General features: G+C 49.3%; 96 protein-coding genes and 3 tRNA genes. 47 read left to right on the top strand and 52 right to left on the bottom strand.

What is annotated here, in order from left to right; genetic code table 11:
* The first annotated feature begins 232 nt into the window (after window positions 1-232).
* The 5 genes from IE094_RS14660 to IE094_RS14640 are packed head-to-tail and all read left to right on the top strand — an operon-like array spanning window position 233 to window position 5,176.
* Complete coding sequence (locus tag IE094_RS14660) at window positions 233-772, top strand: TRAP transporter small permease (protein WP_189641466.1); 540 nt, start codon at window positions 233-235, stop codon at window positions 770-772.
* Window positions 769-2,130 (top strand): TRAP transporter large permease, encoded by a 1,362-nt coding sequence (locus tag IE094_RS14655; RefSeq protein ID WP_189641465.1) that lies wholly within the window; start codon window positions 769-771, stop codon window positions 2,128-2,130. Before IE094_RS14660 ends, IE094_RS14655 begins: the two co-directional genes overlap by 4 nt.
* 23 nt (window positions 2,131-2,153) lie before the next feature.
* Complete coding sequence (locus IE094_RS14650; protein WP_189641464.1) at window positions 2,154-3,587, top strand: aldehyde dehydrogenase family protein; 1,434 nt, start codon at window positions 2,154-2,156, stop codon at window positions 3,585-3,587.
* On the top strand, window positions 3,566-4,405 hold the full coding sequence (locus IE094_RS14645) for a glutathione S-transferase family protein (protein WP_189641463.1): 840 nt from the start codon (window positions 3,566-3,568) through the stop codon (window positions 4,403-4,405). The genes IE094_RS14650 and IE094_RS14645 overlap by 22 nt, the downstream gene beginning before the upstream one ends.
* A gap of 15 nt (window positions 4,406-4,420) precedes the next feature.
* A complete protein-coding gene (locus IE094_RS14640; RefSeq protein ID WP_189641462.1) occupies window positions 4,421-5,176 on the top strand; it encodes an SDR family NAD(P)-dependent oxidoreductase in 756 nt (251 codons plus the stop codon).
* 138 nt (window positions 5,177-5,314) lie between these two features.
* Here IE094_RS14640 and IE094_RS14635 read toward each other — a convergent pair whose 3' ends face one another.
* From IE094_RS14635 to IE094_RS14610, 6 genes are all read right to left on the bottom strand, one after another.
* Window positions 5,315-6,619, bottom strand: coding sequence for a TRAP transporter large permease (locus tag IE094_RS14635; RefSeq protein WP_189641461.1), 1,305 nt, complete (start codon window positions 6,617-6,619; stop codon window positions 5,315-5,317).
* Window positions 6,619-7,155 carry a TRAP transporter small permease gene (locus IE094_RS14630; RefSeq protein ID WP_189641460.1) on the bottom strand — a complete coding sequence of 179 codons (537 nt, stop codon included), beginning with the start codon at window positions 7,153-7,155 and terminating at the stop codon, window positions 6,619-6,621. The genes IE094_RS14635 and IE094_RS14630 overlap by 1 nt, the downstream gene beginning before the upstream one ends.
* 3 nt (window positions 7,156-7,158) lie before the next feature.
* Complete coding sequence (locus tag IE094_RS14625; protein ID WP_189641459.1) at window positions 7,159-8,151, bottom strand: TRAP transporter substrate-binding protein; 993 nt, start codon at window positions 8,149-8,151, stop codon at window positions 7,159-7,161.
* Window positions 8,152-8,219: 68 nt separating this feature from the next.
* Window positions 8,220-9,395, bottom strand: coding sequence for a 4-hydroxybenzoate 3-monooxygenase (locus IE094_RS14620; protein WP_189641458.1), 1,176 nt, complete (start codon window positions 9,393-9,395; stop codon window positions 8,220-8,222).
* Between the two features lies 1 nt (window position 9,396).
* Window positions 9,397-10,581, bottom strand: a complete 1,185-nt coding sequence (locus tag IE094_RS14615; protein ID WP_189641457.1) for an OsmC family protein — start codon at window positions 10,579-10,581, stop codon at window positions 9,397-9,399.
* A gap of 17 nt (window positions 10,582-10,598) precedes the next feature.
* Window positions 10,599-11,816 carry an OsmC family protein gene (locus IE094_RS14610; protein ID WP_189641456.1) on the bottom strand — a complete coding sequence of 406 codons (1,218 nt, stop codon included), beginning with the start codon at window positions 11,814-11,816 and terminating at the stop codon, window positions 10,599-10,601.
* A gap of 223 nt (window positions 11,817-12,039) precedes the next feature.
* Here IE094_RS14610 and IE094_RS14605 point away from each other — a divergent pair, with 223 nt between their 5' ends.
* Complete coding sequence (locus tag IE094_RS14605; protein ID WP_189641455.1) at window positions 12,040-12,774, top strand: GntR family transcriptional regulator; 735 nt, start codon at window positions 12,040-12,042, stop codon at window positions 12,772-12,774.
* 290 nt (window positions 12,775-13,064) lie between these two features.
* Here the strand turns inward: IE094_RS14605 and IE094_RS14600 are convergent, their stop codons facing one another.
* The 11 genes from IE094_RS14600 to IE094_RS14550 all read right to left on the bottom strand — a co-directional run bounded on the left by IE094_RS14600 (window position 13,065) and on the right by IE094_RS14550 (window position 24,091).
* Window positions 13,065-13,469, bottom strand: a complete 405-nt coding sequence (locus IE094_RS14600; protein ID WP_189641454.1) for a PIN domain-containing protein — start codon at window positions 13,467-13,469, stop codon at window positions 13,065-13,067.
* Window positions 13,459-13,686 (bottom strand): AbrB/MazE/SpoVT family DNA-binding domain-containing protein, encoded by a 228-nt coding sequence (locus IE094_RS14595; protein ID WP_189641453.1) that lies wholly within the window; start codon window positions 13,684-13,686, stop codon window positions 13,459-13,461. The genes IE094_RS14600 and IE094_RS14595 overlap by 11 nt, the downstream gene beginning before the upstream one ends.
* A gap of 151 nt (window positions 13,687-13,837) precedes the next feature.
* Window positions 13,838-15,451: a site-specific integrase gene (locus IE094_RS14590; protein WP_189641452.1), complete on the bottom strand. Its 1,614-nt coding sequence runs from the start codon at window positions 15,449-15,451 to the stop codon at window positions 13,838-13,840.
* Window positions 15,444-15,794: a helix-turn-helix transcriptional regulator gene (locus tag IE094_RS14585; RefSeq protein WP_189641451.1), complete on the bottom strand. Its 351-nt coding sequence runs from the start codon at window positions 15,792-15,794 to the stop codon at window positions 15,444-15,446. Before IE094_RS14585 ends, IE094_RS14590 begins: the two co-directional genes overlap by 8 nt.
* 252 nt (window positions 15,795-16,046) lie before the next feature.
* Window positions 16,047-16,136 (bottom strand) — tRNA-Ser (locus IE094_RS14580).
* A gap of 56 nt (window positions 16,137-16,192) precedes the next feature.
* The gene (locus tag IE094_RS14575; protein ID WP_189641450.1) at window positions 16,193-18,583 is read right to left on the bottom strand and encodes a DUF3772 domain-containing protein; all 2,391 of its coding nucleotides are present in this window, start codon (window positions 18,581-18,583) and stop codon (window positions 16,193-16,195) included.
* A 9-nt stretch (window positions 18,584-18,592) separates the two neighbouring features.
* The gene (locus IE094_RS14570; RefSeq protein WP_189641449.1) at window positions 18,593-19,627 is read right to left on the bottom strand and encodes a cysteine synthase A; all 1,035 of its coding nucleotides are present in this window, start codon (window positions 19,625-19,627) and stop codon (window positions 18,593-18,595) included.
* A 78-nt stretch (window positions 19,628-19,705) separates the two neighbouring features.
* Window positions 19,706-20,149 carry a TrgA family protein gene (locus tag IE094_RS14565; protein ID WP_189641448.1) on the bottom strand — a complete coding sequence of 148 codons (444 nt, stop codon included), beginning with the start codon at window positions 20,147-20,149 and terminating at the stop codon, window positions 19,706-19,708.
* 4 nt (window positions 20,150-20,153) lie between these two features.
* Window positions 20,154-21,368, bottom strand: a complete 1,215-nt coding sequence (locus IE094_RS14560) for a class I SAM-dependent methyltransferase (RefSeq protein WP_189641447.1) — start codon at window positions 21,366-21,368, stop codon at window positions 20,154-20,156.
* A gap of 59 nt (window positions 21,369-21,427) precedes the next feature.
* On the bottom strand, window positions 21,428-22,840 hold the full coding sequence (locus tag IE094_RS14555) for a cryptochrome/photolyase family protein (protein WP_189641446.1): 1,413 nt from the start codon (window positions 22,838-22,840) through the stop codon (window positions 21,428-21,430).
* A 30-nt stretch (window positions 22,841-22,870) separates the two neighbouring features.
* Window positions 22,871-24,091 carry an aminotransferase class V-fold PLP-dependent enzyme gene (locus tag IE094_RS14550; protein WP_189641445.1) on the bottom strand — a complete coding sequence of 407 codons (1,221 nt, stop codon included), beginning with the start codon at window positions 24,089-24,091 and terminating at the stop codon, window positions 22,871-22,873.
* Between the two features lie 266 nt (window positions 24,092-24,357).
* Here IE094_RS14550 and IE094_RS14545 point away from each other — a divergent pair, with 266 nt between their 5' ends.
* The gene (locus IE094_RS14545; RefSeq protein WP_189641444.1) at window positions 24,358-26,166 is read left to right on the top strand and encodes a BCCT family transporter; all 1,809 of its coding nucleotides are present in this window, start codon (window positions 24,358-24,360) and stop codon (window positions 26,164-26,166) included.
* A gap of 64 nt (window positions 26,167-26,230) precedes the next feature.
* Here IE094_RS14545 and acuI read toward each other — a convergent pair whose 3' ends face one another.
* Window positions 26,231-27,223: an acryloyl-CoA reductase gene (gene acuI, locus IE094_RS14540; RefSeq protein ID WP_189641443.1), complete on the bottom strand. Its 993-nt coding sequence runs from the start codon at window positions 27,221-27,223 to the stop codon at window positions 26,231-26,233.
* A gap of 118 nt (window positions 27,224-27,341) precedes the next feature.
* On the opposite strand from acuI, the gene IE094_RS14535 reads away from it, so the two are divergent.
* From IE094_RS14535 to IE094_RS14520, 4 genes are all read left to right on the top strand, one after another.
* Complete coding sequence (locus tag IE094_RS14535) at window positions 27,342-28,094, top strand: FadR/GntR family transcriptional regulator (protein ID WP_189641442.1); 753 nt, start codon at window positions 27,342-27,344, stop codon at window positions 28,092-28,094.
* 50 nt (window positions 28,095-28,144) lie between these two features.
* A tRNA-Arg gene (locus IE094_RS14530) sits at window positions 28,145-28,221 on the top strand.
* 263 nt (window positions 28,222-28,484) lie between these two features.
* Window positions 28,485-29,621 carry an AAA family ATPase gene (locus tag IE094_RS14525; protein ID WP_189641441.1) on the top strand — a complete coding sequence of 379 codons (1,137 nt, stop codon included), beginning with the start codon at window positions 28,485-28,487 and terminating at the stop codon, window positions 29,619-29,621.
* A gap of 2 nt (window positions 29,622-29,623) precedes the next feature.
* Window positions 29,624-30,367, top strand: a complete 744-nt coding sequence (locus IE094_RS14520; protein WP_189641440.1) for a DUF4435 domain-containing protein — start codon at window positions 29,624-29,626, stop codon at window positions 30,365-30,367.
* Between the two features lie 229 nt (window positions 30,368-30,596).
* Here the strand turns inward: IE094_RS14520 and IE094_RS14515 are convergent, their stop codons facing one another.
* The 4 genes from IE094_RS14515 to IE094_RS14500 all read right to left on the bottom strand — a co-directional run bounded on the left by IE094_RS14515 (window position 30,597) and on the right by IE094_RS14500 (window position 34,130).
* Window positions 30,597-31,751: a hypothetical protein gene (locus tag IE094_RS14515; RefSeq protein WP_189641439.1), complete on the bottom strand. Its 1,155-nt coding sequence runs from the start codon at window positions 31,749-31,751 to the stop codon at window positions 30,597-30,599.
* Between the two features lie 146 nt (window positions 31,752-31,897).
* Window positions 31,898-32,122: a helix-turn-helix domain-containing protein gene (locus IE094_RS14510; RefSeq protein WP_189641438.1), complete on the bottom strand. Its 225-nt coding sequence runs from the start codon at window positions 32,120-32,122 to the stop codon at window positions 31,898-31,900.
* Between the two features lie 81 nt (window positions 32,123-32,203).
* Window positions 32,204-32,848: a hypothetical protein gene (locus IE094_RS14505; RefSeq protein WP_189641437.1), complete on the bottom strand. Its 645-nt coding sequence runs from the start codon at window positions 32,846-32,848 to the stop codon at window positions 32,204-32,206.
* Window positions 32,841-34,130, bottom strand: a complete 1,290-nt coding sequence (locus tag IE094_RS14500; RefSeq protein WP_189641436.1) for a site-specific integrase — start codon at window positions 34,128-34,130, stop codon at window positions 32,841-32,843. Before IE094_RS14500 ends, IE094_RS14505 begins: the two co-directional genes overlap by 8 nt.
* 423 nt (window positions 34,131-34,553) lie before the next feature.
* Here IE094_RS14500 and IE094_RS14495 point away from each other — a divergent pair, with 423 nt between their 5' ends.
* Window positions 34,554-36,329 (top strand): acyl-CoA dehydrogenase C-terminal domain-containing protein, encoded by a 1,776-nt coding sequence (locus IE094_RS14495; protein ID WP_189641435.1) that lies wholly within the window; start codon window positions 34,554-34,556, stop codon window positions 36,327-36,329.
* 74 nt (window positions 36,330-36,403) lie between these two features.
* Here the strand turns inward: IE094_RS14495 and IE094_RS14490 are convergent, their stop codons facing one another.
* From IE094_RS14490 to IE094_RS14475, 4 genes are all read right to left on the bottom strand, one after another.
* The gene (locus IE094_RS14490) at window positions 36,404-36,934 is read right to left on the bottom strand and encodes a ricin-type beta-trefoil lectin domain protein (RefSeq protein WP_189641434.1); all 531 of its coding nucleotides are present in this window, start codon (window positions 36,932-36,934) and stop codon (window positions 36,404-36,406) included.
* Window positions 36,935-36,968: 34 nt separating this feature from the next.
* A complete protein-coding gene (locus IE094_RS14485; RefSeq protein WP_189641433.1) occupies window positions 36,969-37,610 on the bottom strand; it encodes a PEBP family protein in 642 nt (213 codons plus the stop codon).
* A 64-nt stretch (window positions 37,611-37,674) separates the two neighbouring features.
* A complete protein-coding gene (locus IE094_RS14480) occupies window positions 37,675-38,796 on the bottom strand; it encodes a Gfo/Idh/MocA family protein (protein WP_189641432.1) in 1,122 nt (373 codons plus the stop codon).
* A gap of 8 nt (window positions 38,797-38,804) precedes the next feature.
* Window positions 38,805-39,515: a GntR family transcriptional regulator gene (locus IE094_RS14475; protein WP_189641431.1), complete on the bottom strand. Its 711-nt coding sequence runs from the start codon at window positions 39,513-39,515 to the stop codon at window positions 38,805-38,807.
* Between the two features lie 101 nt (window positions 39,516-39,616).
* Between IE094_RS14475 and IE094_RS14470 the strand changes: the two genes are divergently transcribed.
* Genes IE094_RS14470 through IE094_RS14445 form a run of 6 tightly spaced genes read left to right on the top strand, consistent with a single transcriptional unit; the run spans window position 39,617 to window position 45,194 of the window.
* Entirely contained in the window at window positions 39,617-40,771 is a 1,155-nt protein-coding gene (locus tag IE094_RS14470; protein WP_189641430.1) for an LLM class flavin-dependent oxidoreductase, read from the top strand.
* A gap of 1 nt (window position 40,772) precedes the next feature.
* The gene (locus IE094_RS14465) at window positions 40,773-41,663 is read left to right on the top strand and encodes an aldo/keto reductase (RefSeq protein WP_189641429.1); all 891 of its coding nucleotides are present in this window, start codon (window positions 40,773-40,775) and stop codon (window positions 41,661-41,663) included.
* On the top strand, window positions 41,663-42,181 hold the full coding sequence (locus IE094_RS14460; RefSeq protein ID WP_189641428.1) for a flavin reductase family protein: 519 nt from the start codon (window positions 41,663-41,665) through the stop codon (window positions 42,179-42,181). The genes IE094_RS14465 and IE094_RS14460 overlap by 1 nt, the downstream gene beginning before the upstream one ends.
* Window positions 42,182-42,225: 44 nt before the next feature.
* Window positions 42,226-42,816, top strand: a complete 591-nt coding sequence (locus tag IE094_RS14455) for a TRAP transporter small permease (RefSeq protein WP_189641427.1) — start codon at window positions 42,226-42,228, stop codon at window positions 42,814-42,816.
* Window positions 42,816-44,105 carry a TRAP transporter large permease gene (locus tag IE094_RS14450; protein WP_189641426.1) on the top strand — a complete coding sequence of 430 codons (1,290 nt, stop codon included), beginning with the start codon at window positions 42,816-42,818 and terminating at the stop codon, window positions 44,103-44,105. Before IE094_RS14455 ends, IE094_RS14450 begins: the two co-directional genes overlap by 1 nt.
* A 30-nt stretch (window positions 44,106-44,135) precedes the next feature.
* Window positions 44,136-45,194, top strand: a complete 1,059-nt coding sequence (locus IE094_RS14445; RefSeq protein WP_189641425.1) for a TRAP transporter substrate-binding protein — start codon at window positions 44,136-44,138, stop codon at window positions 45,192-45,194.
* A 41-nt stretch (window positions 45,195-45,235) separates the two neighbouring features.
* Here the strand turns inward: IE094_RS14445 and IE094_RS14440 are convergent, their stop codons facing one another.
* Window positions 45,236-45,721, bottom strand: coding sequence for a tetratricopeptide repeat protein (locus tag IE094_RS14440; RefSeq protein WP_189641424.1), 486 nt, complete (start codon window positions 45,719-45,721; stop codon window positions 45,236-45,238).
* A gap of 6 nt (window positions 45,722-45,727) precedes the next feature.
* Between IE094_RS14440 and IE094_RS14435 the strand changes: the two genes are divergently transcribed.
* Window positions 45,728-47,017, top strand: a complete 1,290-nt coding sequence (locus IE094_RS14435) for a cytochrome-c peroxidase (RefSeq protein WP_229802368.1) — start codon at window positions 45,728-45,730, stop codon at window positions 47,015-47,017.
* On the opposite strand, the gene IE094_RS14430 is transcribed toward IE094_RS14435, so the two are convergent.
* The 3 genes from IE094_RS14430 to IE094_RS14420 all read right to left on the bottom strand — a co-directional run bounded on the left by IE094_RS14430 (window position 47,014) and on the right by IE094_RS14420 (window position 51,631).
* Window positions 47,014-48,510, bottom strand: a complete 1,497-nt coding sequence (locus tag IE094_RS14430; RefSeq protein ID WP_189641423.1) for a calcium-binding protein — start codon at window positions 48,508-48,510, stop codon at window positions 47,014-47,016. The two genes, IE094_RS14435 and IE094_RS14430, sit on opposite strands and share 4 nt — an antisense overlap.
* A gap of 105 nt (window positions 48,511-48,615) precedes the next feature.
* The gene (gene ychF, locus IE094_RS14425; RefSeq protein WP_189641422.1) at window positions 48,616-49,713 is read right to left on the bottom strand and encodes a redox-regulated ATPase YchF; all 1,098 of its coding nucleotides are present in this window, start codon (window positions 49,711-49,713) and stop codon (window positions 48,616-48,618) included.
* Window positions 49,714-49,798: 85 nt separating this feature from the next.
* Complete coding sequence (locus IE094_RS14420; protein ID WP_189641421.1) at window positions 49,799-51,631, bottom strand: ABC transporter ATP-binding protein; 1,833 nt, start codon at window positions 51,629-51,631, stop codon at window positions 49,799-49,801.
* Between the two features lie 282 nt (window positions 51,632-51,913).
* Between IE094_RS14420 and trpA the strand changes: the two genes are divergently transcribed.
* Complete coding sequence (gene trpA / locus IE094_RS14415) at window positions 51,914-52,705, top strand: tryptophan synthase subunit alpha (protein WP_189641420.1); 792 nt, start codon at window positions 51,914-51,916, stop codon at window positions 52,703-52,705.
* Window positions 52,706-52,861: 156 nt separating this feature from the next.
* On the opposite strand, the gene IE094_RS14410 is transcribed toward trpA, so the two are convergent.
* A complete protein-coding gene (locus tag IE094_RS14410; RefSeq protein ID WP_308429227.1) occupies window positions 52,862-53,197 on the bottom strand; it encodes a winged helix-turn-helix transcriptional regulator in 336 nt (111 codons plus the stop codon).
* A gap of 109 nt (window positions 53,198-53,306) precedes the next feature.
* Here IE094_RS14410 and IE094_RS14405 point away from each other — a divergent pair, with 109 nt between their 5' ends.
* The 12 genes from IE094_RS14405 (at window position 53,307) to IE094_RS14350 (ending at window position 63,293) form a co-directional block, all read left to right on the top strand.
* A complete protein-coding gene (locus IE094_RS14405) occupies window positions 53,307-53,777 on the top strand; it encodes an SRPBCC family protein (RefSeq protein ID WP_189641419.1) in 471 nt (156 codons plus the stop codon).
* 192 nt (window positions 53,778-53,969) lie between these two features.
* Window positions 53,970-55,136 carry an alpha-hydroxy acid oxidase gene (locus IE094_RS14400; protein WP_189641418.1) on the top strand — a complete coding sequence of 389 codons (1,167 nt, stop codon included), beginning with the start codon at window positions 53,970-53,972 and terminating at the stop codon, window positions 55,134-55,136.
* On the top strand, window positions 55,120-55,878 hold the full coding sequence (locus tag IE094_RS14395) for a hypothetical protein (protein WP_189641417.1): 759 nt from the start codon (window positions 55,120-55,122) through the stop codon (window positions 55,876-55,878). Before IE094_RS14400 ends, IE094_RS14395 begins: the two co-directional genes overlap by 17 nt.
* A gap of 82 nt (window positions 55,879-55,960) precedes the next feature.
* Window positions 55,961-56,149 carry a hypothetical protein gene (locus tag IE094_RS14390; RefSeq protein WP_189641416.1) on the top strand — a complete coding sequence of 63 codons (189 nt, stop codon included), beginning with the start codon at window positions 55,961-55,963 and terminating at the stop codon, window positions 56,147-56,149.
* A gap of 92 nt (window positions 56,150-56,241) precedes the next feature.
* Entirely contained in the window at window positions 56,242-56,913 is a 672-nt protein-coding gene (locus IE094_RS14385; protein ID WP_189641415.1) for a 50S ribosomal protein L25/general stress protein Ctc, read from the top strand.
* 74 nt (window positions 56,914-56,987) lie between these two features.
* Window positions 56,988-57,686, top strand: a complete 699-nt coding sequence (gene pth / locus IE094_RS14380) for an aminoacyl-tRNA hydrolase (RefSeq protein WP_189641414.1) — start codon at window positions 56,988-56,990, stop codon at window positions 57,684-57,686.
* A 4-nt stretch (window positions 57,687-57,690) separates the two neighbouring features.
* On the top strand, window positions 57,691-58,908 hold the full coding sequence (locus tag IE094_RS14375) for a serine hydrolase domain-containing protein (RefSeq protein WP_189641413.1): 1,218 nt from the start codon (window positions 57,691-57,693) through the stop codon (window positions 58,906-58,908).
* On the top strand, window positions 58,898-59,587 hold the full coding sequence (locus IE094_RS14370; RefSeq protein ID WP_189641412.1) for a DUF4336 domain-containing protein: 690 nt from the start codon (window positions 58,898-58,900) through the stop codon (window positions 59,585-59,587). Before IE094_RS14375 ends, IE094_RS14370 begins: the two co-directional genes overlap by 11 nt.
* A gap of 108 nt (window positions 59,588-59,695) precedes the next feature.
* Window positions 59,696-60,262: a NifU family protein gene (locus IE094_RS14365; RefSeq protein ID WP_189641411.1), complete on the top strand. Its 567-nt coding sequence runs from the start codon at window positions 59,696-59,698 to the stop codon at window positions 60,260-60,262.
* Window positions 60,252-60,893 carry a tRNA (adenosine(37)-N6)-threonylcarbamoyltransferase complex dimerization subunit type 1 TsaB gene (tsaB, locus tag IE094_RS14360; RefSeq protein ID WP_189641410.1) on the top strand — a complete coding sequence of 214 codons (642 nt, stop codon included), beginning with the start codon at window positions 60,252-60,254 and terminating at the stop codon, window positions 60,891-60,893. The genes IE094_RS14365 and tsaB overlap by 11 nt, the downstream gene beginning before the upstream one ends.
* Window positions 60,893-61,306 carry a ribosomal protein S18-alanine N-acetyltransferase gene (rimI, locus tag IE094_RS14355; RefSeq protein WP_189641409.1) on the top strand — a complete coding sequence of 138 codons (414 nt, stop codon included), beginning with the start codon at window positions 60,893-60,895 and terminating at the stop codon, window positions 61,304-61,306. The genes tsaB and rimI overlap by 1 nt, the downstream gene beginning before the upstream one ends.
* Before the next feature lie 103 nt (window positions 61,307-61,409).
* Window positions 61,410-63,293, top strand: a complete 1,884-nt coding sequence (locus tag IE094_RS14350) for an SLC13 family permease (RefSeq protein ID WP_189641408.1) — start codon at window positions 61,410-61,412, stop codon at window positions 63,291-63,293.
* A 231-nt stretch (window positions 63,294-63,524) separates the two neighbouring features.
* On the opposite strand, the gene IE094_RS14345 is transcribed toward IE094_RS14350, so the two are convergent.
* From IE094_RS14345 to IE094_RS14325, 5 genes are all read right to left on the bottom strand, one after another.
* Window positions 63,525-65,042: an AAA family ATPase gene (locus tag IE094_RS14345; protein WP_189641407.1), complete on the bottom strand. Its 1,518-nt coding sequence runs from the start codon at window positions 65,040-65,042 to the stop codon at window positions 63,525-63,527.
* Between the two features lie 63 nt (window positions 65,043-65,105).
* Window positions 65,106-65,738, bottom strand: a complete 633-nt coding sequence (locus IE094_RS14340; RefSeq protein ID WP_189641406.1) for an acyl-homoserine-lactone synthase — start codon at window positions 65,736-65,738, stop codon at window positions 65,106-65,108.
* 106 nt (window positions 65,739-65,844) lie between these two features.
* Window positions 65,845-66,558, bottom strand: coding sequence for a helix-turn-helix transcriptional regulator (locus IE094_RS14335; RefSeq protein ID WP_189641405.1), 714 nt, complete (start codon window positions 66,556-66,558; stop codon window positions 65,845-65,847).
* A gap of 351 nt (window positions 66,559-66,909) precedes the next feature.
* Entirely contained in the window at window positions 66,910-67,824 is a 915-nt protein-coding gene (locus IE094_RS14330; RefSeq protein ID WP_189641404.1) for a manganese-dependent inorganic pyrophosphatase, read from the bottom strand.
* 89 nt (window positions 67,825-67,913) lie between these two features.
* Window positions 67,914-69,293, bottom strand: coding sequence for a 1-acyl-sn-glycerol-3-phosphate acyltransferase (locus IE094_RS14325; protein ID WP_189641403.1), 1,380 nt, complete (start codon window positions 69,291-69,293; stop codon window positions 67,914-67,916).
* A 103-nt stretch (window positions 69,294-69,396) separates the two neighbouring features.
* Here IE094_RS14325 and IE094_RS14320 point away from each other — a divergent pair, with 103 nt between their 5' ends.
* Entirely contained in the window at window positions 69,397-70,380 is a 984-nt protein-coding gene (locus IE094_RS14320) for an aldo/keto reductase (protein WP_189641402.1), read from the top strand.
* Window positions 70,381-70,424: 44 nt separating this feature from the next.
* Window positions 70,425-71,255 carry a sulfotransferase gene (locus tag IE094_RS14315; RefSeq protein ID WP_189641401.1) on the top strand — a complete coding sequence of 277 codons (831 nt, stop codon included), beginning with the start codon at window positions 70,425-70,427 and terminating at the stop codon, window positions 71,253-71,255.
* Here IE094_RS14315 and IE094_RS14310 read toward each other — a convergent pair.
* From IE094_RS14310 to IE094_RS14245, 14 genes are all read right to left on the bottom strand, one after another.
* Entirely contained in the window at window positions 71,252-72,010 is a 759-nt protein-coding gene (locus tag IE094_RS14310) for a hypothetical protein (protein WP_189641400.1), read from the bottom strand. The genes IE094_RS14315 and IE094_RS14310 overlap by 4 nt on opposite strands.
* A 44-nt stretch (window positions 72,011-72,054) precedes the next feature.
* Window positions 72,055-72,783 (bottom strand): hypothetical protein, encoded by a 729-nt coding sequence (locus tag IE094_RS14305; protein ID WP_189641399.1) that lies wholly within the window; start codon window positions 72,781-72,783, stop codon window positions 72,055-72,057.
* Between the two features lie 63 nt (window positions 72,784-72,846).
* On the bottom strand, window positions 72,847-74,250 hold the full coding sequence (gene creD / locus IE094_RS14300; protein WP_189641398.1) for a cell envelope integrity protein CreD: 1,404 nt from the start codon (window positions 74,248-74,250) through the stop codon (window positions 72,847-72,849).
* Between the two features lie 145 nt (window positions 74,251-74,395).
* On the bottom strand, window positions 74,396-75,175 hold the full coding sequence (locus IE094_RS14295) for a succinate dehydrogenase iron-sulfur subunit (protein ID WP_189641397.1): 780 nt from the start codon (window positions 75,173-75,175) through the stop codon (window positions 74,396-74,398).
* A 31-nt stretch (window positions 75,176-75,206) separates the two neighbouring features.
* Window positions 75,207-75,686 carry a hypothetical protein gene (locus tag IE094_RS14290; RefSeq protein ID WP_189641396.1) on the bottom strand — a complete coding sequence of 160 codons (480 nt, stop codon included), beginning with the start codon at window positions 75,684-75,686 and terminating at the stop codon, window positions 75,207-75,209.
* Window positions 75,683-75,982 (bottom strand): hypothetical protein, encoded by a 300-nt coding sequence (locus tag IE094_RS14285; RefSeq protein WP_189641395.1) that lies wholly within the window; start codon window positions 75,980-75,982, stop codon window positions 75,683-75,685. Before IE094_RS14285 ends, IE094_RS14290 begins: the two co-directional genes overlap by 4 nt.
* An 8-nt stretch (window positions 75,983-75,990) precedes the next feature.
* Window positions 75,991-76,356 (bottom strand): hypothetical protein, encoded by a 366-nt coding sequence (locus tag IE094_RS14280; protein WP_189641394.1) that lies wholly within the window; start codon window positions 76,354-76,356, stop codon window positions 75,991-75,993.
* 50 nt (window positions 76,357-76,406) lie between these two features.
* Window positions 76,407-78,227 carry a succinate dehydrogenase flavoprotein subunit gene (sdhA, locus tag IE094_RS14275; protein WP_189641393.1) on the bottom strand — a complete coding sequence of 607 codons (1,821 nt, stop codon included), beginning with the start codon at window positions 78,225-78,227 and terminating at the stop codon, window positions 76,407-76,409.
* Between the two features lie 16 nt (window positions 78,228-78,243).
* Window positions 78,244-78,624: a succinate dehydrogenase, hydrophobic membrane anchor protein gene (gene sdhD / locus IE094_RS14270; protein ID WP_189641392.1), complete on the bottom strand. Its 381-nt coding sequence runs from the start codon at window positions 78,622-78,624 to the stop codon at window positions 78,244-78,246.
* Window positions 78,621-79,016 (bottom strand): succinate dehydrogenase, cytochrome b556 subunit, encoded by a 396-nt coding sequence (gene sdhC / locus IE094_RS14265; protein WP_189641391.1) that lies wholly within the window; start codon window positions 79,014-79,016, stop codon window positions 78,621-78,623. Before sdhC ends, sdhD begins: the two co-directional genes overlap by 4 nt.
* A 225-nt stretch (window positions 79,017-79,241) precedes the next feature.
* Window positions 79,242-80,627 carry an aspartate aminotransferase family protein gene (locus IE094_RS14260; RefSeq protein ID WP_189641390.1) on the bottom strand — a complete coding sequence of 462 codons (1,386 nt, stop codon included), beginning with the start codon at window positions 80,625-80,627 and terminating at the stop codon, window positions 79,242-79,244.
* A gap of 28 nt (window positions 80,628-80,655) precedes the next feature.
* Window positions 80,656-80,859 carry a DUF1737 domain-containing protein gene (locus IE094_RS14255; RefSeq protein WP_189641389.1) on the bottom strand — a complete coding sequence of 68 codons (204 nt, stop codon included), beginning with the start codon at window positions 80,857-80,859 and terminating at the stop codon, window positions 80,656-80,658.
* On the bottom strand, window positions 80,859-81,431 hold the full coding sequence (locus IE094_RS14250; protein WP_189641388.1) for an NnrU family protein: 573 nt from the start codon (window positions 81,429-81,431) through the stop codon (window positions 80,859-80,861). The genes IE094_RS14255 and IE094_RS14250 overlap by 1 nt, the downstream gene beginning before the upstream one ends.
* A complete protein-coding gene (locus IE094_RS14245; RefSeq protein WP_189641387.1) occupies window positions 81,432-82,289 on the bottom strand; it encodes an HpcH/HpaI aldolase/citrate lyase family protein in 858 nt (285 codons plus the stop codon).
* 192 nt (window positions 82,290-82,481) lie between these two features.
* Between IE094_RS14245 and IE094_RS14240 the strand changes: the two genes are divergently transcribed.
* From IE094_RS14240 to lpdA, 10 genes are all read left to right on the top strand, one after another.
* Window positions 82,482-82,793, top strand: a complete 312-nt coding sequence (locus tag IE094_RS14240; RefSeq protein ID WP_189641386.1) for a hypothetical protein — start codon at window positions 82,482-82,484, stop codon at window positions 82,791-82,793.
* 255 nt (window positions 82,794-83,048) lie between these two features.
* The gene (mdh, locus tag IE094_RS14235) at window positions 83,049-84,011 is read left to right on the top strand and encodes a malate dehydrogenase (RefSeq protein WP_189641385.1); all 963 of its coding nucleotides are present in this window, start codon (window positions 83,049-83,051) and stop codon (window positions 84,009-84,011) included.
* A complete protein-coding gene (locus IE094_RS14230; protein WP_189641384.1) occupies window positions 83,992-84,636 on the top strand; it encodes a hypothetical protein in 645 nt (214 codons plus the stop codon). Before mdh ends, IE094_RS14230 begins: the two co-directional genes overlap by 20 nt.
* Window positions 84,637-84,786: 150 nt before the next feature.
* On the top strand, window positions 84,787-85,980 hold the full coding sequence (sucC, locus tag IE094_RS14225; protein WP_189641383.1) for an ADP-forming succinate--CoA ligase subunit beta: 1,194 nt from the start codon (window positions 84,787-84,789) through the stop codon (window positions 85,978-85,980).
* Window positions 85,981-85,985: 5 nt separating this feature from the next.
* On the top strand, window positions 85,986-86,885 hold the full coding sequence (gene sucD / locus IE094_RS14220; RefSeq protein WP_189641382.1) for a succinate--CoA ligase subunit alpha: 900 nt from the start codon (window positions 85,986-85,988) through the stop codon (window positions 86,883-86,885).
* A 200-nt stretch (window positions 86,886-87,085) separates the two neighbouring features.
* On the top strand, window positions 87,086-90,037 hold the full coding sequence (locus IE094_RS14215; protein ID WP_189641381.1) for a 2-oxoglutarate dehydrogenase E1 component: 2,952 nt from the start codon (window positions 87,086-87,088) through the stop codon (window positions 90,035-90,037).
* 4 nt (window positions 90,038-90,041) lie between these two features.
* Window positions 90,042-91,250 carry a 2-oxoglutarate dehydrogenase complex dihydrolipoyllysine-residue succinyltransferase gene (gene odhB, locus IE094_RS14210; RefSeq protein WP_189641380.1) on the top strand — a complete coding sequence of 403 codons (1,209 nt, stop codon included), beginning with the start codon at window positions 90,042-90,044 and terminating at the stop codon, window positions 91,248-91,250.
* 92 nt (window positions 91,251-91,342) lie between these two features.
* Window positions 91,343-91,744, top strand: a complete 402-nt coding sequence (locus IE094_RS14205; RefSeq protein ID WP_189641379.1) for a hypothetical protein — start codon at window positions 91,343-91,345, stop codon at window positions 91,742-91,744.
* Window positions 91,741-92,136: an MAPEG family protein gene (locus IE094_RS14200; protein ID WP_189641378.1), complete on the top strand. Its 396-nt coding sequence runs from the start codon at window positions 91,741-91,743 to the stop codon at window positions 92,134-92,136. Before IE094_RS14205 ends, IE094_RS14200 begins: the two co-directional genes overlap by 4 nt.
* Before the next feature lie 121 nt (window positions 92,137-92,257).
* Window positions 92,258-93,646 carry a dihydrolipoyl dehydrogenase gene (gene lpdA, locus IE094_RS14195; RefSeq protein WP_189641377.1) on the top strand — a complete coding sequence of 463 codons (1,389 nt, stop codon included), beginning with the start codon at window positions 92,258-92,260 and terminating at the stop codon, window positions 93,644-93,646.
* 168 nt (window positions 93,647-93,814) lie between these two features.
* Here lpdA and IE094_RS14190 read toward each other — a convergent pair whose 3' ends face one another.
* Both IE094_RS14190 and IE094_RS14185 read right to left on the bottom strand, forming a co-directional pair.
* Window positions 93,815-94,468 (bottom strand): GntR family transcriptional regulator, encoded by a 654-nt coding sequence (locus tag IE094_RS14190; protein ID WP_189641376.1) that lies wholly within the window; start codon window positions 94,466-94,468, stop codon window positions 93,815-93,817.
* A 36-nt stretch (window positions 94,469-94,504) separates the two neighbouring features.
* Complete coding sequence (locus IE094_RS14185; protein ID WP_189641375.1) at window positions 94,505-95,191, bottom strand: M48 family metallopeptidase; 687 nt, start codon at window positions 95,189-95,191, stop codon at window positions 94,505-94,507.
* 148 nt (window positions 95,192-95,339) lie between these two features.
* Between IE094_RS14185 and IE094_RS14180 the strand changes: the two genes are divergently transcribed.
* From IE094_RS14180 to IE094_RS14170, 3 genes are all read left to right on the top strand, one after another.
* The gene (locus IE094_RS14180) at window positions 95,340-95,678 is read left to right on the top strand and encodes a TIGR02300 family protein (protein WP_189641374.1); all 339 of its coding nucleotides are present in this window, start codon (window positions 95,340-95,342) and stop codon (window positions 95,676-95,678) included.
* A gap of 73 nt (window positions 95,679-95,751) precedes the next feature.
* A tRNA-Ala gene (locus tag IE094_RS14175) sits at window positions 95,752-95,827 on the top strand.
* Between the two features lie 81 nt (window positions 95,828-95,908).
* The gene (locus IE094_RS14170) at window positions 95,909-97,696 is read left to right on the top strand and encodes a site-specific integrase (RefSeq protein ID WP_189641373.1); all 1,788 of its coding nucleotides are present in this window, start codon (window positions 95,909-95,911) and stop codon (window positions 97,694-97,696) included.
* Window positions 97,697-98,081: the final 385 nt, after the last annotated feature.

Here is a 98,081-nt window from a genome sequence, read left to right as displayed (position 1 = left end):
TTATCTGCAGCCGCTTTCGACTGCCCTGATTTCTTTGTCATGCTTAACTCCTAATTGTTAAGATGAACCAGAAATCCTCCATTATTCAAATGCTCAGGTATGTCCCAAAGGTGCTGACGTTAGACATCACGTTGGTCAGCCGCACTTCATCAACGCGACAGTTTTCGGAAAGGCATTTTGAAATGGTGCCCCGATTTTTCACAGGTTTAATAACCACCAACAGGATTTCACAATGACAAGTAAATCGAACGCGTCCGATATTATGGGTTATTTGGATCGGGGTTTAACTCTGATTTCATTAATCTGTGGCGGTGCAACGCTGATATTCATGACCGTATTTTCGGTTTGGAATGTTTTGGTTATGCGCAAAACATTAAACAATCCGATCATCGGAGCAGAGGATTTATTGATCCTGTCACTGGTGGTGATTGTGGCGCTGTCCATTCCGTTTGGCGCCAGAAGTGGTGCCCATATCGAAATCGAAATATTAGAGGCAAGCATGTCAGCACGTTTCGCCAAATGGTCGATGATTTGTGTGAAAGTATTGGGTGTGATGTTGTTGGCGGTCATGTCATGGCGGTTGTGGCACGCGGGGCAAAGCGCCGAACGCTTTGGCGAAACCACCCAACAATTGTTGATTTCATTCGAACCGTTTTATTACCTACTGTCCATATCGATCGCCGTTTATGCCTTGGTTGTGATCATCGATATCTGTCAATTATTGCGCGGCGGCAAGGTCGTTTCAATCAACATCGGGGGTGATCCGTTATGATTGGCATGACAACTTTGGGGCTGTTGGGGCTCTTGGCATTGTTCGTGTTGCTCGCCTTGCGAATGCCCGTGGCTCTATCCATGCTTGGTGTTGGTTTTGTTGGCACGATCATTGCCAATGCGAACAAATTCATCAGCGTTGGAATGTCACCAGATCAAGCGTGGGCGCGCGGTTGGAAAATCGCCTATTCCAACCTGTCAGGTGAAACATTCGAGGCCGCATCAAACTTCAATTTATTGGTGATCCCAATGTTTGTTTTGATGGGAAATTTGGCTGGTATATCAGGCATGTCAAAGGATCTGTTTAACGCGGCCTATCGTTGGATGGGGCATATGCGCGGTGGGCTGGCATCGGCCACCATTGCTGCTTGTGCTGGATTTGCAGCACTATCGGGTTCATCGCTGGCCTCTGCGGTGACAATGGGGCGTGTCGCATTGCCTGAAATGAAACGCTATAAATACGCAGATAGCCTTGCCACGGGGTCCGTCGCTGCGGGTGGAACGCTTGGTTTTTTGATCCCGCCATCAGGGGGGATGATAATTTATGCCGTATTAACCGAGCAATCCATTGGGCGATTGTTTATGGCAGGCGTTTTACCAGGTATCATTTTAACTCTTTTGTTTATCGGTGCGATCTATCTCACGGTTTCACGCAAACCTGATATGGGACCACGCGGCGAACGATCAAGCCGCGCTGATCGCATGGCATCACTGGCACATGCCGCCCCGATCCTTGGTGTGGTTTTGGTGACAATCGGCGGCATGTACACTGGTTTTTTCACGCCAGTCGAAGCATCATCCGTTGGCGCATTCCTCACCTTTCTAGTTGCTGCGTGGCGTCGATCATTAACATGGCAAGCGTCGCGCGTTGTTATCTTGCAAACCATGAATGCCACGGCAACGGTGTTTTTGATCATCATTGGCGCGTTTGTGTTCATCCCATTCATGTCATTGACCGAATTACCAGCACAGTTGGTCACCTTACTCACATCGCTTCCGATTGGTGACATTGGCGTTTTGCTGGTGATTATTCTGGCCTACATGTTTTTGGGTATGTTCCTAGAATCGATGGCGATGCTTGTATTGACCATCCCAGTTGTCATTCCCATTGCCATCGGTCTGGAATGGGATCTGATCTGGTTTGGGATTATCGTCGTGATCGTGCTGGAAATGGGCATGATAAGCCCACCCGTTGGCATCAACGTCTTTATCGTGAAATCTATCGCTCCCGATGTCCCAATGAGCCATATTTTTCGTGGCATTTGGCCGTTTTGGTTCGCCATGGCGATAATGATCGCCCTACTCATCATTTTTCCACAAGTCGCGTTGTTTTTGCCACAAACATTGGTCGGCGGATAGCATTCAAAGGAGCCATAAACAACATGGATACAACAACAAAAACGCTTCAACATTACATTGGGGGCAACTGGGTTCATGCCAAAGACGGCGCGACGCTGGACGTGTTCAATCCACTCGACGACAGCCTATATCTGCGCGCGGCCAAAGGATCACGCCAAGACGTTCAATCGGCCGTTGCTGAGGCAAAAACAGCATTTGCAGATTATCGTGAAACCCTCCCAAAGGAACGCGAACGTTGGTTATTGCGCATTGCTGAAATCATGGAAGAGCGCAAAGCAGAATTGTTAGATTGTCTGATCGACGAAATCGGATCACCAATCCAAAAGGCAATGTTTGAATTTGAAAAAGGCCTGACAATGATCCGCGCAGCGGCGGGGTTGTGTCGTAATGTGCGCGGCGAAACCATTCCATCAGACGCCCCTGGAAAATTTTCAATGTCGGTGCGCGAACCACTGGGCGTGGTGGCGGTGATCACGCCCTTTAATGTCCCGTTAATTAAAACAACGCGCCTTGTTGCGAATGCACTGGCTGTTGGGAATACGGTGGTACATCTGCCATCGGAAATGGCACCACATTTGACCTTATTATTCGCACAAATCGTGGCAGATGCTGGGATGCCAGCGGGTGTGTATAACGTGGTTACCGGATATGGCCACGAAATCGGCGATGACCTTACCAGCCACAAGGATGTGAAATTCGTCACCTTCACGGGATCCACCGTTGTTGGCCAACATATTAGCGAAATATGTGCCAAAAACAAAACGCCAAACACGCTGGAACTGGGCGGCAAAAGCCCGACTGTTGTTTTGGCCGATGCCGACCTAGACAAGGCGATGCCATTGGCGGCGCGCTCAATATTCATGTTCGGTGGTCAGGCCTGTATCGGCACCAGCCGTTTTTATGTTGAACGCCCAATATATGATGAATTCGTCAAACGTTTTGCAATGATTGCATCCAAAATTGGCATGGGTGATTTACGTGATCCAAACACAGTCATCGCACCGATCATTTCGGATCGCCAACGCCAACGCATCAAAGATCACATCGAAGATGCCAAAGCCAAGGGTGCAACCGTTGTCACAGGTGGCGAATGGGACGGCAATCGATGCCAACCAACCTTACTCACCGATGTCAGCGAGGATATGACAGTATGTCGAACCGAAACATTTGGTCCTGTTACATCGATTTATCCAATCGACAGTTATGAACAAGGTTTGGCGATGGCTAATGACACCGAATATGGGTTGTCATCCGCGATTTTCACCAAAAACATCGACACCGCATTTCATTTCGCGCGCAATATCAATGCTGGCATGTGCCATATCAATGGCCCCACCATTCATGACGAAGCACATGTTCCCTTTGGCGGTAACGGAGAAAGCGGTGTCGGGCGCGAAGGCACTGATGCCGATATGGAAGCAATGACAGAACTTAAATGGATCACGGTACAATTATGACATTTACACTTTATCATCATGGATCATCGGTTTGCGCGGCAAAAGTGCGCTTTGCAATGGCAGAAAAAAAATTGGAATGGGATGGCGTTTATATCGATATCCTCAAGGGTGAACAGTTCGCGCCAGATTATTTAAAACTGAACCCAAAAGGCGTGGTGCCGACATTGGCACACGATGATCAAATCATCACGGACAGCACCGTCATTATCGAATATTTGGATCACATCGCACCAGAAACCAGCGTCCACCCCGCCGATCCAATTGCACGCGCCCAAACACGTATCTGGACCAAGGCCGTGGACGAAGATTTGCACCCTGCATGTGGTGCAGTGACCTTTGTTTGCTCGCATCGACATACGGTTTTAAAAAACCTTGGCGAAAAAGGCGTGAAGGAATTTTTAGCGTCCACCCCTGCGATGTCTGTGACATCCGATTGGAAAAGCCAGAAAGACAGCTTTACACGTTATGGTTTTGACGCGCCGGGGGCTGCGGAAAAGGTGAAACTATATGACACCTACCTGCAAAAAATGGAGGATGCATTGGCGGGTGGCAATGATTGGCTGGTCGCCAACACGTTTTCTATCGCCGACATTGCGATGACACCATATGTGAACAGATTGGCGATGATGTCGATGCGTGGCATGTGGGAAAATGGACGCCTCCCCAATGTCGAAGCATGGTTTGCACGTATCGAAGCACGTGAAAATTTCAAAAAATGTCTTATCGATTGGGTTCCACAAGATTTGACAAATGATTTGCGAAAAAACGGGGCTAAGAGCTGGCCAGAAGTGGCACAAATACTTGAAATCAATATCTAAAAATGGAGATACAATATGGGCCGTTTAGACGGAAAAACCGCAGTAATTACAGGTGCTGCACAAGGTATTGGCGCCCTGATGGCCAAGGCAATGGCTGATGAAGGCGCCAAAGTTCTGGTCACCGATGTACAAGACACCGCAAATGCAGTTAAGGCAATCACAGATGCCGGTGGTTGCGCCCAAGGCATGAAAGTCGACGTCACCAATAACGATGATCTCAAGGCGATGGTTGAAACAGCCACACGCGATCTTGGCCGGCTTGATATCATGGTCAACAATGCGTCGATATTTGCCACGCTGACACCAAAGCCATTTTTTGAAATCGATGATGATGAATTTGACATGATCATGCGCGTGAATGCACGAGGTGTGCATCAAGTCATGCGCGCAATCGTCCCCACAATGATCAAAGCTGGCGGTGGCAAGGTTGTAAATATTGCATCGGGAACGTTTTATTACGGCCCTCCAGGTTTGTCACATTATACGGCGTCCAAGGGTGCTGTGATCGCCTTAACACGTTGTCATGGGCGCGAATTGGGTGATAAAAACATTCAAGTTAATGCAATCGCCCCCGGTCTGACCGAAAGCGAAGGCATCATCGCCAACAAAGGTTTCGATATGGCGCGCACGCCAACAGTTCAATCGCGGTCGATTAAGCGAGAAATGTTGCCAGAAGATTTGTTGGGGACACTGTTATACCTTACATCTCAAGACAGCAATTTCGTGACGGGGCAGACCCTAAACGTTGATGGTGGCAAAATTAACATTTAACCATATCTATCAAAAACTTAACGCCCTTTCTTTGCACACAAAAAATTGGTGCAAAGAAAGGGCTTTTTTGTATCAACTCCGAAAACTGAATGGCCACGTTCAAACGCAGCGATCGCGGCAGACATGCCGCAATCCATTTTATCCATACATTTTATTTGGCAAATAAAGCGCGATTTCTGGCAACAACAGAACCAAAATAACCGCAAGCAACATTGCCAACCAAAATGGCCATATCCCGCGAAAGATTGTATTGAGCGATACGTTTTCCGCGATCCCTTTGACGACGAAAACATTCACCCCCACTGGCGGTGAAATCAACGCCATTTCCAAAACGATAACCATCAACACCCCAAACCACACCAGATCAACACCCAGTGTTTCAAGAAGCGGTTGGATCAAGGGAACAGTTAATACCAAAATCGCAAAACCTTCCATAAATGTGCCCAGAACGATCAAACCAAACAGGATGGAAATCACCACGAGTGCTGGCGAAAACCCTTGTGCCTCGACCCATTGGGACATCGAGAATGTAACACCTGTAAAACCAATGAACGTCTTAAATACAAATGCACCAAACAGAATGAAAAACACCATTCCGGTGGATTTCAACGTGCTGATCACGACCTCTTTTAAAGTAGGCCAAGTGATCGACCGGCGGATCAAGCTGACAATCAGCGCAAGGAACGCACCGATGCCTGCCGCCTCCACCGCAGAAAAGACACCTGAATAAATGCCACCGATGGTCAAAACGATAATACCAATAATCCAAAGCGCGCGCCCCAACGCGGACAGCCGTTCGCGTAAGGTTTCAGCATTGGATGATTGAGGCGCTTTTTCAGGTTGTAAGCTGACCACGATATAGATCGCTGCGATGAACAACAGCATTAACAAAAGCCCTGGCAAAACACCCGCCATAAACAGGCGGCCAATGGATTCTTCGGTCAAGATCGCATAGATGACAAATCCCGCTGAGGGAGGGATCAAAATCCCCAATGTACCACCCGCTGCAATCGCACCCGTGGCCAGCCCGTCATCATATTTATAACGCTGCATTTCGGGCAGGCTCACTTTTCCCATTGTCAACGCCGCGGCTAAAGATGACCCTGATAATGCCGAAAAACCAGCGCATCCCACAATCGTAGCAGAGGCTAAACCGCCCTTGAAATGCCCAATCCAGCTATGCGCAGCGTCGTATAAATCACGGCTCATGCCAGAAACACCCGCAAGGTTCCCCATCAAGATAAAGAGGGGCAGAATGGTCAGTGAATAATTGCTCGCCTCGCCAAAAATTTCACCTGCAACAACAGGTAAACTGGCCGCGGGGCGGATCAAATAAATGCCAAGCGTCCCCACCAATAACATCGATGCGCCAACCGACATGCGAAACAAAAGCAGGATCAACAGAGCGGAGAACCCCAAAATTGCCAGAGTAGTTCCATCCATCACATTTTATCCTCAAAGGGGTCGTCCCCATTCCAATGTTTAATCCCGATAACCAATTGATACGTCAGGAACGCCGCCACCACCGCCATGCTGGCAGAAAGCAAAAAGTAAAATGGCATATGCGGGATCAACAGGTTTTGCGTCGCATAACCACAAGAAACCCCACATGACCCTTTGATCGCCAATGCCCACGCCGCATAACCACAGGTCAAAACCGACAAAACCCGTATGATGAAATCGGTTATGCGTGTGATTTTTCGCCCTATCATTCCAGGGAAAATGTTCACGCTGATATGAGTCATATGAACCGCCCCATATGCGACACCAGCGGCAACAACCACAGTCAATGCCATGGATGAAATATCACCGATTCCAAAAATGGGATCGCGCAACGCATAACGCCAAAACACCGAAACCACGGTAACGCACATCAGTAAGAACAAACCAATTGCGCCAATCACAGCAAAAGCATTGGCAATGTGGTGAAACCAACGATCCATCAGATCGTTGGTATTGGAAAATCTGCGCGCAGACATTTCCTATTCGCCTTGCATCAATTGCATGACCTGCGCACCTGTCAGACCCTGCCCGACATCGCTTGCTTTCCATGCGTCCAATGCTGGTTCAATCGCCGCGTCCCAACGGGCGCGTTCATCATCGGCCAAGGTGATGATTTCCACACCGTTTTGGCGCGCGATTTCGACACCGCGAATTGCTAGATCATGATAAACTTGCGCACCTTGCAATGACAGCTCTTTGCCCGATGCTTCTGCCACCCACGCTTTTTCTTCATCACTTAGCGCATCATAGACACCTTGGTTCATTAACAACGCAAATGATGTCACTGAACCGGGGACATTGGTTGTGATGTAATTGGCAGGTTCGTCCAATTTGAACGACATATTTGCAGATGCATCAATCGCGATGGCATCGATAACACCATTGGAAAGGTTTTGGTTTATGACCGAAACGGGTTGTGAAACTGCGGAACCACCCAGTGCTTCCATAAACGGTATGTCTTGTGCGGATGACATGCGCACGATCAAGCCTGACATATCTTCGAGGGTGCGAATTGGTTTGTCTTTGCTGAAAATCACATGGGGATCATTGGCCCAAAGCGCCAAAATTTTGGCATCAAATTCTTTTTCAACAACATCATATGCGCGCCACAACGCTTCTGTGCATTCAACCGCGTCCAAACATAACCCAGGCGTCGTAATCGATGTGGTTACTGGAAACAATGTTGCTGTGTATCCAGGTGGATGGAATGCAATATCAGCGACGCCATCGCGCAAGATCGAATATTGTTTTGACGGTGCAGAATTCAGCGCCCCGCCTGGGAATTGAGTGACGGTCAATGCACCGTCTGAAACCTCTGCCAACTTTTGCGCAAACGGTGTGAAAACCGCGCCGTTCATTGGATGTTTTGGGCCCATAAAATAGGCGAGCGCAAGGTCTTTGGCCATGGCCATCGGTGCAATCGCAAGACAGGCCGTCATTGCAAATGTGCATAGTGCTGTACGTTTTTTCATTTTTTCCTCCCATGAAAATCGATAAATGCGATAAACGATTTGGCCTATCGCGGTGGATGGCGTGCTATTCAATCTTCAAACGGCAAACCCATATATTCGTATGCCAGCGCATGCTGTGCGGCCTCTGACATCAACAACAGATCGTAATCATTTTCGCGAAGCTTCTGTTCAAATGGGTCCTCGCCTGGAAACACATGCAACAGCTTGGTCAAGCGCCACGAAATGTTTTCCGCAGACCAAACACGGCGTAGAGCAGTTTGCGAATAGCTGTCGATCAATGCTACGTTTCCACCCTTAAAATATGACACCAGCGCGCGTTGCAGATAATGAACGTCTGAAAACGCCAAATTCAAACCCTTTGCCCCCGTGGGTGGCACGATATGGGCGGCATCGCCTGCGATAAACAGACTACCGTGGCGCATTGGTTCGGATACAAAACTGCGCAATGGCGCCATTGATTTTTCAATCGATGGCCCTGTTTTGATCTTTTTTGCGTATTCTTCTGGAAAACGGGTTAACAATGTTTCCCAAAATCGATCATCTGACCAGTCTTCTGGCGTATCGTTGATCGGTGCTTGCACATAATAACGGCTAAGCATTTCGTTGCGTTGTGCAGCCATCGCCATGCCGTCGCTGTGATAAGCATAGATGAAATTTTCCACTGGTGGCTGTTCCACCATGATCCCCATCCAGCCAAACGGGTATTCACGGTGAAATTCTTGGCTATGCGAACTTGGGATCGCCTTACGGCTTGGCCCATGAAACCCATCACATCCCGCAATGAAACGACAATCGACACGATGGATATTACCATCCTTTTCATATGTCACATGTGGCGTATCAGATTCGATATCATGCAAGGCTACATTTTGCGCCTCGCAAATTACCGCCCCACCGTCGCGTTCACGTGCAGCATACAAATCCTCGGTGATATAGGTCTGGCCATAGGCCATCATCTGTTTGCCAGTCCATTTTTTGATATCAATGAAAAATTCTGGGCGGTTTTCCCATAAAATCAGTGTGCCATCTTTTGGTTTGCCAATTTTATCCAGCCGCTCGTTCAACCCATAATCGCGCAACATCTGAACGGTGTTATGTTCCAATACACCCGCACGGATCCGCCCCATCACGTATTCTTTTGATTGGCGCTCCAAGACAACGTTATCAATGCCATTGGCGTCCAAAATATGGCTCAGCATTAAACCAGACGGGCCACCACCGATGATGCAAACTTGCGTTTTCATATTATTTCACCCGCCGCACACGTAACTTGGTTTTCAAATCCGTCCGGCAAAACGCGTGCAAGAAACAGGTTTGCTCTGAAATATCCAACATCTCTTGTGCGGTTTCCACGCTTTCAGATGTTTCAAGATAGACATGCGTTTCAATCGGGTCAGCTTCCCCCACCTTGCCAGTGCCACCAGATGCGCCACCAAGGCTAAAATGTGTGTCCTGTACGATGCGGTAATCTGGTAAATCCAGTTTCAACATGGATACGAAACGTCCAAATTGCGTCATGAAACAAAACCCAACCCCTGCAGAAATCAACGAATTTGCATCTGGTGCCCGCCCGTCTTCGGAACTGAGGAAACGAAATGATGTGCCATAGGGTGAATATTGCATCTGTTGAATTTCTTTGATCCCATCCTCGCGCAAAATCGCCACCGCACCGATGTTCAAACGGCGGTCTTGTTCATCAGCTAAGGATGACGATGCAGATGCCGTGCCCAACACCACATCCTTTTTCGGAGTTGCTCCAACAGGTTCCATAAATGTTTGATCGGACGCCTCTGGGATTGCCATATCAAAATGCTGTCCTGGGTCGGGGAATAACGCACTGTCCATTTCCGCGACCTTATCGGTAGGAATTTCAACACCATTACGCCCCAATTTAAACAGGCTTTCCAATTGTCCGCGCATCAATCCATTCAGAGGCGATGCAAATGTTGCATCAACCAAAAATTGGTTCAGCGCGCCATCATCCAGATCGCAATCAATTTCCACCTGTAGATCGATGTTTTCAGCACCACCAATCATTGTGCGTTTAGGCATCGATCCTTTCATGGTGTAATAATTGTCTTGAATCAATTTTAGCTTGCGAATTTTGACATTACGAATTTCCGCCAGTGCTATGATTTCATTCATAAAGCTGGCAACAACACCTGTTGACAAAAATGCCAATGGACAAGGTGCAGCATCATGGCCGTTCAAATATGGCCCCTCATCCGAAACAAGCCTCCACGTATCCCCCGTTTTGGCGGAACGCACGAATGCCTCTTTTTGGAACCCCGACAATGACCGCACCCATGTGCGCAACGCATCACCTTTGCGATTTTCGGGAGCGTCGATTGATACCTCATCCGCATTTGCCAGTTTGAAAAACGGCGCAAGTCCACTGTTTGCAATGATGTTTTCACCAAGTTTGCTCATGATATTTGTGGTCCTATCTATTGTGCAGCATGCAGCGGCGTTATTTGCAGCGTCTTCAGTTTTGTTTTTAAATCGGTTCTGCAAAATGCATGTAGGAAGCATGTTTGCTCGCTTAGATCGAGCATTTCGCGCGCGACGTCATCGCTTTCTTGTGTGGTAAGATAAACATGCGTTTCAACTGGATCCGCCTCGCCTGCTTTACCCGTACCGCCAGATGCACCACCCAAACTGAAATGAGTATCTTGGATGATTTGATATTCTGGCAAATCAAGTTTGAGCATTGGCACAAGGCGGCCAAACTGGGTCATGAAACAAAACCCGATGCCAGCGGAAATATAGCTCGCGGCATCAGGTGCGCGCCCTTTACCGCCATCAACTTTGCCTTCTTCTGATAAAAACAACCATTCCTTGCCATGTGGCGAATAAAGCTGCTGTCGGATTTCCTTCATTCCATCATCGCGCAATGTCGCAACCGCTGCGATATTCAAACGGCGGTCTTGATGTTCGGACAATGATGATGCCGCTTTTTCTGTGCCACCCGAGACGATCTTTTTGACCGTCAATCCGATATGGGTTAACAAATTTTCGCTTGGTGCTGTTACCTGCACTTTTTGCGCCGCATCATTTGGATTCGGCAACATTTCCGCATCCAGTTTCGCAACCTTTTTCGGGGTCAGCTCCGTACCGTTGCGCGACAGGTTAAACAGGCTATCATGCTTACCGCGCATCAATCCGTTCAACGGCGATGCATGAACCGCATTCATCAAAAATTCGCTCAATGCGCCACCAGACAAATCGCAATCAATTTCGACCTGTAATTCAACGGGCTCTGCCCCACCGACCATTGTGCGTTTTTGCATCGAGCCAGTCATCGTGTAATAGTTATCCAGAGTTAATTTCAGGTGACGTATGGCGATATCATTTCGCGCGGCCAACGCGGTGATTTCATTCATGTATGACGCAATCATTCCCACCGTCAGATATGATAACGGCGGTGGCGCAGCATCATATCCGTTCAAATATTTGCCCTCATCAGACACCATGCGCCATGTTTGGCCTGATCGGCGCGATGATACCAACGCCTCTTTTTGAAACCCCGATAACGATGTCACCAACGTGCGAAGCGCATCGCCGCGTCGCAATTGCGGTACGCCCACTCCAAGCGTTTCAAAATTTGTAACCTCGCAGATTAACGACAAACCGCTATCCGATATTTTATTTTCACCTAACGGCATGCAAATCCTCCCAAAACAGACGCGTCCACGTTCTGCGGAAACGACAAAAACGTCATTTTCGTATCCCTTTTGCACCTCACGGCGCTAAACTCATTCGATTCGTAGCATTAATGGATACGTTAGTCAATTACGGATGCATAATTTGACATAACAGCAGCTTTTTCGGTAAAAAACGTAGAATACGGATACAAAAGGGTGCATATACCCTTGTTAGAGGATCGTTATGAGCACAGCAGTAGAAAGCGCAGTCACCGAATTGCGCGGCATGATCGTCAATGGCGAACTTCCGATATCAGAGCGGATCACAGAAAGCAGTGCGGGAAATCTGTTAGGAATTTCGCGCACCCCTGCCCGTTCCGCGCTCAGCCAGCTTGAATCTGAGGGTCTATTGATCAAACTCGAAGGGCGCGGTTACAAAATCCGCCCGTTTAGCTTTGCCGATTTGGAAAAAGCAACCGAAGTGCGCAGCGTCCTAGAGGGCATTGCAGCAGGGCGGCTCGCATCAATGGGGCCATCAGAAGAAGCAACCGTTGCAATCGAAAAATCCATCGCAATGACAGAAGCAATCATAAGCCGCGATGCGGTTACAAAACGTGAAATTGCTGTTTATCAAGAGGCCAATGAAATTTATCATTCGGCAATTGTCGATACCTGTGGCAACGATTTTGTCGGCCAAAGTTTGGAGCGTATCGCAAACATTCCAATTATCGCCCCTGGCGCATTCACCGAAGTCGAGGGGATGGCGCAGGCAGAAATGCTGCGCATGACCGTGGGGCATTCCCAACATGTCATCATTTGGGATGCGATCCGCTCGCGCGATCCAGTGCGCGCCGAAAGCATGATGCGTGAACACGCAGGCGCACCCATACGATATGCAAAACTATTCATCGGTGATGGTTATCAGCGCAAACTTATGACAACAGGCATCGTCAATCGCGAAGACGTTCCCAAAACATAAGGGCGATCACTTCATCACATCGCCCGCAGGGTATTCGTCTGCGCGACCAACTGTTTATTTTTTTAAATTAAACCGAACGGACAATGCCGCTATCTACCCGGATGTTTTGCCCCGTGATTTATGCCTCACCATCAGATGACAAAAATCCAACAACGCTAGCGAGTTCGCTAATATCTACAGTGCAAGTAATTTTCACACAGACCGTCTCGACTTTGCACCTGCAGCGAACGGCAGCTATCCGCCCACATAGAAAAATACTTCTACGTTAAACCGATTCTAGACACTCTCGATCACATTTTGTCACGAAAAGGGTTTAGGATTTTAAGGCCTCCTTCAATGATTTGACCATGTTGCATATCCTCGCTCAAAAGCTCCGTGCAACCATTCGTCAATGCTGCTGCGACAATCATCGCGTCGTACACTGAAAACCCATATTTGGCACCTAAAGCACGGCCGAGAACATGGGTGTCTTCAGTTAAATCGCAAACGTCACATAGATCCTGAATACCGTTTAGAAAAATGCTGGCTTCATCCCAGTTCATATTCGCCTTGCGACGGCAATTTGCTAGGGCTTCGTTCAAAACTTGAACGCTAACGACACCGCCCCCTGATAGAACTGCTTCCGCCACATCTGCTTTGTCACTATCTTCGAGCAGATAAAGAATGACACTTGTGTCGATAAACCTATCGCTCATTCGCACCGTCTCGGCTGAGCCTGTCGCTGCTCTTCAGCGAGCCACGAAACCGTCGCAGATCGGAGAGGATTTCATCCTCTCTACGATGGCGTTTCACGATTAGATCAGACTTGCTGCCTTTTAGGTTGATCTTGTCACCTTCTTTTAAACCCAGCTCCCTTATCAAGCTGGCAGGAAGGCGGACCGCAAGACTGTTGCCCCATTTAGATACCTGCATAATATGCTCCTATGGATATACTTTGTATTTGTATATCCTAATAACGCTAAAACATCAAACAAATGTCAGCCCTCTAAAATTGAATGTCCGCTTTGATTGTTTCTGGCAATTACCTGACTTAATCTGTCAGATGTTCACTCTCCGCCCTTTTCTACCTGTCACCAGGCCTTCCAATTCGCGTATTGTACAGAGCTTTCGCTTTTTCATAACCTGGATCGCTTGCGTGCAATTCATGCAGCGCGAACTTTAGAAGCAAGTCTTTCTCATCATCCGTTTCACCTCGGTTCATTTCGATCCCTTCCATAACTTCAAAACGAGTTTCCTCTTTCAACTGACCATAATGGCGAAGGGTGATTTTAATATCTTCATGGCCCAAGCATTGAGACCATGCCTTGACTTCTTTTTCGCTCCGACATTTTTCAAATCCAAGCGCTGCCAAGCAGTGACGCGCGCTGTGTGGATGATAGCTATCTTTGGTATTCTTGCTGGCCACAGCGAATGCTTGTCGAACCACATCTGCACCTTTTAGAGGTTCAAAAGGTTTGCGCGGTTGAACACCAGGGGATCGATTTTGAATAAGTGATTGCTTTGTTGGAAACACAGCATCATCGCGATTTGCTCCAAACGTTTCCATTTCATTGACCCATTCCGTGAACACACTCAGAAATATTTCTGGAACTGGGAAAAACCGTCCCCGGTAGCTCTTGCCGTTTTTTGCACGCCCATTGGTGCCATCTTGAACAAAGATGCTTTTATGCAAATCCACATCTCGGTGCCGCAAACCTGCCAGTGCGTTTGCACGCAATCCTGTTAAAAAAGCACAGGCAAAAACGGAGCGTTGACGGCGATCCAACTGCGTTGCCTTGGGCATGGATCGAAGCATCTCTTCTGCTTCCGATAGCGTTGGATAAACCTTCTCCTTTGCTGGCTTGACTTTGGCCATCTGCGCTTTGGGAAGGTCCAGATATTCTGGCAAAGTCTGATCAAGGCTGCGATACCCTTTTTGCTTAAGCAACCAAGTGAGGAATAAGCGTAGTTGTGATGCGCGATGTCGGATCGCCGAATTGCCAATCGCGTCTTCGCCAACTTCACTCCCGCGTTGAATAAGGTCTTCTCGATATTGCGCAACAAGTTGCGGAGTGATCTGTTTGAACGCGACACCCTTGCTAAATCGTTCGAAATCTCGGATCGCAATAAGATGCGCATCTATCGTTTTCGTCGCATATTTGCCCATAAAAACGATGTACCCATGCAGCAATCTATCATTCGAATAGTAGAAAATATTCTCGCTACTGGTCTGTATTATGCCTGTTTTAGCCTTAAAATCTGCTTCTCCTTCGTCTATTGTATCTAGGCTAGCGCCCGTGTTTTTGCATTTTTGAACACTGTCCCATTGTGTCGCATTCAAAAACTTTGTGGCGCAGGTTTTGCAGCTGTCACAATAGGCCCTGACGAGTGCATTGCCATTATTAGTTGAAAACATATATTCAATCGCTTCCGCAGTTGGCCAGAAGACTCCGCGACATGAGAAACATTTGAATTCACCTATTCGTAATGTCTTCGAATTTCGTTTCGACTGCACATCAAAAAACGCTTTGAGCATCGATCCTTGGAACATATATGGCTTGATATGATCTGATGGATGCAATCCAGCCTTTACCCACCCCAATACGGTATTTTGGGTCACGCTACATATTTCACAGACTTGCTTGACGCTATAAACGCGGTTGGCCTTAAACAATCTCTTCATATTTCTTTTAGCCATTGGAACCATCCCGATCCGCTTTCAACTGCGCATCATAATTTTCCAACTCACCAAGCAACCATCGTGTTGTCCCCCTGCTCAACTGAATGGGCTTGGGAAATACATTCGCTGTTTCACTCGCCCAACGCCAAATCGTTGCAATAGACACATCATAACGCGCGGCAACATTCTCGACGCGCAAGTAGATAGGGCCAGTAAGTGGCGATTGTTTTGATTTTACAGCTGACGGCTGTTGTGGATTTTCCGATGATATTGGCGTTTTTTCGCCAAAAGCAGCACGCGGCTTAACAGCAGCAGAATTATTATACTCAAACAGATCGGGGGTTTTTGCTGTCTTAGACATAGATGTTTCCCTTCCCACGACGTGGGCTCTTTTTTGAAAAAGAAGGGAAGCACATCTTGCGCTTCGACTTACGAATGCCGTTCAATATGACGACAAGAGGCAACCTGCTACAGTTTGCAGCGCATTGCAACAGGTTTCTCTGAAGCTAGTTGTTTAGTCTAACCGCGCAATACCAATGTGGGGCTAGATGTGGGGCTGAAAAATCCAAAGTAAACAATAATTGTTTAAAATCAATAATATAGATGTGCTTTATGGCGGACAGACAGGGATTCGAACCCTGGAGACGGTCACCCGCCTACACACTTTCCAGGCGTGCGCCTTCGACCACTCGGCCACCTGTCCGTGAGGGGTGATGTACACTGTCAAAAACATGTGATCAACCCCAAAACACCCGAGGATTACGCCTTGGGTGATGTCTTTTTGGTTGTCTTTTTAGCGGTAACGGGTTTTTGTAAATCGCTCAAATTTTTGATGGTGATATCACGCTGTGCAAACGGAATTTCTATGCCTTCGTTTTTGAAGCGTTCTGCAATTGCATAGTTCAGATCAGATGCCACCGACATCATGTTATTCACATCACGCAAAATCGCGCGGATTTCGAAATCCAGGGAATCCGCGCCAAAGCGGCGGAATAACACGTTGGGTGCTGGATATTTCAGGATCATTGGATGATCTTTGACAATCTCAAATAAAATCTCTTCGATTTTGCGCGGGTCACTGCCATAGCCAACACCGATTGGTACAATCACGCGACCATGTTTATTCCCATGTGTCCAGTTTGTAACCGTCCCCCCGATCAGATCGGCATTCGGAATAATCACAGTCGCCCGATCAAAGGTTTCAACACTGGTGGAACGCACGGAAATTTTGCGCACATAACCCGAAAACGCGCCAACCTCGACCCAATCGCCCAGTTTAATCGGGCGTTCAATTAACAAAATGATGCCAGACACAAAATTCGACACAATCGTTTGCAAACCAAAACCGATACCAACAGATAATGCACCAGCAACAATCGCGAGATTGGATAGGTCAAGCCCCGTGGACATGATCGCAAGCAACGCCGCCAAGAATATCCCGATATAGCCAAGCCCCGTGACAAGCGCATTTTGCGCCCCATCATCAATGGTTGTGTTGGGCAAAACACTGGTGCGCAGAGCGGATTGCAACAAACGCGTCAACGTATAACCAATGGAAAAGATCAGCACGAATGACAGGAAATCCGAAATGGAAAACCGTGTGTCGCCAATGGAAATACCTTCGCGAAGCTGTATCCACAGATCGCTGATGTCGCTTACACGCGCACCCCAGATAATTGCCAAAACTGGCAATGCCAAACAGATCAGCGCAAAACCAACCGCCGATTTATAAAGCCCACCTGCGGTTCCTTGGCTAACCTCGCCATCGGACAATGCCACGGGTTTGCGTTGAAACGTTTCAAGGATATTCACCAACAGTGCAAACAGCAAAAACAGGGTCGCAATCAATGCCAACGATAATAGCGTCGAAAACACGATATTTGCGCCCAAATTGATATATCCAATCGCGGCAACGGCGGGGCCGACAAAGGCGACAATCGTACAAAACCCCGTCAGCAATCGTGAAATGCGCCCTGACAAAGTTTCATTCGCTGTGGCCAAATCTTCTGACGTCATGCCTGCGCGATAATTGCGAAATTTACGCGCCAAAATATAAAGCCCAAATGCACCAGCCACGATCAGTGGAAATTGCATCACGGCGGGTACTTCGGCGGGCCAATCTTCGGTCTGGCGCCCAGCGTCAATCAAATAGTTTAATCCAAACACCGCGGCCAACGCGTAAACCGTGCGTTTGCCACCCTTCAGGCGCGATTGATCAATGTTCAATAATTGCGCACCAGGCCCGCCCGCAATAAATAGGTTTCGTGCAATCCAAATTGCGCCGAAAATGGTCAAACCAATAAAGGGTAAATACCCCCTTAACGCATCACCGCGCGCGCCCAATATATCGGCCAGTTCAATACCCCGCACAAACAGGAAAAACCCGATCATTGGTGCGATCAGCAATCCCAAGGACAACAAAAATGCGGAGAATGCGCGGCGTGAATTGCGTTCTTTGGCGGTTGTATCGGCCAGTTTGCGTGAAACCCAGCGCGATGCGGGGAATATCAACAACAACCCCAGCAAAACAAAAACAATGGTCGCAGGCGCATTTGACAAGCGGGCATTTGATCGGCGTTCGTCACTGAACGCTTCTTTAACTTCGCCGTAGATACCCTTGAAATAATCAAGCTCTGCAACGGTTGCCGTGGCCCAATGTTTAGGGTTCAACGGCGATGGCCCCAATTGCAACAACGTGTCGGATTGGCGTGTACGGATGATTGAATCGATCTGATCAATCAACGAACCAGCGCGGCGATACGCCTCTTGAGCCACAATCAATGGGGCTTGAAATTCGGCCAATTGACCGTTTAATTCGTCGCGCCGCGTTGCGACCTCTGGTGTTTCTGCGGGTTCCCCTTCGGCGGGTGGATCACCCAACACGGCAAGTTGTTCGCGCACCGTTGATACGCGCCCTGCCCGCGTTTCCTGTTCGGCCAAAGATTGCGAACGAAATGTTGAAAGCGTTGCACGCATTTCTTCCAATGTTTGATTGGTCGTTTCGTCATTTTGCAAAATTGTTTCGGCACGCGTGGCCGTTTCGCGAAATTTTTCAAGATCAAACGTAACGGGTGCGTTTTGTGCAAAAACGCTCGCGCTTAGCATCACAAATGTGATGAGCGCAAAAATTCCAGTGATGGTGCGGCGCATGCCTATACCTTATTCAAAGACTGTGGGAATGGCGCGCGGGCGAGCATCCAGCCACGCGGGTGCTGGCAAATCATTTGCCTTTAGGAAGGTTGGGTTAAACAGCTTGGATTGGTAACGGCTTCCAAAATCGCACAACACGGTCACGATCGTGTGCCCGGGACCCATATCACGCGCCATGCGAATGGCACCTGCGATATTGATCCCCGTTGACCCACCCATACACAGGCCTTCGTCTTGCAACAAATCAAACACAATCGGCAACGCCTCTTTGTCCGAAATGTTATATGGCATGTCCACTTTCAACCCTTCCAGATTGGCGGTGATACGCCCCTGCCCAATGCCCTCGGTGATCGAACTTCCGTCTGATTTCAATTCACCATTGGCATAGTAGTTATACAACGCAGCGCCATCGGGATCTGCAATGCCAATTTTAACATCCTTGTTGCGATCGCGCAGACCATCGGCAACACCCGCCAATGTACCACCAGATCCAACAGAACAGATGAAACCATCCACTTTGCCTTCGGTTTGCGCCCAAATTTCGGGGGCAGTCGCATAAAAATGCGCAGCCTTATTCGCCACATTGTCAAACTGGTTTGCCCAGATCGCGCCATTTGGCTCTGTTTTTGCGAGCTTATCCGCCAACCGTGCGGAATATTTCACGTAATTATTTGGATCTTTGTACGGTTTTGCGGGCACTTCCACCAATTCCGCACCAGCAAGGCGCAGCATATCCTTTTTCTCTTGGCTTTGCGTCTCTGGGATCACGATCACGGTTTTAAACCCCATCGCATTCCCAACCAGCGCCAAACCAATGCCCGTGTTGCCCGCTGTACCTTCTACGATTGTACCGCCCGGTGCCAATTTGCCAGATTTCACCGCGTCTTGGATGATGCTTAGTGCTGCGCGATCCTTGATCGATTGCCCAGGGTTCAAAAATTCCGCTTTGCCCAGAATTTCACACCCCGTTATTTCCGAAGCCTTCTTCAGGCGAATAAGTGGTGTGTTGCCAACGGCATTAGGAAGATCGGAATAGACGTTCATTAAGGGAATCCCAGTGTTAGTATTTTCAATATGTTGATACGCGCAACGCCACCGCGCTGCAAGCCCACGCCGAGGCAATCATATCCAACGTTTGTTGGCAATCCCCGTTAAGCGCCCCGCGATCGCGCCACCCAAAAATAAGATCACCCAAACAATGGGATCAAAGCTGCGCAGCATCATGGTTAATGATATGCGGATCCATGCAATAACAGCCGCAAATGGTTCCGAAAAAAGATTGTCTGCCATGTGGCCCGTTACCACAACCAAACCGTACACAAAACACGCGGCAACCACGCCAACGATGATTGCGCGCCAGCCAGCCGCGATGGAATCTATTCCACCATATCCTGGCTCATTGCCCAAAACGATCCAGCCAGTTACAAATCCGATCACCGCTGACCCTGTCAGCAATGACGACATTAAATTAACCTCGCTCACGCGGCTTTGCATAAAAACCGCTGATGCAATATATGCAACGATCATCAATGTGAGCGCTGCGACCAATTTTGCTCCTGTTGGCATTCAACTATACTCCTACTTTGCGCATCGTTACCTGAGTTACATCCGTTAATTCGTGCTGAAAACTCGACGCGCATCCTGCTAAATAAAAATCCCACATGTTTTTGAAACGCTGATCAAACCCAAGTAGTGCAATATCTTCCCACTTGTTGTTAAACGATTCAAACCATCGACGCAAAGTCAGCGAATAACTTTTGCCAAATTCCACCGATTTTTGAAATTCCAACCCTGCACGCTCGATTTCACCGCGCAATGCTGTTGGGCTGGGTAACATGCCCCCTGGAAAGATGTATTTTTGGATGAAATCCACCGATTTTCGGTATGCCGCGAATTTTTCATCAGCGATCGTGATGATCTGCAATGTAGCCTTACCATTTGATTTCAAACATTTATTTACTGTGTCAAAATAGATCGGCCAATATTTTTCACCCACAGCCTCAAACATTTCAATGGATGCGATACCATCAAATGACCCTCGCTCATCGCGATAGTCCTGCATCACAATTTCAACTCGATCTGACAACCCAGCGTTGAAAATGCGTTGTTTTGCAAAATCATGCTGTTCTTGGGAAATTGTTAAACATTTTAGCCGCGCACCCCGTTCTGCAGCGGCATATTCCGCAAATCCACCCCATCCACAGCCGATTTCAAGCAAATGATCGCCCTCTTTGACCCCCAAATCATCACAGAGATTCGCATATTTTTGGATTTGCGCCTTTGCCAGATCCTCTTGCCCTGTTTTGAACAAGGCAGAAGAATAGGTCATGGTTTCATCCAGCCATTTGGCATAAAACGCATTGCCCAAATCATAATGATAGGAAATATTTTTACGCGCTTGGGCCACAGTATTGCCGCGCATCCAGTGGCGCATTCGTTCATACATGCGCACCAAACCAGCACCGGGGAAACTATACCCGACCTCGTTAATATTCATGTAAACGACATCCAACAGCAATTGCAGATCGGGCGTTGTCCACCAGCCATCGAGATAGGCATCCGAAAACCCCAAATCGCCTTCGCGGATCAGACGAGCAAAGCTGTCTGGGTTCACCACATCAAGGCGTGCCACGGGCCCCGCCGATTGGCCTTGCGCCAGAAATACGCGCCCATCAGGCAGCGAAATTTCAATTGCGCCAGATTTCATCGCACCCAGCAGCGCAAACGTTTGTTTAAAATAGCGCGGCAGGTCGGTTTGTCCCTGCGTCGAAGTCAATTTGCTCATGCTACACTCCCTTCACGCCCCCCGTTGAGTTAGCGTAACGATTTTGCATCACCTTGCAATCAAATTTCAGATCGCCCTCGCATCGCGCGATATGCTTCCAACGCGGCAATACGCCCATCTGCCAGCGAAACCAAGGGATTTGGGTATGGTGTGCCCGATGTAATCCCCCATGATTTTGGAATGGCCGCAAAAAATGCGCGTTGTTCCGCGCTGTTTTCATCGAACAAAAACCGTTTGCGATACGATTGCGATTTATCGAATTTTTCGCCCTGTGTTGCGGGGTTGAAAATCCGAAAATACGGCGATGCATCGGGGCCACACCCCGCAACCCATTGCCACCCCATCGCATTGGCGGCGGGGTCCCAATCGATCAGACATTGTGCAAACCAATCACGCCCCACGCGCCAATCGGTGCGCAGATGTTTGGTTAAATACGATGCCGCTATCATGCGCATCCGATTATGCATTGTTCCTGTCGCATATAATTCGCGCATGGCGGCATCCACCATCGGCTCACCCGTCATACCACGGCGCCAGCGTTCTGCGTTTTCATTATCGGGCAACCAGTGAAACGCATCCCATTCACTGCGCCAGTTTTGATCGGCCAGTGCGGGAAAATGATACATCAAGTGATATGCATATTCGCGCCAAACCAATTCTTTTAAAAAATGTTCGCCCCCCTGTGCGCCCTTTTGCATCGCGCCATAGGCGGCGTGCCAAACCATGCGCGGGGATATTTCGCCATAAGCAAAGTTTTCCGACAATCGCGATGTGGCAGGTTTTTCGGGGAAATCGCGGTTGTGTTCGTATGTGCCAATCGCATGATCCAAAAATGTATCCAGCCGCCCCTGTGCGTTCGTTTCCCCAACGCAAACATAACGCGAAACAACATCGCGCCCGCGCTGCATACCTTGCCCCAATTGCCAGTCGTCAATCGCTTCGCTGTTTGGCCAGACATCAGGTGCGGGGATGGTGCGTGGTGCTGGTAAACAGGCATCCAAATGGCGCCCGCGCACGGTTTTCCAAAACGGGGTGTAAACCTTGAAATAACCACCCGATTTATTTGCCACGGTCCAGGGTTCAAATAACACATGGCCCATGTGGCTCTGGGCATCGATGCCATCGTTTTGCAATCCCGCCTTAACCGCGCGATCGCGTGCAATCCCATCGGTATCATATGCCCGCGACCAGTAAACCGCATCCGCGTCTGTCTCGCGGATCAGGTCACGCAACACGGTCAATGGTTCACCGCGGCGCAATATCAGGCGGCTACCCAGCGCAGCGAGTGTCTTGGCAAAATGTTCCACACCCAGCCCAAATCGCCATTTGGGTGCCGCGCCCAGCGCATCCATCATCGGATCGCAAATGAACACTGGAATAACGGGCCGCCCAGTGGCAACCGCCGCGCAAAGCGCGCTATGATCAGCGATCCGCAAATCGCGGCGAAACCATATGATGATCGGTTTTTTCATGAGATTTACGCTGTAATATCCTGTTTTATATTATAAAATCGAATCCAGCGCATCCATCATCATCTGCATTTCAGCTGGTGATGTGTAATGCACAAAACTAATGCGTAGCACGCCGTGGGTTGGGTTAATATTTTGCCCCTCTAAACAGCGCAGCCCGTAGAAATCACCACCACCTGTCATAATTCCTTTGGCTGCCAACTGCTCTGCGGCCTTGGCACCGGGCATGTTCAAACGCATGGCAACTGTTGGGGCCTTCACATTTGCATCACGCGGGCCAACCAATTGGACGGAATTTTTATCGCCCAGATAATCCAAAAACGGCTGGAGCAATTTGATTTCATGCGCGCGCATCATGTCATGCACGAATGCACCGCGTGCGCGAGCGTCACCCATGCCACCATGATGCGTCGCGTAATCATCAACGTAATCAGCCATCCCCGCACAGGCCGCAACCTGTGCATGATCGGGGCCCGCTGGCGTGAACCGTTTATACAGGCTGTCAGCGTTGAAATAATGCCCTTGATTTGGCAATGCGTTGCCCAATTCACGACGGATCGCCATGATGCCTTGGTGGGGCCCATAAACCTTATACGCAGAAAACAGATAAATATCCGCGCCCAGCGCACCAACATCGGGAATGCCATGAGGGGCATAGCTCACCCCATCCACACATGTATAAACGCCCGCCTTTCGCGCCAATTCACAAATCGCCGCCACATCGTTGATTTCGCCAACCACGTTCGAACAATGGGGAAAACACAACAGCTTCGCCCGTTCATCCAACAGGTTCGCCAAATCCAAGATATCCAAATGCCCCGTTTCTGGGTCCATTTTCCATTCGCGAATTTCAATGCCACGATCCGCCAATCGCCGCCACGGGCCGCTGTTTGCCTCGTGATCCTGGTTTGTGACGATTATCGCATCCCCCGTTTTCAGATGGCTCGCAAATGCCTGTGCCAGAACATAGGTGTTTTGTGTCGTTGATGGCCCAAAGGACAATTCATCCGTATCAATCCCCATGATTGCCGCCAGACGTGTGCGCGCCTCGTCCATTTCTTCGCCACCCAAACGCGATGCTTCGTATGATCCGTATGGTTGCACCTTGCGTTCACGATAAAACCGTTCCAATCGTTTGACCACCTGACCACTGGTAAATGACCCACCCGCATTTTCAAAAAACGCCTGACCTTGCAACGACGCCTGTTCAAATGCGGGGAATTGGGCGCGGACAAATTCGATATCTTGATTCATTTTTCTTCCTGTGATCTGGCATTATTTGCCCGCAAGGTTTCGCAATTTGCGATCCGATGCAAGCAACAACGTTCATACACAAGTTGATTAAAAAATGTGCAAAAACCACCAATCCTGTCGCAAACACGGCAAAGGGGCGTCGAATTTTGCAGTTTTTTCACATTCAATCGGGTAACGTTTCTGTGACAAGGGAGTCGTTTGCCGTGCTAAAACACGATCAATTTCATAAGGCATAGGTAAGCAAAAACTAAAAAAGAGGGATAAAAATGAGTATCAACGAGCCGTTTACGGATCTAGAGATAAAAACCGCTGATGACGGTTTTTACGAAGGCTACAGCCTTCCGATCGCATTGATCAGTAAGATCAGCATGACATTACTGGTGCTTTGGGCCTTGATTTGGCCGCTGAGTGCGAATGGCAAATTGGCCGCGTGGAACACCAACCTATTGGTTGGATTCAATTCATTTTACATCATCGCGGTCGGGCTGTTTGCCTGCTTTTGTTTTATCATTGCGCTGATCCCATCGATTGGGCGGCGCACATTGGGCATGCCCGGTGAAAAGCCTGAATTTTCCAATTTCTCGTGGTTTTCCATGATGTTTGGTGCTGGTTTGGGTGTGGGTTTGATGACATTCGCCACCGCTGAACCGCTTGGACTTTGGGGATCAAACCCAATGGTTGTCGCGGGCGAGGTTGAAGGCAACACGCCAGAGGCATTGAAATCCGCATACCGTTACACATTCGCCCATTACGGTTTCCACGCATGGGCAATCTACGTGTTAACGGGTCTATCACTGGCTTATTTTGCATATACGCGTGACATGCCATTAACCATTCGATCCGCGCTGACCCCATTGTTGGGCTCCATCGCAAACGGCCCTGTTGGGCATTTGGTTGATGTTTTGGGCGTGGTTGCAACCATCCTTGGTGTATCCGTCACCATCGGTTTTGGCGTGAGCCAACTTGTTGATGGGGTTTATGCGATCACAGGTGCCGATTGGTTGATGAACGGTGCCGATGCACCCGCACCAAGCAAGGTTGGCCTGATCGTGGCATTGGTCATTATCATGGGCATGTCGATTATTTCGGCTGTGTCTGGTGTGGGACGCGGTGTTAAATACCTGTCTAACTTGAACTTGGTATTGTCGCTGATCCTATTGTTGGTCTTTGTGATTTTTGGATCATTCCTGTTTGCAATGACAACATATGCAACCGCATTGTTTGATTATATCGTGCATTTCTTTTCGCTCTCGTTTAGCGCCTATGCACCCATGGATGTGGCCGAATTCACCGCCGCATTACCCGATGCTGTCAAAGCATTGCCCGCCGATGAAATCGCAGCATTGCACGCGGGTGCAACAGGGCCTTGGGGTTCGTTGGCAGGGTTCGCTGAATCCGTGCCTGCATCCGTAACCGCATTGGAAAACTCCGAAGGTGTGATTGCCACGATGTATAGCAATGCCGCAGAAGGTCGCCAATTCGCATGGCAAGCCGCTTGGACCACGTTTTACTGGGCTTGGTGGATTGCATTTGCGCCATTCGTTGGCTTGTTCTTGGCACGTATTTCCAAGGGTCGCAGCATTCGCGAATTCGTCCTTGGCGCGGTTGTTGCCCCTTCATTGGTGTGTTTTGCTTGGATGACAATCCTAGGTGCCACAGCGATTGATCTGGAATTAACGGGTGGTGCAAATGGATCAATCATCGGTGCATCCAACACGGCCAAATTATTCGTAACATTGCAAAACATGTTGTCGGGTGGATTGTTGCAGGCGATTACCATCATGTGTGTGATCTTGATCATGACATTCTTGGTTACATCTGCTGACTCTGGCATTTTGGTTATGAACACGATCATGTCGGGCGGCGCACAGGAAACGGGCATCAAGCACCGCATCATCTGGGGCATCTTGCTCACACTTGTGATTGGTACGCTTCTGCTCGCGGGTGGTGGTGGCATGGATGCGTTGAAAAACGCCATGATCATTGCCGCATTGCCATTCACATTCATCATGGTTTTGATGATGATTTCACTGGCCAAGGCGCTTTATCGTGATGGTATTCGCGACAAAGCATAATTTGCACTTCACAAACGAAAACGGCGCCCAATGTGGCGCCGTTTTTTTATGGGGTTGTCAATTGTTACGCGTTCACATCAACAACAACACGCCCCTTGACCTGACCCTTTAGGATATCCGCACCCAACTGGGGCAGATCGGACAGGGTTGCAGGCACAACCATGTCTTCCAATTTATCCATCGGTAAATCGGTTGCCACACGTTTCCATGCCGCCACGCGATCATCATAGGGGCGCATCACACTATCAATTCCCAACAGGTTCACACCACGCAGCAGGAATGGAATGACCGTGGCAGGCAACGCGGCCCCACCGGCCAGCCCCACGGAGGCAACGGATGCACCATATTGCATCTGTCCCAAAACACGCGCCAACATCGCACCACCCACCGCATCAATGCACCCTGCCCATGTTTCAGATTCCAACGGGCGCTTGACGGTTTCGTTAATGTCCTCGCGCGCAACAATCGTCGTTGCGCCAAGGGATTTCAGATAATCCGCCGTTTCAGGGCGCCCAGTGACACCCGCAACCTCATATCCCAAATTGGCCAATATCGCGGTTGCAACCGACCCAACACCACCCGCCGCGCCAGTGACCAGCACGGGTCCGTTTGCGGATTTCAATCCGTGTGCTTCCAACGCCATCACCGATAACATCGCGGTAAAACCTGCCGTGCCCACGGCCATAGCTTGGCGTGTGGATAATCCATCGGGCAATGCCACCAACCAATCGGCGTTCACACGGGTTTTTTGCGCATAACCACCCCAATAGGCCTCACCATAACGCCAACCCGTTAACACAACCTTGTCGCCAACGTTGTAACGTGGATCATCCGATGCCTCGACCACCCCGGCCATATCAATCCCTGGAATATGGGGATAGTTGCGCACCAACCCGCCCCCTGGCCCAATGCACAGGCCATCCTTGTAATTCACCGTGGAATATTCGACCGCCACGGTCACATTCCCTTCGGGCAGTTGATCCAGTTCGATCTGCGTCACCGCAGCGTGGGTTTTGCCCTCGTCGTTCTTTTCAACCATCAATGCGTTAAATGACATGCGTTATCCTCTCGCGTTTTTCCAATAAAACCGCTGCAAACACCCTTGATTGCCGCGCTGATTCAGGGCAATGTCTAGCAATGTTTTAAATGTCTGACAATTGGAATGTTTAATCGCGATGAAATACACGTTGAAACCAAACGGTGAACTTTCGGCCCAAATTGCCTTGGCAATCCAAGATGCGATTGTCGCTGGCACATTGCTGGTCGATGAACGCCTTCCTTCAGAATCCGAACTTGGCGAACGCTTTGGCGTGTCACGTTCGACCGTACGCGAAGCATTGAAACGATTGGCGGCGAAAAACCTGATCCGCACGCAACGCGGTGCCAGTGGTGGCGCATTCATCAATCGGATTAGCTTTGAAGATGCCTATCCCCAGCAAATCACCACATCAACGCTGCTCCTCTCGATGAATGATGTATCATTCGAAACCGCATGCGAGGCACGATACGCCGCCGAACGCGCCTGTATCCCCTTGGCCGCGCAACGATGTCAGCCCGATCATCTAGCCGCTATGCGCGCCGAAATCCATCGCCAAAAACAATCAGGACTAAGCGATGAAAGTTTCTGTGCATCCGATGTCGCCTTTCACCGCGCTTTGGTCGATGGTGCTGGCAATGCCGTGCTCGCCTATCAATTGGTCAGCGCGATTGAATCGATGCAGCCCCTGATGAATATGATCACATTTAGCGAACGCGATCGTACAACAATCATTCAATTTCACTCTGATATTGCCGATGCAATCGAAACCCATGACGCCACGCGCGCAGAGGCAGCACTGGCAGCCCTTGCCAATTACACCGCCACCCTCGCCGATCAATTCCGCGCCAAACGCGAGAAACTCCGTCAATCAGCCAAGGCTGTTGATTGATGGAAAATCAAGATTGAACCATACCGTCCAATCCCCTATACGACCCCCAAGCACCCGTAGCTCAGCTGGATAGAGCGCTGCCCTCCGAAGGCAGAGGCCACAGGTTCGAATCCTGTCGGGTGCACCAATGATTTCAATGAGTTAGATAATAACTTACAAAAGCTTACAATATCCAGTTCACCATCAGTTCACCAAACGAAACTCCAGCGACATTAAATATGGCTAGTCACTATCTTTGTAATCAAGCACTTTAAAAATTTGAGGCAGGTCATGAGCCAAGCTAGTAAAGACGACCAGCTATTGCGAAACGAGACCCATTAATTAATAGATAAAGTATTAGCATCGAGCATACTAACTTCAACTAACACCCTAACGGTGAAAGAGGAAAAAATGAAAATTAAAACAGTGACGGTAGAAGGGCTCTTTGGAAACACCGAAACATTGTTTCTCAAGTTTAACTCAGATCTAAACATTTTAACAGGTCGAAATGGTTCAGGCAAAACGACGCTACTGAAATTGATTTGGTGCATTCTGAGTGGGAATATCATCCATGCATTGCGTGAAGTTAATTTCAGAACTTGCGAAATTGTCACTGACAAATACAAGTGCAAGGTCATTCGTACTGGGTCTGTCCATTGTAAGGTTGAACTTGAGATTGACGGAAAAGCCATGACCTTCGAGGATGACGATATTGATGGCCAGCTTGAGAACCCGTTTGAAGATTCTGCGGAAGATAAAGCTGGCCCGTATCTTATCGAAAATGGTTCGTCTATTTTCTTTCCAACATTTCGCCGAATAGAAGGTGGGTTTTCTCTTCCTGGTGCAGAGAAAAATGGCACATTTATCAACATAAGACGGACGGGATCCGAAGTGAATGATGCGCTCTCAGCTTTATCAAAGAGACTTACAAACGCTGAGCATGTGTTTGTCGCAGCGATTTCCACACAAGATATTAATAGCCTGTTGCTTCGAAGATACGCGAGTTTTTCTGAAGAAGTGAGTTCCTTCCAGCAAGAAGTGTCTAAAACAGTAATTGAGAAAATCCGAGCCTATGAAACCACTCAAGGCAGCACTCAAGGCAGCACTCAAGGCAGCATTCAAGACGCGGAAGCTATTCTTTCGGAGACAAGGGAAGAAATTGAGAAAATTGAAGGCTTCCGAAGAGAAACGATGCAACCTCTTACCGCTGTCCGCGAACTGGTGGAACTTCTCTTCAGACATTCGGGCATCTCATTCGGTCGTCGTCTCAGCTTTGGAGATGCTGCTGAAGCAATTAATAGCGATCAGTTGTCAGCTGGCGAAAAGCAAATGCTTAGCTTTATATGTTACAATGCTTTTCACACAAATTCAGTAATAGTTATTGATGAACCAGAGTTGAGTTTACACGTGGATTGGCAGCGGCAATTGTATTCAATACTCAACTCACAACAATCTACGAACCAATTCATTTTTGCGACGCATTCTCCATTTATATACGGAAAATACCCCGATAAGGAAGTTGTCATTGATATTGACCGAGGGGAATGAAATTGTCTGAAACCAAAGCCTATCCATCTATTGACGAAATCGTTTCGCTACTTGGTAAATCTAACTTGCCAACGGTCTTGGTTGAGGGGGCCGATGATATTATATTCTACCGCAAGCTGGAGGAGGAGCTTAATGATTTAAAAGTAGATGTATTGGCTGCTGGCGATAAGGATTCAGTGTTAGAAATTAGGAACCGAATTGCCAAAAATCCTACTCAAACTCAAATTGCATTTGTCGTCGACAAAGATCTCTGGGTCCACGATGGGGTTCCAAAAGAATACATGTCAGGGGACTTAGTGACCACTGACGGATATTCGATTGAAAATGACCTTTTTCGAGATGGCGATTTAGAAAGCTTCCTTGACGGCCTTGAGGCGAAAGCATTCCATAGTGACTTGCAAACGTTTGTGAAATGGTATGCTCTTACACTGGTTAGGTTTTTCAAGGACCAATCCATTCCATTTCGAACTCATCCATCAAAGATTCTTGACGACCAGATATTTTTGAATGAGCAACTGCAGTTGATTGAAGGCGAGGAATACCCTGAAGATTTTTTTAATGAATTGCTTAAGACATACAGTAGAACGCTTCGAGGGAAGTCACTCTTTGCGGTGTTACAACGACAGCTTTCCCGACAACAACGTGATGTTAAATTTAGCAGCAAGCAGCTAATGGTTGTTGCGGCTAACAGAAAAGGCGAACATTACTCGAGAATTGCTCAACTACTTCGAAAGTGCTTCGAATAACAAACTTAATTTTTTTGCACCTATCAGGCAAAACCCAAGTAAATAAAGCAGTATATATGGCGTACAGATCGTCTTAATTCGTGCCGATGCTGTCCTACTTCATGGATGAGTTAACAAGAACAATTAGGCCATATTAAAATTAAAATAGAAGAATTTTTCAACTATCACCTCCCACCGATACGTGGGAGGAATATTCAAAAGTTTTGCTCATTTAAAAACTAAACTAATTTTAACTCGCATGAAACCGAACATACCGATCACGCGCTTTTTGTAACCGCTCTTCAATCGGAACATAATGATCTTGTGAATTTGCTTCCAATTGGCGAGCCAGCGCATATAAAAAATTTGGAAATTCCTCGCTTTCAGTTTGTTGAATAGCGGCCAAGCTGACGGCCAGCCCTAGGGTTTGCTTTTCGAGAACGCCAATACGCTCGTGTTTAGATATGTCTAGAAATTCACTTTGCGTGATTAATGGCTCAAATTCGGTCAATCGTGTTGCCACAGTTTCTTTCGCCATGTCCCAAATCGGGTGAGTAGGCCAACGAGCACGATTGGTATCGGTGGTTTGCTCGCAGTATCTCACCTTTTCAAAAGCATCTGCCATCAGCTCTGGAAGCTTTTCATAAAGTGAATTCCAGCAACGGACGCCCCATTTCTTTTGGAGGTATGTCTTTCCTGCCCGTGCTTCGATGCGCCAAATACGTGATGCCATTGGGTTAGAGTAATCAAGAGGAGGCAATCCCTTCTTTGCCAAACTGTTATTCCAAATTGTATGCCAATGCGCTTTGTGTTTAACCACCACTTCTTCGCGTTTATCGTAAAAGATAAATTGACGGCTGGGCATTTTCCCGACGGTTATAGATGTCACGCGACCTGAATGTCCGCTCGTTGCGATTTCATTTCCAAGATCACGCTCGGTAATATTGCTACGTGCATGCGAAACGATGTTTTGGCGATCAATTGCGAGATGAGGCGCGAGGATATCCACTGCAAAATCCACCCGAGATATACTGATAGCATTTTCTTCCAACTCAATGCCGAATAACTTTAGTGTTTTTTCAATATATTTTCGCGTACCTTCGAGGCCGTATAGTGCAAGTTGAGATGAGGAGACAGAAACACGAATACCCCATGGATCATTTTTATTGGGGCGTTTAATGAACCATTTTGTCCCATCACCATTAAGATCACAGACATAGGCATATCCGCCGCCAATTCCACCTTTACCGACTTGCAGATATTTCCCGTCAATCGGGAGTAGTACTTCACTATTGCATTTGATGGCACTTTCTTTTGCATCAGCAAGTTGATGATCGAATTCTTTTGAAATGTTGGCTTTGAAGGCCATTTCCAGCTTATCAAAACCCGAATATATAACTAACATTGTTCACCTATTTTTATTGGAATGTATTTGTAGAGGGGGGTGCTACAAAGACCCCCCGTAAGGTTCTCCAAAAACACCCAACACACGCGCGCAGCCTGTCGGCAACGCGACGCGCATCGAATATTTTTGGAGAACCCGCACTATGTCTATGCAATCAAGTCATCGGACGTAGATATACGCGGAGTGCCAAGTTTTCGGTTTGCCCAAGTATCCAAATCATTTGGACGGTAGAGCGCACGATTGCCGAAAATTAGATAGACAGGACCACCGCCAAGGCATGCAAATTTTTGCAATGTATTCTTTGCGACAGGGTATCCGACATTGGTCAAATACTCTGCCGCTTCTGACCGTGTTAAAAATCGCTTTGTCATATTTTAGTTCCTCATGATTACTTTCATGAGGACACCCAAACACAGCAATATCAACGGGGCGAAAATGAATCTTTTCGACCCTTAGATTTTTTTCTCGGGAAATGGCGGAATGTCGTCACCTGTGAGCTGTATAACCCGATCTTGATTGTCACGCTCAATATGTGGGCCGTAAGGAAACCTAGAATAATGCTGGTGGTGCTCGACAATTGCTGCCTCTTTTTCTGAGTGAAGAATTGTTTGCGCCCAGACTTGACGGAAGTGACCTTCGCGATACCCTTCATATGGCGATATTGCCATCATCCGTTCCGCCCTTTGGCATTCCAGAGGCGACTTTCGTTTAAGCTTTTTAAGTCGCTCTTTGATTTCTTCTGCACTGTTCGAAACATCATGTCGTGCAGCTATTCTTTCATAAGCTTCTTTGTTGGTACATTGAGCTACTTCTTTAATAACGAGAAAAAATTCGAACCACATAATATCTTCGAAACCATTTACCGATGGCCTACCTTGAGATCGTTGGTATGCAGGCACATGGCTTTCAGCTAAAGATAGCGCGAGGTTGCGCCACGAATTGATATCATATCTTTCAATTCCAAAATGCTCGAAAAGTGCACGTTCTCTTTCCTCGGCGTAGTCCTCAAATTTTTTTCCCAAATGATTAGGATGCACTCTGGTCTCAGGGTTGAAAGATTCCCCTGCTTTACCCAATATGCCCTTGTAATTAACCATGTTGATCACCCGCATCTGCGATAATAGCCGCGGTGATACCCGCGGCAGCTTTTTCAGCAATGACTTGCCGTTGATCAATTGCCCAATGGACATAATTTTGTGAAGTAGTGATATCGCGATGACCCAATGCCGTCATGATTTCAGAGGCCTGTGCACCTTGCATCGCCATATGAGATGCGAGCGAATGGCGAAGCCCATGTAATCCAATCCCTTTGGGTAGACCTGCAATCTCTCTAATGTATCGCCACGGCTTAGAAATATCCAATGACGCGCCGTCTCTTGCTGGCTTAAAAACCAATTCATGACCCTGCCCCAAAGGTTGCCTGCGAATAATATCAGCCGCTAGTGCTGGGAGGCCAATAACACGAGCATCACCCGTCTTGCGCCCTGTTTTGTGAGCGCTCACAGGTAAAGTAAGTGTGCCAGCGTCTAAATCCACATATGACCATCGAAGGCCAAGTATTTCACCTTTACGCGCACCAGTGAGAGCAATCACGCGAATGGCATCGGCAACCTCTATTCGAATTGGTTTTTCCCCTTCCCCGATTTTGTTGGGGTCGGTTAGCCGATCTAAAACTGCCCACAGTTGCGCGTAGAGCTTTGGATCGTCCAAAATCAAATCGCGTTTACCATCGCGACCAATATCAACATAGCGTGCAGCTTGCACTGCATCACCGGAAACCAACCCAGCCTTAAAACCCCAGCCCAACATTGAGCGTAACAAACGTATCGCCATACGCGCAGCGCCTTCTCCGCCTGTTACTTTTGTTTGACCATGTTTATTCTTGCTTGGCTTCGAAACTGCTGTCTTGCCTGCACATATCGCTTCAAACGCCTTTTCGACAGATCGCATATCCAATTCGGTTACAACGGTCTTTCCCAACAAAGGCCGCAAATGCCGTTTGATACGTCCACGATCAACATACTGAGTGGTTTCTGCTTTCGATTTGAAAGATGAGCTTTCCAAATATGCATCGAATAAGTCGCCAAGGAACAATGTTTGTCGCGATGCAGCTTTCTCTGCAATTGGATCGCGCCCTTGTAAAACAGCGTGTCTAAATTCTTCCGCTTTTGCCCGTGCCGCTGCAGGTGTTAAGCCACCAAGCTTTGCTATTGTAACATTACGTTTACGGTTATGTTGGTTCCGATATGAAAAAACATACGAATGATTACCTGTTGGACGAACGACTACGCCAAAACCCTTTAGTGTATCGTCCCACTCGATTCTTTGCTTATCACTGATTTTAAGACCATCAACGAACCGTTTTGAAATACGCGCCATGTTACTTTTCAGTCCTCTCAGTTCACCACCAGTTCACCAAATGAGGGTAAGTCGGGGTAATTCAGAGTAAATGAACAGTAAGCCAATATGTCAATATTAATATTTAAAAACAACAGATTAGATTTGAAAAGTAAGAAAAAGTAAGCGAGATAAATTGAGCAAATAACGCACTCCGAAGGCAGAGGCCACAGGTTCGAATCCTGTCGGGTGCGCCAAATATCCATGTTTGTTGATGAACGCCCCAAACGCCCACATCGGGTTTTGAAACTTCTACCTCCTCTCAATTTCCCATACGTCACGACGCGCAGAGCTGACGTTTACGTCACGTCGAACGCGAAATTGGTACTGTGCAGCGCAATATTTGAACGATAGTTTAACGCCAACACGAACAACCACACTCACCTAACTTTGCAGGAGGCTTTGATGCCAAGTTACACAGCACCAACAAAAGACGCAGCATTCATTTTGCACGAATTGCTAAAAGTGCAAGATGCAGAAATTCCCGGTTTCGAAGAACTGAGCGCTGATTTTACATCCGCCGTTCTGGAAGAAGCCAGCAAAATTGCGACCAACCTGTTGCAACCATTGAATGCCAGTGGCGACCAAGAGGGCTGTACCTTTGAAAATGGCGTTGTACGCACACCAAAAGGTTTCAAAGCAGCGTTTGACGAATATCGCGCGGGCGGTTGGAACGGTTTGGATCTTGATCCTGAATATGGCGGCCAAGGCATGCCATACACATTGGCCACCGCCGTTGGCGAAAGCTTTTCTGGCGCGAACATGGCGTTTGTGATGTATGGCGGTCTGACACATGGTGCATATTCTGCGATCCACGCCCACGGTACAGACGATCAAAAATCCAAATGGTTGCCAAAAATGGCCGATCTGGAATGGACAGGTACAATGAACCTGACCGAGCCACACTGTGGTACGGATTTGGGTCTGATGCGCACCAAGGCGGAACCACAAGGTGATGGTTCATATAAAATCTCTGGTCAGAAAATCTTTATCTCTGCTGGCGATCACGACATGTCGGACAACGTGATCCACCTTGTTCTGGCGAAAATCCCAGGTGGCCCAGAGGGCATCAAAGGTGTGTCCTTGTTCATCGTACCAAAATTCATGGTTGATGACGAAGGCAACATTGGCGAACGCAATGGTGTATCCGTTGGCAACATCGAAGAAAAAATGGGCATCCACGGCAATGCGACCTGTGTGATGAACTATGACAGCGCAACGGGTTACTTGCTTGGCGAAGAAAACAAAGGCATGCGTGCCATGTTCACCATGATGAACGAAGCGCGTCTTGGCGTGGCATTGCAAGGTTTGTCACAATCAGAGGCTGCGTATCAAAACGCGGTGATCTATGCCAAGGATCGTTTGCAAGGGCGTGATGTTACTGGCGTGAAAAACCCGAACGGCCCTGCCGATCCATTGATCGTACACCCAGATATTCGTCGCATGTTGATGAATATGAAATCATTCAACGAGGGTGCGCGCGCATTCATGATGTGGGGCGCTATGATGTTGGACAAAGCGCATCACAATGATGACAAAGACGCGTTTGGTTTGATTTCCCTGCTTACACCAGTGTTGAAGGGTTTCCTAACCGACGTTGGTTTCGACATGACGGTTCAGGCCCAACAAGTATATGGTGGCCATGGCTATATCGAAGAATGGGGCATGTCCCAATTCGCTCGTGATGCACGTATCGCGATGATCTATGAGGGTGCGAACGGTGTTCAGGCGCTTGATCTGGTTGGTCGTAAAATGGCACAGGATGGCGGCAAGCACGTCATGGCCTATTTCGACATGATCAAAACGTTCATCTCTGAAAACAAAGACAACGAAGAGCTGGCTGATTTCTTGAACCCGTTGAAAGAAGCGTCAAAAGATCTGCAAGAAGTGATGATGTATTTCATGCAAAACGGCATGAAGGATCCAAACTCTGCCCTTGCTGGTTCTACGGATGCATTGCACCTATTTGGTCACGTCAGCCTTGGTTTGATGTGGGCACAAATGGCCAAGGCCGCATTGGCAGGCATCGCATCTGGCGAAGGTGATCAAGATTTCTACAAGAACAAGATCACCACTGGTAAATACTACATGGATCGTGTTCTGCCAGCCGTCAAAATGCACAAAGCACGTGCAATGGCAGGTGCTGAAACAATGATGGCACTGGACGCCGATCATTTCTAATCGGGTTAAAACCTAATAAATTTAAGCGCGGCATTCCAATCGGGGTGCCGCGCTTTTTTGTGTGCATATCACCACTATTCTGCTGTGCGGGTATCCCATGTTTGAACGGTGGCCAATTCATCGGAACAGGTTTCCAACGTCAACGCTTTCATCTGGTTTTCTTTGCTGCGCCCAGTGCGGGTTTCATCGCCAAGAGTGATGCAAATTTCGGGGTTTGCTGTGGGGGCAATCGTGCCCTCGCCGTTAAAAACCCAGCTTTGCGCATCTGATGCTTCATCACAACTGGCCAGCGTGACGGTGTCGCCCACCTTTGTGCCTGTCGCGGCCATGCAGACATCAAATTCAGGCATATACATCACGCCTTCATCGAAACGCTCTGAATCAAACGCCTGATCAACAAAAATTTCGCCTGATGGGCTGTAACACGTATGCGCCTGAAGCCCATCATCAGGGTTGGCATTTGCGCCCTGCCCTTTGGCGATATCCAAACAATATCCGTATTGGATATTATCGAGCATATCAACCACATAAACTTCGACATTATCCGCCTGTGCCATACCAGAATACAGGCCAAGCACGATAACGGTTGCGGTGGGTTTCAACATATTATTGTCCTACATTAAGTGAAAGAAAGAGAGATTATTCAACGCTGACACGGCATAACACCGTATTGCTTTGTTCCAGATCAGGTCCCCAAATAAATGCGGCGTGATCATCCCAATTGATGTCATTATACCCCATTTTGGGATCAACGGCGGCGGCGCTATACACGCTGGCGGCGGGCCAATCGGATGCATCAAAATCGGCGTGGTCCCAACCTTGGGGTTCATCGGCTGCTTCAAACAAACACACGCCCTCGCCAGCAACAGGGTTCTCGGATTTTTCGCAAGATTTTTCCAATGGCGCGGTATGGGTCACCGCACATTGCCAGCTTTCATCGCTGACAACCACGGTTTCGCCGGCACTGTTTTTTACCTGAACGATCAAACCACCATCGCCCATCTGTTGGCGACGGCTGCCGATATATTCCAGCCCCGTATCGTTTTCTTTGAAATCCTTGGCCACCACACCAATCACAAATGGCGCGGCGGCTACGAATGTGAAACTTTCGGCGTTAAACGAACGCTCGGTTGTGATGGGCACGCTATCCTCTGCGACCTGCACACCGTCAATGCGCATTTCGAACCAGTTATCGGCCCAAACATCCACTGAATAGGTTTCTGCAATGGATATTGCGGGGATCATTGTCGCGGCAAAAAGAGTTGGAAGAATGATACGCATGACAGCTCCTTGTTGTGATCAGCATAGCTGATACGTGACCACAACAAACTTCTGTCGCGACAATTCACATTTCTGGAAGATATCCGCCCTTGCGCAGATCAATCGCCTGTCCTGTGCGTACGGATTCTTGTGCGGCCATGCCCATGGCCACCGCTTTCCAACCATCCTCTAATGATACATCGGGTGCATCGCGTTCGCCGCGCACCAATGCGACAAACCCACGATGCTGGTAAAACGTCGAACCATTGTGATCACCTGCATCCAGCAATTCTGGATCAACGGGAATTTCGCGCAATTCTGGCCCTTTGGGGTCGCGCGGGCTGACGATCACTTGTGGGATCGGCGCATCACCCAGATGTGCGGGCCAAAAACGACCGGGGCCAGGGACCAAGGCTTCAATCTTACCAGCACTGCCCACGGCGGAAATTTCTTCTTGGTAACGCGCACCTTCGGCAAACATGCACAATTCCAACATCGCACGTGCACCGTTTTCAAAATCAACGATCACATAACCATTGTCCAAAATATCGGGGACCTCGCCGTCATAGGTTTCATCCAAATGGTTCACATCCTGCCCCGCACTGGCCATCACGCGGACGGGTTCGGATTTCACCAACAGGCGCATCAGATCGAAAAAGTGACAGCATTTTTCAACGAATGTGCCACCCGAATACCGATTAAAACGGTTCCAATCATTCACCTTTGGCAAAAACGGAAAACGGTGTTCGCGGATGGTCAACATCTTGATCCCACCCGTGGCGCCATCCACCCCATCGCGCAGCGCCGTTATTGGCGGCATGAACCGATATTCCATCGCCACCCAAACGGGCGCGGCGTAGTTTTTGCGAAATTTCTCTAGCCGTGCAACATCCGCAGGATCGGTGAACAGCGGCTTTTCCACCAAGATCGGCAATGTGCGTTTGGCGGCAATTTGTTCCAGCTGATCCACATGGCAAAAATTGGGGCTTACGATCAATAAACAATCCAAATTCGCGATGTCCAGCAATGCATCCAAGCTGTCCACCATCACCGCATCGGGTGCGAAACCCTTTGCCAATGTGGCCATATCCGCATCGGGTTCATAAATCGCGCCAACCTTTGTATCAGGCAGCAATGCGATATTGCGCAGATGTTCCTGCCCCATCATGCCGCATCCGATGACGCCATAATTTACTAACTTGCCCATATTCATTCCTATTTTAATCGTTGCACATAATGTGCGCGTGTTGTGTCAAACCAAGTGCGCGAATATTCGATTGGTGCGGGTGCATCCGACCAGCTAAACCGTTCGATAAACGCGGTTGTTACGCCGTGGCGCAATGTAAATTTTCCTGGTGCCCAATCGGGAACATTGCCAATGGTCACGCGATCTTCGGCGCGGTGAATCCAAAACCCCAGTTTTTTCTGATAATAATGATAGAGCGAATCTGAAAGCGCATTTTTATCCACCAACCCCGCACCCGCATCCAACCAAATTTCCTCGACCGCGATAATTGTATCATTCAAATAGCGCAATCGACGAATGCGTGATCCACGTGGTGATGTGCCGAATTTGGGCAAATCATCGGGTTTATCCATGATCGACACATCCAACACATCCGCACGTGGCAATCCGCCACCATCCAGCAATTCAATGCGAAACATCGCATAATAACTGTCGTCTTTGACCCCGTGGCGAATGTAATTTCCAGACCCGTGAATGCGCTGCAACATGCCTTTTTGTTCAAGGATTTTAAGCGATTTTCGCAATGTTCCAACAGATGTGTTTAGTTCATCCGCCATGTCGCGTTCGGGGGGCAATCGCTCCCCATCCATCAACCGCCCAGCGGCGATATCACGGATTAACAATTCACTGATCTGCACATATTTGGGCAAGTCATTGGGATTTTGGTCGGGCGATGACATCAGGGTTTAGACTCCTCCAAATCTAAAATTGATACACCATTGATCTACACGTTTTTCAATGCTAAGCAAGTGAAAATTGTTTCGATCTTGGGAGGATAACGATGACAATCGTTCCGGTCACATCCGCGGATTTGGATGGCGCAGAGGTTTCTTGGTTTTCGGCACTGTGTTCTGATGATTATCAGTTCTTGGGTGTGCCTGATGGCGATCTGCGATCAAGCTGGGATCATTGTTCCAACATCGTCAAAACGGCCGAGGCTCAGGGATTTCGCAACATCCTTTGCCCATCATCCTATCAGGTTGGACAGGATACGCTGTCATTCGTGGCAGGCTGTGCCCCGATCACCGAAAAAATCAACCTGTTGGCGGCGGTGCGTTGTGGCGAAATGCAACCCATCATGTTGGCGCGCACCATCGCAACGCTGGATCATATGTTACAGGGTCGCCTGACCGTAAATATCATCAGCTCTGATTTCCCAGGCCAAAAAGAGGACAGCGATTATCGCTATCAACGTTCGCGCGAAGTTGTGGAAATCTTGAAACAAGCATGGACACAAGACGAAATTAACTACAGCGGCGAAGTATATGATTTCAAAGGATTAACAACAGATCCCGTGCGCCCATATCAAACCGGTGGACCGCTGTTGTATTTTGGCGGTTATTCCCCATCTGCCTTGGAATTATGTGGTCAACATTGTGATGTATATCTGATGTGGCCTGAAAAAATGGATGAACTCGCAGGACGGATGAAGGCCGTGAATGCCGTTGCCGAGAAATACAACCGCACGCTGGATTACGGATTACGTGTGCATATGATCGTGCGCGACACCGAACAAGAGGCACGCGAATACGCCGATTACATCACATCAAAATTGGATGATGAATATGGCCGCATGATCCGCGAACGTGCGCTGGATTCAACATCCCTTGGGGTTTCGCATCAGGCGAAAAACCGCGAGCTGGCGGATAAATTTGGTTATATCGAACCCAACCTATGGACGGGCGTTGGCCGTGCGCGTTCGGGCTGTGGTGCGGCACTTGTCGGTTCAACCGATCAGGTTTTATCAAAAATCGAAGAATATCAAAAAATGGGCATCCGTGCGTTTATCTTTTCTGGGTATCCCCATATCGACGAAGCAGAACATTTTGGTTCACGCGTCATGCCGCATTTGAAAAACGTGTCCCTACCAGAGGTATATGGCCGCGTTCCCAATTCCACCCCCTCAACACCGCTTGGCACAGGAGAGCGCCGTTAATATGCAACGCATCCAACTTACCGATACACTTGAATTCAGCCGCATCGTTTATGGCATGTGGCGTGTTGCGGATGACAGCGATACATCCACCAAACATGTGCGCGCCAAAATCGACGCCTGTTTGGAACAGGGTATCACGACATTTGATCAGGCCGATATTTACGGCGATTATGGAGCCGAGGCGGTTTTAGGCGCGGCATTGGGTGAAAACCCATCATTGCGTGATCAAATGCAGATCGTCACCAAATGCGATATCGTTGCCCCCTGTGGCAAATACGCAGATGTGCCCGTAAAATATTACGACACATCGGCGGCACATATTAACGCATCCGTGGATGCATCCCTTGCCAATATGCAAATTGATCACATCGATCTGTTGTTGATCCACCGCCCTGATCCGATGATGGATCACTTGGAAACCGGTCGCGCATTGGATGCGCTGGTGGCATCGGGCAAGGTTGGCGCGGTTGGTGTATCCAATTTCCGCCCTTGGGATTGGAATCTGTTGCAATCGGGCATGAAAAACAAACTGGTCACCAACCAGATTGAATTGTCGCTGGGTGCGCATGATGGTTTCACCAATGGCGATGTGGCGTTTCATCAGCAACATGATACCGCGATGATGGCTTGGTCGCCCCTTGGCGGTGGTGATTTGATGACTGGTAACGGTGAATTGGCCAAGGCGATGGACATGGTTGCCTATGACAACGGTGTTGATCGCGCGGCGGTGGCTGTTGCTTGGTTATTGGCGCATCCTGCCAAAATCCTGCCAGTGATGGGTACGAATAATCTCAAACGTATCAAATCCATATCCGATGCGACCAAGGTGAATATGGATCGCATCACATGGTTCAAACTTTACACAGCAGCAATAGGACACGAGGTGGCATAATGGCAGATGGCGGCGGCAACATGACAACACGTTTCACACCAGATCCCGAAAACACGCGCCTGTTGCGCAACGCATTTGGGCGCTTTGCCACGGGTGTGACAGTGATCACATGCAACAGCGATGATGGCCCCGTTGGCATTACCGTCAACAGCTTTTCATCCGTATCGCTCGATCCAGCGCTGGTTTTATGGGCCCCTGCAAAATCGTCGCGTCGTTTTCGTTATTTTTCTGCTGCGAAACACTATGCAATCCATATACTTGATGTGGAACAGGCCGACATTTGCAACGGATTCGTCAAATCTGCACATGCCTTCGACGGGCTGGATTATATCGTGAACGCACAAAACGTGCCGTTGATCGAAAATTGCCTTGCGCGTTTTGAATGCACACAGGTCAATAATATCGATGGTGGCGATCACGCGATTATATTGGGACAAGTCACCAATGCAGAAATGCGCGATGGTGATGCGCTCGCATTTTACGCTGGACGCATGGGGGGATTGCCTCAACACGTCTAACACACGCGCAAGGGTGGAGGCTGCGCGCATAAAGGGAGGAATATATGGTCACATTATTGGCACTGCTAACGCCTGTTAGCATGGTGAACGCGTTCGTATTGCGATTTGGGCGTGCCATTGGCGTGTTTGCGGTTGCCATGATGGTAACGGCCATCCTTATCCAAGTTTTTTATCGCTATATCCTCAATAATGCGCTGCCGTGGCCTGATGAGGCTGCGCGTTTTTGCATGTTGTGGATGACAGGTCTGATGGCCCCCACCGCGTTTCGCCGTGGCGGGTTTGTTGCCATTGATATGATCACACGTTTTTTGCCCCGTGTGATCGGCGCAAGCCTATCTTTGTTTTTGCTCTGTGTATCCATGTTGGTGCTTGTCGTTGCCACCAAAATCGGCTGGTCAGAGGTCACAGGGTTTGGCGGGCGTTTCGCCACAGCATCGCTTTATGTGCCCACTTCATTTGCGTTTGATGAATGGTTTCGCGTGCCCCGCTCTTGGATGATGGCATCCATGTTGGTGGGCGTCATTTTATTGCTTGCGGTCAATATCGAATTAATCATGCGCAGCGTGATCACGCTGTTTGGTGGTGCTGCCGCCATGCCTGAAATTCGCAATGCTGAAACAGTGGGGACAGAATAATGTTGATATGGTTTTTACCGCTTTTCCTCTTGTTCCTGATGATCGGTCTGCCCGTGTTTTTCGGCCTGCTCGCCGCACCGGGCATACTGCTCTATCTCAACGGCCAAGAAAAAGATATCACTCTCCTGTATCGTAATGTTTATAATGGTATGGACAGCTTTCCATTGATGGCTATTCCGTTTTTCATGCTGGCGGGTGAACTGATGAACCGTGGTGGTATCACCATGCGTCTTGTTGAATTTTCCCAAGCATTCTTGGGGCACCTGCGCGGTGGGCTTGCCCATGTGAACGTGATGTCATCAATGTTATTTGCGGGGCTGTCTGGATCTGCCGTGGCGGATACATCCGCATTGGGGTCAATGTTAATCCCAGCGATGGAAAAACAAGGCTATACTCGCCGCTTTGCCGCCGCGATCACGGCGGCGAGTTCCGTGATCGGCCCGATCATTCCGCCATCGGGGATCATGATTATTTATGCATATGTCATGGGCGAAAGCGTCGCCGCGTTGTTCCTTGCGGGGATTGTGCCAGGTGCAATGGTTGGCATCGGTTTGATGATCATGGTCAAATTCATGGCCGACAAATACGATTTTCCTGTCGCCACGCGTAAACACACATGGGGTGAACGTGGTCAGGCCAGCCTCAAGGCATTCTTTCCCCTGCTCACACCTGTGATCATTTTGGGCGGCATTTTGGCGGGTGTTTTCACCCCGACAGAGGCCGCAGCCGTTGCCGTTGCATATGCGCTCATCATCGGGCTGTTCGTGTTGCGTACCCTTAAAATCGGTGATTTGCCCGATGTGCTTGCACGCTCTGGCCTGACATCCGCTGTGGTGTTGTTGCTGGTGGGTGCTGCCATGGCCTTTAAAACCGTCGTCAGCCTGTCGCACGCACCAGAACAGCTTGCCGCATTCATTTTGACCCTATCGGAAAACCCGCTGATCCTGTTGTTCTTGATCAACTTGTTGTTGTTTATCGTTGGGATGTTTTTGGATGCGGGACCTGCGATTATTATCCTTGGCCCGATCTTGGGGCCGATATTCACCAGCCTTGGCGTTGATCCGATCCACTTTGCCATTATCATGTCGGTGAACCTGACCGTGGGTCTGGCGACACCGCCGATGGGGCTTGTGCTGTTTGTGGCATCTGCCGTGTCGGGCGAACGGGTTGAATCCATCGCCAAGGCAATCTTGCCATTCCTATTGGTTGAAATCATCGTGATATTCTTGATCACATATATTCCCGCCATTTCAATGACAATCCCGCGTTTAACAGGGTTTGCGAACTAACCACCCAACAGAGTATTCGGAGGAAACATAATGCTCAAACAAACATTTAAAACACTGGCACTCGCCGCCATTTTGGCTGGCACGGCCATCAGCGCCACCGCCGCTGATTACAAAATCCGCGCAACCGCCAATTCAAATGAAAACGACGAAGACTACGATGGTCTGGTCGTGTTCAAAAACTACGTCGAGGCCGCATCAAACGGCGCGATCGAGGTGGAATTGTTCATCGGCACGCAACTGTGTTCAAACGGTGCGGAATGTTTGCAAGGTGTCGCCGATGGTACGGTTGATATCTATATCTCTACATCAGGTGGTGCATCTGGCATTTTCCCATATGTTCAGGTTCTTGATCTGCCATATTTGATGGCCGATGACCGTGTTGCAGAACATGTTTTGTCTGGTGATTTCACCCGTCAAATGCGCGCAATGGCACTAGAGGATTCAGGCGATGCGATCCGCTTGATGACCATTGGGAACACAGGTGGCTGGCGCAACTTTGCCAACACAAAACGCCGTGTTGCAGAACCAAAAGACATGGAAGGCTTGAAAATCCGCACCGTGGTTGCCGACCTACCGCAAGAATTGGTAAAATCACTGGGCGCATCACCAACACCGATCCCATGGCCTGAATTGTTCACATCATTCCAAACGGGTGTTGTGGAAGGTTCCAAAAACGGCATCACCGATATCATGGGGATGAAATTCCCAGATGCGGGTCTGCAATATGTCACCCTTGATGGCCATGCATACATGGGCGCGTTGTGGTGGATGTCAAACCAAACATTCATGGACATGCCAGAAGAAATGCGCGCCGTTGTGGTTGATGGGTTCTATGCCCTGCAACAGGCAACATTCGCATCACCAAAACGCAAATCCATCGCAGCATACGAAGAATTCGTTGCAGGTGGCGGTGATTTATACGTTCCAACACCAGATCAAAAGGCCGCATTCGCAGAGGCCGCAACGCCTGTTTATGACTGGTTCAAATCAAACGTCACACGTGGCGAAGAAGTGTTTAACGCACTGACCACTGCCGTTGATGCCGCCAATGCCGAAATCGGCGCTGCGCGCGCAGCAGACGTAAAATAACCCCCCGGGTGCGTGGGAAGCCATGCACCCCCACCTTTGGATTATCGAAACGGATACATCCACACCTTGTAATCATCGACCAGAATATGCGCCTTTTCAATTTCAGCTTTGGTCATTTTTTTCACGACCTCTTCCAGCGAAATCGCCGCATCGGGATCGCCGCCAATTGCGCTGAGCGTGTACCACATATAGGCGCGCACCAAATCCACCGCCGGCAAACCGCGCCCCACCTCATAATACCAACCAATCCCCGATTGCGCCCCCGCGTGCCCCTTCATCGCGGCGCGCAGATACCATTCAAACGCACGTTGATCGTCGCGTTCAACGCCTTGACCCATGGCATACATTACGCCAATCAATTCTTCGGCGTCGGCATTGCCCGAACGCGCAGCGGGCCAAAATTCCGCGAACGCTTGTTCGAATTGCCCCGCCTCCATCAAATCACGCCCCGTTTCCACATCCGCCAATGCACCGTGGGGAAAAACGGGTGTTGTCGCCAACAGAAAAATGCCAAAAAATTTGCGCATCTTGTGATCCTTTGTACTGGTCTGGGTGCATCGGCATTTGCGGGGGAAACCCCATATGACGACCCCAATGATTTTCTGCCCTATGATGCAAAACAGGCGGCATTGGGACAATTGTTATTTTACGATAAAATCCTGTCAGGGAATAAAAACATTGCCTGTTCCACCTGTCACCACCCCGATTTTGGCACGGGGGATGGTTTATCGCTTGGCATTGGCGAAGGCGGCGTTGGTTTGGGCACCAATCGCCACGCGGGCACGGGCGACAGCCGTATCAAAAAACGGATCCCACGCAATGCGCCCGCGTTGTGGAATTTGGGCGCCAAGGATATAAACGTTATGTTTCACGATGGGCGTTTGTCGTTTTCAGATGTCTATGGCAACGGGCTTGATTCACCCGCTCAAGAATGGCTGCCCGAAGGGTTCACATCGATTTTGGCCGCACAGGCGATTTTTCCACTGGTTGCGCAATTTGAAATGGCGGGCAATCCCAGCGAAAATGAAATCGCAGGTGCTGTGCATGATCGCATCGATGCGGCGTGGCCGATCTTGGCCAAACGCGTGCGCGTGATCCCCGAATACGGGCAACGCTTTGTCGATGCCTACCGCCATATCCAAACCCCTGAACAGGTCACAATCGCCGATATTGGCAATGCGCTAGCCAGTTTTATTTCCTTTGAATGGCGCAGCATGGACAGCCCGTTTGACGCCTATCTGATGGGTGATGAAACCGCGATGATACCGGATCAGATCGCGGGAATGGAATTGTTTATGGGGCGGGGAAATTGCGCATCCTGTCACGTTGAGCCGTTGTTTAGCGATCAAAAATTTTACGCGCTTGGTCTGCCTGCATTTGGGCCTGGGCGCACACGCACATTCGATTTTATCGCGCGCGATGTTGGCAAAATGGGGCATAGCGATGATCTGGCCGATGCTTATCGTTTTCGCACGCCGATGTTGCGCAATGTGGCCTTGACCGCACCCTATGGTCACAACGGCGCCTATCCCGATTTGCGCGGGATTATTGAACATCATTTAAACCCCGAAAAATCACGCGCCAATTGGCACCCCGATCTGGCCGCCCTGCCCGATGCGCCGTGGTTGGCGGAAATCGATTTTATCGTCCAACAAGATACGCGCGAAATGGCACGCCAAGCGCGCGCAATAGATATCAAACCCGTGGATTTGGACGATATGGAAATTGACCAGCTCATCGCGTTTATGCACGCGCTGACAAGTGATACACGCCAACGGTTGGGCATTCCCAATTCCGTGCCCAGCGGTTTGCCACTGGATTAAATAAAAATGAAATCTTCGTTGGTGAAATCATCTGCGTAAAATCTTTCTTCGCGGTGGTTTTCAATGCGAATTGTTTCGCCACCAATCACGATTACCGCACCAAATGATCTGCTTCTTATATCCAAACTATCCACATGCCCGACCAGATCAAATTGCGACAGATCAATCACATCTTTGCCCAGTTGAAAATCGGTGATGATATCGCGCCGCCCATCGGGTGCAAAAACAAAGGTGTCATTCCCTGTTCCACCTGTCAGAATATCCCGCCCTGCACCGCCATCAATCATGTCATCCCCAGCACGCCCATTGATGTGATCGCCATTGCCAGCGCCAAACATAATGTCATTATCGGCACTGCCGATCAGGTTATCCGCATCCCCCGCACCATTGATCACATAGCCTGTGTTTTGCGGGGTATAGGTGAATTGGGTCATGGCGTGTTCACTACTGCTGCCTACAAATAATTGGATTGTATCATCCAATATTACCAGTTCCATTGTGCTAATGTTATTCAGCGCCGTTTCAAAATCATCGGCCAAGACTTCACGCAATTGCAATTGCCCATCGGATGTCAATTCAAACACCGTGATCCCATCATCCGACCCGGCCACAAAAACATATGCACGCCCATGATGCGCAATGGTTTCAACGATGCTGGCATCCTGAAACCGCGTATCACGCCCATCCAAAACATGATCGGTTTGAGTCAGATGCCCATGATTATTGATATGATAGACGGTCACGCTATTCGTGCCTGCGGATGTAAGAACCGCAAAATGCATTTCCCCAACCGCAACAATATCAACATCCGTTGACAACGCCAAACCCGCCCCATGATCAGGTGAAACCGTATCACGCGTGCGCAAATTTCCGTGCCGCCCAACAACATAGGTTTGAATGCCCGCATCAATTCCCGACACAGTAATTAAAAAGGTGCGATCCCCGATTGTGACACTATCCATCGCGGTGACATCGCCCAAATGCGTATCACTTGTATCGTCATATCCGCGTTTTTGGCGAAAGCTAAGATCATTCATGATCCGATAACTTTCAATCCCTGATTGCCCGTTGCGAATGACAAATGTGAATGTTTTTCCATCCAGTTGCACCGTATGAGTCAGCGTGAAATGCCCGTAATCTGTCGCATCGCCAGAAATGTTAAATTCATTGTCGAGCTTTCCCGAGCTATCAATGGGAACCAATGCAGCGTTATCGTCATATCGCCCCGACGTGAGCAAAAATGTTTCACCATTATGCGTGATCAATTCAAACCCAGAAAGCGTGTTTGATCCCGTTTCGTCACCCTCCGACAGGCCACCACGGCGGCGCGGTTCTGCGTCCGGATAAATGTAGTAAACCGCAAAATTCCCTCGTGCTTCGCTGCCTGTTACCAAAAACACGCGACTGCCCGAAAAGAAAACGGCGAAATCATTGACGCCGACCAAATTACCATTGCCTTGACGAAATAGCGTACCCACCACGCTGAGCGTCATATCCCATCACTCCTATGCCCGATTGCAAGGGTGACAACATGATTGTTCCACCTCTTACCCCACGGGCAGGATGGGTGATAGATGCTTAACGGTTGTTAACGGGGCTTAGGTATTAAACAGAAAATGCAACACATCGCCGTCAGACACGATATAGGATTTTCCTTCGGCGCGCATTTTGCCCGCTTCTTTGGAACCCTGTTCGCCGTTATTGGCGATGTAATCGTCATAAGCGATTGTTTCCGCACGAATAAATCCACGTTCAAAATCACCATGAATTACGCCTGCGGCCTGTGGTGCGCTGGTGCCAACCTTGATTGTCCATGCGCGAGTCTCTTTTGGGCCAACGGTGAAATATGTTTGCAATTTTAACAAATCATAGCCTGCGCGAATGACGCGGTTCAAACCCGCCTCTTCCAGACCCAATTCTTCCAAGAACATTTCCGCGCCTTCGTCATCCAGCTGGCTGATCTCTTCCTCAATCGCGGCGGACACCACAACAGATGCCGCACCTTGTTCGGCGGCCAATTTGGCAACCGCATCGGAATGGGCGTTGCCTTTGGCGGCGTTTTCTTCTTCGACGTTGCAGACAAACAAAACGGGTTTGGATGACAGCAATGTCAGGCTGTTCCACAATTTGCGTTCATCATCGGCCACCTCGACCGTGCGCGCGGGCTGACCAGATTCAATTGCAGCCTTGGCCTTGTCCAACAAATCCTTGGTGGCGACCGCTTCTTTGTCACCGCCTTTGATTTTACGCACCAGATTTTGCAGACGTTTTTCAATGCTTTCCAAATCGGCCAGCATCAATTCGGTTTCAATGGTTTCCGCATCTTCAATCGGGTTAACGCGCCCATCAACATGGGTGATGTCATCGTCTTCGAAACAACGCAAAACATGGGCAATCGCATCACATTCACGAATGTTGGCCAAGAATTGGTTGCCCAGCCCCTCGCCCTTGGACGCGCCCTTTACCAAACCTGCGATATCCACAAATGTCATACGCGCAGGCAGGATGGTTTTGGAACTGGCAATTGCCGCCAATTTATCCAGACGTTCATCGGGCACGGATACCTCGCCCACATTGGGTTCGATGGTGCAAAATGGGAAATTCGCTGCCTGTGCCGCCGCGGTGCGGGTCAGCGCGTTGAACAATGTCGATTTACCTACGTTTGGCAGGCCAACAATACCAGTTTTAAAACCCATTTTGGATGCTCCGATGCTATGCAATAATCCGTTTTGCAGCATCTAGCCTTGGCGGGGTGAAAACACAAGCCCCGCCAAGTTTTCGTTATTCATCAACGCCCAGAAACCCGCCTGATTGACGCGCCCAAAGTTCTGCGTAAATACCGCCACTTGCCAGCAATTCATCATGGCTGCCATCCTCAACCACCGCGCCCTCGTCCAGCACCACAATGCGATCCATCTGTGCGATGGTGGACAAACGGTGCGCAATGGCGATCACGGTTTTATTTTCCATGATATCAAACAACGTATCTTGAATGGCGGCCTCGACCTGGCTGTCCAGCGCCGATGTCGCCTCGTCTAGGATCAGGATCGGCGCATCCTTTAATATCACACGCGCAATCGCCACACGTTGGCGTTGCCCGCCCGATAATTTCACACCGCGCTCGCCCACATGGGCATTATACCCTGTGCGCCCTTTTGGGTCTTCCAGATCAAGAATGAATTCATGAGCTTCGGCCTTTTGCGCCGCTGCAATCATTTCATCCTCGCTCGCGTCGGGGCGACCATATAACAGATTGGCACGCACGGATCGGTGCAACAGCGAACTGTCTTGGGTCACCATGCCGATTTGGCGGCGCAGGCTGTCTTGGGTCACATCCGATACGTTTTGCCCATCAATGGTGATTTCGCCCTGCTCCGCATCACGAAACCGCAACAAAAGGTTCACAAGGCTGGATTTCCCAGCACCCGAACGCCCAATCAAACCAACGCGTTGCCCCGCAGGGATATGCAGATCAATACCGTTCAACCCACCCTGATCCTTGCCGTAATGATGGCTCAATCCGCTGATATGGATTGCGCCATGATCGACAACCATTTCGGGTGCGCGCGGCGCATCCACCACGGCCTGTGGTTTGGCGATGGATTCCAATCCTTCGCGGATCACACCTGCATGTTCAAACAGGCGAATGGTTACCCACATGATCCAGCCGCTCATCCCGTTTAATCGGATGGTCAGCGCAGATGCCGCCGCCACCTCGCCAATGGTGACATGTCCATTGATCCACAACCAAATCGCTGGGCCAACAACCCCCACCATCAACGCCCCATTGAGCAAGTTCAGCCCAAACGACATTTCCGTCATAAGACGCAAAAACCGTTGAAACCGTAGCCGCAATCGACGCAGTGCGGATAATGCATATGCCTCTTCGCTGGCGCCATGTGCGAATAATTTCACCGTTTCGATATTGGAATAGGCATCAACAACCCGCCCCGTCACCAATGATCGCGCCGCCGACCATTTTTCCGATGCAACCGACACACGCACCGCAATGCGGCGTACATATAACATGTATAACACCAGCCAAATAGCCAAAGGTGCGCCAAGGCGAATATCAATTTGTGACAGGATCAAAATCGCACCCAACACATATGTGGTGGCGTACCAGATGCCTTCAAACGCCATATAGGTGGAATCCTCCACCGCTGGCCCCAATTGCATCACACGATTGGACAGACGCCCAGCAAAATCGTTTTGGAAAAACGATGATGATTGCCCCAACATATGTTTATGCGCACGCCAACGGGTTTGATCCTGTAAATTTGACGCAAGCGTTTGTTCCAAAAAGAAATGGTTCAACGTGATTATCACAGGGCGCAAAAACAGGATGAAGATAATCACAAGGATCAATTCAAACCCATGCTGTCCCCAAAACGCATCGGGGCTGCTTGCGCCCATCAAATCAATGATACGCCCCGAATAAAAAATTAGCCCGCTTTCCATCAGCGCAACCAAAACACCAGTCAGCGCCATCCAAGGCAGCCATTTTTTAAACGGCGCTAATTGTTGCACCATATAGGGCCACAATTTTGCGGGCGGCGTACCATCGGGCACGTTTTCAAAGGGACGGATAAGGTTTTCAAATTTACGAAACATCGGGGTGCCTTTCTACGGGCAAAAACAGGAATTGTGATTAACTCTGGGCGCATCCAAAACGACAGCCCAATTGGACCAGCGTTCAGCGCAGTGGCGGGGTCCAAATATAGTTCATCAACAATCCTCCGATGTGTTTCGTGGGTCTTAATTATTTCCAGATGCTTTCAAAGTCAACTCTGGTGTCTTTGGAAATCTAGGTGGACTGAACCCCTTCGTCGCTTTGCCATTGATTTTCTGAAATATTTCCAGCAAACCACACCAAACGGTTTTCAAGGGGTGGTTATGACTCGTATTGCTGCAAAATTTGCTGATCTGAAATCGCAGGGGAAATCTGCCTTTGTGTCTTATATCATGGCGGGTGATCCCGATTATGATACCACCCTTGCGGTGATGAACGGATTGCCAGGTGCGGGTGTTGATATCATCGAACTTGGCGCACCGTTTACCGATCCAATGGCCGATGGCCCCACCATTCAATTGGCGGGTCAACGCGCACTTGACGGTGGCATGACGTTGAAAAAGACGCTGCAACTGGTCACTGAATTTCGCAAAACCGATGACACCACACCGATTGTGTTGATGGGATATTACAACCCGATTTACAGCCACGGCGTTGATGCATTTCTGGTGGATGCCAAAGCGGCGGGTGTTGATGGGTTTATCGTCGTGGACCTGCCCCCCGAAGAAGACAGCGAGCTGTGCATTCCTGCGGGCAAGGCAGGCATTGATTTTATTCGCCTGACAACCCCCACCACCGATGAACGCCGCCTGCCAACGGTTTTGCCAAACACATCTGGCTTTATCTATTACGTCGCGATCACGGGGATCACAGGATCTGGTTCGGCCAGCCCAGAAACCGTTGGGCGCGAAGTTGCACGCATTAAACAAAGCACCGATTTACCCGTCTGCGTTGGTTTTGGGATCAAAACCCCGCAAGACGCCGCCGCAATGGCCGCCGTCGCCGATGGCGCGGTTGTGGGTTCCGCAATCGTACAAAAACTGGCCGACGGCGATAGCGTTGAAACCGTGTTGGATTTCGTCAAAGAATTGGCAGACGGCGCGCATAGCGCGTAAATTGAATCAACTCTGTCTGATTGATATTTTGTGCGGCAGTGTGAGCCGAACGGCAGGTATGGGGACGAATCTACCATTTAAGATTGCTTCGGCAAGGTCTGTTTTCCTTAGGGTTTCTTCAATTTCCAGCCATATTACGCAGCGGCATCGCGGCATTTATGGTGCATTTGACGAACGCTTTCGTGTTTCCCACCATGAGTGCATTTCCTTGAATGCGGGCATCAGCCCGACGCCGTCTTCGGTGGCGCTGTATTCAACTTTTGGAGGCACCTCAGCATAGACCACTCTTTTGACGAGACCATCGCATTCCAGATCCCGTAGTTGCTTTGTCAGCATCGTCTGTGTGATTTCAGGGATCGCTTTCCGAAGCTCCCCAAATCTCTTTGTCCCATCAAAGATGAGTATCTGCAGTATCGACAGCTTCCATTTTCCACCGATCATCGCGAAGACAAGTGGTGCGGGGCAAAGGTTCGAACTGGTATCGTCTTGCAATTGAAGCTCCAATAGTATCGTTTTGATACTTAAGTATCAAAATACTGCCTACTTTTCAAACCGAATGAGTTAAGTATGTTTAGATCAAACCACCTCAATGGAGCTTATCTTGATCGAACTGTCAAAAAACTATGAAGAAACCATCCAAGTGTCTGCATCTCAGGAGGCCTGTTTCCAAGCTGTCGCGACACAGATGGACAAGTGGTGGACCCAGTCCACCGAAGGGGGCCTCAACGGGGTTGGTGACATAGTGACTGCGCGGTTCCCGCCCGACTATGGGTTTTGGACGTTTGAGGCCACATCTTTCGAAAGTCCCAACCGCATCGAGATGATATGCACTGATGCGCACCACAAAGTCGAAGGCCAACCGAAGGAGATCGATCAAGAGTGGCTGGGAACAAAGATCATTTGGGAATTCAAAACGGTTGGATACAAGACCGAGATCAAGATGATACATGATGGACTAACGCCGACGCTGAATTGTTGGGGGATTTGCCTTGATGGCTGGAACCACTTCTTCAAAAACAGTCTGAAGTCGTTCTTGTGTGGCGAAGAGCCAAGCCCACATGTCTCAACTTAGCAGACATTCATCCAACGCGTAGCATCAGTGAGTCTGGGCTCAAAGCTGACATTCGCTTTAAACCACCTTAAACACGCATCTTCAGCGTTTTTCAACATCCAACCGAACGACTCCACCAATTGGTAAGAAAATATTGCCAATTTGCAAAAACCTTGAAACAATGGCGGCATCACAACGATAAGGGCCGCGCATATGCCACCGATCACTACGATTGACGATCTCAAAACCATTTACAAACGCCGTGTGCCAACGATGTTTTATGATTACGCCGAAAGCGGATCGTGGACGGAACAAACATTTCGCGAAAATGTTTCGGATTTTGAAAAAATCCGTCTGCGCCAAAAGGTGGCGGTAGATATGACCAACCGATCAACGGCCACCACGATGGTTGGCCAAGATGTGGCGATGCCCGTCGCCCTTGCCCCCGTTGGATTAACGGGGATGCAACACCCAGATGGGGAAATTAAAGCCGCGCGGGCTGCGGAAAAATTCGGGGTGCCATTCACCCTGTCCACCATGTCGATCTGTTCAATCGAAGATGTCGCCGCCCACACCACAAAACCATTCTGGTTTCAGCTTTATGTGATGAAAGATCGCGATTTTATCGAACGCCTGATTGATCGGGCCAAGGCGGCGGGCTGTTCCGCGCTTGTCCTGACATTCGATCTGCAAATTTTGGGACAACGGCACAAGGACATTAAAAATGGCCTGTCTGCCCCGCCCAAGCTGACCATTCGCAATATGATTGATATCGGTCTGCGCCAACGGTGGGCATGGGGGATGCTGGGAACAAAACGGCGCAGTTTTGGCAATATTGTCGGGCACGCCAAGGGCGTTGGGGATTTATCATCCCTGTCCTCTTGGACGGCAGAACAATTTGATCCTGCGCTCAATTGGGATGATATCGCTTGGATCAAGGAACGCTGGGGTGGCCCGTTGATCCTAAAGGGTATTTTGGATGTGGACGATGCACGCCGCTCGGTCGATAGCGGCGCAGATGCGTTGATCGTGTCAAACCACGGCGGGCGCCAATTGGACGGGGCATTATCATCCATCCGCATGTTGCCAGACATCGTTGATGCGGTGGGTAAGGATATCGAAATCCACATGGATGGCGGCATTCGATCGGGCCAAGATGTGCTCAAGGCCGTGGCACTTGGTGCAAAATCAACCTATATCGGGCGCAGCTTTATTTACGGGCTTGGCGCGATGGGCGAAAATGGCGTTACCGCTGCGCTTAATGTCATTCACAAGGAATTGGATACCACAATGGCGTTGTGCGGTGAACGTCTTATCACCAATATGTCACGTGATAACCTGTTGATCCCAAAAGGGTTTCGCGATGAATTCGCCGACTAAACCAGAACCGTGGTTAATTATCACCATGCAACGCTGTGGCGGCACCAGCCTCTCACAGTTTTTGGATGCTTGTTCGCCGTTTGACACCGCCCAAGACGAACCATTCCTGCGCGCACGCCAATATGGTTTTGCCACGCAACGCCACCGCGAAAATCCAGATATCGCGCGATTAACCGGTGACCTGTACAGTGTTTTGAAAAAACGCGAAAATATCAAACATTGCCTGTGCACTGCACATCCTGACATCACCAATATCTTGCTGGATTTGGCGCATGACATGAACCGCCCCGTGATTTTGTTGCTGCGCCACGATGAAATCGCACGGTTCCGAAGTTTGATGATCGCCAAATCAACCAAGCTTTGGTTTCGCAACCGCCCCAAGATTTTCAACACTCGCTTACAAAAGCTGAAATCTGGCGAAGCCACCGCCAAGCCGATCAATCTGGAAAAGGCCGCGAGCCGCATGGGGCATTTCTTGGATTTGAAAAACCAAACACTCGCGCATATTGATCAAATCAAGCTGTCCCCGCTGCACATCTTTTACGAAGACTTTTATCAACCACAAACGCTGGCACAAAACGCGATTGATTTGGCGAAACAGCTTGGCATGGATTGCGCACCCGATGCGCCGCATCTGGCGCGATTGCTGAGCATAGATCCAAACAAACATCGCGCCCAAATTGAACAATTGCCACCCAATTTACCTGCGTTTGATGAAATGTTGAAAAAATTGCAACCATAGATTGCATTTACCAAATATCACCCCTAAGGTGTCAGTACTAGGGACACACAACACGCAATGCATAACTTCTGTAGGGGGGAGAATGCGCATCATTAAAGATACGATTCCAGAATCGATAATAAAACGCTATCACAAATCAGAGGAAAAGGCTTTCGGCTCGCTCGAAAACTTTGTTCATCACATTATTTCGTCTGATTTCGACAGTTTCGAACCACCAGAACAGCCAAAGGTGCAATTTAACCCACGTATTGTGCAATCTACGGGTAAATAATCACTTTCCTTTGGGCGCAATCCATCCTATATGCAGCGCTTCACGCGGCACTGCACCCTTGGAGGAGGCCGCATAACCTTAGGAGAATTACTATGGCTGGGAAAATTCCTGATCTAGAAGTCATGGCGCGTACGGGGACAGGCAAGGGGGCCGCCCGATCTGCACGCCGTGAGGGTCTTGTACCTGGTGTTGTATATGGCGGTGGCGCCGAGCCACAAGCGATTACAATCCCGTTCAACGTTTTGTTGAAAAAACTAAAAGACGGTGGATTTATGTCCACCCTGTTCAACCTGAAAATCGAAGGCCAAGAAGATGTGCGTTGCGTATGTCGTGGTGTTCAACGTGATGTTGTCAAAGATTTGCCAACACACCTTGACCTGTTGCGCCTGAAACGCGACAGCCGCATCAACATGAACATCCACGTTGAATTCATCAACATGGAAACATGTGTTGGTCTGAAAGCAGGCGGTACATTTAACGCCGTGCGTCCAGAAATCGAATTGGTTGTAACCGCGGGTGATATCCCTGAACAAATCGTCATCGATGTTGAAAACATGGAAATCGGCGATTCAATCAGCATCTCTGACGTGACATTGCCAGAAGGCACACGCCCTGTGATTACTGATCGTGATTTTGTAATCGCGAACGTTTCTGCACCATCTGCGTTGAAATCTGATGATGAAGACGAAGACGAAACAGATGCAAGCACAGAAGAAGGTGCAGAAGAAGCATCAGCAGAAGGCGAAGAAGCAAAAGAAGAATAAATTCTTTTGTATTGCTAAATTTGAAACGCCCGCATCACTTGCGGGCGTTTTTATTTGCGCATATCAGTAAACCCATGAAATTATTTGTTGGTCTTGGTAACCCCGGCGCGAAATACGCGCAGAACCGTCATAACATTGGGTTTATGGCGATGGATGAAATTGCGCGCGATCACGGGTTTTCCCCGTGGCGGGCCAAATTCCAAGGCCAAGTCGCCGATGGCCGCTTGGGCGGGCAAAAGGTGGCGTTGTTAAAACCCGAAACATTCATGAACCTGTCTGGGCAATCGGTGAATGCAGCGATGCAGTTTTACAAAATTGACCCTAGCGATGTGACCGTGTTTCACGATGAATTGGATCTGGCGCCTGCGAAATGTCGCGTCAAAATGGGTGGTGGTCATGCGGGGCATAATGGGCTGCGTTCCATTCACCAACATATCGGCGCGGATTATCAACGTGTGCGCATGGGCATCGGGCATCCCGGACACAAAGACCGCGTTGCGGCCTATGTTTTACATGATTTTGCGAAATCGGACGCCGAATGGCTTGATGATGTGTTGCGCGGGTGTGGCGATGGTGCACCGCATTTGGCCGATGGCGACAACGGCAAATTCATGAATGCGGTGGCGCTGCGCGTAAACCCAAATCACAGCGCGCCCAAGGAAACGGCCAAGCCCGCAAAACAGCCAACGCAAAAACAGGCCAAGGATGACGTGCCTGCGCCCACAGACAATCGCAGTGCGATGCAAAAATTAATGGATAAATTTAACAGGTAACAATATGTCCCTTGCCCAACTGAGCGATACTGCGACCCTCGTTCTGCGCCATCTTGTGCGGCTTGATTTTGCGGGGATCAAACGGTTGGGGCGGGTGAACAAATTGTTTGCACCTGATAAAATCGTGCATAATTTCAGCAATATGAATGAATTGCTGTATTTTACAGATATTCAGACCAACACCAACAACCCAAGCCCCCTGCCCAGCCAGCCACATGATATGCCCATTGGCATGACCCATCTGGGGCAATCAACCGCATTTGATGAATGGATGAAACGGCGCGCATTAACCGCGATGGTGGTGATCAAAGACAGCACAATCGTGCACGAGGATTATTTTCAAGGCACAGCCCCCGATGATCGGCGCATTTCATGGTCGATGTGCAAAAGTGTTACGTCATTATTGCTGGGCGCGTTGATCGACAAAGGCTTGGTTGATCCATCCGCACTGGATCGTAAAATATCAGATATCGTGCCACGCTTGGTCGGTACGGGATATCACGATGTCACGCTGCGCAATGTGTTGAACATGGCCAGCGGTGTCGCGTTTAACGAGGATTATTTGGATTATAATTCCGACATTAACCGCATGGGTCGTGTGCTCGCACTTGGCGGATCAATGGATGAATTTGCCGCTGGGCTGACAACTGACATCGCGCCAAACACATATAATCATTATGTATCCATTGATACGCATGTCATTGGCATGGCCATTCGCGCCTTGATGAATACGGATATATTGCCCCTGTTCATCACCCATATTTTTGATCCACTGCGCATTGAAACGCCGCCCTTTATCATGACCGACAGCATGGGCGAACCGTTTGTATTGGGCGGATTGAACATGACCACACGTGATTATGCGCGTATCGGTTTATTGATTGCAAATGGTGGTACGGTTGATGGTGTACGGGTTGTGTCCAAAGAATGGATCACACAATCCACCACCCAATCCGCGCCACCCCCCCTGCCCGAAAAAATCGGCACACCAGAGGGTGAACTTGGATATGGATATCAATGGTGGCTGCCGCCCCATGCGGTGGCGGGTGAATGTTTTGCCATCGGGATTTATGGCCAATTCATTTATATCAACCCAGATGAAAACGTGGTGATTGCGATCAATTCGACGGATGTGAATTTCAAAGACGGCAATGGTGCACCCGCGCTGGAAAACATTGCAATGTTTCGCACAATTACGCGGCATTTGAACAATGCTGGTTGAATTTGGCAGCGATATCTGGATTGCCGACGGCAAAGTGGTCAGCGTTGCAGGATTTCAATACCCCACCCGCATGGCGGTGATACGCCTGTCGGATGGAACCCTGTTTATCTGCTCACCCGTGGCGATGGATAATAATTTGAAAAATGCAGTTGATGCCATTGGCATGGTTGCCCATATCGTTGCGCCAAATTCATTACATCATTTGTTTTTGCCTGAATGGATCGCAGCATATCCCAATGCACAAATCCACGGCGCGCCCAAGTTGGCGCAAAAACGCAAAGACATCACATTTGATAGCGAATTGTCTGATATACCTGCCCCAGCATGGGACGGGCAGATTGATCAGGTGATGATGCGATGCGCAATCACAACAGAGGTGGTGTTTTTTCATCGCGCCAGTGGGACGGTGATATTTACCGACCTGTTGCAACAATTTCCAAAGGGCTGGCACAAAGGGTGGCGTGCGATTGTTGCACACCTTGATCTGATGGTTTGTGATGAACCAACCGTGCCGCGTAAATTTCGGATGAGCTTTGTAAATCGCAAGGCGGCGCGTGCAAAACTGCGCAAAATTTATGACTGGCCCGCGCAAAAGGTTTTGATGGCACATGGCACGCCCGTTGAAACCGATGCACCGCCATATTTGCGCCGCGCATTTTCTTGGTTATCACCCAGCTAGCCAATGATTTCACACCGCCGTGAGATAAAGAATTAGAATCATTCTAAATCTTGACTTCCCCACCCCATAGGCGCATATTCTGATCAAACCACACAAGGATATGTGATCATGTTCATTCAAACGGAATCAACACCAAACCCAGCGACGCTGAAATTTTTGCCCGGTCAAACGGTTATGGCTGCTGGCACAGCGGATTTTCCATCCGCTGATGCGGCGCACAGCTCGCCACTTGCACAGCGTATATTCGCGGTGGATGGCGTATCTGGCGTGTTCTTTGGCCCTGATTTTGTGACGGTAACAAAAACCGATGCGATGGAATGGGATCATATCAAACCTGCGATCCTTGGTGCGATCATGGAACATTTCCAATCGGGCGCACCCGTGATGGATGGTGCAGACGCGGATGCCGCAGGTGGCCACGCCGAACACAGCGGCGAAGATTCCGAAATTGTGGATCAAATCAAAGAATTGCTTGATACCCGTGTGCGCCCTGCAGTGGCACAAGACGGTGGTGACATCACATTCCACGGTTTTGATCGCGGCGTTGTATACCTGCATATGCAAGGTGCCTGTGCGGGCTGCCCATCATCAACGATCACGTTGAAAATGGGGATTGAAAACCTGTTGCGCCATTACATCCCAGAAGTGACAGAGGTACGCCCCGTTGCCGCCTAAGCTGATATTGGCATTTGATACATCGGCCGCGCATTGCGCGGTCGCTTTGGTTTTGGGCGATCGGGTTTTGGCCGATGTGGCCGAACCCATGACCAAGGGTCAGGCCGAACGTCTGTTCCCACTGATCGAACAGGTGTTAACCGATACAGGTCACACATATGACGATCTAGGCGCGATTGGCGTGGGTGTGGGCCCCGGTAATTTCACAGGTGTGCGCATATCCGTATCCGCCGCGCGTGGATTGGCGTTGGCACGCAATATTCCCGCCATTGGCATATCACGACTGGCGGCAATGGCATATGGTGCAACGGGTGTGAACCAGATCGTTTTGGATGCACGGCGTGCACGTATTTACACACAAGAATTTCACGCTGGCAAAGCAACCAATGATCCCAAAATGATCGCGGTTGATGAAATGTCGGGTGATCAGGAACAGATCATCCTTGCGCCACAAGATGTTGATCTTATTGAACGTTTCAAAATAGCCCAATTGCCAAAACACAGCATTGCGTTGGCAACGGCATATTTGGCGCATGACCGATTTGATGATGATAACCCGCGCCCCGCGCCATTATATCTGCGCGATGCAGATGCGGCTGTTTCATCCGATCCCCTGCCCACGATATTGTAATGGACGCGACAGAACTCGCATCGATACACGCCGCGTGTTTTCAAACCCCGCGCCCATGGTCGGCAACCGAATTTGATGCCCTGCTCGCCAGCAAAGGCGTGTTTATTTGCACCGCGCGTGATGGGTTTATCATGGGGCGCATCGTTGCCGATGAGGCGGAATTATTAACCATCGCGGTGTTACCCCGCGCACGGCGCAACGGCATTGCCACCACATTGATGCGGGCATTTGATGCCCATCTCAACTCACATAACGTGTCCGAGGTGTTTTTAGAGGTCAGCTCTGAAAACCAAGGCGCGATTGCGCTTTATCATCGGTTCAACTTTGACATGGCGGGAACACGCAAAGGGTATTATCAAACCCCAGATCTGCGCAAAATAGATGCGCTGGTGATGCGAAAAGTGATTTTGTGAATAGCAGATCGCCACTTTTGTATACAAAAATACAAGCAGAGTCCTTGCTCCACTATGCCAGCTAGCCTATAGGTGAATCAATGCGATTTACCTGTGAGAGAACATGGATACCATCACCCTGACCACTGAAATGATTGCCGTTTTATGCATCATTGGCTTTACCGTTTTTCTGTTTATTTCCGAAATTGTGCGTGTCGATCTGGCCGCGATCATGGTCATGGTTTTGTTGGGGGGGTTAAGTTACTTGCCTGGGCTTCAAAATCTGGCGGATGTCACGCATCTGTTTGATGGGTTTGCATCCAATGCGGTGATTTCAATTATTGCGGTGATGATTATCGGTGCGGGGCTGGATAAAACTGGATTGATGTCCAAGGTGGCCTCAATGATTTTGAAATATGGTGGCAGTACCGAAAAGCGCATTATACCCGTGATTTCTGGCACGGTTGGGTTTATTTCCAGTTTCTTGCAAAATGTTGGGGCGGCGGCATTGTTCGTGCCCGTCGTGAGCCGCATTTCCGCACGTACAGAAGTGCCGATGAGCAGATTGTTAATGCCTATGGGGTTTTGTGCGATTTTGGGCGGCACAATGACGATGGTGGGATCCTCGCCGTTAATCTTGTTGAACGATTTGATCGTGACGGCGAACAAGGATTTGCCCAGTAATGCGCAGATGGAACCGTTTGAATTATTCGCCGTCACCCCTGTTGGCGCATCATTGGTTTTGACGGGGATTTTGTATTTCGTATTATTTGGTCGCTGGGTGTTGCCCAACAAACCATCGCGAACAAATGGTGCATCTGGCCAATCAATGAAGGAATATATGAAGCGCGTTTATGGGTTAAAGGCCGATATATGTGAGGTCGAAATTCCCAAGGGCAACCTGTTGGTAGGCGAAGCATTGGGCGATATTTGCGATGCGCATCATCTGTATGTGATTGGGTATTATCACAACGGCAACAAGGTTTTTCCACCCGTGTTGACCAACCCAATTGAAACGCCCTGTCGTTTGGCGATTTTGGGGCGGCGCAAGGTGATCCAAGAGATGTGCGACACTTACGGTTTGAACCTGTTGGACAAATTGGAAGTGTTTGCCGAAGACGTTGCCGCGACAAAATCAGGTGTGGCGGAATTGGTTATTCCACCCGATTCCAACATTATTGGCACCACCGCGCGTGAACGCCGTTTTCGCGCAACCCTTGGGATTAGCTTGCTTGCCATTCACCGCGGCGAGGAAACATTTAGCCATGTTGAAACCCAAGAACATGAATCCACGCGTATCGGCACGATCCCATTTCAGGTGGGCGACACCTTGGTTGTGCATACCGAATGGGAAAGCCTGACACGCCTAAAGGATGACAAGAATTTTGTGATCGTTACATCCGATTACCCACAAGAAGAGCTGCGCCCGCACAAGGTTGGCTGGGCATTGGTATTTTTCCTGATTGCGCTGGGGCTTATTTTATTTAGCGATGTGCGCTTATCCTTGTGTTTATTGGTCGGTGCGGTTGGCATGATCACCACCAAGGTTTTGAACATCGACGAGGCGTATAATGCCGTTGGTTGGAACACCGTGTTTTTGCTGGCAAGTTTGATCCCGCTGGGACAGGCCGTGCAAACCACCGGCACGGCGGAATGGATTGCGCAACAGGTGTTGTTCCTGTTGGATGGTTGGCCGATTTGGGCACTGCAAGTGGGTGTTGCGATCCTTGCCACCATATTCACGCTCGTGATGTCCAATGTGGGCGCAACAGTGTTGTTGGTGCCACTGGCCATAAGCATTGCATTGGCGGCGGGTGGTGATCCTGCAATTTTCGCGCTGACCGTGGCGATTTCCACATCCAATTCATTCCTAATCCCAACCCATCAGGTGAACGCGCTGATCATGGGTCCAGGTGGTTACAAAGTGACGGATTTCTTGCGCACAGGCGGGATGATGACCGTGCTGTTTTTAATCGTGTCCATGGTGATGATGAATATCGTATTTTAGCACAAACGCCCCACGGCCCAATTTGGCGGCGGGGTTTGTGTAAATAATGATAAAGGCGGGCCCACCATTGTGGTTGTGTATATCAGGTCTGTCGAACCTGTTCCCATTGGGGTTTTAATCCCACTCACCAGTGATAATCGGAAAATCCCGCATGTGCAGGATCGTACCACGTTTTGACGTCGGGGATGTTATACCCTGATTATGATTAGGATTGCGTAAGTGATGCGTACGCTAACCAGCATCGGGTGCTTGTAACACCAATTCAGCGGGTGTTGTTTGGCGCAGATCAGCCACCGTCAACGGAGCATCGGGGCGCGCCAGACGGTATCGTTTCACCCAGAACAATCGTTCGGATGCGCGTGTGATTGCGACATAGGCCAAGCGTTTCCACAATGGTATCCCTGCCTCCATGCGCCCTGCGCGGCTGGCGGCGTAAATATCGGGGGCGAACACCTGAACATCATCCCATTGTGAACCCTGAGCCTTGTGAATGGTACAGGCCGCACCATGAACGAATGCCGCGCCCATACGCGCAGCCGATGGGATAAACGGTTCATCCTCGTCAGGCATTTCGATTTTGATAATGGTGGCGGCGGAAACTTGAGGGTCTTCTGCGCCCAGAACATGCAGGCGGGAAAACCCAACCTTTTTCCCTGCACCAAGATACACACATTGCGCACCTTTGATCAGGCCGCGTGCTTCTAAATCAATACGTTTTTTGCGGTGTTTGGCGGGCAACTCGATCCCATCGCAAATCAATGGTTCGCCCTCCAACAACATATCAGGCGGGGCACCATATGCGTTGCGAAACGCATGGATAAGGCGAATACGTGTGGCATTGCGCCAGACCAACACAGGGGATCGCGCCATCAAGCTGGCCTGAACACTGGGGGCGAGCACGACGCGATCATCTTTTGCCGCGGCGGTTTCGATCATGCGTTCAAACTGATCGAATGTCAGGCTCTCATCACCAAGAGCGTGGGCGAGATCAAGGATCGGGTTATCATCGGCCTGTCGGTGAATGCGGTTAAGAAACATTTTGCGGCTGTCGCGAATGCTTTCGAACGCCATGGATCCGCTCTGCCCCACGGGGGCGAGCTGTGCTGGATCCCCAAACAGAACGAGTGTGGTAAATATTTCCTTTAGGTCATCCATTTGCTTGTCGTCCAACATCGAGCTTTCGTCGATGAAACCGATATCAAGCGGGTCTTCGCGCCGTTTCCAGCCCGTGATAAAATCAGACCCGCGCAAACCCGCCGTGGCCATCGCCCCTGGGATGGATTTATTCAACGCATAAAACGCAGCGGCACGATCAAGGGCGGCATCTGTCAGCCCTTCCACCTTGGGGCGTTCACCCCGCCCTTCCAGCCATTCGGCGATTTTTTCATATTCAGGGTCATAAACAGGCGTGTATAAAATGCGGTGGATTGTGGTGGCGGCAACGCCGCGATTGCGCAACACCGATGCGGCCTTATTCGTGGGGGCAAGGATGGCCAAGGTGCGCCGATCTTTGCGCGATTTTCCCTCGTAGTCGCCCGAAATGATATCAACGCCAGCGCCATTCAGTGCCTCTGCCAACTTGGCGAGCAATAGGGTTTTGCCCGACCCCGCCTTGCCCAAAATCGCCATCATTTGGAACCCTGCGGAGGCCTCGGGCAATAGGACTTCGTTTTCGATATCAACGCCCGCGGCCAAAAGTGCCGTTGTCACCGCGTCATATGCGGCGGCTTGGTCGTCGGAGTATTGCATTGGCGGGTCCTGTCGTTTTTCGCCAACCTAACCCGCCGATGAAAAATGCACCAGCACCAAGCGTTATGCGGCGATGGTTTTTACCCCGCCAAACGCACGTTCGAACCACAGCGTAGATATTTGTGGTGATACGCCCGCATTTTGTGCCAATCTGTGGCGCACGGTTTGGGAAAAATCCCACAGCCCGACATAGATTTTATCGCGCCCTGCACCCGTTGTGCCCAAGATTTCAGGCGGCCACCCAAGGCGGCGATAAATGCGCACCATGCGCGGATCAAACACCCCAACCGCCCGATCAAGCCCCATGCCAATGCCAATTTCACACCCCGCCAGCATCAATGCGGCCGATATGCGCCCCGCCTGTTCACCCAGATCAGGGGACAAACAAAACCGCGTGCTTTCCCATATTTTGGGGTCACTGATTTTGCGCCCTGCAACGTTTGAAAAATGTTCATTCACCATGCAACGCCCCGACGTGGGCATCGCGCGCATTGACCCGCCATGCGTGCCATCTGGTTTTCGCCAGATCGCATAAAGCGGGTTCATATCATCGTATTCGTCACGTTCAAACCCGGTGGCATCCACATCCACATCCCATTTCAACCGTTGGCGGAATTGCCACGCGCGATCGGTAAACATTGAATTGTGCAGCTTAGTTTGTTGAGCAAGTTGGTCAGCGTAAAGATAGGTTAGCATGATAATCCTCCATAGGGAGGTGCTAACGCGATCGTGGTTAAGGGCTGTTAACCATAGCGTACGGTGGTTTGGATTTTTGATGAAATTTTTATTTAAATTTAACGTGTTACAGCGAAATTAAGCCACGTGCCATGGCGCTTGAAACCGCGTGGGTGGTGTTATTTGCGCTGAGTTTTATACGCGAAGATTCAATATATCCGCGCAACGTGTGTTCCGAAATTTGCAGGTTTTGCGCAATCGTTGCGCGGTTTAACCCAAGTGCAAGAAGTGTGAGCGTTTCCATCTCTCGTGGGGACAAGGCAACAGGATCGCCCAGATCACGCGATATGACCAGACGCCGCGCGGCTTTGTGAAAAAAATAACCGATCAACATCAGATCGGCGCGATGATCTTCGATGAATTTTTGCCAGGTTTCATCATCGGCGTTATGGCTAACAGAAAAGAGCGCCAATTCGCCATTCGGGCCACGGATGGGAAACGATAGCCCTTGGTTTCCCACACCCATCGTAATCGCATCTTGGAGCAATTTACGCCCTTTGCGTGTATCCCAATCCAGTGATTTCCAATTGTATGGGTGAAACCGTTTGAATGCGTTGATGACAACGGGATCAATCAAATACAGTTGTTCGCCGCCATAATATTCGTGCCATTCAGCCGAATAAGTGGCCAAGGCGAATGTTTCGCCATGCCACTGAATGGAATGATAGATTGCGTGGTTTACGCCAAAAATACGCCGAATGTCTTTGACACAGTCAAAGAGCGTTTCAATTGTTTCAGCACGTTCGACGCGATGGATGAACGCCAACAAGTCTTGATCCATTCCGTTTTTGTACCCTTGTAGCACCACCAAAGGTGGCCAAATCTGATTCCGCGACGTTTAGCGTGCTGTCAAGATGTTCGGCAAGGCGTTCCAATTCGTGTGTATTCGCAAACGATTTGAGATCCTCTAGTACATCCAGCATCCAGTCGTGGTTCATTTTTTGCAGCCTCTGTTACAAAGGTTAACGGAACGTTAACGCGGTCTTCTTATCTATTCAGTATTACGCATCGAAAGGCGAAAAAAAAATACCCCAAAAAAGCGGGGTATGCACATTTAACACGTTGATTTTAAAAGATTCAAAACCTTGGCGGATCGCAAATGACCCGCCAAGGTATTCAACCCAGAGCTTTATTACATTTTCAAGTTAGGAATGATTTGCTTTTTGCGTGAAACAACCCCAGACAGCACAACAGTGTCACCGGATACATCAACGCCAAATGATGCTGTGGCCAAGTTTTTCACCAAATCATTTGGAACCAACAGTGTTGCCTCTTGCTTGAGGATATCAACGACAAACAACAAAACCTGATCAACGCCATCCTCTGATGCCACAGGAACCATTGTTTCAATCAGGCTGTCCTTGCGGGACAAAACGGTTGCCGGGCTGGTTGTTTCCAACACAGAAACACGAAACGATTTATCGGCGACATCGTATTGTTTGCTGTCAAGGCGGAGCAATTCAGCGTCTGAAAAATGCGATACATCTGATTTCGCTGCGAACATTTCACCCGCATATGTTGTGATATCCAAGTCCAAATCGGACGCCAGCGATTTTGCCAATGCCACGTCAACATCTGTTGTTGTTGGGCTGCGAAATTCCAGCGTGTCAGACAGGATACAAGACAGGATCAAACCTTTGATACCTGTTGGTGCGGATGCCAAATCATCACCCATCATGCCAGCCATGATTGTGGCCGTGGATGCAACGGGTTTGACGGTGATATTGATCGGCTGGTTGGTTTTCAAACCACCCACTAACAAATGGTGGTCGATGATTTCAATGATGCTGGCATCGTTCACACCTTCGGGCAATTCGGCAGGGTTGTTTGTATCAACGATGATCACATCATCACCCGCACCAACATTTTCCAAAATCGCAGGGCGTTCATATCCCCATTTGTTCAAAACAAATGCAGCCTCTGTGTTGGGTTCGCCCAATACATATGGCGTGGCGGCGTTGCCTTTTTCGGTTTGGTACCATGCCCAGATAATGGCAGAACCAGTTGCGTCTGTGTCGGGTGCCTTGTGGCCAAATACTTTGATCATTTTACGTCTCGTGTGGGTTGATTTTGGCGCCTTATACCGAGCGTTGAAACCAGAGTCACGCGATCCCTTTTGGCAATTTGTCGCGATGTTTAACCCACATCCGCCAGCGAGTTGGCGTAATATTGCATGATTTCCGCCTGATCGGGGATCAGGGCGAATTTATCACCACTTTGCGCGAGGATATGACGACGTTTGAGCATTTGAATACCAAATGTGATGCCCTGTTCCATTTCGGCGTCTGTCAGACCAATCAACGCGCCCTGATCACGCAACAGACCCAATTCAATTTGTGATTCTGTGATGATTTCTGCAAGTGTGAGCCCCGTTGACGCATTGCGTAAAAATACGCGCGCGACCAGTGCCATGGGCACAACGGGCACGATATCCCCGACCTTTGCCAATAATTCTTTGCCCAAGCGCCCAATGGTTCGATCGGTCACGCGCCCCTTGGATTTGCCCAGAAATTCCACCAGTGATACCGGTTTACCAAACGAGACACCCGCATGGCCAAAGCGTTTGAATTTCGTCACAAAACGAAGCCAGAAATACCATTTTATCGCATGAAAAATCGCGGCCAGTTTGCCAAAGAGCGAAACGCGTTTGCCCTGCCCTGCGTCCAGCATCACGCGATCCTCGATCACGCGATCATAATTCACGCCAACTGGTACGAATAAAATATCGCGGTGGTTTGCGGGATCGAAATCGGACACGATGTAATTGAGCAACCCCAGTTTTGCAGGTTGCAGCCCGCCTGTACGGGTTAACCCACCCTCTGGGAAAATCGCTTGTGCCACACCGCCCTCTGTTGCCATTTGCACATAACGCGCAAGCACACGGCGATAGAGATCGCCGCGCGATTTACGGCGGATAAAATACGCACCTGTTGATCGGATGATTTGTTTCAACGGCCACACGCGCGCCCATTCACCCACTGCATAAGACAGTGCCGAGCGTGACGCGGACAGATAGGTCACAAGGATGTAATCCATGTTGGAACGATGGTTCATTACGAATACAACGCGTGCCTCTGCATCAATATCCTTGAGCGCTGTTTCGTCTTGATAGCTGACGTGAACATTATAAAGCAGCGTTGATAACCAGCGCGTGGCACGAAAGGCAAAGCCAAAATAACCGATGGCGGAAAAGGATGGCACGATTTCACGCGCATATTTACGCGCACGGCGTTCCATCACGGCCAGTGGGGTTTGTTCGGTGCGCGATTCCTCTAATATGGCATCAACCACCAGCGGATCATTCACCAAGCGATCCACCATGACATGGCGATCAGTCAATTTGAATTTCGGGATTTTCAATTGCAGGCGTTCGTTCAACAATTCGACCGTGCGGTTCAATCGGCGATGAAAATACCATTGTACCGTGGGCATCAAAATACGATCCAACACCGCAATTAATGCCAATATTCCAGCAAGCCATACGGCCCAGACGGGTATTTCAATCGTTTCAAACATTGTCGCATACCATGGGCTGTTCGGCGCGCTATCGTCAAGCGAAATTGCATATGGACAGGCCAGTTCAAAACGCTAGGTTTTAGTCAAACGAAAGGGTCGTATCATGAAATATCGTACATTAGGAAAAGACGGACCAAAGGTCAGTGCAATCGGGCTTGGCTGTATGTCATTTGCGGGGTTCTTTGGAGAAACGGACACGGCGACCAGCCATCGCTGTTTGGATGCGGCCATCGATCACGGGATCAATTTTTTGGACACAGCGGAACTATATGGCATGGGCGTTTCCGAAAACGCGATTGGCAGTTACCTTAAGGGCAAAGAAAATCCGTTTAAAATTGCGACCAAGGGCGGAATTATTGTAAAACCCGAACGTCGTTTTGATAATTCACGCACCTATTTGGAAAATGCGCTTGATGGGTCGATGAAACGTTTGGGCGTTGATTACATTGATTTGTATTACATCCATCGGCGCGAACAGGATCGCCCGATCGAAGAGGTGGTTGAAACGCTTAAGGGGTTCATTGATGCGGGAAAAATCGGGGGCTATGGCCTGTCGGAAGTGTCGCCAACCACGCTGCGCCGTGCACATGCGGTGCATCCCTGTCGCGCCGTGCAAAACGAATATTCGTTATGGACCCGTCTGCCCGATTTGGGATTGATCCGCACTTGTGCAGAGCTTGGCGTGGCCTTTGTGCCGTTTTCACCTGTGGCACGCGGTATGCTGACAGATGCACAACCCGATCCGGCCATGATGCGCGACAATGATTTTCGCCGCACCAACCCGCGATTTGTTGAACCCAATTATTCGGATAACTGCGCAATGATCGCGAAATTTAGCGCATGGGCCAGCGATCGTGGATTAACCACATCTGCCGCTGCACTTGCGTGGATTTTACATCGCGGTGATCATTTGATCCCGATCCCTGGCACGCGATATCCTGAAAACATGGCCAATTGGGCAAATGCCGCCGATATCACATTCAGCGATGATGATATGGCCGAGATTGAAACCATCCTGCCCGCAGGCTGGGCCTATGGTGATCGATATAACGATACGCAATCCGTGGGGCCAGAACGATTTTGCTAACAGATGGTTCTTCCGATTTGACGAAAAAATACCCGGAACCGTCGATGGTTTATTGCATTGGCGCGGCCAAGGCAGGGACAACGTGGTTGCACCAAACATTAAACAAGCACCCCGAAACGCATTTTCAGCACACCAAAGAAATCCACTATTTCGACAGCCGTGATTGGCCAAAGGCAAAACGATTGCAACGCGCAAAATATACGCCAAAGCATCGTGCAAAAATGGTGATGAGCCCGTTGAAATATTTACACCATCGTGCCTATGCTCGTGCTTTGTTTGCGGCGCGGGCTGATCACCGTGCCTATAAAAAATTTATTCTGCGCGGCGCTGGGTCGGCCAAGGTTGTTGGTGATTTCACCCCCGCATATGCAGCACTTGGCACGAATGATTTTGCCACGATGGCGGGTATTTTCCCGCGCACTCATTTTTTATATCTGCTCCGTGATCCTGTGGATCGGGCGTGGTCAAATATGCGCATGTTGTACTATCGTCACAATGCGACCAAACAGATTGATATGGCCAAGATGGACAATATGTTATCGCGCTTGATGGCGGGCGAAATGCAATATCTTGATCGCCGCGGAAATTACGCGCAAACAATTGATTCCGTGGCCCAAGCAGGATTGACTGATTCACTAAAGATCGCATTTTATGAAAACCTGTTTGAACAAACCACCATGGATGAAATTCACGATTTCATCGGTGTCACCGCGCGTAACGTTGACACACAAAAACGTATCTTTGCCGGAGTTGACAGCCCATTACCCGATCACATTCGCGCAGCCTTGATGGAACGATACGCCAGCCAATATCGCGCGATTGCCGATTTAGTCGGCGCCCTGCCCCAGCGTTGGCAAAACCATTCGAAAGGTTAAGGAATATACCCCAATATTTCCTCTTGCTTTGTATCCAGTCCTGACCAGATGAAATCGCGATCTGTTTGGGTAAGATCGTCGTAAACATGGCGCACGAATTTGCCATCAGATTTACGCCCGCGTTGTTGATCGACGGATACAAATTTTGCACGCGCCGTTAGGGCATAGGTTTGTCCAATCATATTGATGAATTCAGCGGGTGCATTTGCCACGTCTTCGTAGCGAGCAAAGATCACGTTTGAAAATCGGTTTTTCAGCGATAAAAATCCCGCAGATTTCGCATTGCGTAGTTGTAGGATATTGTCAAACCTCGCCCCCGTTAATGGGTGGCGATCCCATTGCAATTCAGCGTATGCGCGCGGATCAGCGCCCGATGTAATGCCAAAGTTTTTTTCATCAACAATCGATTGCCAAGGCGCGGCCAGAAAATCGGAAAATGTTAACTCGCGCAGATGTTTTGCGCCATGCCAAGGTTGACGATGCATGCTTTGCACCCAGCGCTCAGGATCGCGAAACATCACCACCGCAAGTGTGGTATCGGGTGCGGCAATCATTTGGGGAAATCCGTGTTTCCAACCGTAGCGAAACCCATGTTTGGCCATGCGATCATTCGCGCTCGCACTTAATTGTGGAAAATTGTTCCGCAGCAATGCATCAGCAAAATTTGTGCCCGAATTGCGTTCACCAAAAACGAAAAATTCACCGATATTTGGCGTTTTACTTGAATGGATATCTATGGGGAAAAAACGAGGCATAGATGAACGCTAGCCTTGGAAAATTGATTGAACAAGCGTTGAAATTACTTGGTTTCAGTATCTGTCTCGAAAATTACAAAATTCGTAAGCTTTTCAGCATCAACAAACAGTTTGCCACAGTTCGCTGCGCCCTTCATGCAATAATCATACGCCCCCATATCCAAATTCAGCGCCATTTGGGGATCAAATAGCGCCGCCATATCGCGCGCGGTTTCAAACAGGGTTTTGGGACGATCCGTTTCGTAAACCCCAAATCCCGCGTCGGTTTGCACCAACAGGCGGCGTTTGAATTTGGGTTGATTGGGTTGATCGCGCACATCAATACGCCCATTGTTAATCAACAGATGCGATTGAATCAGATCAATTGATTTACGTTTCGCCAAGGCGATAAACGCATCACGGCTCGTGCTGTTTTTGAGGTTAAATTTGCGCCCTGATAATCGCACGGATGTGCTATTGAAAATGTGTGGTTTGCCACGGTTGATTAATAATATCCCATCCCATGATTTATAGCGGCGCGATATGATATTGCCATTGCGAATTGCCAGACCTTCGATACCAAAACGATCGGCGCTGGAATATGTGCCGGTTACTGCCAATTTTGGCGTTGGGCGGCGATCCCAGATATTGCCATCATCAGGAACCACATGGATTGAAACATGACCAGATGGCGCGCAGTCCCACGCAATAAAATTATCGCTGGGCGCAACGCAATTTTGCGCCACAGCGGTCGTGGCGCAAAACATCAATGCAAGTGTTGTCAGGATTTTCATGTGTTATCCAAATTTGCCTGTCATTTAATTGCGCCCCCATGTTTGGAGGCACAATGACACCGTTTAAGTTTGTTGTTGTTGCGGTTTTTGAAACGGCATTTTTATCTTGCTTGGTGTCATATCTGCAATGCGACCATACCAATCTTCGTTGCGCGTTGCCAACATTGTTCCCGCGATTGCAAGGAAACATAGGCTGGAACCCGCCAAAAGCGCATAATCAACAGAGGTGAGGATCAAGAAGAGCACCGCATATAGTGCCGCAAGCGCAGCCCCGACTATCAAGGATGAGTTGCCCAGTTTCAGCCCCACAAAGGCATAAAGTGTCAGAAGCGCAATCGTCGCCACACTGGCCAGGATATAGGCTGCGTTAAATCCGATTTGTTCGGCAAACGACACCATCAACAATACAAACACCGCCTGTACCAACCCGATCATCACATATTGAATGGGGTGTACGGGGCGACCATCTGATTTTTCCAGCAAAAGGATGGTCAGAAACGTGAGTGCGATAAACATCAAGCCGTATTGGCCCGCACGATATGCCTTTTGGTAAAAATCATTGGGTTGGTAAAATTTCAAACCAAGTGTCGCGGATTGTTGCAGTTTTTTTTCTGGGTTTTCACGTGAAATTTGCGCAACAGATCGGGCAAAATGGGGGATTTCCCATGTGGCGTTGAATCCAGCATCCGAAATATCGCGTTGGTCTGGTAAAAACGCACCAGCAAAGCTGGGGTGTGGCCAGTCAGACATCATCGACACGGTATTTTCGCGCCCCGCCGCCGTGGTATACAAATGCTGTGCCCCCAAAAAGCCAAGTGTCATTTCATATTGTTGCACTTTGCGCGGATCACCGATTTCGGCATAAAGACCCGCCGTGGCATTGCGTGGTTCTAGTTTTGCATCAACACCATCAAGCGAGAGTTTTGCCGCACCACGCAGTGCCTTGTTCTGGCTGACGCCAAGGATAAAGCTGGTTTTATCCCATTGAATGGTTTCGTTGGATTTCACATGGCGCGACAGATCGGACACATCATATGTGATTTTTTGTTCCGAATTGGCGCGGTAAACAGGCACATTAAAAATGCCGCGCTGGCGAATTTCGGTTGTGGTGCTGATTGCCTGATTGAAAATTTCGGGCAGAACATAAAGAGGGTTGGAATGCTGAATGACCTCCACGTCGTATTCTTCGTAAATCACCTCGCCTTTTTCGGTGGTTTTGACGATCCCCGTGATCGGGTCTTTGATCGATTTCTTGCGTTTCACCTTAACGCGTGCCGTAACCGGAATTTGCAACATCGGCCCGTTTAACGTTTGCGCCCCGCCCCATTCGGTGCTGAGCGATTGAATGGTTTGGCGGTTGTAATTGGCGCGATCATTCACGATTTCGCTGACAAAAATTAGCGGGATCGCCATCAGAAGCGCCATAAACCCGACGACAAAAAATCGGAAACCTTTGGATTTAAACATATCATTCCCCTTTTGGTGTTTTGATAAAACTGACCTAGCGGGGTGATGCGCAGGTTATGACAGTTGATTTGCGCAGTTTTTGCGGATTTTCACAAAAAAAGGAGGCGAAACGCCTCCTTTTGAATTTTTGAAATATTGGCGCGATTTACATCGTGCGCTCGACCATCTTTTTCTTGATCTCTGCGATTGCTTTGGCTGGGTTCAAACCCTTGGGGCAGGTTTTGGCACAGTTCATAATGGTGTGACAGCGGTACAATTTGAACGGATCTTGCAATTCGTCCAAACGCTCGCCCGTTGCTTCGTCACGTGAATCAATGATCCAGCGATAGGCGTGCAGCAATGCCGCTGGCCCAAGGTAGCGATCACCATTCCACCAATATGACGGGCAAGATGTGGAACAACATGCACACATCACACATTCATACAGACCGTCCAGTTTTTTACGATCATCAATGGATTGGCGCCATTCGGTTGCAGGTTTGTTGGTTTTGGTTTCCAACCACGGCATGATGCTGGCGTGTTGGGCGTAAAAATGCGTAAGGTCTGGGATCAAATCCTTGACCACTGGCATATGGGGCAATGGATAGATTTTGACATCGCCCTTTACCTCGTCCAGCCCGTAAATACAGGCCAATGTGTTGATCCCGTCGATATTCATCGCACATGATCCACAGATGCCTTCGCGGCAAGACCGACGGAACGTAAGCGTTGGGTCAATTTCATTTTTGATCTTGATCAACGCGTCCAAAATCATTGGGCCACATTTGTCCATATCCACGTGATATGTATCAACACGCGGGTTTTCACCCGTATCTGGATCAAATCGGTAAATGCGAAATGCGCGCACATTGGTGGCACCCGTTGGTTTGGGCCATGTTTTACCCGCGGTCATCCGCGAATTTTTTGGCAGGGTCAGTTCAACCATGATTTATCCAATCTTATTCCTGTCTAACCGCTTACAACGGTGTCGATGAGCTTACTTTTTTAACAACTTTGGGCTGATTTTCAGCGTAATACGCTGACATGCAATCCGCGGCGCGTTTGTATTGCGCGGTGCTGATATTACTGGTCTTGACCAAACCCAAAGTGATGCGCTGGTTATAAGGTTTTTGGCGGATCGTGACATTGCCACTGATCCCCGCGTTTTGCACACATTTACCATATGCGGCGCGATAGTTGGTGGCATTTTGTGTATCCACCACGAATGTTCCGCTGGACAAGGTTTGCCCCGCCGACGCCGCCAATGGCGCCGTTGTTTCGGATTTTATCATTTTGAGCACAGGTTTTGCCGTGCGTTGGGGTGCGTGAAAAGTTGTGTAATCCACATTATACGCGCGCCCCCCCATCAAGATGTTTCCCTCGTCGATATGTGGCTGTTCACAGCCCGCAAGTGCCGCGACAAATGCCAATCCAACCGCTGGTTTTACAATATTCATGATGAAGAACCTTTCATATCTGTGGGCCATTCACCCGAATTTCGTTTGACGCAATCGTTATAGGTTTTTTCTGGGTTCATCATGGACGACAGATCAACCCCCACCGAAACACCGCCATGCGGGCGTACTTTGCCACCCGATCCGATGCCAACACCAACGCCCACGCGTGTGGACACTGGTTTTGATACTTTGGCGCGACAGGCCAGCATTGCGTCTTCGACACTCATGGTTGGTTTTGCGGGCGCACAGCCCACGATGCCAATGGATATGATTATCAATGAAACAATGCTGCGCATTTAACCACCTATGCTGTTTGTGCGAATTTAGACATGCACCAAAATGTTGCTGTAAATTCTGCGTCGGAAATATCTTGATTTTGTGACAGATCAACGGTGTTATAGGCGCCATATTCACGCAAAATCAAATCAATGTTGCCCGTTATCCCAGCGTCGCGCGCACATTCGGAATAGGCCGTTTTCCAGACATCTGTTTCGCCCTTGGGGTGCGAAAATCGAGTGATGTTTGGCACATCAGTGTTTGACGGTGAATATTTCGCCATTTTCGTGGTCGGCGCGTCAGATGTAATCATAGTGTTATCAACGCTTGATTGTGTACAGGCCGTGGCGAAAATTGCCACACACACCGATGATAATTTAAAAAACGTATTCATAATTTCCCCTCAAATACAGTACCGCGCCCAATAAACGGGCACGGATTTCTTTAATATACCCGCGCTTTTGGTGCGATCTTTTTAATATCAATACCACCGTCTTCTTGTTTTGTCAGCGGATCAAGATGCACATCACGATAGGATAGTTTCACCTTGTGATCGGTAACACGGGCCAAACTGTGTTTGCGCCAGACTTTATCATCGCGATCTGGGTAATCTTCGTGGGCATGTGCGCCGCGGCTTTCTTTGCGTGCCTCGGCCCCCACAATTGTTGCCATCGCATTTGGCATCAGGTTGGATAATTCCAAGCTTTCCATCAAATCCGAATTCCAGATCAAGCTGCGATCTGTGACCTTGATATCGGTCATTTTCTTGGCAACAGCGGTCATTTTTTCAACGCCTTCGGCCAATGTTTTGTCTGTGCGGAACACAGCGGCATCGGCCTGCATTGTTTTTTGCATTTCCAGACGCAAATCTGCGGTTGAAGTTGCCCCATCCGCGTGACGCATCGCATCAAAACGAGCCATGGATTTTTCAACGGATTTTTCGTTTAGCGGTTCATTTGGTGCCTTTGGATCAACGACTTCTGCCGCCTTGATTGCCGCCGCCCGGCCAAACACAACCAAATCGATTAGGCTGTTTGAACCCAAACGGTTCGCACCATGCACAGATGCACAGCCCGCCTCGCCCACAGCCATAAGGCCTGGTAAGATGCGATCGTGATCTTTGGCGGTTGGGTCCAAAACCTCGCCCCAATAATTGGTTGGAATGCCACCCATGTTGTAATGCACGGTTGGCAATACGGGGATGGGTTCCTTGTTCACATCAACGCCTGCGAAAATCCGTGCGGATTCTGAAATGCCCGGCAAACGTTCTGCCAGTGTTTCAGGGGGCAAGTGGTTAAGGTGCAAATGGATATGATCGCCCTCGGCGCCGATTCCGCGCCCTTCGCGGATTTCCATGGTCATACAGCGCGAAACAACATCGCGTGATGCCAAATCCTTGTAGGTTGGGGCGTAGCGTTCCATGAAACGTTCCCCTTCGGAGTTGGTCAAATAACCACCCTCGCCGCGCGCACCCTCTGTGATCAAACAGCCAGAGCCATAGATCCCTGTTGGGTGGAATTGCACGAATTCCATATCTTGAAGCGCGAGCCCTTGGCGTGCAACCATACCGCCGCCATCACCCGTACAGGTATGGGCAGATGTCGCGCTGAAATACGCACGGCCATAGCCGCCCGTCGCCAGCACAACCATTTTCGCATTAAAGCGGTGAATGGTACCATCATCCAATTTCCACGCAATCACGCCCTGACAACGCCCGTCTTCGGTCATAATCAGGTCGGTGACGAAATATTCGATGTAAAATTCAGCGTTGTTTTTCAACGACTGGCCGTAAAGCGTGTGCAAGATGGCGTGGCCTGTGCGGTCAGCGGCGGCACATGTGCGTTGCACGGGCGGGCCTTCGCCAAATTCGGTGGTGTGACCGCCAAAGGGGCGTTGGTAAATTTTACCCTCTTCAGTACGGGAAAATGGCACGCCGTAATGTTCCAATTCATACACCGCTTTGGGTGCTTCGCGCACCAAATATTCCATGGCGTCCGTATCACCGAGCCAATCGGAACCTTTTACAGTGTCATACAAATGCCACTGCCAGTGGTCATTCATTTCGGTGCCAACATCCATGTTGCCAAGGCTGGCCGCGATGCCGCCCTGTGCGGCAACTGTATGGGAACGTGTTGGGAAAACCTTGGACACACAGGCAGTTTTCAACCCTTGTTCGGCCATGCCCAATGTGGCGCGCAAACCCGCACCACCAGCACCGACAACAACAACATCATATTCGTGATCTGTATATTCGTAAGATGACATAATTCTCTTCCTTGTCTCAGCCGCCAAAGGCGATTTTGGCGACTGCAAAGACGCCCGCGAGGCCAAATGCCCAGCAGAATAATTTTGTACCAATCAGCAATGTTAACAATGCTGCTTTGCCGTGGACGTAATCTTCGATCACAACTTGCAGCCCCTCTTCCAGATGTTTGAAAGTCACAAGAAAGAACAAGATCACGGCAATTGCCTTGATCGGGTTTTGGAATGCCGCAACCACATTTGCGTAGTCTGAGCCAACCAATGGGGCCACGATGCAAATGAATGCCAATGTCAGTGGGATCAGTGCGACCGCTTTTAGGCGCTCGCCAAACCAGTGATGCGCACCTGATTTTGCGCTGCCAAGTCCCGCAACACGTTGGAAATCTGTTTTAAAGCTCATGAGCACACTCCGATCATGATAAATGTCAGAATGGTCATAACGAAGCTGCCGCCAATCATGATATAACCCATCATATCCGCGGTTTTAAGATCAAAGCCATAGCCCATATCCCAGATCAAATGGCGCACACCACCCAAGAAGTGATACCAAAGCGCCCAAATCGATGCGATCCAGATCAGGATTGAAAACCAGCCTGTCATCAGCCCATTGATGCGATCAAAATACGCCGGCCCCGAGGCCGCCGCGATCAGCCACCAGATGATCATCACAAACCCAAGGGTCAGTGCGATACCTGTCAAGCGAACAAAGATAGAGGTCATTGAGGACATTTGAGGACGATAGATCGTCAAATGCGGTGATAATGGGCGGTTGCCACGATTTTGGTCTGCCATGTGTCTCCCCATGGTGGTCGTCGTTTAACTGTTTATTAGACCATATTTTTTGCGAGGCACAGAGCCATAAGTCGATTTTTGCAAATAAATCGCCGCAGTTAGCGATAACGGTCGCTGTTTTATACCAAGTTTAGGCCAAAGATGCCCCTTGCGGGGCATTCCATTTGCACTGTGCGTCCAGCATGGATGCTGGGATTTGGATATTTGGACAAAATGGAAAACGGGCTAGCCGATTTCATGTCCGTCTTTTTGCAACTGAGCGAGCGATTGATCGAGTGTTTTTTCAAAGCGCCCCAGCAAATCATCGATTTCAGTCTTTTGAATGATCAACGGTGGGCAAAATGCCATGGCATCCATCATTGGGCGGCTAAAGAAACCGTTTTCGATAGCGAGCGCATTAGTTTGCAACCCTAATTGCCCAACCTTTTCCAACGCGGTCTTGGATTCCTTGTTTGTGACCAATTCCACGGCCGCAATCAAACCAACGCCGCGCACTTCGCCAACAAGTGGATGATCGGACAGATTGTTCAGGCCAGCGCGCAGGTATTCACCCATATTGGCAGCGTGTTCGACAAGGTTATCTTCACGAATGATACGAATGGTTTCATTGGCAACGGCACAGGCCACTGGATGACCAGATCCCGTGTAGCCATGACCAAGGGTGCCGATTTTATTCGCCTCGTTCATCAAAGGTTCGAACACATGTTCGTTCATCAACAATGCCGATGACGGCATATAAGATGATGATAGCTGTTTTGAGAGCGTCATCATATCGGGGGTGATATCATAAGTGTTACAGCCAAACATTTGCCCTGTGCGGCCAAAGCCACAGATCACCTCGTCCGCGACCAAAAGGATGTCGTATTTTTTCAAGATTTTTTGCACGGCGGCCCAATACCCCTTGGGTGGGGTAACAACACCCCCTGCCCCAAGCACAGGTTCACCAAAGAATGCCGCGATTGTTTCGGGGCCCTCGGCCAAGATCATGTTTTCCAATTCTTCGACCAAACGATTGGTGAATTGCTCCTCCGTTTCGCCATCCAACCCTTCGCGCCAGTAATGTGGGCAAGTGAGGCGCAATGTCGGAACGATTTGGTCGAATGATGCGTGGTTGGCTGGCAGCCCCGTCAATGCGGCGGCGGCAACGGTAACCCCGTGATAGGCGCGATTGCGCACAAGGATTTTCTTTTTCTCGGGCTTGCCCAGCGCGTTTGAACGATACCAGATCAATTTGATCGCGGTATCGATCGCCTCTGATCCTGAATTGGTAAAGAATGCTTTGGACATATTGCCCGGTGCCATATTCACCAATGTATCCGCCAATTCCGCCGCAGGCGTATGCCCGCGATGTGCAAATGAATGATAATATGGCAATTGCTGCATTTGTTTGGTTGCGGCATCCACCAAACGGGATTCAGAAAAACCAAGGGCGGCAGACCAAAGCCCCGCCATCGCCTCGATATATTTATTGCCTTGGTTATCAAACACATGCACACCATCACCGCGCTCAATGACAAGCGGGCCGATTTCCAGATGCGTTGCGGGGTTGGTGTAACCGTGCAGATGAAATGCGGTATCGCGTGCCTCTATCGAGTTTGGTCGGATGGTCATGGTATGCCTCGTCTGATTGTGTAGGAGATTAAAGTTGGCCCAATTTTAAATCTTTGGAATAGGTTTCATCGCTGTTTTTGGTCACAGCCTGACCACAGCGCATCACACCGCGTTTTTCGTCATATGAATATTGCGGATCACCGTGCAATTCCCAGCCCTTTGACAAGGCTTCGCTGACACGGTGGCAAAATTCGGATGTGTCATCATTGGTAATAAAACGATATGCTTTCATCAGCCGTAGGTTCCTAAAAATGGGTTATAGCCCAGCGCCGTGTGGATGCCCGCGATAATCGCAAACAGCACTATGGTGATGATTGCCAATCTGATATCGCCAGATGCAGGGCCTGGTTCTGGTCGCAGCCAAGCACCTTCGCTGCGGTTAATCAACACCATTTCGCCAATGGCCCATAAAATCATGCCGCCAAACAGAAAAATCGAGGCCAAATCACCATTTACCAGCAAATGCGCCATGCCCCAAACGATCACGCCAGTTAGCATCGGATGACGCAGCCATGAACGTGCGCGCCCTTTGGATGCGCCCAGCCCCATCAGCGCAACAGCAATCAGCATCAACAGGTTATTAAGATGTCCAATCCCCGAGATTGGAGTGTAAACAGGCAAGTGATCCATACTGCGATAGCCGATAATCATGAAGACAACTGATATAACCAAGAGCAATGCGATCACGCCTTTGGCGGGGCCAGCGCCCAGTTTTTCATCCATCGCCATGCGCCCCGCAGGCAAGATACGTTTAAAAAAATGCACATCGCACCAGATAATAATTCCAAGGATTAACCAGAACATTTAACTCTCCTGTTGTTTTATTATTTTCGCTTGTTTTAACAGTGCGGTTGCCTGTTGCACATGTAATTCTTCGATCATTTCACCATTGAGCGTGGCCAAGCCATCAATGGCGGATTGGAATGCGGCAATGATATTTTGCGCATGGGTGATTTCGGCGTCACTGGGCGCGAAGGTTTGGTTGGTGTTGGCGATTTGATTGGGGTGGATCAGGCTTTTGCCATCAAAACCAAGCATGCGCCCCTGAGCGCATTCACGCATCAGTCCATCGTTGTCGTTGAAGTTATTAAAAACGCCATCGATGCAGTATTTGTCATAAGCACGCGCAGCCAAGACACACATTGATAAGCTGGTTTGCAAAGCATCGCGGTTTTCGCTGGTTTGCGCAGATAATGATTTGCGCAGATCATTGGGGCCAAAGATCAAGCCCGTAACGCGTGGATGCGCCATGATCTGAGCGACGTTCAATACACCAAGCGGTGTTTCAATCATCACCCAGACTTGGGTGTTTTGAAACCCGTTGAACACTTGCAACAGCGCATCAATCTGCATGACCTGATCGATGGTTTCAACCTTTGGGAATACCAATGCGGCGGGTCTGGCGTGATCCAATGCGCGCAAGTCGGCGGCGATATGGGCGCTGTCCAATCCATTGACCCTCACCAATGCACGCGGCGCAAGGGTGGTATCGGTGATGGCCGCACAAACACGGGCAAGTGCGGCGGGTTTTGCATCCGGTGCAACTGCATCCTCTAGATCGAAAATAATGCGATCGGCAGGCAGGTTTGGCGCTTTTGTCACGGCGCGATCATTGGCGCCAGGCACGAAAAGCAGCGAGCGGTGAAGTGGTGAAATATCCATGTGTTATTCCAAGCATATGGCAGATCGCTGGGCAAGTGAAGTTTCACGAAGGGTTACATCACCACGTACATCCGCGCGCTGCCTTAACCAGATTTTTGCAAATTTAATGCAGTTTAGGTGCATCACAGGACAAAGGGTTCACCCCCATCGGAGAGCAGCCTGTATATCAGATACCTATGGAAAGGGTTCAACATGCAAAAACTTCTCTTCGCACTGTCGCTTGGGTTTGGCGTTGTTATAATGATGGCACAACACAGTACCGCGCAAACGCGTAATTGTGCGACACGGGGCAAAGTTGTCGAAAGCCTGAATGATCAATACGGCGAAACACGGCGCAGCATTGGGTTGGGGCAAAATAATGGTGTGGTTGAGTTGTATACGTCGGATAACACGGGAACATGGACGATATTGGTAACATTGCCAAATGGCATGTCGTGCTTGATGGCCGCAGGGGACGCATTTGAATTTACCGACAACACCGTGCAACGTGGTGCGCCGACATAAAATGATTTGATGCCTTCGGCGAGGATATTTTAAACATTTGGAATGGGGAAAATTTGGATAGCGTTGCGAAATGAATGCGAATGATTGCGCTATCGTAGATTCGCATTAGACCGTCACGACCAGATTTGAGGCAAAGATTTACAGGCTAAATCCTTGAAATATAGTGCAATTCGTAAATCTGTGCGCATGACACTTGCCCTTTGGGCGCGACAGCGCTAGCAACTGTTTGAGTTTCATTTCATGTGGAGAGAAAACATGGCTAGGGCAAAAATCGCGTTAATCGGCGCAGGCATGATCGGCGGCACGTTGGCACATTTGGCAGCATTAAAAGAATTGGGCGACGTTGTTCTGTTCGACATCGCTGACGGTATTCCACAAGGTAAAAGCCTTGATATGGCCGAAGCTGGTCCCGTTGAAAAATACGACGCCAAGCTGAAAGGCACAACAGATTACGCAGATATCGCAGATGCAGACGTTTGCATCGTGACCGCAGGTGTTGCACGTAAACCAGGCATGAGCCGCGACGATTTGTTGGGCATCAACCTTAAGGTTATGAAATCCGTTGGCGAAGGCATCAAAGCGCATGCGCCAAACGCATTTGTTATCTGTATAACAAACCCACTTGATGCGATGGTTTGGGCATTGCAAAAATTCAGCGGCCTGCCAGCGAACAAAGTTTGCGGCATGGCAGGTGTTTTGGACAGCGCACGTTTCAGCCACTTCTTGGCCGAAGAATTCGACGTATCCGTAAAAGACATCAACACATTCGTATTGGGTGGCCACGGCGACACAATGGTTCCATTGCAGCGATATTCAACAGTTGCAGGTATTCCATTGCCGGATTTGGTGGATATGGGTTGGACAACACAAGACAAATTGGATGCGATCATCCAACGTACACGCGATGGCGGTGCGGAGATTGTTGGCCTGTTGAAAACAGGTTCTGCGTATTACGCACCAGCATCATCCGCGATTGAAATGGCAATTGCCTATTTGAAAGACCAAAAACGCGTATTGCCATGTGCGGCATATGTTGAAGATGCGTTTGGTATCAAGGATATCTATGTTGGTGTGCCAACCGTGATCGGCGCCGGTGGTATCGAAAAAATCGTAGAAATCAGCTTGAATAAAGACGAGCAAGCGATGTTTGACAATTCAGTCGAAGCGGTTGCTGGTTTGGTTGCAGCATGTAAAGAAATTGACGGCAGCCTTTCCTAAATTATTCATCGCGCCCCTGTTGCCGCTGGCGATTGGGGGCGCGGTTTTCGCCCAGCCGATCATTGATGAAACGCTGCGCGCAACGCCGCTTGCCATTTTTATAAGCGATGTCACTGGCGATGGTTTTCCCGATAAAATCCAAAAGCTTCCCTTTGATAATGATCACGATTTTTTGGTGATTTCAAAAGGATTACCCGATGGGTATTTTGAACCACCCCTTGCTTTTGCCTTTCCCATTGATCTGTGGGGCGATTCCCCAAGTGTGGCAGTGCGCAGTGATACCAGCTTTACCGCCATATCGGGGTGTTTTGCCTGCGGGCGGTACCATTCGCATCAAACCTATACGATTGCGTATCGCAACGACGCATTCGTTGTTGCGGGATATACCGCAAGCAGCGCTGATCGCCTGAACGCGACAACAACGCAATGTGATGTGAACCTGTTGACTGGTAAGGCGATTATCACGTTTGATGTGAGCCATGATCGCCAAGACATTAGCGTCGCACCGCAGGTGATTAATCTCGCCGATATAAACGACAATGATGATATCTATGCGGCCTGCAAAGCGTTGGATAAATACGATAACGCCTTTGTGGAACGTTACGTCACATCCCGCGATCAGTAGAACTTAAGATACGTGATCACAAAAAATAATCATGTGATCACAAAATCAAATTATATCGCCCTATTCAGCAAAATAAGCAAAATACCCTTTTGACAGCACCGAATCTGTGGTTGTCTCCTGCCAAAGTTTGACCTTTAAAGGGAGTCTTCTATGAACATCCACGAATACCAAGCCAAACAGCTGTTAAAGCAATACGGGTGCCCCGTATCAGATGGCCGCGCAGTTTTGAACGCAGCAGATGCAGAGGCCGCAGCCGCCGAAATGGGCGGGCCATTATGGGTCGTGAAAGCACAAATCCACGCAGGTGGCCGTGGTAAAGGTTCCTTTAAAGAGGCCGCAGCTGGCGAAAAAGGCGGCGTGCGTTTGACAAAATCCGTTGCCGAAGCCGCCGCAGAAGCCAAAGCAATGCTGGGCAACACATTGGTAACACACCAAACTGGCCCCGATGGCAAACAAGTGAACCGCATTTATATCGAAGATGGTTCCGACATTGATCGCGAATTGTATCTGGCGGTTTTGTTGGATCGCGTCACATCACGCGTTTCATTCGTGGCCTCCACCGAAGGTGGCATGGACATCGAAGCGGTTGCCGAGGAAACACCAGAAAAAATCATCACACTGTCAATCGACCCTGCAACGGGTTTCACCCCTGAAAATGGCAAGGCCGTTGCGGATGCGTTGAAATTGACAGGTTCAGAGGTTGATGAATGCGTCGAGTTGACATCAAACCTGTATCGTATGTTCGTTGAAAAAGACATGGACATGCTGGAAATCAACCCATTGATTGTCATGGAAAGCGGTGGTTTGAAATGTCTGGATGCGAAAATGGGTTTCGATGGTAACGCATTGTTCCGCCAGCCAGATATCCTCGCACTTCGCGATGAAACAGAAGAAGACGCAAAAGAGCTGGAAGCATCAAAATATGATCTGAGCTACATCGCATTGGACGGTGAAATCGGGTGTATGGTGAATGGCGCGGGTTTGGCGATGGCCACAATGGACATCATCAAATTGAAGGGTGCAGAACCTGCCAATTTCCTTGATGTTGGTGGCGGTGCGACAACCGAAAAGGTAACAGCAGCGTTTAAAATCATCACCTCTGATCCAAATGTCAAAGGCATCTTGGTCAACATCTTTGGTGGCATCATGCGTTGTGATGTGATCGCCGAGGGCGTTGTGCAAGCGGTGAAAGAAGTGGGCCTGCAAGTGCCATTGGTTGTCCGCCTTGAAGGGACCAAAGTTCAAGAAGGTAAAGACATCATCAACAACAGCCCGCTCGATGTGATCGCTGCGGATGATCTGGATGATGCCGCAGAAAAAATCGTTAAAGCGGTGAAAGGTTAAGCCCCATGTCAATTCTTATCAACAAAGACACTAAAATCATCGTGCAGGGCCTGACAGGTAAAACAGGTACATTCCACACCGAACAAGCGCTTGCGTATCACGGCACCCAAATGGTTGCAGGTACACACCCGAAAAAGGGTGGCACAAATTGGGCCGCCGCCAGCGGGCAGGAATTGCCAATCTTTGCATCCGTTGCAGAGGCCAAAGAATCCACTGGTGCAACCGCATCCGTGATCTACGTCCCACCAGCAGGTGCAGCCGCTGCAATCGAAGAAGCAATCGATGCGGGTATTGATCTGATCACATGTATCACTGAGGGTATCCCAGTGATGGATATGGTGCGCGTGAAACATAAATTGGACAATTCATCATCACGTTTGATCGGTGGTAACTGTCCTGGTTTGCTGACACCTGATGAATGCAAAATCGGCATTATGCCCGGTTCCATTTTCAAAAAGGGTTCCGTTGGCGTGTTGTCACGTTCGGGTACATTGACATACGAGGCCGTGTTCCAAACAACAAATGCAGGTCTTGGCCAATCCACAGCCGTGGGTATCGGTGGTGATCCGATCAAGGGGACTGAATTTATCGACGTGTTGGAATTATTCCTTGCGGATGATGAAACACAATCCATCATCATGATCGGTGAAATCGGCGGAAGTGCGGAAGAAGAAGCCGCGCAATTCTTGATTGATGAAGCGAAAAAAGGCCGCAAAAAACCAGTTGCTGGCTTTATCGCCGGTGTAACCGCGCCTCCGGGTCGTCGTATGGGCCATGCTGGTGCGATTGTTGCGGGCGGCAAAGGTGACGCTGGTTCAAAAATCGAAGCGATGAAATCCGCAGGTATTGTTGTGGCTGAAAGCCCTGCAAAACTTGGCGAAGCTGTCGTGAAGGCGATTGGATAATTGATGGCGGAAGGGCGACATACATATCCAAAATTGTCGGTGTCTTTGGCATCTGGCATGGAAATGAATGCGCCCTTCTCGCCCCTATTCAAATCTAACAATTCAATTGGCGATGCGTTTCGCCATTTGACACCAACCATGCCGACAAATCCAAATATCGCCCGTTTGTCCGCGCTCTTTCCAACGCATGAGGTAACATCATGAACGAACAACCATCCAACGATCAGTTTCACGCGCTGTCCTTTCTACAAGGGCATAACGCGGAATATATTGAACAGCTTTACGCGCAATATGTGGCCAACCCATCGTCGGTTGATGCCAGTTGGCAAGAGTTCTTTGCCGAACTTGGCGATGATGTTGATGCCGTCACCGCAGAGGCCACGGGTGCCACATGGAAACGCCCCGATTGGCCACCTGCGCCAAACGATGATCTAATTTCTGCACTGGATGGCCAATGGGGCGAAGACCCGCAAAAAACGGGCGAGAAAATCAAGTCCGCCGCGGCGGGCAGCGGTGTTGCCCTGTCTGATGCCGATGTGCAAAAGGCGGTTTTGGATTCCATGCGCGCGTTGATGATCATCCGTGCCTATCGTATTCGCGGCCATTTGATTGCTGATCTTGATCCATTAGATATGCGATCCAAGGAACCCCACCCAGAGCTTGATCCAAAATTTTATGGTTTCCAAGAAACCGACATGGATCGCCCAATTTTCCTTGATAAAGTGCTGGGGATGGAAACCGCATCCATGCGCCAAATCTTGGCGAAACTGCGTAAAACATATTGTGGCACATTCGCATTGCAATACATGCACCTGTCTGACCCAGAGGAAGCAGGTTGGCTCAAGGAACGTATCGAAGGGTATGAACACGAAAGCTTTTTCACGGCCCAAGGACGACGCGCCATTTTGAACAAAATGGTCGAATCCGAGGGTTTTGAAAAATTCTGTCACGTGAAATATTCAGGCACCAAACGCTTTGGTCTTGATGGTGGCGAGGCATTGATCCCCGCGATGGAGCAAATCATCAAACGCGGTGGCGCGTTGGGTGTGAAAGACATCATCGTTGGCATGCCCCACCGTGGCCGTTTGAACGTATTATGCAACGTGATGTCAAAACCGTATCGCGCGATTTTCAACGAATTTTTGGGTGGTTCATACAAACCCGACGATGTCGAAGGTTCGGGCGATGTGAAATACCACCTTGGCGCATCTGCGGATCGTGAATTTGATGGGAACTCTGTTCACCTCTCGCTCACGGCCAACCCATCGCACCTTGAGGCTGTGAACCCCGTTGTTTTGGGCAAAGCACGCGCCAAGGGCGATCAATTGGGCCGCGATCGTGGCGCGGTGATGCCAATCCTGTTGCACGGTGATGCGGCATTCGCGGGCCAAGGCGTGATCGCCGAATGTTTTGGTCTGTCTGGCCTGAAAGGTCACATTACTGGTGGAACAATCCATATCGTTGTGAACAACCAAATCGGTTTCACCACATCCCCACATGACAGCCGTTCATCGCCCTATCCCACCGATATCGCGATGATGGTCGAAGCGCCGATTTTCCACGTAAACGGTGACGACCCAGAGGCCGTGGTTCACGCCGCCAAGGTTGCCACCGAGTTCCGCCAAAAATTCCGCAAGGATGTTGTGTTGGATATTTTCTGTTATCGCCGCTTTGGTCACAACGAAGGCGATGAACCAATGTTCACACAGCCAACCATGTATAAAAAGATCAAGGCGCATAAAACGTCGCTGACGATCTATACCGAACGACTGGTCCGCGAAGGTTTGATTCCAGAGGGTGAAATCGAGGATATGAAAACCGCGTTTCAGATGCGCCTGAACGAAGAATTCGAGGCTGGCAAAGTCTACAAACCCAACAAGGCCGATTGGCTTGATGGGCGCTGGTCGCATATGAAAAGCAAAGACCCAGAATACCAACGCGGCAAAACCCATATTTCCAAAAAACGGTTCAAAGAAGTCGGCGAGGCTTTAACGCGCCTGCCCGAAAAATGGGCGCCACATCGCACGATCCAACGGATTTTGGATGCCAAGGCAGAAATGATCAAATCAGGCAAAGGCATCGATTGGGCCACTGGCGAAGCATTGGCATTTGGCACGCTCGCGGTCGAGGGTTTCCCCGTACGCCTGTCTGGTCAGGATTGTACGCGCGGCACATTCAGCCACCGCCATTCGGGCATTTTGGATCAAAACACGGGCGAAAAGTTTTACCCGCTGAACAACATCCGCGATGATCAAGAAGGCCATTACGAGGTCATCGACAGCATGTTATCCGAATATGCGGTGCTGGGTTACGAATACGGCTATTCACTGGCGGAACCAAATGCGCTGACACTCTGGGAAGCGCAATTTGGCGATTTCGCCAATGGTGCACAGATCATGTTCGATCAGTTCATTTCATCAGGTGAAAGCAAATGGTTACGCATGTCGGGTCTTGTGATGTTGCTGCCCCACGGCATGGAAGGCCAAGGTCCAGAACATTCGTCTGCACGCCCTGAACGGTTCTTGCAAATGTGCGCAGAGGATAACTGGGTGATTGCCAATGTGACCACACCGGCAAACTATTTCCACATCCTGCGTCGCCAATTGCACCGCACCTATCGCAAACCGCTGGTTCTGATGACACCAAAATCATTGCTGCGTCATAAACTGGCCGTGTCAACGATTGATGACTTTACGGGCGATAGCAGCTTTCACCGTGTGTTGTGGGATGATGCGCAATTGGGCACATCCGAAACCAAGTTGAAGGCCGACAAAGACATCAAACGCGTGGTGATGTGTTCAGGCAAGGTTTATTATGACCTGTTAGAGGAACGCGATGCACGTGGCATTGATGATGTGTATTTGCTGCGCTTCGAACAGCTTTACCCCTATATCGAATCCGCCGCAGAGGTGGAATTGAAACGGTTTAAAAACGCTGAATTCATCTGGTGTCAGGAAGAACCGCAAAACCAAGGTTACTGGGATTTCATCAATCCACGGATCGAAGAAACCTTGGTCAACCTTGGCATGAAAAACAACCGACCAAAATATGTTGGCCGCCCATCTGCCGCTGCACCGGCCACAGGTTTGGCCAGCCAGCACAAAAAACAACAAGCCGCACTCGTGAACGATGCGCTAACGCTCAAAGGATAATTCAATGACCGAAGTACGCGTCCCCACACTTGGCGAAAGTGTTACCGAAGCAACCGTCGCAACATGGTTCAAACAACCAGGCGATGCCGTGGCTGTTGATGAAATGTTGTGCGAGCTGGAAACAGACAAAGTCACGGTAGAGGTCCCCTCGCCCGTTGCTGGTGTGCTGTCCGAAATCGTTGCAGCAGAAGGCGAAACCGTTGGTGTTGATGCCCTGCTTGCATCTATCACCGAAGGTGCAACCGCAGATGCACCCGCCGCTGGCCCTGCGCCAACTGCGGAAAAACCGACGCCTAAAAAACCATCAGAGCAAGCACCTGCGACAGATTCGAAAAACGCACCATCTGCCGAAAAATTGGCCGCAGATAACAATGTTGATATCGCAAATGTCGATGGATCAGGGCGCGATGGGCGCGTGATGAAGGGCGATGTTTTATCCGCCATGAACAACCCACAACCCGTTGTCGCATCCGCACCCAAAGCCCCTAGCGCACCGCGCAGCGGTGATGATGCTGACCGCGAAGAGCGTGTGAAAATGACACGTCTGCGCCAAACTATTGCGCGCCGCCTGAAAGAAAGCCAAAACACAGCCGCAATGTTGACCACTTATAACGAGGTGGACATGAGCGCGGTGATGGATTTGCGCAATGAATACAAAGAGTTGTTCTTGAAAAAGCACGGCGTGAAATTGGGCTTTATGTCATTTTTCACCAAGGCATGTTGCCACGCGCTTAAGGAAATTCCAGAGGTAAACGCCGAAATCGATGGCACCGATGTTGTGTATAAAAACTACGTCAACATGGGCATCGCCGCGGGAACACCATCGGGTTTGGTTGTGCCAGTAATCCGCGATGCGGACAGCCTGTCATTCGCCGAAATCGAAAAAGCGATTGCCGAAAAAGGTGCGCGTGCACGTGATGGCAAACTTGGCATGGATGAAATGCAGGGTGGTTCATTCACCATTTCAAACGGTGGCGTTTACGGCAGCTTGTTATCATCTCCAATTTTGAACCCACCACAATCGGGTATCTTGGGCATGCACAGCATCCAAAAACGCGCGGTTGTTGTGAACGATGAAATCGTAATCCGCCCGATGATGTATCTGGCATTATCATACGATCACCGCATCGTTGATGGCAAAGGTGCGGTAACATTCCTTGTGCGCGTCAAAGAAGCATTGGAAGATCCCCGCCGTTTGTTGATGGATCTGTAATCAAATAACGCAACGCCCGACGGCAACGTCGGGCCGCGCCCATCACTCTTTTGGGCGGAAGTTTGAAGCTGTTAATTCGTGAGGACTGTCGAATGGATATTATGACTGGGCTAGCTTCGGCATCACAAGCGTTGAATCTAGTAAAGCAACTAAAGGAGTTGGACATAGCTATCGGTCAAGCCGAATACAAATCTCAGCTACTCGACTTACAAGAAGTTATTTACGAAACCAAATCCGCGCTGCTCGACGCTAAACAAGAGATACTTACAAGAGATGAAGAAATTTCTGAACTGCGTAAAAAAATAAAAGTAATAACAAATGGTGAAGCTTGTCCGGTCTGTAATGTCGGCACGTTAAAAGTGACCAAGATCACACCTCACCCACAATTTGGCGAACTTGATATCCAACAAAGGCACTTAGAGTGTGACCAGCAATCCTGCGCTCACAAAGAACAACGAATGCATGATCCAAACGGGTTAATCGATAAAAAATGACCCCAGAAATCACCGCCCTTACCCTTGCTGCATTGCTGCATGTTGCCACGCTTACCGCGATGGTGATTTGTGCGAATGTGCAATTGCCCCGCTATATGACCATGGGCAAACGGGATACGGATTTTTCCGATCAGATCACGGGGAAAACGGCGCGGGTTTATCGCACCTATAACAACTCGCTTGAAAATCTGATGTTGTTTGGCATTGCCGCAGCGATCATAGCAATCACGGGGCAATCTAGTGCGATCACCGCCACATGTGCGTGGGTATTCTTGGCCGCGCGTGTTTTTTATATCCCGGCCTATGTTTACGGGCTGACACCTTGGCGGTCCTATATTTGGCTGACGGGGGTAATTGCCACCACAATCATGTTGATCGCGGCATTGCTATGATTAAACTTACACTAAACACCACAATCCGAATGTGTCCGACGCGTGTCCTACGCTTGTCCGCCACATGTCCTACGGATTCCATACGCCGTATTTGCGGCAATTCGACGAAAGGTTAACATCCATGTCAGAATATGATGTCATCGTAATCGGTTCAGGCCCGGGCGGCTATGTCTGTGCAATTCGCTGTGCGCAACTGGGTCTGAAAACCGCCATTGTCGAGGGTCGCGAAACCCTTGGCGGCACCTGTTTGAACGTGGGTTGTATCCCATCCAAAGCATTGCTTCACGCATCACATATGTATCACGAAGCCACCCATAATTTCACCAAAATGGGTCTGATGGGCAAATCCCCATCCGTCGATTTTAAAACCATGCAAGAATATAAATCAGGCGTGATCGCACAGAACACATCTGGCGTTGAATTCTTGATGAAGAAAAACAAAATTGACTGGTTGAAAGGCTGGGGGAAAATCACCGCCAAAGGCGAAGTCACCGTTGGCAAAGACGTGCATAAGGCGAAAAATATCGTCATCGCATCAGGCTCCGAACCATCCTCATTGCCGGGCATCGAGATCGACGAAAAGGTTGTGGTCACATCCACAGGTGCCTTGGAATTGCCAAAGGTTCCAAAATCAATGGTTGTGATTGGCGCAGGCGTGATTGGCCTTGAAATGGGTAGCGTTTATGCCCGTCTTGGCTGCGATGTGACGGTTGTTGAATTCTTGGATCACATCACCCCGGGCATGGATGCAGAGATTGCAAAAACCTTGCAACGAACCTTGAAAAAACAAGGGCTTAACTTTGTTTTGGGCGCGGCGGTGCAATCGGTTGATGCGAAAAAAACCAAGGCCACAGTGAATTACAAACTGCGCAAAGATGAAACAGATGCCAGCATTGATGCCGATGTTGTTTTGGTGGCAACGGGTCGCAAACCATTCATGGATAACCTTGGGTTTGATGGTCTGGGCGGTGAACTAACCGAACGTGGGCAAATCAAAACCGATGATCAATGGCGCACAAATGTTGATGGCATTTTCGCCATTGGTGACGTGATCGAAGGCCCCATGTTGGCGCATAAGGCAGAGGACGAAGGCATGGCCGTTGCCGAGGTAATCGCAGGCAAACATGGCCATGTAAATTACGGCGTGATCCCCGGTGTGATCTACACCACACCAGAGGTCGCATCCGTGGGCAAAACCCAAGAAGAATTGAAAGACGAAGGCGTTGATTTCAAGGTCGGCAAATTCACATTCATGGGCAATGGCCGCGCCAAGGCCGTGTTCCAAGGCGAAGGTTTTGTGAAACTGTTGGTGGATGCCAAAACAGATCGCATTTTGGGCTGTCATTTGATCGGCCCATCTGCGGGTGATTTGATCCATGAAATTTGTGTCGCAATGGAATTTGGCGCATCCGCCCAAGACGTTGCTATGACATGCCACGCACACCCCACATTTTCAGAAGCCATGCGCGAAGCAGCATTGGCCTGTGGTGATGGCGCAATTCACGCTTAATCGTTGATTTAATGATATAAAAACCCTCTGGCGATGCTTGTTCATCCATCGCCAGAGGGAGTTCGTTAGCCTCGCAAGGGGTTAGGAGGCTGGCAAATACGCCAAGGGGTTAGCGTATTCATCAAATAATACGCACCACCAAAAACATTCCGTCGCAGTTTTTTAATTTTATTCGTTTGCCAGCATGCGCAACCCTTGGGTCACGTCCGCACGGATAGCAAGGCGCAAGGACGGCTCATCTCCTGCCTTCATCGCGGCCAGCGCGGTGCGGTGGTGGTTTGATGCCTCGCGCCGTTGCAAGCGGGCATATAACGCCTGCATCGTTGGCCCCAATTGCAACCAAACCGTTTCCACAATCGCCAGCATCGCTGGCGCCTGAGCACGCAAATATAATGTACGGTGAAATTCCAGATTGGTGCGCACATAGGTGATCGCATCATCCTTGACGATCGCCTGATCAATCAGGCTATTAATCCGTCCCAAACGCTCGATCAAATTCAGGTGCACACGGGGCAACGCACGGCTAGCCATTTCGGGTTCCATCAACGCGCGAATGGATGCCAGTTCCTCGATCCGTTCGTTAGTGAGTGCGGGCGTTGATACCCGCCCTGTTGATGATATTTGCAACGCACCCTCGGCACTTAGACGGCGTACCGCCTCGCGTGCGGGGGTCATGCTCACACCATATGTATTCGCGATGCCCCGAATGGTTACCGATTGCGCTGGTGCCATTTCACCGTGCATGATGGATGATCGCAGGCTGCGATAAACCAATTCATGAGATGGGGTGACGTTTTCGCGCCGTGGTTCAATTGCTGACATGCCCCGTTTGTGATCACATTTCCCGCCAGCGTCAAGTTACAACTGATAACTGTGCAACAGCGCACCGTTGCGTTTCAGCCATTGGCGCTGTGGCTTATAATCGGGGTAAACCTTTTCAACCAGCGCCCAATAGGCATCCGAATGGTTCATCTCGATCAGATGACAGGCCTCGTGCGCGGCAACGTAAACCTGAACCTCGCGCGGGGCCATCACCAAGCGCCACGAATACATCAAATTGCCCTCGGATGAACAAGATCCCCAACGCGAACGGGTATCGCGGATTGAAACGCTCCCTATTGTGCGCCCAAGCTTACCCGCATAGTGTTCGGATGCATGCACCAGCCGTTCACGCGCCACGGTTTTGAAATATCCCTTCAGCTTGCCGATCAATTGTTCGTCGCGCCCTGGCACATATAAAACGCCGTCTTCAAATCGCACCGAACGCCCGCCCCCGTGTTCGATTGGTGCATTAAATCCATCAAACATGATCTTGCCGCCAAATACCGGCACAATCGGTTGTACGCGCTTGGATAAATGTTTGCGCAGCCAGCCTTCTTGTTCTTGGGCAAATTTAGTTGCATCGCGCAAATTAGACCAGCGAGGCATGGTCAGGCTGACCTTGCCATCCTTATTTGCAATGCGCAGCGAATAGCGTTTCGCACGTGCATTATGGCGCAAATGAATGGTTATCGGCGGATCGCCAAGAAGTAAGGTTTCGCTCATTGCCCGCATTTTATCATATGCAAGCCCGAGTGCAATTGGCGAAATCTCACAAACGATGCGCAAACTGTGATCGAATCCCCTTTGACAAGCCCCCCGTGTTATGGCAATTGGCATCAGAAATTTGCAAAATTCACCCAAGGATAACCCAATGGCCAAAGAAGAATGGGGCGTAAAGCGCGTTTGCCCAGAAACTGGAAAACGATTCTATGATTTGGGCAAAGACCCAATCGTAAGCCCATACACAGGCGAAGAATACCCCGTGTCATTTTTTGCCTATGACAAATCCAAAACATCTATGACCGACAAAGCAGACAAAGCATCTGTGAAAGCGGCCACAGAAGAAGATCTGTCAGATGATGTTGACGTGTTGGACGACGATGACGAAGATATCGACGTGGATTTGGGCGATGACGTGTTGGAAGACGACGATGACGACACCGTTCCATTGGAAGAAATCAAAGACGTGGCAACAGGCGACGAAGAATAGTTGATTTTGCGCTTGCATGGCCAAGCGCAGTTTCATACATAACCCTTGTTCGGTGGTTTGAACCGAACATCGTGGGGCCTTAGCTCAGCTGGGAGAGCGCTTCGCTGGCAGCGAAGAGGTCAGGAGTTCGATCCTCCTAGGCTCCACCAACTTATTTTTTCTTCTGAAATATCAGCAAGTTACTGTAAAATAAGTGCTTTTTGAGAGAACTGCTACATTGGAGTGTTACAGTGAGCAACCTTGAAAAGATGACTGGACATACCCGACTCTACCGTAGAAACGCGACTTATTATCACCGTGCAACTGTCCCCAAGGACATCGCAAAGACCTATGGTAAAAAAGAAGAGACCTTCTCGCTTGGAACAAAAGACAGAGCCGAAGCCTTAAGTTTAGTCAGGGTCAAAGCTGTTGAAGTTGATGAACGCTTCGACGCTCATAGAAAACGGTTAGCTCAATCCAATGAGCCTTATTTGGATGAATTGACCGAAGAGCAAATAAAGCTCTTTGGGGAAATATATTACACATACATTTTGGAAGAAGACGAAGATGAACGCCTGAGAGGGTTCGATGAATTTCAGGATATCGATGGCGAGAGGATTTGGATTAGCGAACGGCAATATTTACCCAGAGATACCTTTGAGGAACAAAGCGACACAATTGAAGAGATGCTAGAGTATGCAAGGTATCATCTGGCACGAGGCAAAGTAGACGATTTCGTAAAAGAAGAAACCAAAGAAGTACTCGAATGGGATGGACTAGAACTAAAGCTAGCTGAGGGATCGCCCAGTTGGAGTCTCCTTCACCGAGAAATGTATAGGAGCATTGTAAGGGCGCACGAAGCCCGTCTATCCAGAAATGAGGGGAACATAGTCGACACCCTCAAGGTGGACTCAGTGACTCAGGTTGAAGCCCTGACGGCCTCAAAATACCCTAACCTAAGTGAAGCCGTGGATCAGTGGGTTAAAGATGTCGAACATGGCTGGAGCGACAAAACGAAACGGAGTAATTTATCTTGGGTAAATAACTTCCTTGAGGTTTGTGGTGATAAACATCTAGATCAGTACAGCAAAGCTGATGGGCGGCTGTTCAAGGAAACCTTTAGTCGTCTTCCTCCAAGTTGGCGCATTCGAAAAGAACTCAAACATCTTGATATTCACAAGGCTTCTGCAAGGGCGTCCGAATTGCAGCTTGAGCCGATGAGTTTCGAAAACATCAACAAAGGGATCGGCAAAGTTAGCTTGTTTTGGAATTGGGTAGATGCCCATTACTTCGATGATAATGCGCCTCAACCATTGAGAGGTCTCAAATACAACATTCGAAGCAACCCTCGCGAAGCCCGAGACCCGTTTTCCAATGAACAACTCGAAAAGATATTTAACGCGCCAGTATTCACAGGCTGCCTTTCAGAAACGCACTGGTCACGGTCAGGAACGCAACTGATAAAAGGGAGTCCTAAGTTCTGGATACCCCTACTCGGGTTATTTTCAGGTGGACGCTTAAGCGAACTATGCCAACTTGAAATTGATGACATCAAAGAAGCAGATAAAGTTCCCTACCTCGACATCAATGGTAAATTAGCGAACGAGCGCAACGTGGGTGATAAAGGAATTAAGTCACCAAATGCCCAACGAAAGATTCCGATCCACCCGACATTGATCGACATCGGTTTTTTGAAATTTGTAAGAGAAATGAAACAATCAGGAGAAACACGGCTTTTCCCATCCATCAAGATTGGCGCGGATGGTAGTTACTCTGATCATTTCTCAAAGCACTTTAGCAGGTTCTTGAAGCTATGTGATGCCAAGACCGCAAAAACTAACTTTCATAGCTTTAGACACAACTTCGAAGATGCGTGTGGCAATGCACAGCTACACATTGACACGAAAGACGCGATCACTGGGCGTAGCTCGACAGGAATGAGAGCAAGGTATGGTTCGCGTGATATTCAGTTAAAAACGCTACAAGAAGCAATACACGCAATTGAATATGAAGGGCTGAACTTACGTCACCTCTTTTAAGGAAAGCTTGACTGAGAAGACCCAATTGACCAACAAAACCATCTCGAAGCTGCATCAAATTACAGGCAAACTTTATCATCTAATAAAGGTGAAATAATTAAGTTGCACAGGAGAAGGAAATGAAACTCTCAAAGTTACTTTAAGAGTTACTCTAAGAGTTAGCTTTAAAGTATTACCTATCCTCATCCTATTCCCCATAACTTATAAGTTCTCTTTAACTTATACTTATCAGTTAGGACTTGAAGCGAACCTCAGTTCTTTAATTTAATCAGATGAAAGATGATGAGCTAATTGTCTAGGCTCATGGTCAATTGAACATAGAAACTCACTTAGACACTGTTAAGGTACTTAGGGATGAATTCCATTAGGTTACTCGTAAGGTTAG

It is taken from the genome of Paramylibacter ulvae, from assembly GCF_014652655.1.
GTDB lineage: Bacteria > Pseudomonadota > Alphaproteobacteria > Rhodobacterales > Rhodobacteraceae > Amylibacter > Amylibacter ulvae.
The sequence above is the reverse complement of the archived record's forward strand: the minus strand, read 5'-3'. Positions and strand labels throughout refer to the sequence as shown.

Bases quoted from the DNA above. Each gene is read 5' to 3' on its own strand.
- IE094_RS14660 (WP_189641466.1), top strand. From the start codon at position 233: ATGACAAGTAAATCGAACGCGTCCGATATTATGGGTTATTTGGATCGG.
- IE094_RS14655 (WP_189641465.1), top strand. From the start codon at position 769: ATGATTGGCATGACAACTTTGGGGCTGTTGGGGCTCTTGGCATTGTTC.
- IE094_RS14650 (WP_189641464.1), top strand. From the start codon at position 2,154: ATGGATACAACAACAAAAACGCTTCAACATTACATTGGGGGCAACTGG.
- IE094_RS14645 (WP_189641463.1), top strand. From the start codon at position 3,566: ATGGATCACGGTACAATTATGACATTTACACTTTATCATCATGGATCA.
- IE094_RS14640 (WP_189641462.1), top strand. From the start codon at position 4,421: ATGGGCCGTTTAGACGGAAAAACCGCAGTAATTACAGGTGCTGCACAA.
- IE094_RS14635 (WP_189641461.1), bottom strand. From the start codon at position 6,619: ATGGATGGAACTACTCTGGCAATTTTGGGGTTCTCCGCTCTGTTGATC.
- IE094_RS14630 (WP_189641460.1), bottom strand. From the start codon at position 7,155: ATGTCTGCGCGCAGATTTTCCAATACCAACGATCTGATGGATCGTTGG.
- IE094_RS14625 (WP_189641459.1), bottom strand. From the start codon at position 8,151: ATGAAAAAACGTACAGCACTATGCACATTTGCAATGACGGCCTGTCTT.
- IE094_RS14620 (WP_189641458.1), bottom strand. From the start codon at position 9,395: ATGAAAACGCAAGTTTGCATCATCGGTGGTGGCCCGTCTGGTTTAATG.
- IE094_RS14615 (WP_189641457.1), bottom strand. From the start codon at position 10,581: ATGAGCAAACTTGGTGAAAACATCATTGCAAACAGTGGACTTGCGCCG.
- IE094_RS14610 (WP_189641456.1), bottom strand. From the start codon at position 11,816: ATGCCGTTAGGTGAAAATAAAATATCGGATAGCGGTTTGTCGTTAATC.
- IE094_RS14605 (WP_189641455.1), top strand. From the start codon at position 12,040: ATGAGCACAGCAGTAGAAAGCGCAGTCACCGAATTGCGCGGCATGATC.
- IE094_RS14600 (WP_189641454.1), bottom strand. From the start codon at position 13,469: ATGAGCGATAGGTTTATCGACACAAGTGTCATTCTTTATCTGCTCGAA.
- IE094_RS14595 (WP_189641453.1), bottom strand. From the start codon at position 13,686: ATGCAGGTATCTAAATGGGGCAACAGTCTTGCGGTCCGCCTTCCTGCC.
- IE094_RS14590 (WP_189641452.1), bottom strand. From the start codon at position 15,451: ATGGCTAAAAGAAATATGAAGAGATTGTTTAAGGCCAACCGCGTTTAT.
- IE094_RS14585 (WP_189641451.1), bottom strand. From the start codon at position 15,794: ATGTCTAAGACAGCAAAAACCCCCGATCTGTTTGAGTATAATAATTCT.
- IE094_RS14575 (WP_189641450.1), bottom strand. From the start codon at position 18,583: ATGCGCCGCACCATCACTGGAATTTTTGCGCTCATCACATTTGTGATG.
- IE094_RS14570 (WP_189641449.1), bottom strand. From the start codon at position 19,627: ATGAACGTCTATTCCGATCTTCCTAATGCCGTTGGCAACACACCACTT.
- IE094_RS14565 (WP_189641448.1), bottom strand. From the start codon at position 20,149: ATGCCAACAGGAGCAAAATTGGTCGCAGCGCTCACATTGATGATCGTT.
- IE094_RS14560 (WP_189641447.1), bottom strand. From the start codon at position 21,368: ATGAGCAAATTGACTTCGACGCAGGGACAAACCGACCTGCCGCGCTAT.
- IE094_RS14555 (WP_189641446.1), bottom strand. From the start codon at position 22,840: ATGAAAAAACCGATCATCATATGGTTTCGCCGCGATTTGCGGATCGCT.
- IE094_RS14550 (WP_189641445.1), bottom strand. From the start codon at position 24,091: ATGAATCAAGATATCGAATTTGTCCGCGCCCAATTCCCCGCATTTGAA.
- IE094_RS14545 (WP_189641444.1), top strand. From the start codon at position 24,358: ATGAGTATCAACGAGCCGTTTACGGATCTAGAGATAAAAACCGCTGAT.
- acuI (WP_189641443.1), bottom strand. From the start codon at position 27,223: ATGTCATTTAACGCATTGATGGTTGAAAAGAACGACGAGGGCAAAACC.
- IE094_RS14535 (WP_189641442.1), top strand. From the start codon at position 27,342: ATGAAATACACGTTGAAACCAAACGGTGAACTTTCGGCCCAAATTGCC.
- IE094_RS14525 (WP_189641441.1), top strand. From the start codon at position 28,485: ATGAAAATTAAAACAGTGACGGTAGAAGGGCTCTTTGGAAACACCGAA.
- IE094_RS14515 (WP_189641439.1), bottom strand. From the start codon at position 31,751: ATGTTAGTTATATATTCGGGTTTTGATAAGCTGGAAATGGCCTTCAAA.
- IE094_RS14510 (WP_189641438.1), bottom strand. From the start codon at position 32,122: ATGACAAAGCGATTTTTAACACGGTCAGAAGCGGCAGAGTATTTGACC.
- IE094_RS14505 (WP_189641437.1), bottom strand. From the start codon at position 32,848: ATGGTTAATTACAAGGGCATATTGGGTAAAGCAGGGGAATCTTTCAAC.
- IE094_RS14500 (WP_189641436.1), bottom strand. From the start codon at position 34,130: ATGGCGCGTATTTCAAAACGGTTCGTTGATGGTCTTAAAATCAGTGAT.
- IE094_RS14495 (WP_189641435.1), top strand. From the start codon at position 34,554: ATGCCAAGTTACACAGCACCAACAAAAGACGCAGCATTCATTTTGCAC.
- IE094_RS14490 (WP_189641434.1), bottom strand. From the start codon at position 36,934: ATGTTGAAACCCACCGCAACCGTTATCGTGCTTGGCCTGTATTCTGGT.
- IE094_RS14485 (WP_189641433.1), bottom strand. From the start codon at position 37,610: ATGCGTATCATTCTTCCAACTCTTTTTGCCGCGACAATGATCCCCGCA.
- IE094_RS14480 (WP_189641432.1), bottom strand. From the start codon at position 38,796: ATGGGCAAGTTAGTAAATTATGGCGTCATCGGATGCGGCATGATGGGG.
- IE094_RS14475 (WP_189641431.1), bottom strand. From the start codon at position 39,515: ATGTCATCGCCCGACCAAAATCCCAATGACTTGCCCAAATATGTGCAG.
- IE094_RS14470 (WP_189641430.1), top strand. From the start codon at position 39,617: ATGACAATCGTTCCGGTCACATCCGCGGATTTGGATGGCGCAGAGGTT.
- IE094_RS14465 (WP_189641429.1), top strand. From the start codon at position 40,773: ATGCAACGCATCCAACTTACCGATACACTTGAATTCAGCCGCATCGTT.
- IE094_RS14460 (WP_189641428.1), top strand. From the start codon at position 41,663: ATGGCAGATGGCGGCGGCAACATGACAACACGTTTCACACCAGATCCC.
- IE094_RS14455 (WP_189641427.1), top strand. From the start codon at position 42,226: ATGGTCACATTATTGGCACTGCTAACGCCTGTTAGCATGGTGAACGCG.
- IE094_RS14450 (WP_189641426.1), top strand. From the start codon at position 42,816: ATGTTGATATGGTTTTTACCGCTTTTCCTCTTGTTCCTGATGATCGGT.
- IE094_RS14445 (WP_189641425.1), top strand. From the start codon at position 44,136: ATGCTCAAACAAACATTTAAAACACTGGCACTCGCCGCCATTTTGGCT.
- IE094_RS14440 (WP_189641424.1), bottom strand. From the start codon at position 45,721: ATGCGCAAATTTTTTGGCATTTTTCTGTTGGCGACAACACCCGTTTTT.
- IE094_RS14430 (WP_189641423.1), bottom strand. From the start codon at position 48,510: ATGACGCTCAGCGTGGTGGGTACGCTATTTCGTCAAGGCAATGGTAAT.
- ychF (WP_189641422.1), bottom strand. From the start codon at position 49,713: ATGGGTTTTAAAACTGGTATTGTTGGCCTGCCAAACGTAGGTAAATCG.
- IE094_RS14420 (WP_189641421.1), bottom strand. From the start codon at position 51,631: ATGTTTCGTAAATTTGAAAACCTTATCCGTCCCTTTGAAAACGTGCCC.
- trpA (WP_189641420.1), top strand. From the start codon at position 51,914: ATGACTCGTATTGCTGCAAAATTTGCTGATCTGAAATCGCAGGGGAAA.
- IE094_RS14400 (WP_189641418.1), top strand. From the start codon at position 53,970: ATGCCACCGATCACTACGATTGACGATCTCAAAACCATTTACAAACGC.
- IE094_RS14395 (WP_189641417.1), top strand. From the start codon at position 55,120: ATGAATTCGCCGACTAAACCAGAACCGTGGTTAATTATCACCATGCAA.
- IE094_RS14390 (WP_189641416.1), top strand. From the start codon at position 55,961: ATGCGCATCATTAAAGATACGATTCCAGAATCGATAATAAAACGCTAT.
- IE094_RS14385 (WP_189641415.1), top strand. From the start codon at position 56,242: ATGGCTGGGAAAATTCCTGATCTAGAAGTCATGGCGCGTACGGGGACA.
- pth (WP_189641414.1), top strand. From the start codon at position 56,988: ATGAAATTATTTGTTGGTCTTGGTAACCCCGGCGCGAAATACGCGCAG.
- IE094_RS14375 (WP_189641413.1), top strand. From the start codon at position 57,691: ATGTCCCTTGCCCAACTGAGCGATACTGCGACCCTCGTTCTGCGCCAT.
- IE094_RS14370 (WP_189641412.1), top strand. From the start codon at position 58,898: ATGCTGGTTGAATTTGGCAGCGATATCTGGATTGCCGACGGCAAAGTG.
- IE094_RS14365 (WP_189641411.1), top strand. From the start codon at position 59,696: ATGTTCATTCAAACGGAATCAACACCAAACCCAGCGACGCTGAAATTT.
- rimI (WP_189641409.1), top strand. From the start codon at position 60,893: ATGGACGCGACAGAACTCGCATCGATACACGCCGCGTGTTTTCAAACC.
- IE094_RS14350 (WP_189641408.1), top strand. From the start codon at position 61,410: ATGGATACCATCACCCTGACCACTGAAATGATTGCCGTTTTATGCATC.
- IE094_RS14345 (WP_189641407.1), bottom strand. From the start codon at position 65,042: ATGCAATACTCCGACGACCAAGCCGCCGCATATGACGCGGTGACAACG.
- IE094_RS14340 (WP_189641406.1), bottom strand. From the start codon at position 65,738: ATGCTAACCTATCTTTACGCTGACCAACTTGCTCAACAAACTAAGCTG.
- IE094_RS14335 (WP_189641405.1), bottom strand. From the start codon at position 66,558: ATGGATCAAGACTTGTTGGCGTTCATCCATCGCGTCGAACGTGCTGAA.
- IE094_RS14330 (WP_189641404.1), bottom strand. From the start codon at position 67,824: ATGATCAAAGTATTTGGCCACAAGGCACCCGACACAGACGCAACTGGT.
- IE094_RS14325 (WP_189641403.1), bottom strand. From the start codon at position 69,293: ATGTTTGAAACGATTGAAATACCCGTCTGGGCCGTATGGCTTGCTGGA.
- IE094_RS14320 (WP_189641402.1), top strand. From the start codon at position 69,397: ATGAAATATCGTACATTAGGAAAAGACGGACCAAAGGTCAGTGCAATC.
- IE094_RS14315 (WP_189641401.1), top strand. From the start codon at position 70,425: ATGGTTTATTGCATTGGCGCGGCCAAGGCAGGGACAACGTGGTTGCAC.
- IE094_RS14310 (WP_189641400.1), bottom strand. From the start codon at position 72,010: ATGCCTCGTTTTTTCCCCATAGATATCCATTCAAGTAAAACGCCAAAT.
- IE094_RS14305 (WP_189641399.1), bottom strand. From the start codon at position 72,783: ATGAAAATCCTGACAACACTTGCATTGATGTTTTGCGCCACGACCGCT.
- creD (WP_189641398.1), bottom strand. From the start codon at position 74,250: ATGTTTAAATCCAAAGGTTTCCGATTTTTTGTCGTCGGGTTTATGGCG.
- IE094_RS14295 (WP_189641397.1), bottom strand. From the start codon at position 75,175: ATGGTTGAACTGACCCTGCCAAAAAATTCGCGGATGACCGCGGGTAAA.
- IE094_RS14290 (WP_189641396.1), bottom strand. From the start codon at position 75,686: ATGAATATTGTAAAACCAGCGGTTGGATTGGCATTTGTCGCGGCACTT.
- IE094_RS14285 (WP_189641395.1), bottom strand. From the start codon at position 75,982: ATGCGCAGCATTGTTTCATTGATAATCATATCCATTGGCATCGTGGGC.
- IE094_RS14280 (WP_189641394.1), bottom strand. From the start codon at position 76,356: ATGAATACGTTTTTTAAATTATCATCGGTGTGTGTGGCAATTTTCGCC.
- sdhA (WP_189641393.1), bottom strand. From the start codon at position 78,227: ATGTCATCTTACGAATATACAGATCACGAATATGATGTTGTTGTTGTC.
- sdhD (WP_189641392.1), bottom strand. From the start codon at position 78,624: ATGAGCTTTAAAACAGATTTCCAACGTGTTGCGGGACTTGGCAGCGCA.
- sdhC (WP_189641391.1), bottom strand. From the start codon at position 79,016: ATGGCAGACCAAAATCGTGGCAACCGCCCATTATCACCGCATTTGACG.
- IE094_RS14260 (WP_189641390.1), bottom strand. From the start codon at position 80,627: ATGACCATCCGACCAAACTCGATAGAGGCACGCGATACCGCATTTCAT.
- IE094_RS14255 (WP_189641389.1), bottom strand. From the start codon at position 80,859: ATGAAAGCATATCGTTTTATTACCAATGATGACACATCCGAATTTTGC.
- IE094_RS14250 (WP_189641388.1), bottom strand. From the start codon at position 81,431: ATGTTCTGGTTAATCCTTGGAATTATTATCTGGTGCGATGTGCATTTT.
- IE094_RS14245 (WP_189641387.1), bottom strand. From the start codon at position 82,289: ATGGATATTTCACCACTTCACCGCTCGCTGCTTTTCGTGCCTGGCGCC.
- IE094_RS14240 (WP_189641386.1), top strand. From the start codon at position 82,482: ATGCAAAAACTTCTCTTCGCACTGTCGCTTGGGTTTGGCGTTGTTATA.
- mdh (WP_189641385.1), top strand. From the start codon at position 83,049: ATGGCTAGGGCAAAAATCGCGTTAATCGGCGCAGGCATGATCGGCGGC.
- sucC (WP_189641383.1), top strand. From the start codon at position 84,787: ATGAACATCCACGAATACCAAGCCAAACAGCTGTTAAAGCAATACGGG.
- sucD (WP_189641382.1), top strand. From the start codon at position 85,986: ATGTCAATTCTTATCAACAAAGACACTAAAATCATCGTGCAGGGCCTG.
- IE094_RS14215 (WP_189641381.1), top strand. From the start codon at position 87,086: ATGAACGAACAACCATCCAACGATCAGTTTCACGCGCTGTCCTTTCTA.
- odhB (WP_189641380.1), top strand. From the start codon at position 90,042: ATGACCGAAGTACGCGTCCCCACACTTGGCGAAAGTGTTACCGAAGCA.
- IE094_RS14205 (WP_189641379.1), top strand. From the start codon at position 91,343: ATGGATATTATGACTGGGCTAGCTTCGGCATCACAAGCGTTGAATCTA.
- IE094_RS14200 (WP_189641378.1), top strand. From the start codon at position 91,741: ATGACCCCAGAAATCACCGCCCTTACCCTTGCTGCATTGCTGCATGTT.
- lpdA (WP_189641377.1), top strand. From the start codon at position 92,258: ATGTCAGAATATGATGTCATCGTAATCGGTTCAGGCCCGGGCGGCTAT.
- IE094_RS14190 (WP_189641376.1), bottom strand. From the start codon at position 94,468: ATGTCAGCAATTGAACCACGGCGCGAAAACGTCACCCCATCTCATGAA.
- IE094_RS14185 (WP_189641375.1), bottom strand. From the start codon at position 95,191: ATGAGCGAAACCTTACTTCTTGGCGATCCGCCGATAACCATTCATTTG.
- IE094_RS14180 (WP_189641374.1), top strand. From the start codon at position 95,340: ATGGCCAAAGAAGAATGGGGCGTAAAGCGCGTTTGCCCAGAAACTGGA.